Genomic DNA, 114344 nt, shown 5'->3' on the forward strand with positions numbered 1-114344 from the left:
ACCGGCCTCGGGGTCTGTCAGCATGAGCCATGGGGGAAATCGCTCACGTCGACACCGACCGCCTGCACGCGCTGGCGGGACGCTTCGACGGCACGGCGTCCGCGGTCGCCGACATGTCGCGGCCCGTGCTGGAACCGGGCGCGCTGCCCGCCGCGGTGGTGTCGGGGTTGGGGATCGACGCGCTGCTCGCGCCGCAACTGCAGGGCGTCGTCGCCGACCTGGCCGACTGGGCCGCGGCCGCCCGCAGCGCCGCCGCGGCGTTCGCCGACACCGACGCCGTCAACGGCGGGCGGTTCACGCCGCGGTGACCGCCCCGACCGTCTCGACGGCGCAGCGGTGGCGGCCCGAGGCGCTGCTGGGGTTGAGCGCCGGCTGTGACGACGCCGCGCGCACACTCACCGCTTTGGTCGACGATGCCGCGGCTGAAGCCGAACGCAGCCGGGACCACTGGACGGGTGCGGCCGCCGACGCCGCCCGCGAACGCGCACAGCAGATCTCCGCCGTCGCCGCCGAGGTGGCCCGGCGTCTGGTGACGGCGTCGGTGGCCGCGCGGGACGGCGCCGAGCAGATCACCGCGGCCCGCGCCCACCTGCTCGACGAGGTCGAGCGGGCGCGCCGCGACGGCCTCGACGTCGCCGACGACGGTTCGGTCACCGTCGCCTCCGCCCCGTCCTCGCTGCTGGTGCTGCTCGCGGGCGGTCAGGAGGCGGTGGCCGTCGACATGCTCGAAGTCCGGGCCCGGGAGATGAGCGCACGGATCGGTGAGGCGTTGCGCAGGCTGGGTGCGGCCGACGCCGACGCCGCCGACGACATCGCCGCGGCGCTGGCGGTGTTCGCTGCGCCGGTGCTTGAGCGGCCCGCCGCACCGGTGCTTGAGCGGCCCGCCGCACCGGTGCTTGAGCGGCCCGCCGCGACGGTGCCCGCCGGGGCGTGGCCCGTGCGCGCCGCCGATGTCGTCGACGCCTGGCCGAGCATGAGCCAGGACCGGATCGCCGCCCAGGTCGCGGCGATGACCCCGGAGCAGCGCCAGCGGCTGCTGGCCGACTTTCCGGAGCAGGTCGGCAACACCGACGGGATTCCCTGGGACATGCGCGCCGCGGCCAACCGGCTCAACATCGCGGCCGCGATCCTCGCCGAGACCGGTTCGGACGGCCCGTCGCGGGACCGCATCGCGTTCTACCGCGGCCTGCTCGGCGAGATCGACGATCCGGCCGGCCGCGGCCGCATCACCCGCACGATCGTGGCGTTCGACCCCGGCCGGGCGTCGCTGGTCGAGCTCAACGGTGATCTCGCCGCCGCGCGCAGCCTCGCGGTGCTGGTGCCCGGGGTGAACACCACGATCGAGGGTTCGGCGGCCAACACGGCCACCGCGCAGCGTTTCGTCGCGGCGACGGGCGGGGACGTCGCGGTGATCACGTACCTGGGCGGGCCGTTCCCGCAGGTGCACAACCCCGCCGACGTGGTCTTCGACGCCGCCGACCCGCGCTACGCACTCGAGATGGCGCCCCGGCTGGTGGCCTTCAGCGAGGACGTGGACCGGCAGGTGCCCGACGGCGTACTGGTGACCGTGATGGGCCATTCGTACGGCGGGTCGATCGTCGGCACCGCCGAGACACTCGGGCTGACGTCGGACCGCACCCTGTTCCTGGCCGCCGCGGGCGCCGGGGTCGGCGTCGACGACCCCGGCGACTGGCGCAACCGCAATCCCGCCGTCCAGCGCTACTCGATGACCGCGCCCGGCGACTTCATCGAGCTGGTCCAGGGCATCCCCGGTGGCCGCCACGGCGCCGACCCGGATGAGATGAGCGGGGTGATCCGTTTGCGCACAGGCGTTTACGACGACGGGGGTGCGGTGGCGGGCTGGGATGCCCACAGCGGCATGCTGAACCGGCCTTCGGACGCGTGGCGGACGATCCTGGCGGTGATCACCGGGGATCGCCGCACCGTGGACCGCGCCGCGGTGGGCGTCAGTCCCGGGCCGTCCAGCCCAGCCGGCGGCTGATGCGGTCGGCGGCCGCGACGGTCTGCTTGGCGACCTCGTCGAAACGGTCCACCGCGAGACGATACGACGGACCCGAAACACTCAGCGCGGCAACGACTTGCGCGTGGACGTCGAACACGGGTGCGGCGACCGCGTTCAGCCCGACCTCGAGTTCCTCGCAGACACTCGCCCAGCCGCGGTCGCGCACCACCGCCAACTGGTCCTGCAGTTCGACCATCCCGGTCACGGTGGACTCGGTGAACGCATCCAGCGGCGGCCGCACCCGGGCCCGCAGTTCGGCGGGATCGAGACCGGCCAGCAGCACCTTGCCGCTCGATGTCGCGTAGGCCGGGCAGGTCTGCCCCACCCAGGTCCGCAACGTGATCTCGGCGGGGCCGATCGTCTCCACGATGTTGACGATGCGGTCCTGGTCGAGCACCGCGAGATTGGCGGTCTCCCCCACCTCGACGCTGAGCGCGTCGCACGCCTCCTGGCCGAGCTTGACCAGGTCGATCTGGCCGCCGGCGACGTGCGCCAGTCGCGGGATCGCGAAGCCGAGGCGGTACTTGCCGCGTTCGGAGACCTGTTCGACGTAGCCGCGGGCCTCCAGCGCCGCGATCAGCCGCGACGCCGTGGACTTGTGCACGCCCAGCTCTGCGGCGATCTCGGTGACTCCGGCCGCGCCGAGGCCGGCGACGATCTCCAGCACCGTCAGCGCGCGGTCCACCGACTGCACGGCAGCCGGCGTTCGGTCGTCCATGGCCATTGCGCAGTGAGCCTATACGCCGGTGAGCCCGAGATTGCCGACCCGGCGCCGGACCGCGGCGATCTCCCGCAGCCCGTCGCCGAGCAGGCTGCGGTTCAGCGGGGACAGCTCCGACATCGTGATGATGTCCCCCGGCGCGTGGCCGGCGGCGACCTGATCGACCTGATGGGTCATCCGCAGCCGTTGCAGCATCGCGAACACGTCGCACAGGGTCTGCGCGTCCCGCTCGCTGAGCGCCCCCGCCTCGGCGCCGGCCTGCAACCGCGTCGGGGTGCTCGCCGAGGTGACGCCCGCGGTCAGCCCGGCCCACCGGGCCAGGTTCACCACCGGGGTCACCGCATGGTTCTTCAGGTCGAAGGTGCCGCCGCGGCGCGACAACACGTCACGCAGCGACCGGGTGCGCATCTTGCCCGACAGCGCGTCGAGCAGCTGCAGCCGCAACGCGTTCGGGTGCTGTTCGCGGATCCGCTGAAAGGCGGCGGGCACGGTGTGCAGGCTCGGGTCCCCCCACACCACGCGGGCGTCGATCAGCAGCGACGACAGGATCAGCCCGCGATCGCGCAGCGGGTCGCTCAGCCAGCCCTGCGCGGTGTGCAGCCAGTCCGACTGCGACCGCGAGAACGTCCTCTTGGACGCGACTGCACCGTTGCGGTCCGACGGCAGACCCGACGCGTCCAGCACCTCGTGGACCTCAGCGGCGAGCGCCCGCAGCCGCGGCGCCTGCCCGCCCAGTTCGTCGCGCCAGGACAGCGCGCTGTCGACGTCCGAGGACGGCATCGCCTCACGCCGCGCCACGCTGCCCAGGGTCAGCCAGGCGAACCCGTCGAGGTTCCGGTTCTGCGGTTGGGCGACAACGAGTTCCAGGGCGCGTCGGACCAGACTGTCGACGACGACCGACAGGATGGCGCTGGTGGCGGCCGCCTTCGTGCCGCTGCGGAACAGGTCGACGGCGGTGCCGGTGACGCGCCTGCCTGCGACCTGCAGTTCGTCGGCGGTGCCCGCCTGGGCGATGGCCCGGCGCAGCATGAAGCTCTGCCGGGCGGTCGCGGCCAGCAGATCGGCGTCTTCGAGTACGCCGACGACCTCCCCGCGCGGCGTCAGCACCGGCATGTGCCGCAGCCCGCACTCCAGCATCTCCATCAGCACGCTGTCGGCGGTCAGATCGGCGGTGACCGTGCGGGCCGGCGCGCTCATCACCCGTTCGATCGCGACGTCGACCGGGACGCCCGCCGCGACGACGCGGGCGCGCAGGTCGCGATCGGTGAAGATGCCGAGCCTCCCGTCAGGGAGCCGGATCAGCGCGTACGACGCGTGGTGCTCGGTCATCTTCACGACGACGTCGCGCACCGCGTCGCCGGGCTCGACCACCAGCACCTCGCCGCGCACCAGCTCGCCGACCGGCGTGCTGTCCGCGGCGGGCATCAGCATCGACCGTTCGGCGACGTGGTTCCAGCCGGAAGAGGCCAGGAACGCCAGGCCCGAGGGCTTGGCGAACTGCGCGCGCACCAGCGGCTCGGGCAGTCGCACCAGCGTGCTGGGCGCGGTGGTTCTGGCCTCGAAATCCATTCCTGCGCCTGCCAGTAGTGGCATGTAGCCGAATATCCCGCCCGGGGTCACGTTGTCGATGAGCGCGCCGTCACCGCTGGTCCGCAACGCGACGGCGCCGTCGCGCACCATCCACACCTCGTCGGGCACCCCGGTCGCGTAGTCGGCGACCACCACGCCGGCCGGGAACCGCGTCAGCGACGCCCCGCCGGCCAGCGCGTCGAGTTCGTCTTGCGTCGATCCCTGGAACGGGGTGTGCCCGGCCAGGAACGCGGCGAGGCCGGCCTTCTCAGGTGGCTCTGATGAGGTCGGCACACTTCTCAGCCATCGTCATCACGGTGATGTTCGGGTTGACCGACGGCAACTTCGGCATGGCCGAGGCGTCCACCACACGCAGCCCGGTGACCCCTTTGACCCGCAGTTGCGGATCGAGCACCGCCATCGGGTCCGACACCGCACCCATCCGCGCGGTCGCGGCCGGGTGGTAGACGGTGTTGTGACAGCGGTGGATGTAGTCGAGCAGCTCGTCGTCGGTGGTCGCACCGGCGCCGGGGGCCAGTTCCCGGCCCACCCAGGGCGTCAACGGCGCCTGTTCGGCGATGCGGCGGGCCAGCCTGACCCCGGCGAGCATGATGCGTTCGTCGTAGCCGTCGGGGTCGGTGAAGTAGCGCGGGTCCACCCTGGCCCGGTCGCGGAAATCCCGGGAGCGCAACCGCACCGTGCCCCGGGACCGCCCCTGCGTCACGTTGGGGGTCAGGCAGAATCCGTTGTCGGTGGTCGGGTATCCGTGGCGCAGCGTGTTCATGTCGAACGGGACACTGCCGTAGTGCATCATCAGGTCCGGCTGGCGCAGACCCTCGTCGACGGTGGTGAACAGGCCGATCTCCCACCACTGGGTCGACGTGCGCACCATGGGTTGGGCGGCCTCCCAGAACACCAGCCCCTCGACGTGGTCGTCGAGGTTCGCGCCGACCCCCGGTGAGTCCACCCGGACGTCGACGCCGATCTCGCGCAGGTGGGCGGTGGGACCGATTCCGGAGAGCATCAACAACTTCGGGGTGTCGATCGCGCCGGCGGTGGCGATCACCTCGCGCCGCGCGGACACCGTGTCGTAGCCGGTGAGGTCGGGCCGCTGATAGCGCACCCCGGTGGCGCGTGACTGCTCGTCGAACAGGATCTCCGACACCCACGAGTCGGTGCGGACCTCCAGGTTCCTGCGGGTGCCGAGGATCGGGTGCAGGAACGCGTGGCTGGTCGAGAGCCGGGTGCCGTCCTCGGTCGCGTTGATCTGGAACCAGCCCGCGCCGTTGCGCACCGTCTCGCCGCGGTTGAACTTCACCGTCGGTATGCCGATCTGCGTCGCCGCGTCGAGAACCGCTGTGCCGCAGGGATCGTGGGGCGGCACGTCGCGCAGCACCACGGTCTCGGCGAGCCGCCGGACCAGCGGCAGCACGTCCTCGGCGCCCCACCCGGTGGCGCCCATCGTCACCCACTCGTCGAGCGCCTCGGCGGGCGGAAGGAACGCGATGCACGAGTTGTGCGACGAGCAACCGCCGAGCACCTTGGCCCTGGCATGACGCATGAACGAGTTCCCGCGCTCCTGCGGTTCGATCGGGTAGTCCCAGTCGTAGCCGGAGTCCAGCAGGTGCATCCAGTCCGACAGCACCAGGATCGCGTCGTCGCCGACGTCGGACGGGCCCGCCTCGACCAGGCACACCGTCACGTCGGGGTCCTCGGAAAGCCGTGCCGCGAGCACGCATCCGGCGGTGCCGCCGCCGGCGATCACGTAATCGAAGGTCGCGTCCTCAGCCATCGGCACCCGCCAGGGTCTCGGCGGCGTGGGACTTCAGCGTGCCGATGTGTTTGCGGCCCTTGACGAAATACCAGAGCAGGCCGGCGCCGACGATGATGCCGATGTAGACGAACGCGCCCCAGGTGTTGTACCAGGGTTCGCCGTAGACGGCGGCGCGCGGCCAGGCCAGGTTCAGTGCCATGCCGATACCCCACACCACGGCCACGATGTTGACCGGCAGCCCCCAGCGTCCCATGGTGAAGTAACCGCCCTCCTTGAGATCCGCCGGCGGCCACTGACCCTGCAGCCTCTTCTTCAGCAGCGGCCCGGTGACCATCAGGTAGGCCAGGTAGATCATGATGATCGCGATCGAGGTCAGCACCGTGAAGATCTGCGGATTGGCGATGTTGACGACCAGGATGATCACCGCGATGATCCCGATGGTCACCGCGGGGACGATCGGGGTCTGGGTTCTCGGGTTCACCGTGGCCAGCTTCTCGCCGAACGGCAGCGCGTTGTCGCGGGCCATCGCGAACGTCAACCGGATCGCGGCGGTGTGCACCGCCAGGCAGCACACCGTCACCGCGATCACGATGCATGCCAGGAAGATCTTCCCCAGCGGGCCCCACATCACCTGCTCGACGATGTACTGCAAACCGCCGCTGCTCTCGCCGAGCTGCGGGTCCTGCAGGTTCGGCGCGGCCATCACCGCGAACACCAGGATGCCGCCGCCGATCACGAACGAGGCCAGAATGGCCCGCGCGATCGCCTTGGGGGCGGTGCGGCGCGGTTCCACCGTCTCCTCGCCCAGTGAGCTCGCGGTGTCGAATCCGTACATCACATAACCCGACGCCAGCGACGCGATCAGGAACGCACCGAGAAAGCCCATGCTCTCCCCGGCGCCGTAGCCGTTGGTGGAGAAGAAGATCTGCGGGCTGTTCTGCACATTGATCGCCAGCAGGAACACGATGAGCACCGCGGCGATCAACTCGATGAACACGCCGCTGGAGTTGATCCGCGACATCAGCCGCACCCCGAGCGCGTTGACCAGCGTGGTGAACATGATCAGCACCGTGCCGAGCAGCACAGCGTTGGCGGCGTAGTCGTAGGTGCCGGAGCCGTCGCCGATGACTTGGAAGCCGCTCCACAGTCGGGGCAGGTTCAGTTGGTAGGCCAGCGCGACCGCCGAGATCGTCACGATCGAAGCCGTCAACATCAGCCAGCCCGAGGTCCAGCCGACCAGCCGGCTGGCCAGTTTCTTGCTCCAGTTGTAGACCGAGCCGGCCACCGGGTATTTGGCGGCCAGTTCCATGAAGCACAGTGCGACGGCCATCTGGCCGACGAACACCATGGGCCACGACCACAGGTAGGCCGGTCCGGCGGTGCCGTAACCGAAGTAGAAGAGCTGGAACGTGCCGGTCAGAATCGAGATGTAGCTGACGCCCGCGGCGAAGCTGGCGAACTTCCCGATGCTGCGGTCCAGTGACTCCTTGTAGCCGAAATCCTCCATGCCGCTGTCGGTATGGGGCTGTTTGATCACCATTTCAGAGCCTGTCCCTTCCCCGGACGGACTAACCTTTGAACCAGCCCGCAGCAGTGGGAGCGGTGTTGTGCCAGATGTGTTTGAGTTCCTGGTATTCCGCGAGCCCGGTGGGCCCCAACTCGCGGCCGTTGCCGGACCTGCCGAATCCGCCCCATTCCGCCGCGGCGGTGTAGTAGCCGAAGTCGTTGAGCCACACCGTGCCGTGCCGCAGTGCCCGCACCGCACGTTCGCCCCGCGCCGGATCCGAAGTGCGGACACCGGCGGCGAGACCGTATTCCGTGTCGTTGCCGAGAGCGATCGCCTCGTCCTCGGTGGTGAACCGCTCGACCGTCAGTATCGGGCCGAACGTCTCTTCCTGCACGATTCGCATCGACCGGTCACAGCGGTCGAAGATGGTGGGCAGGAAGAAATATCCGTCGGCCAGCGCGGGTTCGTCCGGCCGCCGGCCGCCGCACACCAGCCGGGCGCCTTCGGAGATGCCCAGTTGCACATAGCCTTCCACCTTCGCGCGGTGCTGCTCGGAGACCAGCGGCCCGGTCTCGCTGGCCGGGTCCAGCCCGTCCCCCATCCGGATCTTGCCCGCCCGCGCGGCGAGTGCGGCGACGAAGTCGTCGGCCACGGACTCCTCGACGATCAGCCGGGTGCCGGCCGAGCACACCTGCCCGGAGTGCAGGAAGACCCCGGTCAGGACGTGGTCGACCGCCGCGTCCCAGCCGCCGTCGGCATCCGTGACGTCGGCGAACACGATGTGCGGGTTCTTGCCGCCGAGCTCGAGCGCGACCTTGGTGACGTGCTCGGCCGCGGTCCGCGCGATGGTGCGTCCGGTGGCCAGACCCCCGGTGAACGAGATGAAGTCGACGGCCGGGTTGTCGGTCAGCGCGGCGCCGAGCGTGGCGCCGCTGCCCTGCACCAGATTCACCACCCCGGGCGGCACCCCGGCCTCGACCAGCAACCGGACGAACGCGATCGTGGTCAGCGGCGTGACCTCGCTGGGTTTGGCGACCATCGTGCACCCGGCCGCCAGTGCCGGCGCGACCTTCCACGACATCTGCAGCAGCGGATAGTTCCACGGCGCGATCAGCACGCAGACCCCGATCGGTTCGCGCACCACGCGACTGACCACGGCGGGGTCGCCGACGTCGACGACGCGGTCGGACTCGGCGCCGATCAGCTTGGCGTAGTAGCGGAAAACCGAGGTGACGTCGTCGATGTCGATCCGGCTCTCAGCCAGCGTCTTGCCGGTGTCGACGGTCTCCAGCCCGGCCAGCTCCTCCTTGTCGCGCTGCAGCAGGTCGGCGACCCGGTCGAGCATCGCGGCGCGTTCGGTCACCGGCGTGTTCGGCCACAGACTGTCGTCGAACGCCGCCCTGGCGGCCTCGACCGCGGCGCAGGCGTCCTCGGGGGTGGCTTCGTCGACGACGGCGGCGACCTTGCCGCGGGCCGGGTTGACGATGTCGCGGGTGCCGCCGTCGGACGCGTGCCGCCAGACGCCGCCGATGTACAGGTCGGGTTCGCCGTCCATGGCCTACCGGAGCCCTCTCGTCGTGTCTACAACGCAGCCGCCAGCCGGGACACTACCCACGAATGGAACTCCGCGAGGTGGTGTTCGGCGGGAACGAGTACCCCGCCGTCGCGGTAGGCACGCGAGGACATCGCCGGCTGTGTCCGTTCACACGCCTCGAAGTCCTGCAGGTTGACCCGGTGGAACAGCTCCACGGAGTTCGACACGTCGCGCGCCGAGCCCACCACGTCACCGGTGTAGAGCCAGTCGCACTCGACCACGGTGCGGTCAGGCGCGACCGGATACATGCGGTGGAAGATGACGTGGTCGGGGACCAGATTCAGGAACACCGTGGGCTTGACGGTGATCGCGAAGTAGCGCCGGTCCTGCTCGTCGCTGATGCCCGGCAACCGTTCGAAGCCGGCGCCGCCGCCGACGGTGAACCCGGCCACCCCGGAACCGAACTGCGCGCCGAGGCCGATGTTGGATTGTGCCGCGACACCGCGGGCGAACTCGGGCAGCACCCCGACGAGTTCGGGGTGGATGGTGCTGCAGTGGTAGCACTCCATGAAGTTCTCGACGATCAGCTTCCAGTTGGCGGCGACGTCGTAGACCACGCGGTGCCCGACGTCCAGGCCTCCGATGCCGTACCGGTTCACGGCGTCGGGGTCCCCGAGCGTGCGGGCGGTCTCGGCCATCACGTCCTCGAACGGCGGTGGGGTGTCGGCCAGGCACACCCAGGCGTAGCCGAGCCACTCGGTCAGCGCCACCGGCACCAGACCGTAGCGATACCGGTCGATCGGTGCGCCCTCGCCGTCGGTCAGCGTGCCGATGTTGGGCGCGGCGACGAGTCGGCCGTCCAGCGCGTAGGTCCACGAGTGGTACGGACAGCGCAGGGTGCGTTTCACCTCGCCCTCACCCTCGACGCACAACTGCGCGCCGCGGTGCCGGCACACGTTCAGGAACGCCCGCAGAAGTCCGTCGCGGCCGCGCACCAGAAGCACGCTCTCGCGGCCGACCTGGACTTTCTTGAACCGGCCCGGGTCCGCCAGGTCGGCCGACCGGGCGGCGCAGAACCACATGGCCTCGAAGATGTGCTCCTGCTCGGCGGCGAACACCTCGGCGCTGGTGTAGTAGCGGCCGCCGAGGGTGGCCAGCAGGGCGGGCGCCAGTTTTGCGGTCATGCGGTCACCAATCTGCGGGGGTCGAACAGCGAGATCGGGTGCGCCGTCGCACCGGAGATGGCCAGATCGGCGAGGATCTCCCCCACCACGGGCACGAATTTGAAGCCGTGCCCGGAGAAACCGCACGCCACCGTCACGTTCACGCTGTCGGGGTGGCGTGCGATCACGAAGTGCTGGTCGGGGGTGTTGGAGTACATGCAGGTCGCCGAATGCAGGCAAGGGCCGTCCAACTTGGGGATCAATTCGGCCGCGCGGGTGCGCATCTCGCGGATCTCGCGTTCACCCACGGTGCGGTCGATGGTCTCGGGCGTGCACTCCACACCCTTGCGGAAGAACGCGACCTTCACCCCGCCGCGCGGTCCGTCGATGGCCGGGAAACCGTAGCTCTGCACACCGGAGCTGTCCTCGTCGATGAAGATCGGCTGATCCTCGAACGCGGCGGTGCCGCCGACGGGGTCGAGCCAGTAGAGCACTTGCCGTTCCACGGTGATCGGAATGCCGAACTCGGCGAGCAGTTGCGGGGCCCAGGCACCGGGACAGATCACCAGTTGACCCGCGGTGTACACACCGGCGGCGGTGCGCACCGTCACCCCGTCCGGCGTCGCGGTCCACTCCGTCACCTCCTCGCCGAACCGCAGGGTGGCCCCGGCGTTGCCGGCCAGGTCGAGGTGAGCCTGCACGGTCAGCTCCGGGCGGGCGAAACCGGCCTTGGCCTCGTAGAGCGCGATGTCGCCCGGATCGGGGGTGAAATTCGGGAAGCGCGAGCGGATCTCGTGTTCGTCGAGCAGTTCGTGGGGCAGGTCCCACTGCCGGCTGGCGCGCAGGCTGCCTGCGACGGTCAGGCAGTCCGGCGGCCCGATGAACAGCCCGCCGGTGAGGCGGTACACGTCGCGCCCGCTGTCGCGGGCCAGCTGCTCCCACAGGTCATAGGCGCGCAGCAGCAGCGGAACGTAGGCCGGGTCCTCGAAGTAGGACTGCCGGATGATGCGCGATCCGCCGTGGCTGGATCCCCGGTCGTGGGCGGGACCGAACTTCTCCAGCCCGAGGACGCGTTGCCCGCGCGCGGCCAGATGGTAGGCCGCGGCGCTGCCCATCCCACCCAGACCGATCACGATGACGTCGAAAGTCATTGCGTTACCTTCTGATCCGGGCCATCGTCGGATCCACGACGGGCTCGGCGTGGACGGCGGCGGTGTGCGTGGTGCCGTGGTAGTCGACGGTGACGGCGGCGCCGACGCCGACGTGCGCGGGCAGCCACGCGTAGGCCAGGGTGCGGCCGAGAGTCGCGGAGTAGCCGGCGCTGGTCACGTAGCCCACCGGTGCGCCGTCGACGAACACCGGCTCCTTGCCCAGCACGGCCGCGTCGGGATCGTCGAACACGATGGTGCACAACATGTTCTGCGGTATGGGGGCCTGCTCCAGCGCGGCCTGGCCGACGAAGCCACCGGGCTTGTCCATCCGCACCGCGAAGTCCAGTCCCGCTGTGGCGGGCCGGTGTTCGGCGGTCATGTCGGTGCCCCAGCTGCGGTAACCCTTCTCGATGCGCAGGCTGTTGAACGCGATCCGGCCGGCCGGGATGATGCCGTGCGGCGCGCCGGCCGCGGCGACCAGATCCCACAGCGCGGCACCGTATTCGGCGCTGGTGTAGATCTCCCAGCCGAGTTCGCCGACGTAGGAGACGCGCAGCATGGTGACCGGGATCGCGCCGAGATGGGTGTGCAGGGCGCGGAAGTACTTGAACGCGTCGTGGGACACGTCGTCGGGGCACAGCGGGGCGATGACGTCACGGGCAAAGGGTCCCCAGACGCCGACACAGCAGGTGCCGCCGGTGATGTCGCGCAGCACGACGTCGGACGGTCGGTGGCGTGAGAGCCAGTCGAAGTCCATCGGGGAGTTCGCACCGACCTGGAAGGTGTCTTCGGCCAGTCGGGCGACCGTGAGATCGCTTCGGATGCCGCCGGTGTGGTCGAGCATCAGGGTGTAGGTGACCGACCCGACGCTCTTGTCGACGTTGTTGGTGGTCATCCGCTGCAGGAACGCGGCGGCACCGGGCCCGGAGACCTCGTAGCGGGTCAGCGGGGTCATGTCGTACATCGCGACGTGTTCACGGGTCCAGTGCGCCTCGGCGATCGAGATCGGCGACCAGAACTTCGCGGCCCACTCGTCACGGCGCGGCACCGGCAGGCCGTCGTCGAACAGGCGCTGAGCGAGTGCGGCGTTGGCCTCGAACCAGGCCGGCCGTTCCCAGCCGCCGCCTTCGTAGAAGTACGCGCCGAGCCCGGTGTGCCGGGCGTGGAACGGGCTGGTGCGCAGGCCGCGCAGCGCAGTGCGGTACTGGTGCGGATGGACGACGTCGTAGACCTCGACGAACGCCTGGGAACTGGTCTGCATCACGAACTTCGGACTGCGGGCGGCCTCTTCGAACCGGTACAGGTCGCATTCGTGGGTGTCGGTCGACGGGGCACCGTCGATGATCCATTCGGCCGTGGCCTTGGCCACCCCGGCCGAATGGGTCACCCACACCGCCTCGGCCACCCAGAATCCCGGAAGCTCGCGGTGTTCGCCCATCAGTGAGAAGCCGTCGGGGGTGAACGAGAAGATCCCGTTGAAGGCCTCTTCGACCTTCGAATCGTGCAGCGCCGGAATCAGATCGGCAGCGGCACGCCAGGCGGGCGCGAAGTCCTCCTCGGTGAACGGCATCATCGACGGCATCGGCTCGCCCGCGGTGTCGGCGAGCAGAGTGGACATGTCCACCGGCATCGGCTTGTGGCGGTAGGACCCGATCCCGAGCCGGTCGACGTGTTCGCGGAAGTAGAGGTCCTGATCCTGGTGCCGCAGGATCGGCAGTCCGGCCTCGGTGAGTTCGGTGTTGCGGCCGACGAGTTCGGCGATCTGGCCGGTGCGGGCGTACTGGTGGGCCATCGGCACCAGCGGCAACACCAGGCCCACCTGGCTGGCCAGCTGTGCGCCCCAGAATCCGGCGGCACAGACCACGATGTCGGCGGCGAGGACGCCGTCGGCGGTGCGCACCCCTGTCACGCGGCGTCCGTCGTCGACGATGCCGAGCACCTCGGTGTGCGGGCGCAGGGTGGCGCCGCGGGATTCGGCGCGGCGGGCCTGCGCCTCGGCGGCCCGCAGGGCCTTGGCCAGCCCGTCGGCGGGGGTGTGGAAGCCGCCGAGAATACGGTCGCGGTCGACCAGTGGGTGTAGTCGCACGCACTCGGCCGGGGTCAGCAGGCGACCTTCGATGCCCCACGACCGGGCCCAGCCGGCCTTGCGGTGCAGGTCGGCCCAGCGCTGCGCGGTGGTGGCGACCTCCAGCCCGCCGACCGGGTTGAAGGCCCACCCGTCGGGGTGCTGCAGCGCGCTGAACTTCTCGACGGTGTAGCGCGCGAATTCGGTCATGGTCTTGGACGGGTTGGTCTGGAACACCAGTCCGGGGGCGTGGGAGGTGGAACCACCGGTGGCGAACAGTGGTCCGCGGTCGACGACGGTGACGTCCGTCCATCCCCGTGCGGTCAATTCATCGGCCAGTGACGTCCCGACGATGCCGGCCCCGATCACGACGACTTTCGGCATACGCGGACCGCTTTCGCTCGAACCCCTAGTTGCGTATTACACAACTCGATGCGTTATACGCAACAAATCATCCATCCTGGTCGGACCAGGCGCAAGATGGACACACCTTGGGGGTTCCTGTGAAAACCGTCTGTCGGGGTGGCGGGACATACTCGCGGCGACGAGAGGGACACGCGCACGGCGACGAGGGGGCCCGGATGGCGGACGACGAGCACCGGGGCGCCGACAAACCTGTCGAACTCGAGAGCCTGCCCGACCGGCTACGACGAGGCGGTGCGCGATGCGCGCCGCCTCTACCTGTCGCGGGGGCAGATCGGTGCGATCCTGGGCGTCTCCCGCCAGCAACTGCACCGGCGATACCGCGATGCGCCGGATTAGGCGTCGGCGTCGCCGGCTTCGGCCGCGTCCTCTTCGCCGTCACCCGAATCAGGTTGCGGCAAAAGCGCTTCCAGCGCCGAACCGGTGATGCGGCGGAATGCCCGTCGCGGCCGGTTCACGTCCAGGATCGCCACCTCGAGCGTGGCCAGCCCCAGCGTGCGCGGTTCGGTACCGTTGCCACCCGCACCGAGCGCGCTGACCGCGACCGACACCGCGTCGGCCAGGCTCGCGTTCTCGGTGTAGGACTCGTTCAAAGCCGTCAGGATCGGCTCGGTGGTACCGCCCATCACCACGAAGTGCGGCTCGTCGGCAATCGAACCGTCGTAGGTGATGCGATACAGCTCAGGCGCTTTGGTCTCGCCGTAGTGCGCGACCTCGGCCACGCACAGTTCGACCTCGTAGGGCTTGGCCTGTTCGGTGAAGATCGTGCCGAGGGTCTGGGCGTAGACGTTGGCCAGCTGACGGCCGGTGACGTCGCGCCGCGAGTACGCATAACCCTGGGTGTCGGCGAACCGGATCCCCCCGCTGCGCAGGTTGTTGAACTCGTTGAACCGGCCGACGGCGGCGAAGCCCACCCGGTCGTAGAGCTCACTGACCTTCTGCAGGGACCGCGACGGGTTCTCCGCGACGAACAGCACACCGTCGGCGTAGGCCAGCGCGATCACGCTGCGGCCGCGGGCGATGCCCTTGCGCGCGAGCTCCGACCGCTCACGCATCGCCTGTTCGGGCGAGATGAAATACGGGAAGCTCACAGCTCGTCACCTCTGGTGGGCCGGGCATCAGGCCCGAAAGTGTCTGTTCGCGAACGGTTCTCGATGATCTCACGACAAATCGTGGCGATGCGCTCCTCGGGCACCTCGTGAGCACCGTCGGCCCCGATCACCACGGCGGTCGGATAGATGCCGCGCACCAGATCCGGACCACCGGTCGCGGAGTCGTCGTCGGCGGCGTCGTAGAGCGACTCGACCGCCACCCGCAACGCCGATTCGGCGTCGGTGACCTGTGTGTAGAGCTTCTTCATCGAGGACTTCGCGAAGATGGAGCCCGAGCCGACCGACTGGTAGCCCTCCTCTTCGAAGTTCCATCCGCCCGCGGCGTCGAAGGACACGATGCGGCCCGCGCCTTCGGGATTCGGGTCGTCGAGGTCGTAACCGGCGAGCAACGGCAACGCGACGAAACCCTGCAGGGCGGCGCCGAGGTTTCCGCGCACCATCGTGGCCAACCGGTTCACCTTGCCGGGGAACGTCAGCGCCACGCCTTCGAGCTTCTCGTAATGCTCGAGCTCGACCGCGTAGAGCCGGGCGAACTCGACCGCGATCGCGGCCGTGCCTGCGATCCCCGTGACGGTGTAGTCGTCGGTGATGTAGACCTTCTGCACGTCCCGGCTGGCGATCATGTTGCCCTGGGTGGCGCGCCGGTCACCGGCCATCATCACCCCGCCGGGATACTTCAGCGCCACGATCGTGGTGCCGTGCGGCACCGCGTCCGTCGGCATCACGGCTTGGCCTGACCCGTTGCCGGGCAGCAGGTGCGGTGCCTGGTGGCGCAGGAAGTCCGAGAACGACGAGAGATTCACCCCGCCGTGGGAAAGCCCGTGCGGCAACGCGTCAAACGCTCCGGGTACTGCGGTGGGAAATGCCGACTGGTCGCGGTGGGGCCAGGTCACTGGCCGCCCTTCTGGACGTAGGCGCGCACGAAGTCTTCGGCGTTCTCCTCCAGGACGTCGTCGATCTCGTCCAGCAGGTCGTCGGTCTCGTCGGTCAGCTTCTCCCGGCGCTCCTGCCCGGCGGCCCCGTTGCCGGGGAGGTCGTCGTCCTCGCCGCCTCCGCCGCCACGCTTGGTCTGCTCCTGAGCCATCGCTGCCTCCTGCGTAAGTTGCGGGCACCCGACCCCATGCCCGTCGGTCTCTCCACCCTACCGGTCGGATGTCAGTTTGCCGGGGATAGCCCGATCAGGTGGTGAGCTGCTCGACCAGTTCGGCGGCGCTGTGGACTGAATCGAGCAGTGCCCCGACATGGGACTTGCTGCCCCGCAGCGGTTCCAGGGTGGGAATGCGCACCAGTGAATCGCCCCCGAGATCGAAGATCACCGAATCCCAGCTCGCCGCCGCGATGTCCGCGCCGAAGCGCCGCAGGCACTCGCCGCGGAAGTACGCCCGGGTGTCGGTCGGCGGGTTGTCGACGGCATCGAGCACCTGCTGCTCGGTGACCAACCGCTTCATCGAACCCCGGGCCACCAGGCGGTTGTACAGGCCCTTGTCCAGCCGCACATCCGAGTACTGCAGATCGACCAGGTGCAGCCGCGGCGCGTTCCAGCCCAGATTCTCGCGGTGCCGGAAGCCCTCCAGCAGCCGCAGCTTGGCCGGCCAGTCCAGCAGGTCGGCGCACTCCATCGGATCGCGTTCGAGCAGGTCCAGCACGTGCGCCCACGTCTCCAGCACGTGTGAGGCGCGTGGATCCGGGTCGCGGCTGTCGACCAGCTTGGCGACCCGGTCCAGGTAAATCCGCTGCAGCGCCAGAGCTGTCATATCACGGCCGTCGGCCAGCGCGACGGTGGCGCGCAGCGACGGATCGCGCGACACCACATGCACCGCGTGCACCGGCCGGGCCAGTGTGAGATCGGACAGGTCCAGACCGATTTGCGGGCCGTCCTCGATGAGGTCGAGGACCAGCGAGGTGGTGCCCACCTTCAAATAGGTCGACGTCTCGGCCAGGTTGGCGTCACCGATGATGACGTGCAGCCTGCGGTACTTGTCGGCGTCGGCGTGGGGCTCGTCGCGGGTGTTGATGATGCCGCGCTTGAGCGTGGTCTCCAGGCCGACCTCGACCTCGATGTAGTCGGCGCGCTGGGACAGCTGGAAGCCGGGCTCGTCGCCCGAGGGCCCGATGCCTACCCGCCCGGAACCGGTCACCACCTGACGGGACACCAGGAACGGGGTGAGGCCCGCGATGACCGCCGAGAACGGCGTCTGACGGCTCATCAGATAATTCTCGTGCGACCCGTACGAGGCGCCCTTGCCGTCGACGTTGTTCTTGTACAGCTGCAGCTTGGCCGCTCCGGGCACGCTGGCCACGTGGCGCGCCGCGGCCTCCATCACCCGCTCGCCGGCCTTGTCCCAGATGACCGCGTCCATCGGGTCGGTGCACTCCGGCGCCGAGTACTCGGGGTGGGCGTGGTCGACGTAGAGCCGGGCCCCGTTGGTGAGGATCATGTTGGCCGCGCCGACCTCGTCGGCGTCGACGATCGGCGGGGGTCCCGACGCGCGGCTCAGGTCGAATCCGCGGGCGTCGCGCAGCGGCGATTCCACCTCGTAGTCCCACCGCGTGCGCTTGGCCCGCTGGATGCCTGCGGCCGCCGCGTAGGCCAGCACCGCCTGTGTCGATGTCAGGATCGGATTCGCGGTCGGATCCGACGGCGAGGAGATGCCGTATTCGACCTCAGTACCGATGATCCGTTGCATACGACCAGGGTAGAGGTCGGCGGTGCGGGCCAGCTCACTAGCCTGCGGCGATCGCGGTCCCGCCACAGCGTCGCCGTGGTGGAATCTATCCCCGATGCCTTCCACAACCGAACAACGCCTGGCCGCCGAGCGGTGGTTTCTGCAACGCGGCCTGCCCGCCGTGCTGCGCCCTGGGGTGCTGGTCCAGCGGGTCTGGACCCGCTCGGCGCCGGCGCTGGCCGGCCTCGCCGTGGTGGTGCTGTTCTCGGTTCTCATCGTCGCGGTGACCGGGAAACACAGCATCGACATCGACGGCTCCCCGACCCGCACCGAGTGGTTCGTGATCGGGATCGTCCTGCTGGTGCTGCCCACGGTGGCGGTGGCGGGCCGTCTGGTGTCCCGGACCTCGGACCCGCGCCTGCGCGGCGCCGTGTCGACCGGTTCGCTGGGCATCGCCGCGATCGGCGGGTTCTACGGCGGTCCCAGTTCCCGGGTGCTCATCGACCTGGTCACCGAGGTCGTCCTCGTGGCGCTGATATTCGTCTGCACCGCAACGGGAATCGGGGCGATCCTGGGTTGGGCCGTGCGGATGACGCTGGCGAATCTGGCCTCGGTGGGCAACCTGCTGCTCGGCGCGCTGCCGGTGATGCTGCTGACCGTGCTGGTGTTCTTCAACGGTCCGGTGTGGACGACGGCCGCCACGCTCGGCCGCGGTTGTGGCTCGCGCTGACGTTTCTGATCGTGATCGCCGTCGCGTTCCTGTCGTCGAGCACGTGGAGTCGTGTGCAGCCCATCCTGAGCCCGGAGGCCAAGCAGCCCGAGGACGCCGCGCAATTGACCGGCACGCCGTTCGAGTCGATGGCCGACCGCCCGCGGCGGGTGCCGTTGTCGAAGGCCGAACGGCTCAATGTCGCGTTCGTGCTGACGATGTCGCAGATCGTGCAGCTACTGACCGTGGCGGTCGTGACGGGTCTGCTGTTCCTGGTCTTCGGGCTGATCCTGATCAGCCCGGAACTGCTGGCCGCGCTGGCCCCCGGCAGTTCCACCGACGGCCGGGTACTGGGCATGACGCTGCCGGTGCCGCAGGCCCTGATCCACGTCACGATGTTCCTGACCGCGCTGACGTTCATGTACCTGGCCGCCCGCGCCGTGGCCGACAAGGACTACCGGGCGCAGTTCCTCGACCCGCTACTGGAGGACCTGCGCTTCACGCTGGTCGCCCGGGACCGGTACCGCACGGTGACCGCGCCCGGATAGCCGACGAAACCGGCCCGCCACCGCGAGGTGGACGGGCCGGTTCACGACGGCGACGGCTACAGGTACTGGCCCAGGTTCGACTCGGTGTCGATGGCCCTGCTGGCCGACGAACTCTTGCCGGTGACCAGGGTGCGGATGTAGACGATCCGCTCGCCCTTCTTCCCCGAGATCCGGGCCCAGTCGTCCGGATTCGTGGTGTTGGGCAGGTCCTCGTTCTCGGCGAACTCGTCGACGATGGAGTCGAGCAGGTGCTGGATCCGCAGACCCCGCTGACCCGTCTCCAGCACCGACTTGATCGCGTACTTCTTGGCGCGGTCGACGACGTTCTGGATCATCGCACCGGAGTTGAAGTCCTTGAAGTACATGACCTCTTTGTCACCGTTGGCGTAGGTCACCTCCAGGAACCGGTTGTCGTCGATCTCGGCGTACATCCGCTCGACGACCTTCTGGATCATGCCCCTGATGCACGCGGCGCGGTCGCCACCGAACTCGGCGAGATCGTCGGCGTGGACAGGCAGTTCCGGCGTCAGGTACTTGCTGAAGATGTCCTGCGCCGACTCCGCGTCCGGCCGCTCGATCTTGATCTTCACGTCCAGGCGACCGGGCCGCAGGATCGCCGGGTCGATCATGTCCTCGCGGTTGGACGCGCCGATCACGATGACGTTCTCCAGCCCCTCGACACCGTCGATCTCACTGAGGAGCTGGGGGACGACGGTGGTCTCGACATCGGAGCTCACGCCGGTGCCGCGGGTGCGGAAGATCGAGTCCATCTCGTCGAAGAACACGATCACCGGGGTGCCCTCGGACGCCTTCTCGCGGGCGCGCTGGAAGATCAGCCGGATGTGACGCTCGGTCTCACCGACGAACTTGTTCAGCAGCTCCGGGCCCTTGATGTTGAGGAAGTAGCTCTTCGCCTCGCGGGCGTCGTCGCCGCGCACCTCGGCCATCTTCTTGGCCAGCGAGTTGGCCACCGCCTTGGCGATCAGCGTCTTACCGCAACCAGGAGGCCCGTAGAGCAGCACACCTTTGGGCGGCCGCAGCGAGTACTCCCGGTAGAGCTCCTTGTGCAGGAACGGCAGCTCGACCGCGTCGCGGATCTGCTCGATCTGCCAGGCCCAGGCCACCGATGTCGCTGTAGCTGACGTCGGGCACCTCTTCGAGCACGAGATCCTCGACCTCGGCCTTGGGGATGCGCTCGAACGCGTACCCGGCCTTGGTGTCCACCAGCAGTGAGTCACCCGGACGCAGCTTGCGCGGCCGGTCGTCACCGAGGTCGTCGTCGTACCCGTCGGGCAGGTCGCCTGCGGCCACCAGCGGCTCGGCCAGCCACACGATCCGCTCTTCGTCGGCGTGCCCGACGACGAGGGCGCGATGGCCGTCGGACAGGATCTCGCGCAGCGTGCTGATCTCGCCGACGGCCTCGAAGTGACCGGCCTCGACGACGGTGAGGGCCTCGTTGAGCCGGACCGTCTGACCCTGCTTGAGGTGTTTGGTGTCGATGTTGGGAGAGCACGTGAGCCGCATCTTGCGGCCGGAGGTGAACACGTCGACGGTGTCGTCGTCCTGCACGGCCAGCAGCACGCCGTAACCGCTGGGCGGCTGACCGAGCCGGTCCACCTCTTCGCGCAGCGCCAGCAGCTGCTGGCGCGCCTCCTTGAGTGTGTCCATGAGTTTGGAGTTGCGGGCGGCGAGCGAGTCGATGCGCGCCTCCAGCTGGTGGATGTCGCGCACACTGCGTGCGCTTCCGGACGTGCCCGCTGCGTTCTCGAGCTGTTCACGCAGGACCGCCGCCTCACGGCGCAATTGTTCGAGTTCCGCTGCATCCTCGGGAGACAGACGGCTGCTGGGTGACGTCCCAAAGACTTCAGAGGCTTCAGAACGCTCGGACTCACTCATGTTGCGCTCCTTTCCCACACCGGAAATTGGTGCAGTAACAACTTCAAAGCTACCGGCGATTCAGACATTGTGTGCGGTGTAGGAATTCGACACACCAGTACCACTGTTAACCTCGCAAGATCAGTCGGCCGAACGGAAGGACAGCCGTGACCCTGAAAACCCTCGTCACCAGCATGACCGCTGGGGCAGCAGCAGCCGCAACACTCGGCGCTGCCGCCGTGGGTATGACCTCGATTGCCGTCGGTGCAGGTGTCGCCGGGGCGTCGCCCGCCGTGCTGAACGCTCCGCTGCCTTCCGCCCCTGCCCCCGATCTGCAGGGCCCGCTGGTGTCCACCTTGAGCGCGCTGTCGGGACCTGGTTCCTTCTCCGGCGCCAAGGGCACCTACGTCCAGGGTGGCCTGGGCCGCATCGAGGCCCGCGTGGCCGACAGCGGTTACAGCAACGCCGCGGCCAAGGGCTACTTCCCGTTGAGCTTCACCGTCGCCGACATCGACCAGAACGGTCCGATCGTGACCGCCAACGTCACCGCGGCGGCTCCGACGGGCGCCGTGGCCACCCAGCCGCTGACGTTCATCGCCGGGCCGAGCCCGACCGGATGGCAGCTGTCCAAGCAGTCCGCGCTGGCCCTGATGTCCGCGGTGGGTTGATCTCCCGCACGAATCTGGTCCGCAGCGCCGTCACATTTGTGGCGGCGCTCGGGCTAGGTGGGTGTCTGGGTGCCTGCGGAGAGGCAGAGCACCCGGCGTCCACCGCACCCCAGGCGACCCCGTCCGCGGTCGAAACCACCACCGCACCCGCGGTCCCGATCCCCGATACTGCCGGCGGTCCCCCGCTGCCGCCGCCCGCCGCGCTGACCGACGTGATGGCGCGGCTGTCCGACCCGGCGGTGCCCGGGGATCAGAAGCTCACGCTGATCGAGGACGCCGCCCCCGGGGAGGCCGTCGCGCTCGACCGCTTCACCGCAGCGTTGCGCGACAATGGATCCCTGCCGCTGGACTTCGAGGCCCGCGATCTCGCATGGTCACAGTCCGCCCCGGGCCACGTGGTGGCCACCGTCGTGATCACCCCGGCGAACCCGCCCGGCGCGCAGTTCACCTTCCCGATGGAGTTCGCCCCGGCGGACGGCTCCTGGCAACTCACCCGACACACCGCCGATCTGCTGCTGGCCCTCGACGACGCGCCGCGCTGACCGATGTGGATCGGCTGGCTGGAGTTCGACATCCTGCTCGGTGACGTGCACTCGCTCAAGGAGAAGCGCTCGGTCGTGCGGCCCGTCGTCGCCGAGCTGCGCCGCCGGTTCAGCGTGTCCGCGGCGGAAGTGGGCGACACCGACCTGTACCGCCGCGCCGGCATCGGGATGGCCTGCGTCGCCGGGGACCGTGCCCACGTCGTGGAGGTCCTCGACGGGGCGGAACGACTGGTCGCCGCGCGACCGGAGATCGAACTGTTGTCGGTGCGCCGCGGGCTGTCGCGCAGCGACGACTGAGCCCGTCGTCAGGCCGCCGCGCCTAGGGGGCCGGGGTGACGCGCTTCTTACGCAGCGGAGTCGGCGCCACCGTGCCGGGTGCCAGCTTGCGCGCGCTGATCAGGAACGCGGTGTGCCCGCGCATCGAATGCTCCGGGCGCACCGCCAGGCCCACCACGTGCCAGCCGCGCTGCATGCTCTCCCACGACCTGGGCTCGGTCCAGCACTGCTGTTCGCGCAGCGCCTCGACGGTCTTGGACAGCTGGGTGACCGTCGCGACGTAGATCATCAGCACCCCGCCGGGCACCAGGTGCTGCGAGACGGTGTCGAGCACCTCCCAGGGTGCGAGCATGTCCAGCACGACGCGGTCCACCTCGCCGCCGGAGTAGTCGTTGAGGTCGGCGATGACCAGGTCCCAGTTGGGTGGGCGCTCACCGAAGAACGTCTCGACGTTGCGCAGCGCGTGTTCGGCGTGGTCCTCGCGCAGCTCGTAGGACGTCACCCGACCCTCGGGACCGACCGCCCGCAGCAGCGAGCAGGTCAGCGCGCCGGAGCCCGCGCCGGCCTCCAGCACCCGGGCGCCGGGGAAGATGTCGCCCTCGTGCACGATCTGCGCGGCGTCCTTGGGGTAGACGACCTGGGCGCCGCGCGGCATCGACATCACGTAGTCGACGAGCAGCGGGCGCAACACCAGGAACTGGTCGCCGTTGGTGGACTTGACCACGCTGCCCTCGGGAAGGCCGATCACCTGGTCGAGGGAGATGATGCCGCGATGGGTGTGGAACTCGCCGCCCGGCTTGAGCAGCATCGTGTAGCGCCTGCCTTTGGCGTCGGTGAGTTGGACACGATCACCTACGTCGAACGGGCCGGTTCTGCGCACGGTGGTCCAGCCTGCCAGTAGACGCGCCGTGCCCGACGTCCGGGGTTGTCCCCTTTTTGTCCGACCCCGGTCCTAGTCTCGAAGTCATGACCGAGCCGACGACAGAGGTGCGCCGCCCCGCGCTCTCGCCGTCGCGTGCCAGCGACTTCAAGCAGTGCCCGCTGCTGTACCGTTTCCGCGCCATCGACCGGCTGCCCGAGCCGTCGTCGGTCGCGCAGGTGCGTGGCTCGGTGGTGCACGCGGCGCTGGAGGACCTCTACCAGCTGCCCGCGGCCGACCGCGTGCCGGAGACGGCGGCCGCCCTGGTGGCCCCGGCCTGGGAGCGAGTGCTGGCCGAGCGGCCCTCGCTGGCCGCCGACATCGAGCCCGGTCTGCGCGCCGGACTGCTCGAGCAGGCGCGCGTGTTGTTGTCGGGCTACTACCGGCTCGAAGACCCCACCCGATTCGACCCGCAGAGCTGCGAACAGCGGGTCGAGGTCGAACTGGCCGACGGCACGCTGCTGCGCGGCTTCGTCGACCGCATCGACGTCGCGGCGACCGGCGAGGTGCGGGTCGTCGACTACAAGACCGGCAAAGCCCCATCGGAAGCCTGGGCGCTGGCCGAGTTCAAGGCCATGTTCCAGATGAAGTTCTATGCGGTGGCACTGCTGCGCTCGCGCGGGGTGATGCCCACCCGGCTGCGTCTGCTCTACCTGGCCGACAGCCAGGTTCTGGACTACAGCCCGACCCTCGACGAGCTGGAACGCTTCGAGAAGACGCTGATGGCGATCTGGCGGGCCATCCAGGCCGCCGGTGCGACAGGAGATTTCCGGCCGAATCCGTCGAAGCTGTGCGACTGGTGCGCCCACCGCGCCCACTGCCCGGCCTTCGGCGGCACTCCCCCGCCGTATCCGGGTTGGCCCGAGGTGCTCGAGGACGGCGACCCCGACGCGGTGCTGCGCGCGGAGCCGGCTGCATGATCGACTGTCTGTACCGTCGGCTGCCGGCCGACGGTGACTACGCCGTGTTCGAGTCCACCGAGGGCACGTGCAGCAACTGGGATCCGCGGATCCAACACGGCTCGCCGCCGCTGGCTCTGCTGACCAAGGCCGTCGAGGAGCTCGCCGACGGCACGGGACTGCGGATCGGCCGGCTCACCCTCGACATCCTGGGCGCCATCCCCGTCACGACCGTGCGCGTGCGGGCCTGGGTGGAACGCCCGGGTGCGCGGATCTCGCTGATGGCCGCCGAGATGCTCGTCGACCGCCCCGACGGCACCCGACGGGCCGTCGCCCGCGTCACCGCGTGGCTGCTGGCCACCGGCGACACCGCCGACGCCGCGACCGACCGCTACCCCGCACTCGTCGAGGGTGAGGCCAGCGCCGTCCCGCACGCGTGGCAGGGCGCGCCGGGCTACCTGGAGACCGTGTCCTGGCGCAGGCAGGCCACCCCCGAGGGCGCCGCCGCCGAGGCGTGGTTGTCCCCGCTGGTGCCGCTGGTGGATACGGAGCCCACCACACCGCTGCAGCGCCTCGCGATGGTGGTCGACTCGGCCAACGGCATCGGCGCCGCGCTGGACCCGCAGAAATATCTGTTCATGAACACCGACACCGTCGTCCACCTGCACCGCCTGCCCAGCGGCGACGACTTCGCGCTGCGGGCCCGCGGGTCCATCGGACCGGACGGTGTCGGGGTGACCACCGCCGAGATCTTCGACCGCGGCGGCTTCATCGGAACCTGCGCGCAGACGCTGCTGGTGCAGCGCCGATGATGCTCGACGAGGTGTCCCGCCAGTTCGAGCTCTCGTGGGCGCTGACCGACCTGCACCTGGCCGCACTCGTCGACGACGACTTCCTCTGGGAGCCCGCGCCGTTGTGCTGGACCGTGCGGCGCGACGAGGCCGGCCGGTGGCGGCCGGACTTCGCCGACGTCGAACCCGATCCCGTTCCGGTGCCGACGATCGCGTGGCTGACCTGGCACATCGACTACTGGTGGAGCGCTGCGCTCGCGGCGTTGCGCGGACTGCCGCTGCCCGCGCCGGCCGAGGTGACCTGGCCGGGCGACGGCACGGGTGCGGTGGCGCGCATCCGCGCGCTCGCCGAGCACTGGCGGAACCTGTTGGCGGACTTGACCATCGACCGGATGGCCGCACCTGCGCCGTTTCCGTGGAGTCCCGCCGACGGCCGCACCGTCGCCGACACGGTGCTGTGGGTGACGGTGGAGTTGACCAAGAACGCCGCGGAGGTCGGCCAGTTGCGCCTGCTCAGGGCGGCCGGTCGCTGAACCGGGGTGTCACGCCGACGGGGCCAGCGACTCCCGGTCCTCGGCGGCGAAGGTGTCCTCCAGGTGCAGCGGCGAGTAGTCGACGTCGATCTCGGTGAGCGGACGGCCGCGGGCGCTGTCGATGGTGCCGAACCGGCGCATGCCCTTGTCCGCGGCGTACTGCTGGAACTCGTCCATCCTGAGCCCGAACGGGACCTCGTCGTAGAGCGCGAACCCGTCCTCGGTGTTCTGCAACGCCAGCGGGATCAGCTCGTTCATCCTGGTCTCGAACACCGCCCAGTTGGCGTCGTCGGCGGCGACGTGGCGGCGGCACGTGAAGGTGCCCCAGGCCATGTGTCTGCGCTCGTCGTCGCCGATTCTGCGCACCAGCTCCTGCATACCGGGAAGGATGCCGCGGTCCACGCAGATCCGGTGCCACGCATAGTATCCGGTGAGCGCCATCATGCCTTCGATGACGTGGTTGTAGGTCGCCGAGGCGCGCACCTGGGCGGCCGGTGACGGGTCGGACGACAGCGCGTCCAGGGATGCGGGCAGCTCCTGGTAGAACATCTGCCGGTAGGCGGGCAGCTCCTCGAGGTAGCCCTGCAGATCGCCGGTGACCCCGACCGCGTCGAGCCAGAGCCGGAAGACCTGGGTGTGTTTGGCCTCCTCGAACGCGAACTGGGTCAGATACATCTCGTCGCCGAGGCGGCCCTCGGCGCGCATCGCGGACAGGAACGGCTGGATGTCCTGGGTGACCGCCTCCTCGCCGGCGATGAACTGGGCGCACAACCGGATGGCCCAGTCGCGTTCCAGTTCGGTGAGCGCGTCCCAGTCGGCCCGGTCCCGGGAGAAGTCGATGTCGGCGGGGTCCCAGAACTTCGCGTTGCCACCGGCGAACAGCCGTAGCGGCAGGCTGTCCCAGTTGAGGCCGCCCGCGGCGAGTGAATCCGAGCGTGTCCTGTTCATCCGACTGCCCCTTCGGCATCGACTGTGACCCAGGACACAGCCTACGTCAGCGGCGTGAGGTCCTGAAGCAGGGTCGGGATCAACTCGCTGACCGTCGGGTGGATGTGCATGGTGCGCGAGATCGCGGTGTAGGGCAGCTTGGCGGTCATCACATCGAGGATCAGGTGCACGACCTCGTCGCCGCCGACCCCGAGGATCGACGCGCCGAGGATCTCCTCGGTCTCGGCGTCGACCACCACCTTCATGAAGCCCTGCGTCTCGCCCTTCTCCACGGCCCGGCCCACCCGTGTCATGGGCCGCTTGCCCACCAACGCTTTCCGGCCGGTCCGGCGGACCTCGTCGACGGTCATCCCGGCCCGGCCCAGCGGCGGGTCGATGTAGAGCGCGTAGGTGGGGACGCGGTCGCTGACGCGCCGCGGATCGTCGTCGAGCAGATTGGCCGCGACGATCTCGAAGTCGTTGTAGGAGGTGTGGGTGAACGCGCCGCGGCCGTTGCAGTCGCCCATCGCCCAGATGTTGTCGGCGGTGGTGCGCAACTGGTCGTCCACGACGACGTAACCCCGGCTGTCGGTCTGCACGCCGGCCGCCTCCAGCCCGAGGTCGTCGGTGTTGGGCAGGCGGCCCACCGCGACCAGCAGATGGCTGCCGGCGATGGGGTCCGCTCCCGCGCTCGGCGTCACGGTGAAACCGTCGCGCTGCTTGGCGAAGCTGATCGCGTCGGCGCCCACGACGACGTCGATGCCCTCGGCCTCCAGGATGTCGCAGATCGCCGCCGACACGTCCTCGTCCTCCCGTGCGGTCAGCCGCGGCCCCCGCTCGACGACGGTGACGGCGGCGCCGAAACGCCGGTACATCTGCGCGAATTCGAGCGCGATGTAGCTGCCGCCGATGATCACCAGGTGCTCGGGGACCACGTCGAGGTCGAGGATCCCGACGTTGGTCAGGTAGTCGATGTCGGCCAGGCCCGGCATCTCCGGGACGACCGCGCGGCCGCCGACGTTGAGGAAGATCCGGTCCGCCTCCAGCAGGGCGTCGCCGACGCGCAGGGTGGTCGGGCTTTCGAACCGGGCGTGCCCGCGGATCAGCGTGCAGCCGGGCATGCCGTCGAGCCAGGATTCGACGCCCTCGCGGTCCCCGATGCTGATGCGGTCCTTGCGCGCCTTGACCGCGGCCATGTCGACGGTCACGGGGCCGGCGCCGATCCCGAAGTCGTTGCCGCGGCGGGCCAGGTGCGCCGCGTGCGCACTCGCGACCATCGCCTTGGTCGGGATGCAGCCGTAGTTCACGCAGGTGCCGCCGACCAGCTTGCGCTCGATCACCGCGACGGTCTGTCCGGCCTCGGTCAGCCGCCCGGCCAGCGGGGGTCCGGCCTGTCCTGCGCCGACGATGATCGCGTCGAAGCGCTGCGGCGTCGCGTCGGTCACCGCGGTCCTAGACCAGGCTCACGAGGAACACGACCAGCAGGCCGACGCCGCCGGCGAGGACGTCCTCGGTGAACGCGCCGGGACGGTCGTTGCCGTTCCTGGCGCGGCCAGCCTGCTGCGCAGCATCGCTCCGCCGAGCGTGCCGAGGACCGCGCCGATGATCCCGGCACCCGTGGCGCTGAAGGTGTGGAAGAACGCACTGCCGATGACCGCACCGGAAAAGCCGCCGGTGACGAGCCGGGCGATGAACTGCGGGGGCACTTTTCGGCTGGGGGTCTGCGGCAGCTGATCGGTGACCAGCTCGCCGACGGCGAAGATCGTCAGCACGGTGACGGTGATGGGATGCGCCATCCAGTCCGACCATTTGTCGGTGACGTCGATCCAGCCGAGCATCGCGCCCCAGGCCACCACTGCCGGGGCCGTCAGTGCGCGTGACCCGGCCACGACGCCGATCAACACAGCCAGGCCGAGCACGAGAACCAGCGTCATCGGACCTCCGCATGCAGCGAGTGGACCTTCGGACGCTAACACGGCAGACCGTGCCGTGAGCGGTCGATCAGAAGCGGCAGAAGCGGATGTCCGAGGCCAGAATGGCTTTGGCGCCGATGGCGGCCAACTCGTCCATGATCGCGTTGACGTCGCGTCGCGGCACCAGCGCACGCACCGCCACCCAGTCCGGATCGGCCAGCGGTGCGATCGTCGGCGATTCGAGTCCCGGGGTGACCTCGGTGGCGCGCTCGAGCAGCGATCGGGGGCAGTCGTAATCCAGCATCAGGTACTGCTGGCCGAACACCACACCCTGCACGCGGCCCGCCAATTGGTCGCGCGCCGCCGACTTTTCGGCGTCGGCGTCACCGGCCTCCTCGCGCTCGATCAGGATCGCCTCGGAGTCACACAGCGAATCACCGAATGCCACCAGATTGTGCAGTCCCAGGGTGCGTCCGGATCCGACGATATCGGCGATGACGTCGGCCACCCCGAGTTGGATGGAGATCTCCACCGCACCGTCCAGACGTATGACAGTGGCTTGGATTCCCTTGTCCGCCAAGTTCTTTCGAACCAGGTTCGGGTATGCGGTGGCGATGCGCTTACCGGCCAGGTCGGCCATCGTCCAATCCTGGCCTCTGGGCGCGGCATACCGGAACGTCGACGAGCCGAAGCCCAGCGCCAGCCGTTCGCGTACCGGTGCGTCGGACTCGGCCGCCAGGTCGCGACCGGTGATGCCGAGGTCGAGCTCCCCGGAACCGACGTAGATCGCGATGTCCTTCGGCCGCAGGAAGAAGAACTCGACATTGTTCACCGGGTCGACAACGGTCAGATCCTTGGGATCGGTACGGCGCCGGTAACCTGCCTCGGCCAAGATCTCGGCAGCCGACTCGCTCAGCGCTCCCTTGTTGGGTACCGCTACCCGCAGCGTCGATGAGCCGCTCCCGCGAAGAGCGTCAGACATGTCAGAGCTTCCCGTACACGTCGTCGAGGGTCAGGCCGCGGGACAGCATCAGCACCTGCGTCCAGTAGAGGAGCTGGCTGATCTCCTCGGCGAGCGCGTCATCGCTCTCGTGTTCGGCGGCCAGCCACACCTCGCCGGCCTCTTCCAGGATCTTCTTGCCGATGCCGTGCACACCGCCGTCGAGTGCGGCGACGGTGCCGCTGCCGGCCGGCCGGGTGCGCGCCCGTTCGCTCAGTTCGGCGAACAGCGCATCGAAGGTCTTCACGTTGGACGATTCTGTCACGTGGTGGTGTGAGCCGTCAGCCGGCCGCATCGACTACCCGGCGGCGGTCTTGTCCTCGCGCAGGACCTGACCGTGCATGTCCTCCAGGGACACGCCCTTGGTCTCCATAACCCATCTCCATACGAACAGGCCGGACAGGATCGCACACAGCCCGTAGAAGCCGTAGGCCAGCCCGAGGTGCTCACGCAGGCCCGGGAACGTGATGGTGATCAGCCAGTTGGCCGCCCACTGTCCCGCGGCGGCCAGCCCGAGGGCGGCCGCGCGGATCCGGTTCGGGAACATCTCGCCGAGCAGTACCCAGACCACCGGGCCCCAGGACATCCCGAATGCGACGACGAACAGGTTGGCCGCGATCAGTGCGATCACGCCGGAGGCGCCCGGAAGGCTCGGGTTGCCGTCGGCGTCGAGCGTCGCGTTGGCGAAGATGAACGCCATCGTGATCAGAGTCACGGCCATGCCGGACGAACCGATCAGCAGCAGCGGCTTGCGCCCGATCTTGTCGATCAGCGCGATCGCGATCAGCGTGGTGAGCACGTTGATCACCGAGGTGATCACGGTGTAGACCGCCGACTGGTCGGCGCTGAAACCGACCGCCTGCCACAGCACGTTGGAGTAGTAGAAGATCACGTTGATGCCGACGAACTGCTGGAAGATCGACAGCCCGAGACCGACCCAGACGATGCCGTAGAGCCCGCCCGTCGGCTTGCGCATGTCGCGCCACGACGGCTTGTCCTCGCGTTCCAGCGTCTGCCGGATCCGCGTGATGGTGATCTCCAGGTTCTTCTGTCCGAGCAGCATGCTCAGCACCCGGCGCGCCTCGGGGATCTTGTGGGTGGCAACGAGATAGCGCGGCGACTCGGGGATCGTGAACGTGAGGGCGCCGTACAGCAACGCGGGCAGTGCCATGGCCAGGAACATCCACCGCCACGCGTCGATGCCGAACCACAGGGGCTCGTTCGGCCCGCCCGCCGCCCACTGCAGCAACCAGTTGACGACGAACGACAGGAAGATGCCGGACACGATGGCCAGCTGTTGGAGCGACCCGAGTCGGCCGCGAATGCCCGGCGGGGAGGTCTCGGCGATGTAGGCCGGCGCTATCACCGACGCGACGCCCACGCCGAAGCCGCCGACGATCCGGAACAACACGACGGTCCACACTTCGTGGGCGAAACCGGTGCCGAACGCGCTGATCAGGAACAGCACCGCGGCGATCTTCATCACCGAGATACGGCCGATCTTGTCTGCGATGCGCCCGGCGGTCATGGCTCCGGCCGCGGCACCGAGCAGCGCCGACGCGACGGCGAAACCGAGCGAGGCGTTGCCGATGTCGAAGTCCTCCTGGATGGAGTCCACCGCACCGTTGATCACCGCGCTGTCGTAGCCGAACAGCAGACCGCCCAGCGCTGCGACCGAGGCGATCCGGATCGCGGTCTTGCCGGACGAGAAGTCCTCGCCCTTGTCGTAGATCTCCGGGCTCTCCCCCGCTGGACCACCATGACCGGCCATACGACGACCTTTCCCGCACACGACTGCGTGATGAGAATCACATTCAATCACTCGAGTCTTCCGGCGGTGGGGGTTCCCGGAAGTGGACGCGACTACGCCTCGGTGGGCGGGAAAGCAGAGCTGGTCAGGCGCTACGGTGTCGTACTTCGTCGTCGATCTCGTGGTAGATCCGGCGCAGCCCGTCGACGTCGAGATCGGCCAGCGATCCGATGTGGCGGCGCCGCAGCCCGCCCGGAACCGGGACCTCGTTGGGCACGATCAGCACCGCGCACCCGGCGCGTTCGGCGGCGGCTGCGCCGGTCACCGAGTCCTCGACGGCCAGGCACTCCGCCGGGGCGACCTCGAGCAGCTCGGCGGCCCGCAGGTACGGGTCGGGCGCGGGCTTACCGCTGGGCACCTCGTCGCCGCACACCGTGACCGCGAAGTGGTGCCGGCCGATGGTGTCGAGCGCGCGCTCGGCGAGGTGACGGTCGGTGTTGGTGACCAGGGCCATCGGGGTGCCGTCGGCCTTGACCGCTTCCAGCATCTCGTGGGCACCGGCGCACCAGGGCAGCCCGTCGGCGAACAGGCCCGCCGTGTGCTCGTGCAGCCAGCGGATCGACTCCTTCATGGCGTCCGGGTCGAGCTCCAGGCCCAGTTCCGTGTAGACGGCCACCATCGTGTCCTCGGCCGACGCGCCCACCAGAGCTGTCCGGGTCTCGCGGCTCATCTCGCGGCCGAAGCTCTCATACAGCGCCGAAAGTGACACGTCCCACAGCTTTTCGGAGTCGACGAGCGTTCCGTCCATGTCCCACAACACCGCTCGCACCCAGCCATTGTGGCACGCGCGAGCGGGTTGACCCCAATTCCGGGAACCTCAGCGACGACTCCGAATGTGCCCCAGCGGCGTTCAGTCCTCCGGGTTGTAGCCGAGGTTGGGGCCGAGCCAGCGCTCGGCTTCTGCCAGGGTCCAGCCCTTGCGCTTCGCGTAATCCGCGACCTGGTCCTGGGCCAGCCGGCCGACCACGAAGTACTGCGACTGCGGGTGCGAGAAGTACAGGCCGCTGACGGCGGCCCCGGGCCACATCGCCATCGACTCGGTCAGCTCGATCCCGGTTCGCTCCTTGACGTCCATCAGCTCCCACAGCGTCACCTTCTCGGTGTGCTCCGGGCAGGCCGGGTAACCGGGGGCGGGCCGGATTCCGACGTACTTCTCGCTGATGAGCGCCTCGTTGTCCAGCTGCTCGTCGGGCTGGTAACCCCAGAACTCCTTGCGGACCCGTTCGTGCAGCCGCTCGGCGAACGCCTCTGCCAGCCGGTCGGCGAGGGACTCCAGCAGGATCGCGTTGTAGTCGTCGTTGGCGGCCTTGAACTCCGTGATCTTGTCGGTGCTGCCGAGACCCGCCGTGACGGCGAAGGTGCCGATGTAGTCCGCCAGACCCGTTTCCTTGGGGGCGACGAAGTCGCCGAGGCTGCGGTTCGGGATGCCGTCGCGGTGCTCGCCCTGCTGGCGCAGGTTGTGCAACGTGGTCAACACCTCGGTGCGGGCCTCGTCGGTGTAGACCTCGATGTCGTCACCGACCGCGTTCGCCGGGAAGAACCCGATCACCCCGTTGGCGGTCAGCCACTTCTCCTTGATCAGGGTGTCGAGCATCTCCTGGGCGTCGTCGTACAGCTTGCGAGCGGTCTCCCCCGAGACCGGATTGTTGAGGATGTCGGGGAAGCGGCCCTTCATCTCCCACGCGTTGAAGAACGGCTGCCAGTCGATGTACTCGCGCAGCTCCGCGAGGTCGTAGTCGTTGAATTCACGCACCCCGACGCCCTGGGCAGGCACCGGCGGCGTGTAACCGTCCCACTCGATCGGCGTCCGGTTCGCCCGGGCCTTCTGCAGTGTCAGCATCGGCCGCTCGTTCTTCTGGGCGTGCCGTTCCCGCAGCGAGGCGTAGTCCTTCTCGGTGGCCTCCAGCAGCGCGGGACGCTGCTTGTCGTCGAGCAGCGCTGCCGCGACGGGCACCGAGCGGGACGCGTCCTTGACCCAGACGACCGGACCGCTGCGCCGCGGCGCCACCTTCACGGCGGTGTGGGCGCGCGACGTGGTCGCACCGCCGATCAGCAGCGGGATCTCCAGCCCTTCGCGTTCCATCTCGACGGCGAAGTTGACCATCTCGTCCAGCGAGGGGGTGATCAGACCGGACAGCCCGATGATGTCGGCGTTGTGCTCCTTCGCCGCATTCAGGATCTTCTGGGCGGGCACCATCACGCCGAGGTCGATCACCTCGTAGTTGTTGCACTGCAACACAACCCCGACGATGTTCTTGCCGATGTCGTGGACGTCGCCCTTCACGGTCGCCATGATGATCGTGCCGTTGGTGTCCTTGGTCCCGCTGGTACCCGCTTCTTCCTTCTCCGCCTCGATGAACGGCAGCAGGTACGCCACGGCCTTCTTCATCACGCGGGCCGATTTCACGACCTGGGGCAGGAACATCTTGCCCGCGCCGAACAGGTCGCCGACGACGTTCATACCGTCCATCAGCGGGCCCTCGATCACCTCGATCGGGCGACCCCCTGCCGCGGCGATCTCGGCCCGCAGCTCCTCGGTGTCGTCGTCGACGTGCGCGTCGATCCCCTTGACCAGGGCGTGGGTGATCCGCTCGCGGACCGGCAGGCTGCGCCATTCGGCCGCGGCCGGATCGTCGGCCTTCTCGGTCTTGTTGAACCGTTCGGCGATCTCCAGCAGCCTCTCCGCGGCGTCCTCGCGACGGTTCAGCACGACGTCCTCGATGCGGTCCCGCAGCTCGGGGTCGATCGAGTCATACGGCACCAGCGCGCCCGCGTTGACGATGCCCATGTCCAGGCCCGCCTTGATGGCGTGGAACAGGAACACCGCGTGGATGGCCTCGCGGACCGGGTTGTTGCCGCGGAACGAGAACGACACGTTCGAGATGCCGCCGGAGATGTGCACCCCGGGCAGGTTCTCCTTGATCCAGGCGCAGGCCTCGATGAAGTCGATCCCGTAGGTGGCGTGCTCCTCGATACCGGTGGCCAGCGCGAAGCAGTTCGGGTCGAAGATGATGTCCTCGGCCGGGAAGCCGACCTCTTCGGTCAGGATCCGGTAGGCGCGCCCGCAGATCTCCTTGCGGCGCTCCAGGTTGTCGGCCTGGCCCTGCTCGTCGAAGGCCATCACGACGACGGCGGCGCCGTACTTGCGGCACAGCCGCGCCTCGCGGATGAACTTCTCCTCGCCCTCCTTCATGGAGATCGAGTTGACGATCGGCTTGCCCTGCACGTTCTTCAGGCCCGCCTCGATGACCTCCCACTTGGAGGAGTCGATCATCACCGGTACGCGGCTGATGTCCGGCTCGGCCGCGATCAGCTTGGTGAACCGGTCCATCGCGGCAACGCCGTCGATCATGCCCTCGTCCATGTTGATGTCGATGACCTGCGCACCGACCTCGACCTGCTGCAGGGCCACCGACAGCGCGGTGTCGTAGTCCTCGGCCTTGATCAGGTTCCGGAACCGGGCCGAGCCGGTGATGTTGGTGCGCTCACCGATGTTCACGAACAGCGAGTCGTCGGTGATGTTGAGGGGCTCCAGGCCGGACAGCCGGGTGGCCACCGGGATCTCCGGCAGGTCACGCGGTGCTTTGCCGGCGACGACCTTGGCAATCTCGGCGATGTGCGGCGGCGCCGTTCCGCAGCACCCGCCGACCAGGTTGACCAGGCCGGCCTCGGCGAAGTCGGCGATGTAGCCGGCCTGGGCCTCCGGGGACTCGTCGTACTCGCCGAACGCGTTGGGCAGGCCGGCGTTCGGGTAGCAGGAGACGAACGTGTCCGCGATCCGCGCCACCTCGGCGATGTAGGGCCGCATCTCCGGCGCGCCCAGCGCGCAGTTCAGACCGACCGCGAGCGGCTTCGCGTGCCTGATCGCGTTCCAGAACGCCTCGGTGACCTGACCGGACAACGTGCGCCCGGACGCGTCGGTGATGGTGCCCGAGATGATCAACGGCCAGCGGCGGCCGCGCTGCTCGAACAGCGTCTCGAGGGCGAACACCGCCGCCTTGGCGTTGAGCGAGTCGAAGATCGTCTCGATGATCAGCAGGTCCGAACCGCCGTCGACCAGGCCGTTGGCGGCTTCGAGGTAGGCCGCGACCAGCTGGTCGTAGGACACGTTGCGGGCGCCGGGATCATTGACGTCCGGCGAGATCGACGCGGTCCGCGTCGTCGGCCCGATCGCGCCCGCGACGTAACGGGGCTTGTCGGGGGTGCTGAACTCGTCGGCGGCCTTACGGGCCAGCGCGGCGCCGGTGTAGTTCAGCTCGTAGCTGAAGTCGGCCATGTCGTAGTCCGACAGCGAGATCGCGTTCGCGTTGAACGTGTTGGTCTCCAGGATGTCGGCGCCCGCCTCGAGGTACTCGCGGTGGATTCCCTCGATGATCTGCGGCTGCGTCAGGTTCAGCAGATCGTTGTTGCCCTGAAGAGCCGTCGGCCACTCGGTGAACCTGTCGCCGCGGTATCCGGCCTCGTCGGGCCGGTCCCGCTGGATCGCCGTACCCATCGCACCGTCGATCACCATGATCCGCCGGCGCAGAGCCGCCGTCAGCTCGTCGGTGCAGTCGGGTCGGACGTTCGGCACGAAGGCGGTGGGGTCAGGGGCGTTCACGTACGTTCCTTCCTTGACGGAAGGCGTCCTTGACTCTGCCGAGCGTGGCGGATACCGGGGGAACCGGCAACCGTTGCAACGCCTCTCGACCAGGAAAGTCTACGTTGATACCTGGTCGATGTCTGGACGCCCATTTCGTCGCGGCGATCGCGCGACAATTCGCGGATCTTGTCGACAATGTCGTAGTCAGCAAGGTTGAAGTCAGCAAGGTGGGACAGAGTGCAGCCGGTCGGCCGCGTGGAGCTGGATCCCGGTGGCCCCGTCGCCGACCCGGACCCGTGTCGGCATCACGTCCGGCAGGTGGGTGCCGTACTTGCGGTCGCGTGCGCCAGTCACACGGCCAGGGTAGTCGGGCACACAAACCCGAGCGCGAGTTGATGCCCGTCATCTCGCGCACGCAAGGCTTAGGCTGACGTGGTGACTCCCTCGGATTTCGGCGGTCCGATGCGATCCGACCTGCCCGATCTTCGCGACACCATCGTCGTCGCGGCGTTCGAAGGCTGGAATGACGCCGGCGACGCGGCCAGCGATGCGCTGGAACACCTGGACGAGATCTGGGAAGCCGAGACCATCGTCGAGATCGACGACGAGTCGTACTACGACTACCAGGTCAACCGGCCGGTGATCCGGCAGATCGACGGTGTCACCCGCGAGCTGGTGTGGCCGTCGATGCGGATCTCGCACTGTCGCCCGCCCGGCAGCGACCGTGACATCGTGCTGATGCACGGCGTGGAGCCGAACATGCGCTGGCGCACCTTCTGCGCGGAGCTGCTGACCATCGCCGAGAAGCTCAACGTGCACACCGTGGTGATCCTGGGCGCGTTGTTGGCCGACACGCCGCACACCCGGCCGGTGCCGGTCTCGGGCGCGGCGTACTCCGCTGATTCGGCCAAGACGTTCGGCCTGGAGGAGACCCGCTACGAGGGGCCGACCGGTATCGCCGGGGTGTTCCAGGACGCGTGCGTGCAGGCCGGCATCCCGGCGGTGACGTTCTGGGCCGCCGTCCCGCACTACGTGTCGCAGCCGCCCAGCCCGAAGGCCACGGTGGCGTTGTTGCGCCGGGTCGAGGATGTCCTCGACATCGAGGTCCCGCTGGCCGACCTGCCCGCCCAGGCCGAGGAGTGGGAGCAGGCCGTCACCGAGATGACCTCGGAGGACGACGAGATCGCCGAGTACGTGCAGTCGCTGGAGGAGCGCGGCGACGCCGAGGTCGACATGAACGAGGCCTTGGGCAAGATCGACGGTGACGCGCTGGCCGCCGAGTTCGAGCGCTACCTGCGCCGCCGCGGCCCCGGCTTCCGCGGCTGACTGGGCTTTTCCGCGCCCCTTCTGTGCCCCTTCTCGGCGAGCGTGCGTGTCTGCGGCGGACACGCCGTCGGATTCGCGAAGTTCGCGCACGCTCGCAGACCCCGGCGCGAGACCGCCCCAGCCGCCGGCGCGACGAGCGTGCGCGAAATCCGTCATCTGCCCGGCGTGTCGGCCGCACACACGCACGCTCGCGCAGGGTGTGCGCGCAGGGTGGCGAGGGGCTCGCTTAGGTCTTCTCGGGCTGCGGCGGCTTCCATGTGCCGTTGAGGGCGTCCGGCTTGGGCCAGTACAGCCGCAGCACCAGCGAGAAGGGCCCCTTCGGCGCGGGCAGCCAGTTCGACTCCCGCTCGATGCCCGGCGAGGCGTTCTGGATGTAGAAGGTGTAGCCGCCGTCGGGGTCGGGCACCAGGCTGGGCAGCATCTCGGAGTTGATCAGGTAGCGGTTCATCGGGTTCTCGACCAGTCGGCTGGCGGGCAGCTCGTAGACGGTCAGCGACCAGAACGCATTGACCGGCGGCAGCCCGCCCGACGGGAACCGGTACACGTAGTTGTTCGCCCCGGACAGCGGCTGGCCCGCGGAATCGGTGGAGAAGTTCGGATAGATGGCCTCGGCGGCGGTGTTGCCGTACAGGCCGAACGCCGCGCCTGCCATCCGGTACAGGTAGTTGTCCTTGAGCTCCTGCCGGCTGCCGAACATCTGGGCGGAGGTGACCTTGCCGGTGTCGATCTCGTTCTTCTTGAACGCATCCAGCTCGGCGTTGCCGTCGGCCATCCCGCCCTCGATCGCGGCGCGCATCTGCGGGCTCAGCGTGTCGGCGTCGAAATCTCCGTCCGGGCCGATGCCGATCCGGGCGAACCGGTCCCGCAGCACCTGTTCCTCCGGCAGCGCCGGGGCGTAACGCATCACGAAGTTCAGGATCTCGAAGAACTGCGGTGACGTGCGCTGCTGCTCGGGCGGCAGCGGCGGGACGAAGTCGATCGCCGGCGGGGGCTCGGGCGACGGCTGGTTGAGGTACACCGACAGCGGCGCGACCTGATAGCCCGCCTGGATCTTGCGGACCTCCTCGATGTCGGACGGGCCGAACAGCTGGGTGCGGTAGAGCACGAGGGCCAGCTCGGTGTCCGATCGGATGACCTCGTCGACGCCTTCGGGTTTCTCGCCCTGCCAGCCCGGCCCGGCGAGCAGATACCTGCCGCCGCCGTTACCGGTGGTGCGGCTGCCGACGTAGGCGAAGTTGTAGGTGTAGCCGTCGACGAACTGCAGCGAGTAGTAGCGGTCCTGTTGGATGGGCGGCACGGTCAGCACCAGCGGTTCGGCGCGCAGGTCCGCGCCGAGCATCGAGTACGGGGTGTCCGCGTTGGGCGTCTGGATCGCGGTGTCGGCGGGCGTGTACAGGCGCGCGGTGCTGTGCACCTCGTTCCAGCCGCCCTTGTACTCCGGATCGTCCCTGTCGACGAAGTAGCTGTACTGCACGCGGTAGTTGTCGACCAGCGGGAAGCCGTAGACGTAGGCCTCCTTGGCGATCGCGCGGGCCTCGGCGGGGGTGACGGCCGCCGCGGTGTCCGGCGCAGGCGGGGTCGACGTGTCCTCGGGCGCGGAGGTGTCGGTGCTGCAGCCGGCCAGCAGCAGCAGCGCCGCGGCGGCGGCGGCGGTCAGGCGGCGCAGCGCCGGCATCAGCTGTCCTCCAACTGCTGGGTGCGCGCCCCCAGGGAACGGCCGAGCGCAGCCACCTCGGCGTCCATCCTGGGCAGCAGGTCGGGCACGAACTTGCGCACCTGGCCCTCCCCGACGGCCGTGGAGAGCACCGGTTTGAGCCAGCGCAGCGCCCCGACCCAGCCTGGACAGTTGATCTGGCGTTTGCGCTTCTCGATGCCGGCGACGAAGGCCGCCCCGCACGCGTCCACGGAGGTGGTCCGGTTCAGCGGGAACGGCAGCCGGCTCAGCATCTCGGTGAACGTCGGCAGGTCGGCCTTGGTGTCGCGGACCATCGGGGTGTCGATCCAGGACATGTGCGCCGACCCGACCGCCACCCCGCGGAAGCCGACCTCCAGGCGCAGCGCGTTGGCGAGGTGCTCGACGGCGGCTTTGGCGCTGTTGTACGGCGCCAATCCAGGGGCGGCCGCGTAGGCGGCCAGTGAGGACACGATCAGCACGTACCCGCGGCGCTCGAGCACCGAGGGCAGGGTGGCGCGCACGGTGTTGAAGACGCCGATGACGTTGACGTCCATCAGCCGGCGGAATGCCTCCGGGTCGACCTGCAGCACCGAACCGTAGGTCGCGATCCCCGCGTTGGCCATCACCACGTCGATGCCGCCGAACCGGTCCACCGCGCTCGCGGCCGCGTCCTGCATGGCCGTCAGCTCACGCACGTCGGCGACCACGGTGTGCACGCGCTCGGCCCCCAGCCGGTCCCGCAGTTCGGTCAGCGCCGCCTCGTCCAGGTCGGTGAGCACCAGCCTGGCACCCTTGGCGTGCAGCCGCCGGGCGACTTCGGCGCCCACCCCGCGTGCCCCGCCAGTGATGAATACCGTCTTGCCCGACACCGAACTCATGGCCGAAACCTACTCGATGGCGGGGGTTTTACAGCTGAACGCCGAGCAGCGCGTCGACCGCGGTGGCCACCGTCGCACCCGCCGTTTCGTCGTGGCCACCGTAGGAGAGCGCATCGGTGGCCCAACCATCCAGCGCGGCAAGCGCTTTGGGTGTGTCGAGATCGTCGGCCAGGTAGCGCCGCACCCGCGCCACCACGTCGGTGGCGTCCGGGGCGCCCGCCAGCGCGGTCGCGCTTCGCCAGCGGTGCAGGCGGGCCTGCGCCTCGTCGAGGACCTCGGGGCTCCAGAAGCGGTCCTGGCGGTAGTGGCCGGCGAACAGCCCGAGCCGGATCGCGGCCGGGTCGACCCCGTCGCGGCGCAACTGGGACACCAGTACCAGGTTGCCGCGGCTCTTCGACATCTTGTGCCCGTCCCAGCCGATCATGCCGGAGTGCACGTAGTGGCGGGCGAAACGTCGCTCACCGGAGACGCATTCGGCGTGTGCGGCGGAGAACTCGTGGTGCGGGAAAATCAGGTCGCTGCCGCCGCCCTGGATGTCCAGCCCGGTGCCGATGCGGCTGAGCGCGATCGCGGCGCACTCGACGTGCCAGCCCGGCCGACCGGGTCCGAACGGCGACGGCCAGCTCGGCTCCCCGGGACGGGCGGCCAGCCACAGCAGCGCATCCAGCGGATCGCTCTTGCCGGGCCGGTCCGGGTCGCCGCCGCGTTCGCCGAACAGCGCCATCATCGTGTCGCGGTCGTAGCCCGACTCGTAGCCGAACTGCACGGTCGCGTCGGCGCGGAAGTACACGTCCGGGTACTGCGCGTCCTCGACGACATACGCGGCACCGGAGGCCAGCATCTTCTCCACCAGTTCGATCACCTCGGCGATCGCCTCGGTGGCGGCCACGTAGTCGCGCGGCGGCAGCACCCGCAGCGCCGCCATGTCCTCGCGGAACAGGTCGGTCTCGCGGTCGCCGAGTTCGCGCCAGCCGATGCCGTCGCGGTGCGCGCGTTCGAACAGCGGGTCGTCGACGTCGGTGATGTTCTGCACGTAGTGCACGTCGTGGCCGCCGTCCAGCCACAGCCGGTGCACCAGGTCGAACGTCAGGTAGGTCGCCGCGTGCCCGAGATGGGTCGCGTCATAGGGGGTGATCCCGCACACGTACATCGTTGCGGTGTCGCCGGCCGCGACGGGTCGCACCGTGCGATCCGCACTGTCGTAGAGCCGCAACTGCGGACCACGTCCCGGCAGCGCCGGCACGTCCGGCGCGGACCACGATTGCATGACACCGACTCTAGACATTGCCGACTGAGACAATTCCGACGGCCGTTTCATTCCCGGCGTGCCGCCCAGATCCCCTCCAGCAGAACCCCGGCCAGCTCGGGCCTGCACATCAGCAGATCCGGCAGGTAGGGGTCGCGGCGGTTGTAGATCAGCGGCGAGCCGTCGATGCGCGACGCGTGCATTCCGGCCGCCCACAGCACCCCGGCCGGTGCGGCCGAGTCCCACTCCCACTGGCCGCCGGCATGCAGGTAGGCGTCGACGTCGCCGCGCACCACCGCCATCGCCTTGGCGCCCGCCGAGCCGATCCGGACGAGCTGGATGTCCATGTGTTCGCGCAGCTGCCACAGCACCGCGGGCGGGCGGTTGGAGCTGGCGGTGATCCGGATCGGGCCGTCCTCGCGCGGCGGCGGCGGGCTGACGGTGTCGGTGCGATACACCTCCCCGCGGGCGGGCAGCGCGACGGCGGCGTCGGTGATGGTGGGCTCACCACCGGGCGTGTGGCGCTGCCACAGCGCGATGTGCACCGCCCAGTCGGGGCGCCCCGGCATCGAGTACTCGTAGGTGCCGTCGACCGGGTCGACGATCCACACCCGGTCGGCGTCGACGCGGGACACGTCGTCCACGGCCTCCTCGGACAGCACCGCATCGTGCGGGCGAGCCTTGTGCAAACGGTCCAGGATCAGCGTGTTGGCGCGCATGTCGCCGGCGTCGCCCAAGTCGTAGGGGTCGTAGAAGCCCAGCTGCTCTCGCATCGCCAGCAGCAGCTCACCGGCCTCCTCGGCCACCGCGGCGGCCAGATCTGCATCGGTGAGGGTCACCCGGCAAGTAGATCACGTCAGAATGCCGGCCACGGGATCGGCCGCCGCCGGTCCGGTGTCGGCATCACCGGATTGCGCAGCAGGCCAACGACTCTGGCTCGCAGCGCGGCGACCTCGCGGGGAGTGATCAGCTCGCACAGCTCGGCCCCCAGGTCGGCCCTCAGCTTCTCCCCCAGCGCCGCGACGTCGGTGAGCGTGTCGTCGTCGACCGGTTTGCCGGACCAGCCCCACAGCACGGTGCGCAGCTTGTCCTCGACGTGCAGCGTGACGCCGTGGTCGACCCCGTACACCTGGCCGTCCACCCCCTGCAGCACATGGCCACCCTTGCGGTCGGCGTTGTTGATCAGCACGTCGAACACCGCGATGCGGCGCAGCCGGTCGTCGTCGGCGTGCACCAGCACGACCTCGTCGCCGGCGTAGTCGTAGGCCTGCAGCACCGGCAGGAACCCGGGCGGGATCTCGCCTGCGGGCAGCAGGTCGATCAGATCGGGGCCGCTTTCGGGCGTGGCGTCGGGATCCTCGTCGCCCGGCTGGTCGACCCAGCGCTGCAGCATGCCGGGTCCGGCCGGTCCGTCCCGAATGATGGTGTAAGGCACCACGTTCCACCCCAGCGCGGCCGACACCAGGTACGAAGCCACCTCCCGCCCGGCCAGCGTGCCGTCGGGGAAGTCCCACAGCGGGGCCTCGCCGCGCACCGGTTTGTACACGCAGTGCAGGGTGGTCTCGCCCAGGGTGGCCTCGCACAGGAACGTCGCGTTGCTCGCCGAGCGGATCCGTCCGAGCACGGTCAGCTCGCCGTCGAGCAGGACCTCCGAGAACTCAGAGCTCGTCATCGTCGGACCCGGAGAGCGCTCCGCGCCGGTAACCGTTGGTTCGGACGCAGATGTGCCCTTCGGGGTCCAGCGGCTCCTCGCACAGCGGGCAGGGCGGCCGCCCCGCCGAGATCACCCGGTTGGAGCGGGCGGCGAACTGACGGGCCGACTCGGGGGTCAGGAACACCCGCACCGCGTCGGGCCCTTCCTCGGCGTCGTCGAGCACGACCGACGCGTCGAATTCGGTCTCGGAGACGGCCAGCAGTTCGACCACCACTGTCTCGGCCTCGGAATCCCAGCCCAGCCCCATGGTGCCGACCCGGAACTCGGCGTCCACCGGGGTGATCAGCGGGCTGAGGTCCTCGACGTCACCGGTCTCGGGCGGGATCGGGGTGCCGAACCGGCGGTTGATCTCCAGCAGCAGCGCGGCGATCCGCTCGGCGAGCACGGCGACCTGCTGCTTTTCCAGCACCACGGAGACGACCCGCTTGTCGTGGACGGCCTGCAGGTAGAACGTCCGGTTTCCGGGTTGGCCGACGGTCCCGGCCACGAAGCGGTCGGGTGTGCGGAAGACGTGGATTTCGCGGGCCATGGCAGTTTCCAAAATACCGTCAGCCGGCGGAACCGCCGACCACGGCGTCTCCGCCGGGCACCTCGCCGGTGTCCGACGGCGCCTTGGCCGGTGGGCTCGTCAGCGCGGAGTTCAGGGTCGCGCCGGTGTGGTTGACGTGGATCACGAAGGGCCGCACCGGGGTATAGCGGATCACGCTCACCGACGCCGGGTCGGCGTTGATGCGCTGGAAGCTGTCCAAATGGGTGCCCAGCGCGTCGGCCAGCACCGATTTGATCACATCCCCGTGGGTGCAGGCGATCCACAGCACGTCACCGCCGTGTTCGTCGGTGAGCCTGCGGTCGTGTTCGCGCACCGCGGCGACCGCCCGGGCCTGCACGGCGGCCAGGCCCTCACCGTCGGGGAAGACCGCGGCGCTGGGTTGCTGCTGCACCACCGCCCACAACGGCTCCTTGACCAGCTCGCCGATCTTGCGCCCGGTCCACGCGCCGTAGTCCACCTCGGTGATGCGCTCCTCGACCACCGGCTGCATGCCCAGCACGGCGGCCAGCGGCTCGACGGTGCGCTCGCAGCGCAGCAGCGGAGACCGCACGATCGCACGGATGGGCAACTCCCCCAGCCGGTCGACCAGCGCCTTCGCCTGTTCGCGTCCGCGGTCGTCGAGGTCGACACCCTCCGAGCGGCCCGCCAGCGTGTGCGCGGTGTTCGACGTCGAGCGCCCGTGGCGCAGCAGCAGAACGGTCATGTCGTCTCCTCGCGCAAGCGCTCGTCGGTCATGTCGCCGACACCACCCCGGCCGAGAGCAGGATCAGCACCACGGCGCCCAGCACGATGCGGTAGCCGACGAACCAGTACATGCTGTGCCGCACGAGGAAGCGCAGGAACCACGCCACCGCGGCGTAGCCGACCACGAACGCGATCAGCGTGGAGACGAACAACTGGGCGCCGCTGGCGCTCATGCCCTCCCCGACCGGGTTGAACGCGTCCGGCAGCGAGAACAGGCCCGAGGCGAACACCGCGGGGATGGCCAGCAGGAAGCCGAACCGGGCAGCCAGCTCGCGTTCCATGCCGAGGAACAACCCGGCGCTGATCGTCGCGCCCGACCGCGACACCCCCGGCACCAGCGCCAGGCACTGCGCGAAACCGACGATGACGCTGTCCTTCCAGGTGAGTTGCTCGACGCGGCGGGTCTGCCTGCCGGCGTACTCGGCGGCCGCGATCACGAACGAGAACACGATCAGCGCCGTGGCGACCAGCCACAGGTTGCGCGCACCGGTGCGGATCTCGTCCTTGAACAGCAGCCCGATCACGCTGATCGGGATGGTGCCGATGATCACCCACCAGCCCAGCCAGTAGTCGGCGTCACGCGCGCCACCCCGGAACAGTCCACCGAACCAGGCCTTGACGATCCGCACGATGTCGCGGGCGAAGTAGACCAGCACCGCAGCTTCGGTGCCGAGCTGGCTCACCGCGGTGAAGGACGCCCCGGCATCACCGTCGAAGAACACCTTCGACGCGATAGCCAGGTGCCCCGACGAGGAGACCGGCAGAAACTCCGTCAACCCCTGCAGCACCGAGAGAACGACGACCTGCAGCCACGACATCTCCGCCCCCGTCACGACGACGACCGTACCGTGGCTCGGGCTGTGCGGCGCTCAGCGCCCGTTGCGGGCGACCGGTTGCGCCGCGGCGACCGCGTCGCGGACCGCGGCGATCAGGCTCCGCTCGTCGGTCATGTCGATGTCGGTGAGTTTGCGGGTTGCGGTGGCGACGACGTCCTCGGCCTGCGGGACCGGATTACGCAGCCGGGGCCGGTAGACCTCGACCACGAGGGCCTGGCGCTCCACCCGAAAGGAGAAGCTGCGGCCGTCGCCAAGCTCGCCGAAACCGCTGGCATGCACCCCTGTGGTGATGACTTCCACGGTGAAGCCCCGGTCAGCGACGTCGCTGTCAGCTGTGAGGGTCATGGTATGTACCATACCGCCGGCGGCAGGTCCTGGCAGGCGCGGACGCACCGGCCCCCCGTTTCGACGTTGCATAGACTGGCTCCGATCGACTCCCCCGCCCTAGAACCGAGAGCTACCCCTTGTCGCGCCACATAAACTCACCACGTCGACTGGCCCGTCTGGGGGTCGCCGCGCTCGCGTTGACGCTGGTGACCGGATGTTCGTCGAGTCCGGTCGACACCCCTCCACCGACCATCGAACCCGCGCGCGCCGCGGACTCCCCGCCGGTCACCGGGACACCCGACGGGCAGGTGTGGCCACTGCCCGGCGACGCGCAGGCCGCGGCATTCGACGCCGGGTCGGGATCGCTGGTGGTGCTGTCCCCCGGCCCCGCCGGCGCGGTGCTGACCGTGGTCGGGCCGTCCGGGGCGCAGACGCCGCACGCCCTGCCCGAACCCGTGACCGCGCTGGCGGTCGACGACGGCCGGGCGTTCCTGTCGGCCCGCGGCGGCTACCTCCGGTTCGACGTCGCGGCCGGCGATGTGACCAAGGTGGCGGTCGAGGGCCAGGACGGGGTGGATTTCACCGCCATCGCCCGCCGCGGCGACGGCCGGCTGGTGCTCGGCAGTGCCGACGGGACGGTGTACACGCTGGCCTCCGAGACCGCGGTCGGCGCGCAGCTGAAGATCTTCGCCCGGGTGGACGCCATCGTGACCCAGGGCGACACCGCCGTGGTGCTGGATCGCGGACAGACCTCGGTGACCAGCCTGAACGCCGAGGGCACCAAGTCCGAACACGCGCTGCGCGCCGGCGAGGGGGCCACCACGATGGCCGCCGACGGCGCCGGACGCGTGCTGGTCACCGACACCCGCGGTCAGGAGCTGCTGGTGTACGGCCTGAACCCGCTGATCCTGCGCCAGCGCTACCCGGTGCCCGACGCGCCGTACGGTGTGGCCGGCTCGCCGGGACAGAACGGTCTGGTGTGGGTGGCGCAGACGGCGACGAACACCGTCGTTGGATACGATCTGGCCACCGGCATCCCCGTCGAGAAGGTGCGTTATCGAACCGTGCGGCAACCGAACTCCCTGGCCTTCGACGACGCGTCGAACACCCTGTACGTGGTGTCCGGCGCGGGCGCCGGGGTGCAGGCGATCCCGGAGGCAGCCCGATGAGCCGGGCCGCGCGGGGCCGGATGCCGGCGGCGTGGGACAAGGTGGTGTCCGACGATCCCGGTGAGTACGAGTGGATCCCGCTGCGCCTGCCGCCGGAGCTCACGCGGGTCAATGCGTCCACCCGGCTGTCGATCGAGGCGGAGTACCGCGGCTGGGAACTGACCCGGGTGCGGCTGTACACCGACGGGTCGCGGCGGGTGTTGTTGCGCCGCAAGAAGCGTGCCGATACCGTGCCCGGACCCGATCAGCCGGGGCCGTAGATGTACACGACCCTGCGCAAGGCGCTGTTCCTGGTGCCCCCCGAGCGCATCCACACCGTGGTGTTCGCCGGGCTGCGGGCCGCGACCGGGCCCCGACCGCTGCGCGAACGGCTGGAGCGCCGACTGGCGCCGCACGATCCGATTCTGGCCAGCACGGTGTTCGGGGTGCAATTCCCCGGCCCGCTGGGCTTGGCGGCGGGATTCGACAAGGACGGCACCGGCCTGAACACCTGGGGCGCATTGGGTTTCGGCTACGCCGAGGTCGGCACCGTGACCGCGCAGGCGCAGCCGGGCAATCCGCGGCCGCGGATGTTCCGGCTGCCCGCCGACCGGGCGCTGCTCAACCGGATGGGCTTCAACAACCACGGGGCCCGGGCCCTGGCGCGTCGGCTGGCGGGACAGACGTCGTCGGTGCCGATCGGGGTCAACATCGGCAAGTCGAAGGTGACCCCGCCCGAGCGGGCCGCCCGGGATTACGCCGAGAGCGCACGACTGCTCGGCCCGCTGGCGTCGTATCTGGTGGTCAACGTCAGCTCACCGAACACCCCGGGGCTGCGCGACCTGCAGTCCGTCGAGTCGCTGCGGCCCATCCTGTCCGCGGCGCTCGCAGAGACCTCGACGCCGGTGCTGGTCAAGATCGCACCCGACCTGGCCGACCAGGACATCGACGAGATCGCCGATCTGGCAGTCGATCTGGGCCTCGCCGGGATCGTCGCGACGAACACCACGATCTCGCGGGACGGGCTGGTGACGCCCGGCGTGGACGCGCTGGGTCCGGGTGGGATCTCCGGCCCTCCGGTGGCCCGCCGGTCACTGGAGGTGCTGCGCCGCCTCTACGACCGGGTCGGCGACCGGCTGGTGCTGATCAGCGCAGGCGGTATCGAGACCGCCGACGACGCATGGGAGCGCATCACCTCGGGTGCCTCGCTGCTGCAGGGCTACACCGGTTTCGTGTACGGCGGCGGGATGTGGGCCAAGACCGTCCACGACGGCCTCGCCGCCCGCCTCCGCGAGAGCGGGTTCTCTTCACTGACGGAGGCGGTCGGCTCGGCAGCCCGTTAGGTCCCACCGGCCCCGCCTATCCACACAATGCAGGTGCTCTCTCGCACTTCCCCTGCACAAGGTGAATAGGTGGGACTCCTGTGGTCAGTACAGCTAGCGGCCTACTTCTGTTCGTAGGTGCCGGTGATCAGTGCGCGCGCGATCGCATGCCCGAACAGGTTGAATCCCAGGTAGGCCGGAGTGCCGTCGGCGGGCACGTCGAGCTTCTCGACGTCCACGGCGTGCACGGCCACGATGTAGCGGTGCGGGCCGTGCCCGGCAGGCGGCGCGGCGCCGATGAAGCGCTTCAGCCCGGCGTCGTTGGCCAGGGTGACCGCGTCGCCGGGGAATCCGCTGGCGCTGCCGTCACCGACACCGGCGGGCAGATCGGTGACCGTCGCAGGCAGGTTGAACACCGCCCAGTGCCAGAACCCCGACGCCGTGGGCGCGTCCGGGTCGTAGACGGTGACCGCGAAGCTGCGGGTCTCCTCGGGGAAGCCCGACCAGCTCAGCTGCGGCGAGATATCGGAACCGCCGGCGCCCATGATGCCGCTGACCTGGTCGTTGCCCCAAGGCTGACCGTCCTCGAACGACTGCGACGTCACGGTGAAGGTGGGCAGCTCGGGAAGGAACGAGTACGGGTCGTAGTCGAAGGCCATCGGGGCGGTTCCTTTCGGTTGGATTACTCAGGAGTGCAGCAGGAAGTGCTCGAGCACCTGCGCGCCGAACGTCAGCGCATCCACAGGTACCCGTTCGTCCACGCCGTGGAACAGGGCGGCGAAGTCCAGTTCGGCCGGCAGCCGCAGCGGCGCGAAGCCGAAGCAGCGAATCCCCAAGCGGGCGAAGTGTTTTGCGTCCGTACCCCCGGACAGCATGTAGGGCACGGTGCGGGCCTCGGGGTCGGCGGCCAGGATCGCACCGTTCATCGCCTCAAGCAGCTCGCCGTCGAACGGGGTCTCGTACGACGGCAGGTCGGTCAGCCATTCGCGTTCGACGTCCGGGCCGATCAGCTCGTCGACCTCGCGCTCGAACTCGGCCAGCCGCCCGGGCAGCACCCGGCAGTCGATGACGGCCTCGGCCGACCCGGGGATCACATTGGCCTTGTAGCCGGCCTTGAGCATGGTCGGGTTGGCGGTGTCGCGCAGCGTGGCGTTGACGATGCGGGCGATCCCGCCGAGTTTGGCGACGGTGCCCTCGATGTCGGGGGACGCCGGGTCGAACGCGTACCCGGTCTCCTCGGCCACGGCGGTGAGGAACTGTTCCACCGACTCGGTGAGCACGATCGGGAAGCGGTGCCTGCCCAGCTTGGCGACCGCCTCGGCGACCGCGGTGACGGCGTTGTCGTCGTGCACCATGGAGCCGTGCCCGGCGCGTCCCCGCGCGGTCAGCCGCATCCACAGCATCGCCTTCTCAGCGGTCTCGACCAGGTAGAGCCGGCGTTCGCCTCCGTCGTGGCGCGGCACGGTCAGCGAGAAGCCGCCGACCTCGCCGACGGCCTCGGTGACGTTGTCGAACAGGTCCGGGCGGTTGTCGACCAGCCACTTGCAGCCGTAGTTGCCGCCGGCCTCCTCGTCGGAGACGAACGCGAACACCAGGTCGCGCGGCGGCACGATGCCCGCCCGCTTGAAGTGCCGGGCGACCGCGATGATCATCCCGACCATGTCCTTCATGTCCACGGCGCCGCGGCCCCAGACGTAGCCGTCCTTCACGGCGCCGGAGAACGGATGCACGCTCCAGTCCGCGGCTTCGGCGGGCACCACGTCGAGATGGCCGTGCAGCATCAGCGCGCCGCGCGAGCGGTCGGCGCCTTCGAGCCGGGCGAACACGTTGGCCCGCCCCGGCGCCCCGGCCTCGATGTACTCGGTGACATACCCCACCTCGGCGAGCTGATCGGCCACCCAGCGGGCGCATTCGGCCTCGCCCTTGGTGGTCGCCGGTTCACCGGTGTTGGAGGTGTCGAACCGGATCAAGGTGCTGACGAGGTCCACGACCTCGTCGGCCGGCGTGACGCCACCATGGGAAAGACCGCTCACATGTCCCTTTGTAACACTGCCCTGCTCGGCTGGTTTGGGCCCGGGGCGGCTCATCCGTTAGCCTTAGGCGCCGCACAGCAGGTCCGAGTGGCGGAATGGCAGACGCGCTAGCTTGAGGTGCTAGTGCCCTATTAACGGGCGTGGGGGTTCAAGTCCCCCCTCGGACACTCTTCACCGGCTCCCGCATTCGCGGGGGCCGGACGGCCACAATGGCTCGGATGGACACCACTCGAGCCCAGGCGCCGGCGCGCGAGCTCGCGCTCGACCTCTACCGATCCGCAGCGGTGATGATCGTGGTCATCGGCCACTGGCTGCTGTCGGTGATGACCTACCGCGACGGCGAGTTCGGCCGGGACAACCCGCTGGTCCTGATGCCGTGGACGCAGTGGCTCACCTGGGGGTTCCAGGTGGTGCCGGTGTTCTTCGCGGTGGCCGGCTACGCCAGCGCGGTGTCCTGGGCGCGGCGGGACCCCGACACCACCTCACGTCAACAGTGGGTGCGCCGCCGGGTCGCCCGGGTGCTGGGCCCGACCGCGGTCTATGTGGGCTTCGTGCTCGCGGTGATCGCGGTGCTGCTGCTCGCAGGCATCGACGGGTCCGTGCTGGACCTCGGCGGCTGGGCGGTGGCCATGCACCTGTGGTTCCTGGCCGTGTACCTGATGGTGGTCGCGCTGACGCCGGTCGCGGTCGCCGCGCATCGGCGCTTCGGGCTCGTGACGCCCGCCGTGCTGGCCGCAGGCGTGGTGGTCGTGGACGTCGTCGGGATCAGCACCGAGCACCCGGAGATCCGGACGCTGAACTACTTCTTCTGCTGGGCGGCGGTCTATCAGCTCGGAATCGCCTGGCACGGCGCCCTTCTGCGGCGCAGGCTGCTGGTGGCGCTGGCGGTGGTGGCCGCTGCCGCATTGCCGCTGCTGGTGACCTGGGGCCCGTATCCGGTCGCGATGATCGGGGTGCCCGGGGTGCGGGTCGAGAACTCCGCGCCGCCGTCGGTCGCGCTGCTGGCCCTGGCCACCGTGCAGATCTGCGTGCTGCTGGCGTTGGTGCCGGTGCTGAACCGGACGTTGACGCGTGGTGTCTGGCCGCGGGTGATCGGCGTGGCCAACGACAACGTGATGGCGCTGTACCTGTGGCACATGCTGCCGGTGATCGTGGTGACGCTGGTCGGCTATCCGACGGGCCTGCTGCCGCAGCCCGAGCTGGGTTCGGGCGCATGGTGGCTGGCCCGGCTGCAGTGGGAGCTGGTGCTGGCGGTGGTCACCGCCGCGCTGCTGTGTCTGCTGTTCTGGCAGCGCCGGTTCTTCGCGGCGCCGATCCCGACGTTCGCGGTGCCGCTGCCGCCGCGGGTCGGCGAGGCATTCCTGTACGCCGGCACCGGGGCGTGCGCGCTGGCCCTGTCGCTGCTGTCATCCGGTGGTTTCGCTCCCGGCGGGCGGCTCCCGCTGGCCGCGGCGGGATTGTTCGCCGCCGGTGCGCTGCTGGTCGCGGCGCGTCCCCGCCGGTCCTAGTACACGTCACGCACGTAGCGCTTCCGAGCGACCATCTCACGCTTGTAGTCGCGCGCCGCGTCGGACTTCATCGCGCCGTGGACGCGGAGGATCTCGGTCAGCGCGTCATCGACGTCACGGGCCATCCTGGTGGCGTCACCGCAGACATAGAAATGCGCGCCGTCGGCCAGCCAGCGCCACACCTCGGCACCGCGGTCGAGGAGCTTGTGCTGCACGTAGACGCGCTTGTCCTGGTCCCGGGAGAACGCCAGATCCAGCAGGAGGAACCCGTCGTCGACCATGTCCTGCAGGTCGTCGCGGTAGTAGAAGTTCTGGGCGCGGTGCTGGTCGCCGAAGAACAGCCAGTTCGGTCCCCGGTGGCCCAGTGCCCGCCGTTCCTGCAGGAATCCGCGGAACGGCGCGATGCCGGTGCCGGGGCCGACCATGATCATCGGCGTGTGCGTGTCCGGCGGTGGCCGGAAGTGCGGGGACCGTTGCAGGAACACCGGCACCGGGGTGCCGGCAGGCAGGTCGGCCAGATGGGTGGACGCGACGCCGCCGCGCGCGCTGCCGTCGGGGCCGCGGTAGCGCACCACCGACACGGTCAGCTGCACCTCGCGGGGGCTGACCAGCGGGCTGGAGGAGATCGAGTACTGCCGCGGGGTCAGCCGCACCAGCACCTCCTGCCAACGCTGCGGGTCGGCGCGGACACCGAACTCGCGGACCAGATCGAGGCCGTTGCGGTTGACCAGCCATCTGTCCAGTTCGCCGCGGTCGTTGCGCAACCGCTTGGCGACGCCCGGTTGCGGGCAGTGCTCGGCGACGAACCGGACCAGGTTCGACGTCACCTTGCACACGTCGTAGTGCGACGTCAGCGCCTCGCGCAGCGCGATCTGGGCGCCATCCACGACCACGGCTTCGTCGCCGTAGAACCCTGTTGCGGCGAGCCAGCATTCGACGACCGCGGCGGAGTTGACCACGCGCACACCGAGTGAGTCGCCGACCGAGTAGGTGACGTCGTGCTCGCTGACGTCGAACCCGAACTGGCGCACCTCCTTCGCGGCGCCGGGCGGGGTGAGCAGGGTGTTGCGGCACAGAGGCGCCGCGATCGGCTCGGCCCGTGTGAAAAGCGTTGTTCTGGTGGACGTTCCGGATTCCGGTCCGGCGGACCCGACGAGCTCGGTGACCGAGTCCGCCCACCGGGCCAGCGGTTGGTCGTCGTACACCTCGCAGTCGGCCCGCTCCAGCATCCGGGTGGCGCCCAGATCGGCCAGCCGCGAGTCGAGGGATTTCGCGTGGCCGCAGAAGTTGTCGTAGGACCGGTCGCCGAGGCCGAGCACCGCGTACCGCACGCCGCCGAGCGAGGGGGCCTGCACCGAGTCCAGCCGCTCCCAGAACGCCGAGCCGTTGTCGGGCGGCCCGCCGTCGCCGAACGTGCTGGTGACGATCACCACCTCGCCGGCGCCGGACAGGTCGGCCGGTTCCACGTCGTCCATCGCGCACAGCTGCGCGCCGCTCAGCCGCTCCCCCAGCGTGCCCGCGAACTCCTCGGCGTTGCCGGTCTGGGACGCCCACAGCACCAGCGGCCCGTCGGTGACGCGAACCTTGTCGCGCCCGGCCGGCGCCGGGTTGGGCGCGGCCACCGCGGCCGGGACCAGCCGCACCGCGCACACCTTGAACTCCGGTTGCAGCGAATCGGGGTCGACGACGTCGTTGGTGAGCGCGTTGACCGTGAGATGTTCCCCGTGCTCGTCGTTCCAGTGGAACGGCACCCAGGTGCTGCCCGGGCGCACCCGGTCGGTGATCTTCGCGGGCAGCACCGCGCGCCCGCGTCTGGTCACCAGCTCGACCGACTGCCCTTCGCAGACCCCCAGTGCGGCGGCGTCGTCGGGGTGGACCTCGACGAACGGGCCGGGGTTGAGTTTGTTGAGCTTGGCGACCTTGCCGGTCTTGGTCATGGTGTGCCACTGATGTGGCAACCGGCCGGTGTTGAGGATGAACGGATAGTCGTCGTCGGGCAGTTCGGCGGCGTCCATGTGCGGCCGGGGATAGAACACCGCGCGCCGGGACGGGGTGGCGAACGCCAGCCTCGGGCGGTCACCGCCGGCGCCGACGAAGAGCTGTTGGGACACACCGTCATTGAGGTAGCGGATCGGGTTGCGCTCGGCGGCGTCGCTCGACGCGCACGGCCACTGCACCGGGGTGTCTCGCAGCCGGTCGTGGGTGATGCCGCGCAGGTCGTATCCGGTGCGCGGATTGTGGAACCGCCGGATCTCGTCGAAGACCTCTTCGCTGGACTTGTAGTCGAACGCGTCCCCGAACCCGAGATGGCGGGCCACCCCGCAGATCAGCTCCCAGTCCGGCCGCGCGTCCCCGGCCGGCGGGACGGACTGCTGCAGCAGGGTCAGGGTGCGGTCGGAGTTGACCATCACCGCGTCGGTCTCGGCCCACAGCGTGGCGGGCAGCATGATGTCGGCGTAGCGGTTGGTGGCGGTGTCGGCGTAGGCGTCCTGGGTGATCACCAGTTCGGCCGTCCTCAGCGCGGCGGTCACGGTGTCCCGGTTCGCCATGCTGGCAACGGGATTGGTGCAGATGATCCACACCGCCCGGATGTCGCCGCGGCCGACGCGGCGGAACAGCTCCACCGTCCCCGGACCGAAGTCGGTCCGGATGGTGCCGGGGTCCAGCTCCCACTGCTGTTCGACGAACGCCCGGTCCTCGGCCGACAGCACGGCGCGCTGCCCGGGCAGACCCGGGCCCATGTAGCCCATCTCGCGGCCGCCCATCGCGTTGGGCTGTCCGGTCAGCGACATCGGGCCGCTGCCGGGCCGGCAGAGGGCGCCGGTGGCCAGGTGCAGGTTGCAGATCGCGTTGGTGCTCCAGGTGCCGTGGGTGCTCTGGTTGAGACCCATCGTCCAGCACGACACCCAGTCGCGGGCATCGGCGATCATGGCCGCCGCGGTGCGGATGTCGGCCTCGGCCAGCCCGGTGATCGCGGCCACCCGTTCCGGCGGGTAGTCGGCAAGGAACGCGGGCATCACCTCCCAGCCCTGCGTGTGCTCGGCGATGAATTCCTCGTCGACGGCGTGGTTTTCGACCAGCAGGTGCAGGATGCCGTTGAGCAGGGCCAGATCGGTGCCGGGCCGGATCTGCAGGTACAGGTCCGCGTCGGCGGCGGTCGCGGTGCGGCGCGGGTCCACCACGATCAGCTTCGCGCCCGCCTTGCGGCGGTCGGCCATCCGCAGGTACAGGATCGGATGGCAGTCGGCCATGTTGGAGCCGATGACGAAGAACAGGTCCGTGCAGTCGAAATCGGTGTAGGAGCCGGGCGGCCCGTCGGAGCCGAGCGATTGCTTGAAACCGGTGCCCGCGCTGGCCATGCACAGCCGGGAGTTCGACTCCAGGTGCATGGTGCGCAGATAGCCCTTGGCCAGCTTGGTCGCCAGATACTGTGCCTCCAGCGACATCTGGCCCGACACGTACAGGGCCACCGCGTCGGGGCCGTGCTCCTCGACGATGGCCCGCAGCCGCGCCGCCGCCTCGGCCAGTGCGGCGTCGACGTCCACGGCCACCGGGGTGGCCTCGCGCGACGGGCGCATCAGCGCGGTCCGCAACCGCCCATCGGTGGCGGCCATCAGCTCCGCGTGCGTGGCTCCCTTCGTGCACAACCGCCCGAAGTTGGCCGGGTGCAACCGGTCTCCGGACACCCGTGCGATGACGGGAGCGCCCGAGGCGGGGTCGGTGCGGGTCTCGACCGAGATGCCGCACCCGACCCCGCAGTAGGAACACGCGGTTCGGATCATCGCTATCCGACGGACACCGGCGCCGGGACGCGGCCGATGTGCTCGCCGGTGTGCGTCCGGTGTTCCTGCAGCCGCAGGAACACGAACCAGGTGACGAACGCGCACACCACGTAGAAGCCCAGGAACACCCAGAACGCGTTGGTGGCCGACTTCGCGTCGCCGACGTAGGACGCACGCAGCACCACGTTGATGAACACCCCGCCCAGCGCGCCGACCGCGCCGGCGAACCCGATCAGCGCGCCCGACATCGCGCGCGACCACGCGGCCTTCTCGTCGCGGCTCAGATCCTCGCGGCCCTGCGCCTTGGCCTCGAAGATCGACGGGATCATCTTGTAGGTCGACCCGTTGCCCAGGCCGGACAGCACGAACAGCAGGATGAACCCGGCGACGTAGCCGACCATCTGCCCGCCGGTCGGGGCCCCGGCCTGAGCGTCGTCCAGCACCCCGGACGCCACCAGGATGCCGGCGGAGAACATCATCGCGACGAACACGTACAGGGTGACCTTCCCGCCGCCGATCCGGTCGGCCAGCCTGCCGCCGAAGGGCCGGGAGATCGAGCCGAGCAGCGGGCCGAGGAACGCGATCTGTGCGGCGTGCAGCGACGCCTGCGCGGCGGTCTCGCCCCCGGCCAGGAAGTTGATCTGCAGCACCTGGCCGAACGCGAACGAGAAGCCGATGAACGACCCGAACGTGCCGATGTAGAGGAAGCTCATCACCCAGGAGTGCCGGAACCGCATCGCCTCGACGAGCGCACCGAAGTTGGATTTCTGGTTGCGCAGGTTGTCCATGTTCACCGCGGCGCCCACCGCGGCCACGCTGATCGCGACAAGGTAGACGGCGCAGACGATTTCGGGGCTGGTGTTGCCGACGGTGGCGATCACGAGCAGACCGAGCAACTGGATCACCGGCACGCCGATGTTGCCGCCGCCGGCGTTGAGGCCCAGCGCCCAGCCCTTGAGCCGCTGCGGATAGAACGCGTTGATGTTGGTCATCGACGACGCGAAGTTGCCGCCGCCGAGGCCGGCGAACGCGGCGATCACCATGTAGGTGGTGTAGGACGCCGGGTTCTTCATGTAGTACAGCGTCAGCACGGTGGGGATGAGCAGCAGCAGCGCACTGACCACCGTCCAGTTGCGGCCGCCGAACCTGGCCGGGGCGATGGTGTACGGGATGCGCATGAACGCCCCGACCAGCGTCGGCACCGCCACCAGGTAGAACTTGCCCGCGGCGTCGATCCCGTACACGTCCTGCGGCATGAACAGCACCATCACCGACCAGATCGACCACACCGAGAAACCGACGTGCTCGGCGACGATGGACCAGATCAGGTTGCGTTTCGCGACGTCTTTACCGCCCGACTCCCAGGCCTCGACATCCTCGGGATCCCAGGTGTCGATATCGCGCGTTCGTTTCGCCATGACACCAGTGAAAGGCCAGGTCATTCCCTGTCCATTGCACGTCGATGACCGGGGTGAAAACTCGCCCTCACACCACCGCCGGGCTCACCGTGAGGGGTTCTCGCTGTGATCGCAGGGATCCACAGGCGTGTTGCGGGGGAAACGCCTCCGAAACACCCCGCTCCTAGCTTCGAGCCATGACCGACGGAAGCACACCGCAGTTCCTGCAGGGGGCGTTCACCTTCGAAGGCGGCGGCTACGACAAACCGGTGCCGATCGACGCGCCACGCTACGTGGTGCCTGCCGGAGCCGTCACCCAACCGGTGTACTTCCGGGGCGGCAACTCCACCGAGGAGATGATCACCGTGGTGCTGTTCCGCGACGGGGTGCCGATGCGCTACTTCCCGATCGCGGCCAAGGGCGCCACCCACGTCGCACTGCGGGTGGTCGAGGACCTGCTCGGCGACACCGTGCTGGAGCTCTACGTCGCCGCACCGGACGGGGTGAAGGGCACGGTGATGCTGGATCTGGGCCTGGTGGAGATCTGATGGCCCAGCGGCTGGTGGTGGCCGGCAACGGGATGGCCGGCGTCCGCGCGCTGGAGGAGGTGCTGGCGCGGGGCGGGGCGGATCATTTTCAGATCACGGTGTTCGGCGACGAGCCGTACGGGAACTACAACCGGATTCTGCTGTCGAATGTGCTTGCCGGGGTCGATGATCCGGCCGAGATCTACCTCAACGCGCTGGACTGGTACACCGACAACGGCATCGACCTGCGCGCCGGGGTGCGGGTGGTGCGGCTCGACACCTTCGCCCACCTGGTGCACGCCGACGACGGCACCACGCTGCACTACGACAAGCTGATCCTGGCCACCGGAAGCCGCTCGTTCTTTCCTCCGATGGCGGGTCTGTGGGCCGACGACAAGACGCTGGCCGACGGCGTGTTCGGCTTCCGCACGCTCGACGACACGGCCTCGATGATCGCCGAGGCGGCCAATCGCACCAAGGCGGTGGTGATCGGCGGCGGGCTGCTGGGCCTGGAAGCCGCGCGCGGACTGCAGAGTCGCGGCATGACCGTCGACGTCGTGCACGCCGGACCGACGCTGATGAACGCCCAACTCGACGACCCGGCCGGCGCGATCCTGCGCAAGTCCGTGGAGAACCTCGGCATCACGGTGCACACGGAGAAGCGCACCACCGAGGTCGTCCTCGCCGACGACGGCAGGCTCGCCGGCGTCGTGTTCTCCGATGGGACGCGCCTGGACTGCGACATGCTGGTGATCGCGGCGGGCATCCGGCCGAATGTCGGCCTGGCGCAACGGGCCGGGCTGACCGTCGAGCGCGCGATCGTCACCGACGACCACATGCGCTCGGTCGACGACGACGACGTCTACGTCGTCGGCGAGTGCGCCCAGCACCGCGGCCAGGTCTACGGCCTGGTGGCACCGCTGTGGGAGCAGGCGAGGGTGCTGGCCGACCACCTCACCGGCGCGGACTCCGCGGCGGCCTACCACGGCTCCCGGGTGGCCACGAAACTCAAGGTCGCCGGCGTCGACGTCGCCGCCATGGGTGTCAAGGGACCCGAACATCCCGACGACGAGTTCGCGCAGTACAGCGAACCCAGGCACGGCGTCTACAAGACGGTGGTGATCCGCGACGGGAAGCTGGTGGGCGCCACGCTCGTCGGTGACGTCTCCAAGGTGGCGTTCCTGACCCAGGCCTTCGACAGCGGCCTGCCGCTGCCCGACGAACGGGTGTCGCTGCTGTTCGACATCGGCACCCCGGACGTCGGAGTGGGAGTGGCCGAGCTCGCCGACGACGCCCAGGTGTGCAACTGCAACGGTGTGTCCAAGGGCGCGCTGGTCTCGTGCGTGCGGGCCGGCGAGACGTCGGTGTCCGGGGTGATGGCCAAGACCAAGGCCGGCAAGGGGTGCGGGTCCTGCAAGGAGCTGGTCGGCCAGGTGGTCGAGTGGGCGGCCGGCGGCGCGGTGGCCGAGGATCCGTCGGCGACCTGGTACGTCCCGGGCATTCCGTACGACAAAGCTACCTTGATGCACCACATCCGTGACCTCGAACTGCATTCGGTGTCCTCGGTTTTCGCCGCGCTGGCACCCGACGGCAAGGAGGATGCCGGGTCGAAGATGGCGTTGGCCTCGCTGCTGGACATGATGTGGGCCGACGAGTTCGTCGACGAGCGCGACGCCCGGTTCATCAACGACCGGGTGCACGCCAACATCCAGCGCGACGGCACGTTCTCGGTGGTGCCGCAGATGAAGGGCGGGGTCACCGATGCCGCGCAGCTGCGCAGGATCGCCGACGTCGCCGAGAAGTACGCGATCCCGATGATCAAGCTCACCGGGGGTCAGCGCATCGACCTGCTCGGCGTGCGCAAGGAGGACCTGCCCGCAGTGTGGGCGGATCTGGACATGCCGTCCGGGTACGCCTACGGCAAGAGCTTCCGGACGGTGAAAACCTGTGTGGGCAGCGACTTCTGCCGATTCGGTGTCGGCGACTCGACGGCGCTGGGGATCGCGATCGAGGAGCGCTTCAAGGGCCTGGCCAGCCCGGCGAAGATGAAGCTCGCGGTCACGGGCTGTCCGCGCAACTGCGCGGAGGCGCTGTGCAAGGACCTCGGCGTGGTCGCCGTCGACGGCGGGCGGTGGGAGATCTACGTCGGCGGCGCGGCGGGCGCACACATCCGCAAGGGCGATCTGCTCGCGACCGTCGACGACCCGCAGACCGTGATCACCCTGACGGGCCGGTTCCTGCAGTACTACCGCGAAAGTGCCGATTGGCTTGAGCGCACGTACAAGTGGGTGCCCAGGGTCGGCATCGAGCACATCCGGGAGGTGGTCGTGGAGGATCGCGACGGTCTCGCCGCCGGCCTCGACGAACGGATGCAGAAATCCGTGGACGCCTACCGCGACCCGTGGGAGGACGGCCGCGAACCGGCCTCGGTGGGGCAGTTCCGCCCGTCGCTGCCGCTGTTGCCGCTCCCCCAGGTGCCGGTGCGGTGAGCGTCAGGGTGACCATCGACATCGGCCCGGTCGACGAGATCCCGGTCGGCGAGGGCCGCACGTTCGCGGTCGACGGGGCGCAGATCGCGGTGTTCCGGCTGCGGGACGGATCGCTGCGCGCGGTCGACGCGGTATGCCCGCACCGGGGCGGGCCGCTGGCCGACGGTCTGACCGACGACTGCGTGGTGGTCTGCCCGCTGCACGGGCACACCTTCGACATGAGCACGGGCACTGAGGTGTCCGGCGCCGCGATGTCGGTGCGCTGCTATCCGGTCGAGGCCGCGGACGGGACGATCCGGCTGACGCTTCCCTGACGAGTTACGGGACGTGGTGGCGGTTTCGCAGCCTTTCTCCGCCATGTCGTTACGTAAGTTCGTCACCGGGTGGCTGCTGCGACAGGATCGCGCTGCCCAGCCAGCGTTTGAGGAAGCGCCGCAACTCCTCGGGCGGCCGGGCCGGGTCGTTGGGCGCGACGAAGAACGACAGCATGGTGCGCAGGGTGAACTCGACCATCTCGCCCAACGCCGCGTCGTCGTAACCGTAGGCCTGCCAGTCGACGTCGAAGCGGGTGATCATGCGCATGCCGAAGTCGCGTGCCAGTGCCGAGGCGACCTCGCTGGGCCTGGCGGCCGAACTCGGCGCCGACAGCAGGATCGCCAGGTGCGGGATCGCGACGACGGCGTCGAGGGTGAACATGACGCCCTCGGTCATCGCGTCGGCGGGATCGTGGATTCCGCGGACGTGCGCGGCCAGCGAATCGAGGAACCCGTCGACCGATGCGATCGCGGCAGCGCGCATGAGTTCGTCGGCGGTCGGAAAGTACCGGTACACGGTCTGCCGGATCACGCCGAGGGACTCGGCGACGTCGGCGATGGTGATCGCGGCGCCGGTCTCGGTGATCAGGTCGACGGCGGCGGCGACGATGCGTTGCGCGGCCTCGGTGTCGGTGGCCGGCGGATCACCGCCCCAACCTCGACGTTTGCGTGCCATCGTGGCTCCGACGCTAGCACAGGCGTTGACGTCGGACCTCTGATGCAGTAATCATACATTCACAGCCATCTCTGTATGATTACCGACGATTGCCGAGGACCGGTATGACCGACCTGATAGTGCGCAAACTGCGATTCGCGTTCGCCGAGCACGACGTCCCGTTCCTGTGGAACGAGGCCAACCCCGCCTTCTCGGCGATGGCCAACGCGGTGTCGTTCCTGGCCGTCGGCTTCGAGAAGATGATCGGCGGCATGATCCCGGAGGCGATGCCCCACATCAGCGATCCGGCGATCGCCGAGGAGGCCGACGCGTTCGTCCGCCAGGAGGGCCAGCACTCGATGGCCCACCGGCAGCACGTGAAGGGGTTGATCAGGTCCTACCCCGGCCTCAAGGACACGCTCGACAAGGTCATCGCCGCCTACGACGACATGACGGCCAACACCCCGCTGAAGTACCGGCTGGCCTACACCGCCGACCTGGAGGCGACCTTCACCCCGGTGTTCAAGCTGATGCTCGACCACGACGACACGCTGTTCGCCCCCGGCGACGACCGGGTCGCGTCACTGTTCCTGTGGCACTTCGTCGAAGAGGTCGAACACCGAAGCTCCGCGCTGATCATCTACGACGCGGTCGTCGACGACCCGTGGTACCGGATGCGGGTGGCGCCGAAGATCTTCAACCACGTCATGGACATCATCCGGCTGGTCTCCGAGGACTTCAACACGCACGTCCCGCTGTCCGAGCGCAAGGTCGACGCGATGTCGACGTTCCGCATCCACCGGCGCAAGAAGGCACTGCTGCAACGCCTTCCGTTCATCGACGCGCCCTATGACGGCCCGTTCGCCAACGCGTTCAGCGAATTGCCGCTGCGTGAGCAGCTCGTCGCGCTCAACGGCGTGGTGCGCAGCCAGATCCCCGGCCACGACCCGACCCACGAGAAGCTGCCCGCGCTGGCCGACCGGTGGTTCGAGCGCTACGCCGCCGGCTACGACGTGACCAAGTGGTACACCGCCAAGGAGTCCGCCGATGTCTGATCTGTGCAGCCCCACGTTCGCCGATCTGGCGGCGCGGCTGGGGTTCTCGTGTGAGACCGCGGGTGGGCTCGTCGAGCTGCGCAACCCGTTCGCGCTGGAGAACTGGACGCTGCCGGTGCTGGAGCTGACCGTCGTGGTCGGCGCGGTGCTGGCCCTGGTCTACGCGATTCGCCGGCTGCGCAGGCACAACGATCCGACCAACATCGTGCTGTGGTTCGGCGCCATCGCCTACCTGCTCATCATCGAGCCGCCGCTGTACTTCCCCGCCGCGTTCGGCATCGCCGAGCACGTCGACACGATGTTCGCGCACAACGTGTTCACGGTGGAGTTCCTGTGGGGCAGGCTGCCGCTCTACATCGTCGCGATCTACCCGATGATGGCCACCGTGGCGTTCGAGATCGTGCGCCGCCTCGGCGTCTTCCGCCGGTACGGCACCGTCGTCGGCGCAGTCTGCGTCGGGTTCGTCCACCACGCGTTCTACGAGATCTTCGACCACCTCGGCCCGCAGCTGCGGTGGTGGGAGTGGACGCTGGATCATCCGATGGCCCAGCCGTTCTTCGACTCGGTGCCGTTGCCCAGTGTGGTGGTGTTCGCGACGCTGTGGCCGATGTCGCTGGCGCTGTGCGTGCAGTTCTTCATCGGGCGCCACGTCGAGGCGGGCCGGCAGTTCACCGGCGGACAGGTGGTGCTGCGCACCGTGGTGATCGGTCTGCTGGCCTCGATCGGCACGGCGATCCTGCCGCTGCCCGCCACCGTCGCGGGGGCCGTCTCGGGCAGCACCACGGTGGGCGGCATCGTGTACGCCGCGGAGCTGGTCGCCATCAGCCTGGTCGCGATCCCGGTGCTGTACCTGCAGTGGCGTCGGCGCACCGAGATCGCCGCGACACCAGGCGATTCCAGCCTGCTGATCTTCGGCTACGCGGTCGCGTATCTGGTGGTGCTGGTCGCGCTGTGGGTCGCGGCGCTGCCGGCGTACCTGGGCGCGGTCGACGGCCTCACCGAAGCCGGTGACCCGATCGGCAGCCTGTGGTACACCGTCGTGTGCTTCGTGATCGCGGGGTTGAGCCTGGCCGCGGCGTGGAGCGCCGAACGCGTTCAGGACCGCACGGCGGTGAACCAGTCGGTCAGCGTGCCGGCGAACAGCGCAGGGTCCTGAGCGTGCATCGAGTGGCCCATCATCGGGAATGACCGGTAGGTGACGGGCGCACCGCTCTTCTCGACGAGTTCGACGACGCGGGCTGCCTGACCGTCGGTGGCGGCGCCGATGAGCGAGCCGGATTCGTCGTCGAGCATCCGGAAGTGGTGGGTGAACAGCACCGGCACCTTGACCTGGCTCAGCATCTCCTGGTGGGGGCAACCAGTGGTGAAGGTGCCGCTGACGAACGCCCGTCCCCACTCGGGGTCGTACTCCTTGAGGTGCTGCGGCGGTTCCGCCGTTCCGCCGGCCAGCGCGACGTGGGCCTGCCAGCCGGCGAGCTCCGTCGGCGCCCCGGCCACGAAGCCGTCCCAGTCGCCGATGCTCCACTGGTCGCCCAGATACTTCACGTACAGCGCGAACAGCGGGCCGACGGTGGACATCAGCCCCGGGCCGATCGCCGGGTCGAGCTCGGAGCTGAAGAACGGCGGATCCTCATAGCATGCGGCCAGCACCTGGCCCGGTCCGGCGAACGCCGAGAGCCACGCGCTGAGCAGCCCGCCCGACGACAGTCCGCTCACGAACGCGGGCCGGCCGATCACCCCGTCGAGGAACCGGACCAGATCGTTGCCGATGTTGTCCAGGGTGTACCGGTGCGGGGTGCGCGTCGATCGGCCCTGCCCGCGCAGGTCCACGGCGTGCACGTGGAAGTGCTCGGCCAGCAGGCCCATCGCGGGCTCGTAACCCCACCATGATTCGGTCTGCCCGGGGATCAGCAGCAGCGGCGGCGCGGACGCGTCCCCGGCGACGGCGTAGTTCAGCCGGACTTCGCCGGTGTCGAAGAGCTGCTCGGGATAACCGTGCCCGACGTAGGTGGAGTCCGGTGCGTGCGGACCGAAAGCGCCTGCGTACCTTCCCATGAAATCAGAGTGTCACACGGCTATCACGACTCTGGAGGCTTGACCGCGAGCACCGGCTTCGGGCACTCCAGGATCACCTTCTGCGCGACGCTGCCGAGCAGCAGCTTGCCCACCGGGTTGCGGTGCCGGATACCGACGACGAGCAGCTCGGCGTCGGTGCGGCGCACCACGTCCAGCAGTTCCTCGGCCGGGTCGACACCGACCGGTTGGAGCAGTTCGTAGACCACGCCGCACTCGTCGAGGCGCATCTGCACGTCCTGTGCCTCGGCGTCACCGGCGAACCGCGCGTCGACGTAGGACTCCCCGGAGGTCGCATTGACGACCACCAGACCGGTGTCGCGCAGCTTGGCCTCGGCGATGCCGTGCTCGAGCGCGGCGTGCCCGAACGGGTCCGCGGTGTATCCGACGATGATCGTCATGAGTGCGATGCCTTCTCTCTCTGGTCCTTGTCGTCCTCGACGATCAGCAGCGTCTCCTCGCTGCGGTGCATGAGGCGCAGCACCAGCGGGGCCAGCAGCAGCAGAGCCATCAGCACGTAGGTGACGATCGCGACGGGTTCGGTGAACAGGCTGCTCCACTCGCCGCCGCCGAGCTGCAGGCTCTGCCGCAGCTGGCGCTCGATGCGCGGCCCCAGGATGACGCCGATGATCAACGGCAGCACCGGAAGTCCGAAGCGGCGCATCATCAGGCCCATCAAGCCGAAGATCAGCAGCAGTACCAGGTCCAGGGGCTGCAGGTTGACCGCGAACGCACCGAGGGTGGCGAAGAACAGGATCCCCGCGTAGAGGTACGGCCGCGGAGTGCGCAGCAGTTTGGCCCACAGTGGCGCCAACGGCAGATTCAGTGCGAGCAGCAGGAAGTTGCCGATGAACAAGCTGGCGATCAGCGTCCAGATCAGCAGCGGTTCCTTGTCGAACAGCGTGGGGCCGGGCTGGATCCCGTAGGACACGAACGCCGTCAGCATCACCGCGGCGGTGGCGTTGGTCGGCAGACCCAGGGAAAGCATGGGCACCAATGTGCCTGCGGCCGAGGCGTTGTTCGCGGCCTCGGGGCCTGCGACGCCTTCGATGGCGCCCTTGCCGAAGTCCTCGGGATGCTTGCTCAGCCTCTTCTCGGTGATGTAGCTCAGGAACGTCGGCAGCTCCGCGCCGCCGGCGGGCAGCGCACCGAACGGAAACCCGTACGCGGTTCCGCGCAGCCACGGCTTCCAGGAACGCTTCCAGTCGTCCTTGCCCATCCACGGCCGACCGACCGGGATGACCTGGACCGGCCGCCGCCGCAGATGCGCGGCGACCCACAGCGCCTCACCGAGGGCGAACACCGCCACCGCGATGACGACGATGTCGATGCCGTCCGACAGCAGCGGCAGACCGAAGGTGGCGCGCGGCTGGCCGGTCAGTGAGTCGATGCCGACGACACCGATCGCCAGGCCGAGAAGGAGCGAGATCACGCCGCGCATCTTCGACGAACCCAGCACCGCGGTCACCGCGACGAGGGCGAACAACATGATCGCCAGGTAGGACGGCGCACCGAGGGTGACCGCGAACCGGGAGATCGCGGGCGCGAACGCGGCCAGCAGCGTGGTACCGATGGCACCGGCGACGAACGACCCGATGGCAGCCGTGGCCAGCGCCTGCGCGGCTCGGCCGGCTTTGGCCATCTTGTTGCCCTCCAGCGCGGTGATCACCGACGAGGACTCCCCCGGGGTGTTCAGCAGAATCGACGTCGTCGAACCGCCGTACATGCCGCCGTAGAAGATGCCGGCGAACATGATGAACGCCGCGCTCGGACTGACGTTGTAGGTGATCGGCAGCAGCAACGCGACCGTCATCGCCGGGCCGATGCCCGGCAGCACGCCGACCGCCGTGCCGAGCAGGACGCCGATCACGGCGTACATCAGATTCGTCGGCGTCGCCGCCTCGGCGAACCCCTGAAGGAGCCAGTTGAAATTCTCCATCTACAGAATCCCATCCAAGATGCCTGCGGGCAGCGGAATTCCGAGCCCGGAGTAGAACGCGTAGAAGCTGGCGATTCCCAGTACGGCGCCGATGGCGAAGTTGCGCACGTAGTGCCTGCTGCCCAGAACGGTTGCGCACCCGCCGAAGAACAACGCGCTCGCGATGGTCCAGCCGAGCGGCTCGACGAGCACGATCAGCAGGATGAACAGTCCGACGAGGAGACCGACGGTGCGCCAGTCGCTGGGCATGTCGGGGTCGATGTCCTCCCCCGCGTCGGCCTCACCCCTCAGCCCGCGCGGGATGGCCACCGCCAGGACCACGGCCATCACCAGCAGGCCGGCCCCGATGACGATCGGAAAGAACCGTGGCCCGACGGGATCGACCTCGGCGTATCCGCCGGGCATGGACAGCGCGTCGTAGACGAGGAACGCGCCGACCGCGACCATGACGGCGCAGACGATGTACTGCGCGTAATCGGGCGTGGCCTTCTCGTCGGTGTCAACCTCGGTGCTCATACCAGCCCCAGATCTGTCAGCGTCGACTCGACGCGCTGGTCTTGTTCTTGGAGGAAGCTCTCGAATTCCGGGCCGGTCATGAAGGCATCCGTCCAACCGTTCTTCACCAGCGCCTCCTTCCACGCGTCGGTGGCATGCAGTTCTTCCAGGATCTTGACCATCGCGGCTCGGTCGTCATCTGAAATGCCCGGTGGTGCAAGCACTCCGCGCCAGTTGGTGAAGGTCAGATCGATCCCCGACTCCTTCAGCGTCGGTGCGTCGACACCTTCGACGCGCTCGTCACCGGACACCGCGAGCACGCGTACCTGGCCGGCCTCTATCTGGTCGACGTACTCGCCGAGGCCGGACGTGCCCGCAGCGATCTTGTTGCCCAGCAAGGCCGTGAGCAGGTCGCCACCGCCGTCGTAGGAGATGAAGTTGACCTTCGTCGGGTCGATGCCTGCGGCTTTGGCCGTCTCCATCGGGAACAGGTGGTCGGGGCCGCCGGGATTGGAGCCACCGCCGACGGTGACTTTCGCGGGATCGGCTTTCCACGCGGCGACGAAGTCCTGCACCGTTTGGAACGGCGAGTCGGCCGGAACCAGGATGCCCTCCTGCTCCTCGACCATCTTGGCCAGCGCGGTGGCGTCGGACGCGCGGGCGGTGGAGCCGTTGGTGAAGACCGCGCCGACGACGCCGAGCCCCATCATCATCATCAGGTCGCCGTTGCCGCGTTCGTTCATCAGACGCGCCATCGCGACGGTGCCGCCGGCGCCGATGACGTTGAACACCTCGACGCGCCCGGTGATCTCTTCGTCCTCCATGATCTTGACAGCGGTGCGCGCGGTGAGGTCGTATCCACCGCCGGGGCTGTTGGGCACCATCATGCGAAGGCGGTGCAGGCCGGTCTCCTCGCCGCGGGTGACCCCGCAGGCCGAGAGCAAGAGCGTGGCGATCATGGCGATGACCACGCCCACGATCGTCCGGCGCCGTGCGAACATGTCGTCCCCAATCACTTGGTGGTGATGCTCAGCAATACTGGACCCCGACAGTGACCTACGTCACCTATGTGAACGCAAAGGAAGTATTGGTCATTAAGAACACGAGGTCAGCGGTCACGGGCCTGATGCGGGGACGCAGCCTCGCCGGGCAGTTCCTGGCGTTCCAGCTGGTGGTCGTCGCGGTGGTGCTCGTCGCCGTCGCCGGGGTGTCGGTGGCCCAGTCCGAGGGCGAGTTCCGTGAGGTGCGGGGCCAGCGGATGATCGCCGTCGCCGAGAACATGGCCTCGACGCCGATCGTGCGCGAGCGCACCGAACAGCATCCGGCCGACCCGTTCGTCGCCCGCACGCTGGCACCGGAGGTGGACCGCGCCGTCGCATTGTCCGGCGCCACCCTGGCCGAGATCCTGGGCCCCGACGGCACCGTGCGGGTGTCCTCGGATCCGTCGCGCGGCGGCGCCCGGGTCGACCTCGGGCCCAGCCGCGCCGACGAGGGCCGCGCCTGGTTCGGCGATGCCGACATCGACGCCACGCACAGCCTGGTCGGCCAGGTGCCGATCCTGTCCACTGACGGGCAGGTGCTGGCGGTCGCGTCGGTGAGCGAGGCGTACCCGTCGATCTGGGCCCTGCTCAGCGGCGCAGGCGAAGGCCTGCTGCTCTATCTCGGGCTGGGCGCGGTGCTGGGCCTGGTCGCGTCATGGCTGCTGTCCCGCCGGATCAAGCGGCACACGCGGGGCCTGGAGGTGGCCGAGATCGCCAGCCTGGCCGACCACCGCGAGGCTCTGCTGCACAGCATCCGGGAAGGGGTGATCGCGGTGAACAACGACGGCGAGATCACCCTGCTCAACGACGGGGCGCGGGTCCTGCTCGGGGTACCCGAGGGCGTGGTCGGGCGGCGGGTGGACACCGTCGGGATCGACCCGGCGGTGGTGTCGTTCCTCGCGGACGGCGAGGACGGCGAGGATCCCGGTGCGGCCGGGGACACGGTGATCGCGACCAGGACGCGGGTGCTGACGTTGAGCAGGCGGCCCGCGACCAGTCAGGGCCGGCGGATCGGCACGGTGATCACGATGCGCGACAGCACCGAACTCGCTGCGCTGCAAGGCCAGTTGTCGTCCCACAAGAGCGTCACCGACACGCTGCGGGCACAGACCCACGAGTTCGCCAACCAGCTGCACACGATCTCCGGTCTCGTGCAGCTGGGCGAGTACGATGCCGTGCGTGATCTGGTGGGCACGTTGACCCGGCGGCGCGCCGAGATCAGCGACGCGGTGACGCAACGCATCTCCGATCCCGCGGTCGCGGCGCTGCTGATCGCCAAGACGTCGCTGGCCGCCGAGAGCGGTGTCTCCCTGTCCCTGGACCCGCAGTCGCACCTGGCGGTTCTCGACCCCGCGCTGGCGACCGACGTGATCACGTTGCTGGGCAACCTGATCGACAACGCCGTGGACGTGTCGGTGGGCGCGCCGAACGCGCAGGTGACGGTGTGCATCGACGACCGCGACGGGCTGGCGATCTCGGTGCTCGACTCCGGACCCGGTGTGCCCGAACATCTTCGGGAGGCCATCTTCGCCCGCGGTGTCACCTCCAAGCCCGAGGTCCCCGGGGGCCGTGGCATCGGCCTGGCGCTGGTGCGCCTGGTGACCGCACAGCACGGCGGCACGATCGAGGTGGACGATGGGCCCGGCGGCGGGGCCCGGTTCCTGGTGCGGCTGCAGGCGGTGTCGCACCATGCGTGACGTCCTGGTCGTCGACGACGACTTCATGGTCGCCGAGATACACCGCCGGTTCGTGGACCGGGTGCACGGGTTCCGCGCCGTCGGCGTCGCCCGCAACGGCGCCGAGGCGCTGGCCGCGACCAGGGAGCTACGGCCCCAGCTGATCCTGCTCGACGTGTACCTGCCCGACATGACCGGCCTGGAGGTGTTGCAGCGCTTGCGTTCTGAACGTGACCGGGTGGACGTCATCATGATCACCGCGGCGCGTGAGCTCGACACCGTCCGCGGCGCGCTCGACGGCGGCGCCGCGGACTACCTGATCAAGCCGTTCGAGTTTCCCCAGCTGGAGGCCAAACTGCAGGCCTACGCCACGCGGGCGGACGCGCTGCTGTCGGCGAGCGGGGCCGACCAGTCGTTGATCGACTCGCTGTTCGGCGCACCGCAACCCGCACCGGCCAAGGTGCTGCCCAAGGGCCTCGGCGCCGAGACCGGTGAACTGGTTTTGGCCGCCGTGCGCGACGCAGGCGAGGTGTCGGCCGCCGAATGCGCTGACCTGGTGGGGATCTCACGGGTCAGTGCGCGGCGTTATCTGGAGCACTACCTGAGCGTCGGCGCGCTGGAGCTCCGGCTGCAGTACGGGGTGGGCCGGCCGGAACGCCGCTACCGGATCACCGGCTAGCGCATCGGGTGGCGTCTGGCGAAATGCCACGCGAGCTCGCTGGCGGCAGGGCCGGACCGATCGGTGAACAGTCCCTCCCCCGCCGGGCCCGGATAGGCGTGCCCCATACCCTCGACGAGATACGACTCGACCACCGTTTCACCCTGCGGGGTCGACAGCGCACTGCGGGTGTAGGCGTGTCGGCCCGAATCCGCGGGCACGGTCTCGTGCTCTTCGGCCAGTGCCAGGCTGTTGTTCAGCAACCCGTCGTCCACCAGGTCGTGCACCGCGCTCCAGTGCGCGACGAGCCTGGTGGCCACCGTCGGTGGAACCACATCGTCGGTCGTCCCCTGGACGACGAGCAGCGGCACCCGGCGGGCCCGTTCACCCATTTGGGCCCATGCCTGGCGCGCGGTGTACTCCGGCGGGGTGGTGCCGGGATCGTCGGGATCGACCTGGTTCAAGCCGTACTCGCCGCCGGCGACCGACGTGACGGTCGCGAACACGTCGGGAAAGGTCGCCCCGAGGATCACCGCGGTGCCCGCACCGGACGAGGCGCCGACGACGTGCACCTGATCCGGATCCGCGTGGTAGTCCGCGACGACCTGCCGGGCCACGCCGGCGAGCAGAGCAAGTTCTCCCCCGTGCCGGTGCTGCTGTCGGGGGTCGGCCGAGTTCCAGCAGTTGAGGGTGTTCTGAAACATCCGCTGGGTCGGGTACACGACGATGAACGCCTCACGGTCGGCGAGGCTGTTGAACTGCGTCGTGGCCTTCATCGAGTTCCACCCGAATCCGGTCATCGCACAACCGTGGATCGCCATCACCACCGGGAGCCTGGCGGTGCCGTCGTACTGGGGCGGCAGGTGGACCTGGTATCGCTGGCGGTCGCCGTCGAGGCTGTACACGTGGTTGCGGTCGCCGTGCTGCATCCACCACGGCAGGCCGAACTGGACGACGGCGGTGCCGGTTACCGCTGCGGCGACGACGATCGCGAGAACCCGGGACACGATCCGGAGCCGGCGGGTCACCGTCGCGGTTCCCACCGGAACAGCGTCGCGGCCAGCACGGTCGCCGCCGCCACCCAGGCCAGCGTCGGCACCAGCAGCAACGCGGATTCCGTCACGGGCACGCCTCCGTTCCACGCGTCGAGGATCATCTCGGTCGCGGCGCCCCCGGGCAGCAGCCGCTTGAGCACCGCCATGTCCTCGGTTCCGGTGATGCCAACCCAGCTCGCCACCGCGATGATTCCCAGACTCAACGGCAAGGTGGTGACCTGCGCGTGTTCGGGTGACCGGGTGACCCCTGCAGTGGCCACGCCCAGGGCGAGCATCATCGCCGACGTCGAAATCACGGCCGCCGCCAGCAGCGGTACGTCCGAAGGCGCACCGCTGATCGCGGCGAACACCGCCAGGATGACGGTCACCTGCAGCAGCGAGATCACGGCGACGGGCAGCATCAGCCCGCCGAGGATCGCCGGGTCCCCGGCCGCGGTCGAACGCAGCCGCTTCAGGAACAGACTCTGCCGTCGGGCGGCCAGGGTGGTCACCGTCGCGGCGTAGAGGGTGAACGCACCGATGGTGAAGACGATGACCGCACCGATGTAGCCGAGGCTGCCGATCGACGCGAACAGGTCGCGGTAGTGGATGAAGAACGCGCTGACCGCCACCGGCATCAGGACGCTGGTGACCAGCACGGCGCGGTTGCGGAGAAGTTGTCGCAGCTCACTTCCGGCGATGGTGAGCATCCGAACCCCTTCTGTGGTGGTCACCGGGCGGTCGCGCCGATGGCGCGGAAGACGTCGTCGAGTCGGGTCGGCGCGGCGGAGAGCCCGACGAGTTCGGTCCGGTGGGCGTCCGCCCAGTCGAGAAGGTCCTTCAGATCGGCCTGCAGGGTGAACGTCTCGATCACGAACGTGCCGTCCTGACTGTCGGTGGCTGTGCGCGGCGGTGCGGGAGCGTCGTGGGCGAGTGAGAACCGGATGACCGCCGGCAGGGCGCGGGTGAGCTCGGCGACCGTCCCCTCGCGGTGCAGCACTCCGCGGTGCATCAGCCCGATCCGGTCGGCCCGCTGCTGGGCCTCTTCCAGGTAATGCGTCGTGAGCACGATGGTGGCGCCGTCGGAACGGAGTTGATGCACCGCGTCCCACAGCGCGTCCCGCGAGTGGATGTCGAGGCCCGTGGTGGGTTCGTCGAGGAAGATCAACTCCGGCCTGCCGTACACCGCGGTGGCGAAGTCGAGGCGCCGTTTCTCACCGCCGGACAGTTGGGACACCCGGACCTCGGCCTTTCCGGTGAGGTCGACGACCTCCAGCACACGCTCGACGGAGTCTGAGCGGCCGGTGAGCCGCCCGATCAGCCGAACCGTTTCTGCGGCGGTCAGATCCGGGGAGAAGCCGCTCTCCTGGAGCATGATCCCCACCCGGGGACGCACCGCTCGCCGGTTCGCGGGGTTCTCCCCGAAGACGCGGACGGTGCCCGAGGACGGACCGCGGTGGCCTTCGACGATCTCCAGGGTCGACGTCTTGCCTGCCCCGTTGGTGCCCAGCAGCGCATAGAGCTCGCCCGACCGGACGTGGAACGAAACATCTTTCACCGCATGGAAATCGCCGTACACCAGGTTCAACGCATCGACATCGATGACGGGACTCGAAGGCATGTGCCCATTTCAGCGCGCCGGCCTGCCGCGCCAGGCTGGTAGCGTCATCTCATCGGGGTGACATCCGCGCGCGTTGCTCGTGACGCTGCGTCACTACCGGCTCGGGCGCCGGGAGCCGATGATGAGGAGTGGCATCTTTCGTCGGACAGGTGAAACCGAGCGTGACAACGCACCCACGCCGCAGGTTCCGCACTCTCAACCTGATGTTCTTCCTGCCCGGTTTCGCCGCGGTCGGGGCATTCCTGATCGCCAGGCAGGCTCAGACCTGGCAGCAGGCGGTGGTGCTGGGGCTGGGGGTGGCTGCGGCGCTGCTGGCGTTCGAGCGGTGGACCGCCGACGCGCTGGCCCCTGTCGCGCTGCCCTGTCTTGCGGTGGCGGCGGCGGTGTGGCCGTTCGGCGCTCTGATGATCGACAGCGTGGAGCAGGGGGCGTTCTTCGCCATCACCGTGGTGGGAAGCCTGATCGTGCCGACGCTTCCGCGTCACCGCGCACTCGCGGCGTTCGGCCTGGTCGGCTATGTGGCGGCGGTGGGCGTGCTGGCGGTGGCGACCACACCGCAGGCCGGCACCGGTGAGCTGATCGCCGACGTCATCGTCCCGACCGGAGTCACCGCCACGGTGACCGGTCTGATGTTCCCCAACAAGCGTTTCTACGACGTCGTGGCCGAACTCGAGGAAACCCGCGAACGGGACGCGGAGCTGGCGGTGGCCCGGGAACGGGTGCGCTTCGCCGGTGACCTGCACGATATCCAGGGACACACGCTGCACGTGGCCAAGCTCAAGATCGCCTTGGCGCAGAAGCTGATCCACCGGGACGCCCGCCGCGCCGAGCAGGAGCTGCGCGAGATCCACGATCTGATCGGCGACACCATCGCCCGGACCAGGGAACTGGCGTACGGGCAGCGGCGGCTGAACCTGTCCGTGGAGCTGGAGAACGCGCGGAACCTACTGGAAGCGGCGGGTATCGCCGTGCAGGTAGACCGGTGCGCCGAGGTCACCTCCCCCGCCATCGACCTGCTGGCGCAGGTGTTACGAGAGACCACCACCAACATCCTGCGGCACTCCCGGGCCACCCGGGCGCAGATCGTGCTGACGGCCCACAGTCTCACCGTCGTCAACGACGGCGTCGACGAAACGGTGCTGCCGCAGTTGCACGGGCTGGGCGCGCTGGCCCAACGGGTGGCCGATCGCGGTGGCGAACTGACCGCGGCATCGGCCAACGGACAATTCCGCACGGCGGCAACATTTCCGGAGCAGGCGTCGTGACCACCGTGGTGCTGGCCGATGACGAGGTCCTGCTGCGCAAGGCGCTCGCATCGCTGCTGCCGCTGGAAGGCGACATCACGGTCCTCGCGGAGGCCGTCGACGGGGCCGATGCGGTCCGAGCCACGCTGTCCCACCAACCGGACGTGCTGGTGATCGACCTGGAGATGCCCGGGGTCGACGGTCTGGCGGCGGTCGCCGAGATCCGCCGGGTGTTGCCCGATCAGCGGATCCTGATGCTCACCCGGCACGCCCGCCCGGGGGTGCTGCGCAGCGCCTTGAAACTCGGGATCCAGGGTTTCGCCAGCAAATCCGCCGAACCGGCGCATCTTGCGGAGATCATCGCCGCGCTGCACGAGGGCCGGCGATGGATCGATCAGGACGTCTCGGCCGCCGCGATCGTCGACGACTGCCCGCTGACCGACCGTGAGGTCGACGTGCTGCGCGTGACCGGCCAGGGTTACTCGGTGGCCGAGATCGCCGCACAGCTGCACCTGGCGCAGGGCACGGTGCGCAACTATCTGTCCAGCGCCATGCAGAAGACCCAGACCCGCACCCGCCACGAAGCGGCCCGGTACGCACGCGAACACGACTGGCTCTGAACACATGACGTGACGTCACTGGTGGCGGGGCCGCCCGACTCCCATCCTGGAGAGCGTGAACACCATTCTGCGCCTGCTGGTGCCGATGCTCGCGGTCACGCTGACAGCGTGCGGCGCAAGCACTCCCACGACGTCGACGTCGACGTCGACGTCCTCCGGTCTCGAACGGTTCCACAGTCAGCAGATCGCGTGGGAACCGTGCGGCGACTACGCCACCACCTCGATCGAGACGGCGGTCTTCGACCGTGCGTCGACGGCGCAGTGCGGCCACCTCGAGGTTCCGCTCGACTACCAACAGCCGCAGGGCGACACCGTGCGTCTCGCGGTGATGCGGGTGCCCGCCCGCGGTGAGGCCCTCGGTTCGCTGGTGCTCAATCCGGGTGGGCCCGGCGGGTCCGGGTTGTTCGCCGCCGCCGCGACGGCGCTGTCGTTACCGGAAAGCCGGCTCACCGACCGGTTCGATCTCGTCGGTTTCGACACCCGCGGTGTCGGCGCCTCGGAACCGGCAGTCGACTGCTTCACCGACGCCGAGGCCGACCGGGGTGACAGCGTGCTGACGACCCAGGGCACGACCGTGCAGTGGACAGAGGACGACACCCGGCACGTCTTCGAACGATGCGCGCGAGGTTCGGGCGGCGCCGACGTCCTGACCGGCATGGGCACCCGCAACAGCGCACGCGACATGGACGTGCTGCGGGCCGTGCTCGGTGACGAGCGGTTGACCTTCCTGGGCCAGAGTTACGGGACGCGACTGGGCGCGGTCTACGCGGAGCAGTTCCCCGGGAACGTCCGCGCGATGGTGCTCGACGGGGCCATCGACCCCAGCCAGCGGACCTTCGAGCGCCGCGTGGGCGCCTTCGCCGGGTTCCAGCGTTCCTTCGAGCAGATGGCCGCCTTCTGCGCCACCCTGCCCGACTGCCCGCTGGGCACCGACCCGGCCGGGGCCACCGACAGGTTCCACGAGATCGTGCGTCCGCTCTACGGCACGCCGATACCGGCGCTGGACTCGACCTCGACTTCGACGAGGCCGTCGGCGGGGTGATCTCCGGGCTGTACACCGAAGCGGCCTGGCCCCGCGTCATCGCCGGGATCGCGCAGGTGCAGCAGCAGGGACGCGGTGACGAACTGCTGCAACTCGGTTACGACTTCGCGCTGCGCGACGCCGAGGGCAACTGGACCAATTTCGTCGAGGCGCTCTACGCCACCAACTGCATGGACGAGGAGCGGCTCAGCGAGCGCGACGGGAACACGTTGCGCGCCCGCATCTTCGAAGCGGCGCCGTTCATGGATCCAGGGGTCGTGCTGACCGGCGCCCGCGACGGGTGCGAGCACTGGCCGGCCGAACCGACGCTCGGCTTCCCCTATGCCACCGATGTCGAGGGGCTTCCCGCGACGCTCGTGGTGTCGATCACGGGCGATCCGACCACCCCGCATGCGGGCGGCATCCGGCTGGCGCAGACCCTGGGCAGTGCGCTGCTCACGGTGGAGGGTGAGGGACACACCATCGTGACGGCCGGAACCAACCAGTGCGTCAACGACATCGCCGCCGACTACCTGGTCGATCTCGTGCTGCCGGAGGAGGGCGCGACCTGCCCGCTGTGAGCGGTGAGCGCGACGAATCGCTGCGCGATGAGTCGATGGGTGGCGGCATCCGGGTGCAGGTTGTCGGGCAGCGGATGGCTCGCTTCGTCATCCGGGCCGTACAGGTCGAGACCGTCGATGTAGGACAGGTGCGGATCGTCGGCCTGTCGCTTTCCCACGATGCCGGCGAGCTGCTCACGTATGCCGCGCAGGGTGAGACGGCGCAGCCCCGCGTTCGGCACGACGGCGTCGCCGGGATCACCCGTTGCCACGAAGCGCACCGCGCCCGCCGCGAGCGCTTCGACATCGAAACTCCCCGGTCCCGGGGTTGACTCGTGGATCGGGCAGTGCAGCGGCCCGATGACGATCAAGGGCGTCCTCGGATGCCTGTCGCGGATGGTGTCGAGGAACCCGTGCACAGCGGGGCCGAACGCACGCCGGCGCATCAGATCCGAGTTCACCAGGTTGATGCCGATCTTCACGCTGATCAGATCGGCGGGACGATCGCGAATCGTCCTGGCCACGAACGGATCCAGCATGGCGCTGCCCGAAAAGCCGAGGTTCACCAGATCGAGGTTCCCCGCCGCGGCCGCCAACGCGGGCCACGTGGTGCTGGGGGTGTCCGCATTGGAGCCCTGACTGATGGAGCTGCCATGGTGGACCCAGGTGGGGCCTGGCCGGCACGGGCTCGATCGGTGCGTCGGTGCGCAAGCCGACCAATTCTGTTCGCTCGTAATGCGGCAACCACAGCTCGAGCGTCTTGTCGTGCGACGCCAGCCCGTCGAAGCGCAACGTCGCCGCCCCGCCCGACTCTGTCTCGCTCGCGCCTGTGGACGGATCGATACGCACCAGGTCACCGCCGGACACCGCCGCGTGCCGAACCCGCCGATTGTCGATCAGCAGATCCACGACACCGTCGGCACGTGGCGGCACACCTGTCAGCACCACCCGCGTGCGCAGGAGATCGAGTTCGATCACGGTCGCGGCCGTGCGCACTGTCAGCCGCACGCCCGAGGGCTGCGCTTGCGCACTCAACAGCTGTGGATCGTCACATTGCGCACGCGCGGCGCGCGGCAGACGGTGCGGAAGCCAGCCGCGGCCGGTGTCCTCGAGTTCCGCGAGTCCGTGGAACAACTCGACGCTGAGGGGATGGGATCTCAGCTCGAGGTTCCGCGAGGTCATCCCGACACGCTACGTGTCCCGCGATGGCCGCCACGATGGTCACACCGCCCGAAGCTAATATCGATATTCGCCGCAAATATCGCATCTAGGTGTTAGGTTGATGAGCAATGAGTTCGGCCCCAGGCGCGTTTCCGTTGACCGGCACGTTCCAGCACAGTGACACAACACCAGGGAGACGAGTAGATGGCACGGACAGTTCAGTTCTCCGAATACGGCGGCACCGACGTGCTCCGGGTGATTGACGCCCCGGTGCCGAGCGCCGGGCCCGCACAGGTGCGCATCGCGGTCCGGGCAGCGGGCGTCAACCCCATCGACGCGAAGATCATGCAGGGCTTCATGCGGGAGATGGTGCCCCTGGACCTCCAGGCCGGACTCGGGTCCGATGTGGCCGGGGTCGTCGACCAGGTCGGTGCCGGCGTCACCGCGTTCCAGGTGGGCGACGAAGTGATGGGCAGCTCGCTGACCCCCGCGATATCCGAGTATGCCCTGGCAGATCCGGCCAATCTGATCATCAAACCCACCGAGGTCGGCTGGGACGTCGCGGGCAGCGTGGCCGGCGCGGGCGGCACCGCGTGGGCCGTCCTGGACCGTCTCCAGGTCCGTGCGGGCGAGACCCTGCTCGTCCACGCCGCGGCCGGCGGCGTGGGCACATTCGCGGTTCAGCTCGCGACGGCGCGGGGCGCACAGGTGATCGGCACGGCGAGCGAACGCAACTTCGATTACCTGAAATCCATTGGCGCCGAGCCGGTCCGCTACGGTGACGGACTGGCCGACCGCGTCCGCGCCCTCGCCCCCGCCGGGGTGGACGCCGTCCTGGACGCGTCCGGCCGCGGCGAGATCCCGCTCTCGATCGAACTTGCCGGCGGCCCGGAGCGGGTGCTGACCCTGGTCGCATTCGATGCCGCCGACACCGGGATCCAGATCTTCGCCGGCGGCACCGGCGATGACCGGGGGCCTGCCTTGCAGGAGATCGTCGCGCTCATCAGTCAGGAACAGCTCACCGTCCCCATCTGGCGCGCCTTCCCGCTGGACGAGACCGCTGCCGCGCTGGAGGCCAGCAGTGCCGGGCACCTCCGCGGCAAGATCGTCGTGCTGCCGTAACCGCCGGCAGCGGTGCGGAACGGGCATCGACACAGGCCGTCAATAGCGTTAGTCCTGCGCAATCTCGATACACTGCCCACATCGACCATCATTCGAGGGCAGGAGCAGTCGCCCGATGACACGGACCACCGAGGTGTACGACGTACTCCTCGCCGAATTGTTCAACGGGCAGCTCGCCCCGGGCCAGAAGCTCCTGCTGGTCGCGATCGGTGAACGTCTCGGCGTGAGTCAGTCCGTGGTTCGCGAGGCACTCACCCGGCTCGCCGCCCAGGGCTTCGTCGTCGCGACGCCGCAACGCGGGTTCCGGGTGCGCGAACTGTCGGTCGACGACGTCGTCTGCCTGACCGAGACCCGGGTCCAGGTGGAGACCGCGGCACTGCGGCTGGCGATCAAGCGCGGGGACGTGCACTGGGAGGCGGGCATCCTCACCTCGCATCACCTGCTGGATCAGACTCCGTTCTTCGCTGAGGACCGGACTGTCAACGAGGAATGGACCATCCGGCACCGCGAGTTCCACCGCGCCCTACTGGCCGGGTGCAAGAACCCGTGGATGGACAGGATCACGCAGGCCATGCGTGACAACGCCGAGCTCTACAAGCGGTGGTACCTGGTGTTGGCCCACGGCCACCCGCACGACTTCGCGATCGAACACGACCAACTCAAGGACCTGGCACTGGCCCGGGACACCGACGCCGCGGTCGCGCTGCTGACCGAACACATCGAGCGGGCACCCCGCGAGCTGATCGCGTACGCGACCGAACACGGACTCGAGGGCTTCCGGGATTGACGGGTCGGCGACCTCAAACGCTGCGGCGGCCGGGGTCGGTCTCCAACGCCGCACGGTCCCAGTCCGCCAGGTCCGCGGCCGCGCCGTAGCTGAACTCGAGGAAGTCCAGCACACACTGATCCGGATCCTCAGCGGCCCGGGCGGTTTCGTACGGAAGAAGGAACTGGCGCAGTTCGGGATGGTAGAAGACTCCCTCGGGGCGGCCGGCGAAGTCGGCGAAGCCGTCCGGTTCGGGGTACGCGTAGGAGTAGAACGCCCCTTCTTCCCCACCGCCGGGCCAGAACCCGCAACTACTCAGCTCGTGCGAATAGGCCTCGACCATCACCCAGTCGGCGCAGTTCGGCGCGCCCCCGGGATGGGGCGGTGCGGGACGGCCGGAGAATCGGCTACAGGCCAGATCGAATGAGCCCCAGAAGAAGTGCACCGGACTGACCTTGCCGGTGAACCGGGAACGGAACTGCCCGACCACCCGGTCGGCCTGCACCAGCTGTTGCCAGAAGGCGTTGGCCGCGGCGGGATCGTAGCCGGTGTGCTGGTCCTCGGCGAACGGGACGGCGGGATCGACCTCGTTGGGCCGCTTGGTGATTCGCGTGGGAACGTCCAGGCGGTCGAGCAATGCCATCGTCTCGTCGTGGAACTTCGCGACGGAACTGTCGCGTAGGTCCACATGGCCGGAGCCACCGTCGCTCACCCGCACGGCCAGTGTGTGGTCGAGGAAGTCGAACTCCATGTCGAGAAGCCGCGCGTCCACCGGGATGGGCGACGTCGTCAATCCGCGTGGTGAGACGTAAAGCGGTGCCTGCCACCAGTGATTGAGCGGCGGCGCATGAGCCAACCGCACCTTGCCCACGATCTGGGTCCACATGTGCAGCGATCTGCGCGTCGGCTCCCAGTCGTCAACACGCAAGGACGGCCATCCGCCGCCAGCCGAGGAGAGGGTCATGTCAGCCTTTCAGTTGCTGGGCCGCTCCAGCGTAAGGGAAATCGAGGTCATCGGAACGGACATTGTGCGGCGCCACCACGACCTACCTGGCGCCGTCGCGGAACTGGGCGGCGTCGTGGCCGGAGATGCCACGGAACTGGACATGCAGGACCCGCGGCTGCGCCCACTCCCCGTTGACGCCGAACCTGACATCGCCCATCACGGTCGGAAAGGTCGCGCCGCGGGCGTACTCGCAGAGGCCGGCGTCGTCGATGCCTCCGGTCGCTTCGACAGCTCGGGCGACGAACTGCATCTGCGCGTAGGCCGGCGGCGCCATGTAGTGCCCCAGGACGTCCACGCCGGCACCGTCGGCACGTCAAAGACTTTCGCCCCCTTCGCCAGTCCCACCACGTTGTTCACGATCGCCGCCGGGTCATGGCTGTTCAGGTTGGCGAACTGGAAGGGCTGATGGTCGATCAACACCACGATGCTGTCCTGCGGGCGCAGAAGTGCGTCGAGACCCGGTTTTGGGCATGCGAGTTCTCCTTCGGTGGATCGCGCGAGCAGTGCGGTTGTCGCCCAATCCCATTCGGTGGACGGACCGGCGTGGTTCGGTCCTCCGCAGGCGGCGTCGATATAGGCCAGCAAAACAGCGTTCCATCGATTTGTCAACAAATTATCGTTATTTATTGTTTTGTCGCGAATTGTTCCGTAAGGTCAGCGGGTAGCGACTCAGGGGAGAACCACCACATGACCGACGCCGCATGGGCATTGGCGCAGTACCGCACCTCACGCGGTGTCGCGGCCCTGCGCACAATCGATCTGGGCGCTCTGGCCCCCGTCGAAGGTGAGTTGGTACCGCCGCTGACCTATCCCGGTAAAGTGATCTGCGCAGGCGCGAACTACTACGATCACGCCGACGAGATGGGGTCGATCGACCGGATGCATCGGCCGACCCGTTCTTCTTCCTCAAGGCGCCGACGACCACGATCATCGGCCCCGACATCGCCACGATCAACATGTGGGGGCCGGTCAACGAAGAGGAGTTGCAGCGATGACAAGAGAATTCACCGACAGCACCGGTGCGCAGGTGACGGTGACTCTCGACGAATCACCACCGATCAGCGCCTACGTCGTACGCCTGGCCGACGGAACACGGGTCGGCCGTGCCGATTTCGTCGACCCACCCGATGAGGCAGGCGAGCGCATCTTCTTCCACACCGAGGTCGACGAGGAGTTCAGCGGGCGGGGTCTGGCGGGCCTGCTGCTGCGCGAGGCACTCGCCGACAGCATCGGCAAGAACCTCACCGTCGTCCCGGTGTGCCCGCTGTTCGCCCGCCACCTGAAGAGGCACGGCGACGAATTCGTCGCCGACGGCGGCCGTTTCCGCAGGCCGACGAAAGCCGACATCACCCTGGTCACCCACACCATGCGTCAGGACGGGCATGCGGTCACCGATTCCTGACTATCTGACCGAAACACTCGGCGACATCGCGTCGGACACCTCGGGCGCGCCGGCGGACTACATTCCCGAACTGGCGACGGCGGACCCCGAGCGCCTCGGCGCCGCCTTCGCGATGGTCGACGGCGCCATCTACGGCGCCGGCGACGTCGATGTCGAGTTCACGATCCAGTCGATCTCCAAGCCGTTCGCCTACGCGCTGGCGCTGGCCGATCGGGGCTTCGACGCGGTGCTGGCCAAGGTCGGCGTCGAACCGTCCGGCGAGGCCTTCAACGAGCTCTCCCTCGAAGGCGGCTCCGGGCGTCCGCTCAACCCGATGATCAACGCAGGCGCCATCACCACGCACTCACTCGCCGGGCCCGTAGGGCTGGACGCGGCGGAACGGTTGCAGCGTGTGGTGGACGGCCTTTCGGCGTTCGCCGGTCGCCGCCTGACGGTCGATGAATCGGTGTGCGCGTCGGAGATGGAGCACGCGCACCGCAACCTGGCCATCGCCCACATGCTTCGCAGCTACGGCGTCCTCACCGAGGACCCGGCCACCGTGGTCGAGGGCTACACCCGCCAGTGTTCCCTGCTCGTCACGACGCTCGACCTGGCCGTGATGGCCGCGACGCTGGCCAACCACGGAGTCAATCCGCTCACCGGTGAACGCGTGGTGCCCGAGCGCGTGGTGCGCCAGGTGCTCAGCGTGATGTCCACCTGCGGAATGTATGACGCCGCAGGCGACTGGGCGACCCAGGTCGGCATCCCGGCCAAGAGCGGTGTGGCCGGCGGCCTGATCGGTGCGCTTCCCGGACAGCTCGGGATCGCCACGTTCTCCCCGCGTTTGGACGTCCACGGGAACAGCGTCCGCGGAGTGGGCCTGTTCGGCCGGTTCTCGTCCGACATGGGTCTGCACGTGATGGAGGTTCCGGCCGCAGGCCGTGCGGTCGTGCGGTCCAATCACGTCACCGGCGCGGGACCCGACGCGGTCCGGGTGATCGAACTGCAGGGCGGCATCCGCTTCGCCGGCGCCGAGCGGGTGGTTCGCGAGATCACCGACACCGCGCCGACGGAAAGCCGAGTGGCACTGGATCTCACGATGGTGTATTCGATCGACGACGTCGCCCGACGGATGCTGCTGGAGATCGTCCGCCGGCTCACCCTCGACGGTCACCAGGTCTCCCTGATCGACCCCGAGGGCATCCTGCCCGTCCCCGAGGTCAGCCCCGAATCTCGTTGAGGTAGTTGTAGATCGTGTACCGGGTGACGTCGAGACGGCCGGCGACATGGTCGACCGAATCCCGGATCAGGAAGAACCCCGCCTCGTCGAGTTCACGGACCACGGCGGCCTTCTGCTGCTTCTTCATCTCCGACGGCTGCACACCGACCTTCGCGATCGCCCGGTCCACCAGGAACCGCTGCAGGCTGTCGACATCCGGCGGGAAGCTCTCGTCCCGGGGCCCGACCTCCTCTGAAATCGCCTCGGGCAGATCGCTGTTCACGCACAGACAGCCGATGGCTACCCCGTCGGCGTCGCGCAGGAACAGGGTCGACGACCGGATGGGACGCCCGTCGGGGTTGTTCGTGCGGTAGTTGATGAGGTCCTGGGTGGTCCCCCGCCGGATCAGGCCGAGCAGGAGGTCGGTCATCGGCCCGCCGACGGTGCGGTGGGTCAGATCGCCGGCGATCGCGGCGATCGAGTCGGGCAACCGGGAGAAGTCGTGCAGCAGCACCTCGTTGCCCGGACCCAGCATCGCGGCCAATCCGTGCACGGCCGGAATCAACGACGCCAGCAGGTCATGGGTCGCGTCCCCCGCCGCGGCCGGGACCGGCGCCTGCTCCACCCGCGGGGCGGCCAGTGACCTCAGCGCCGCCCGGAGCCGTTCGGCGACGTCCGCGGACGTCGAGGCGTGCGGGGAGAGCCGGATGTGGTCGGGCCGCACGGTCGCCGCGATGCCTGCGGCGCTCAGCGCGGCGCCGGTCTGCTCGGCCGGACAGTCCGGCAGCACGAACGCGAGAATCCCTGCCCGGCGGTGGCGTTCGGAGACGATCCGGGCCCCGCACGAGAGCAGAACCTCCTCCAGCGCGTCGACGCGCTCGGCGATGGTGGCGGCGATCGCACCGACGCCGGTGTCCTCCACCAACTCCAGCGCCGCGGCGAACGCCCCGGACGTCACCGGGCTCAGATTCGAGATCGACCAGGCCGCCGCGGTCCGGTCCGGCGGATGGATCGTGTTGTCGAACAAGCCGGGATCCCGGGCGCCGGTCCAGCCCGAGAGCACCGGATCCATCCGCTCCAGCGCCCGGTCCGACAGCATCGCGAACCCGGTGCCCCAGCCCGCCCGCAGCCACTTCTGCCCGCCCACGACCAGGATGTCGGCGACCTCCCACGGCTCCTCGATCACGCCGAAACCCTGGATGCCGTCGACGACCAGCAGGCGGTCCCCGATCACGTCGCGCAGCGCGGCCAGATCGGCCCGGTAACCGGTGCGGAAGTCGACCGCGCTGACCGACACCATCGTCACGTCGTCGCTCAACGCGGCCGCCACCCGCTCCGCGGTGACATGCCCTTCCGGCAGCGCCCGCACGGTCAGCCGGCCCGCCTGTTCGGCGCGGGCCCACGGGTAGGTGTTGGCGGGGAACTCCGCGGCCGAGACCAGCGCGGTGCCGCCCGGGGCGTTGAACGCCGCCTGCATCAGACCGAGACTGGTGTGCGGCTGCAACACGATGTGGTCGATGTCGCTGCGGCACAACCGGGCTGCGACCGCCTTCGCGCGGGTCTCTTCGCGCATGAGTTCGTCCACGGTGGCGGGACCGGCCCGGGTGGCCTTCTCCAGCAGCCGGGCGGTGGTGTCGAGTACGGCATGCGACGGCGGCCCGAAGCGGGCGAAGTCCAGATAGCCCTCCGGCTCGGAGAACTGCAGCCGGTAGCGCGGGGAGATGGGCTTCACGCAAGCACCCGGGCCAGGAACTGGCGCGTGCGCTCGTGTTCGGGATCCTTCAGAACGCGCTCCGGGGGCCCGGTTTCGACCACGGAACCGTCGGCCATGAAGACGATCTCGTCGGCGGCTTCGGCCGCGAACCCGATCTCGTGGGTCACCACCACCATCGTCATTCCCTCGTCCACCAACGTGTTCATCACCGCGAGCACCTCGCCGACCAGTTCCGGGTCCAACGCCGAGGTGGGCTCGTCGAACAGCATCAGTTTGGGCTTCATGGCCAGCGAGCGCGCGATCGCGACGCGTTGTTGCTGACCACCGGACAGCTGCGCCGGATAGGCGTCGGCGCGTGGGGCCAGGCCGACCCGGTCGAGGAGCTCGAGACCGTCCTTGCGCGCGATGTCAGGTGGGACGCCGAGAACCCGGATGGGCCCCTCGATGACGTTCTCCAGTGCGGTGCGGTGGCCGAAGAGGTTGAACCGCTGGAACACCATGCCGATGTCGCGGCGTTGCCTGGCGACGTCGCGTTCCCGAAGTTCGTAGAGCTTGCCGTTGCGCAGCTCGAAGCCGATCGGCTTGCCGTCGACCCAGACCTGACCGGCGTCGATGGTCTCCAGGTGGTTGAGGCAACGCAGGAACGTGCTCTTTCCCGCGCCCGACGGACCGAGCAGACACACCACCTGGCCGCGGTGCACCTGCAGATCGATCCCCTTCAGTACCTCGGTGTGCCCGTAGCTCTTCCGGACGCCGACGGCCTGCAGCAGCGGTTCAGACACGGGTGCTCCTCATCAGCGGGATCGCGCGCAGCGCCCGGCCGGCCTGGGCGGCGGCGCTGCGTTCACTGCCCCCGAACGTGCGCTCCAGATAGTGCTGGCCGACACTGGCGATCGTCACCACCACCATGTACCAGACCGCGGCGGCGAAGAGCGTCTCCATCACCAGCAGGTTGTGCGAAGAGATGTTGTTCGCCGCGTGCAGCAGTTCGGTCACGCCGATCACCGACGCGATCGAGGTGCCCTTGAGCATGTCGACGAAGTCGTTGCCGGTCGGCGGGATGATCACTCGCATCGCCTGCGGCAGCACCACTCTGCGCAGGGTCATCGCCGGGCCCATACCGATGGATTTCGCCGCCTCGACCTGCCCGGGATCCACACTGTTCAACCCCGCCCGGACGATCTCGGCCATGTAGGCGCTCTCGTTGAGCGCCAGCCCGAGCAGCGCCGCGGTGAACGCGCTCACCAGCACATTGGTGGGTTCGTCGACGAGATATCCGCCGAACGGCAGCGGAATCGAGATCTGCGGGATCACCAGGGCCAGGTTGTACCAGATCAGGATCTGCAGCAGCACCGGCAGACCGCGGAACAACCAGATGTAGCCGCCGGCGAACCATCGGGAGACCGGGTTCGCACTGCGACGCATCAGCGCGATCACGATGCCCAGGACGATGGCCACCGCCTGCGCGACCACCGCGAGCAGCACCGTGTTCACCAGACCGACGAGCATCACCCGGTACACGACGAAGTCGGGCACGGCCTGGCCAGTCGATCTGCGCTTTCGCCAACGTGGCGACGACCAGTACGAGCAGGCCGGCGATGATGCCGGCGCTGACCCACCGTCCCCAGTGCCGCAGGCGGACGATGGGCAGCGGCTCAGCCGCCATTGATGGCGGTCTGCGTCAGCGCGCCCTGCTCGACACCCCAGCTCTGCAGGATCTTCGGATAGGTGCCGTCCTCGATCAGCGAACTCAGTGCCTGGTTGACCGAATCCCGCAGCGCAGTATTGGTTTTCGCGAAACCGATGCCGTACGGTCCGCCCTCGATCGGGGGGCCGGGAACCACTTCGAACGCGTTGCCGTCGTTGGCGGTCCGGGAGATGTAGACCGCGCTGGGCAGATCGTTGAGGATCGCAGCAACCCGGCCGGTGCGGAGCTGATTCTGGTTCTGGGTATCGCTGTCGGTCGCCGTGACGTTGATCGCGGGCTCGCCGGCCTGCACGCATTTCTCGCTCTGGGCGGTCGCGAACTTCTGGTGGCTGGTGCCCTGCACGACCGCGATGTTCTTGCCGCACAGCGTGTCCGGACCGGTGATGCCCTCGGGGTTGCCCTTCTGCACCATGATCGTGATGCCCGAGGAGAAGTAGTCGACGAAGTCGATCTGCTGCTGGCGCTCCTTGGTGTCGTTCATCGCGGCCATCGTCATGTCGATGCGGCCGGACTGCAGACTGGTGATCAGCGAGCCGAACGCCATGTCCTGGTAGGCCATCTCCACCCCGAGCTTGGCGCCGATGGCCTTGGCGAGGTCCACCTCGTAGCCGATCGGGGTGGTGCCATCACCGGCGTAGAAGTTGTTGGGCGCCGACTGGATGTTCGAGCCGAGGTTCACCGTCTTGGACTCCGCGATCGCCGGCGGGAGCGCTGTCGACAGTTCGGGGTCGGGCTGGATCTCGGCGATCAGCGCGGCGTTGTCCGGGATCGCGGACTGCCCTTCGGCAGCCTCGGGCTGCCCGGCGCCGGATTCGGATCCCCCGCCTGCGCACGCGGTGAGTCCGGCGGCGAGGACTCCCGAGAGCAGCACGGTGAGCCGAAGACGACGTGTTGACGGTGATCGCATGTGGCCTCCAAGTGTGGTGCTCGCCAAACTACAACAAAATGTTGAAGTCGTCTCTACAAACCGTTGAATATCCCGCCGAATCGCCTTCCACGGCGACCCGGCGGCAGGACACGAACGCAGCCGCAGGTGCGTAGTCAACACGCGCCCACGCGCCGGAAACAGGTAGTCGATCACCCACGACACCCGCGCCCGCCCGCCCTAGCGTCGGGCTGTATCGGCACGACCGGACCGAGAGGGTTTCCGATGAGCATCGATGGCGCCACCGCCGTAAGCATCTTCGACGCGGATCTACCCACCGTCGACTACGAGCACGCCGCAAGCCCGGCCGAAGCCCACCGGCTCATCGCGGCGGCCCGCGCCCGCGGGCCCATCGCGATGGGACCGCACGGCCCCGAGGCACTCACCTACGAGGCCGTGCGCACCGTGCTGCGCGACAGCCGCTTCCAGATTCCGAAGGGCTTCGCGCTCGCCGCACAGGGCGTCACCTCCGGGGAGCTGTGGGACATCGTCGTCCGCGGGCTGCTCAGCCTCGAAGGCGAGGAGCACCATCGCCAACGACGGCTCGTGGCAAAGGCATTCACTCCCCGTGCCGCCGGCCGGCTCCGCAGCACCTGCGCGGACGTCATCGCCGGACTGCTGGACCGGGTCGCCGGCGACGGGCGCTGCGACGTGGTCGCCGACATCGCCAGGAACTACCCGATCCCGATCATCTGCGAGTTGCTCGGGACCCGCCGCGAGGACTGGGATCTGTTGTCCGGCTGGGCCGATGACATCTTCAAGGTGTTCGACTGGAACGTGGTCGAAGACGGTCCGGCGATCGTGCGGGCGTGGCACGCACTCGAGGACTACCTCGACGAGATGGTTGTCGGGCGACGCGACTCGCTCAGCGACGACCTGTTGTCGGACATGATGCGCGCCGAGATCGACGGCGACCGGCTGACGCATGCCGAGCTGCTCACCCTCGCCGCGACCCTACTGATGGCCGGCACCGACACCACCCGCAACCAGCTCGCCGCAGCGCTCGAGGCGTTCTGCGATCATCCGGACCAATGGCGGCTGCTCGCAACCGATCCGGACCTGGCGACGGCTGCGGTGGAGGAATCGATGCGCTACTCCCCCATCATCTTCGCGACGTTGCGGGTGGCGGTCGAGGATGTCGAGCTCGCCGGGTACACGGTTCCCGCGGGCAGCCCGATCCTGGCCAACATCGCCTCGGCCAACCGGGACGACACGGTGTACTCGGAGCCGGATCGGTTCGACATCACCCGCCGGGACGCTCCGGCGATCCTGACCTTCGGCGGGGGCATGCACTACTGCCTCGGCGCGCATCTGGCTCGCCTCGAACTCACCGAGGCGCTGACCCAGATGACCCGGCGGATGCCGCAGATCCGGCGCGACGGACCCTCGTCGTGGCGGCCGCTGACCGGGGTCACCGGACCGGCGACGCTGCCGATCGCGTTCGGCGACAGCTTCGGTCACAACTCCGCGAACGGCTCCGACTGATCGGCCAACTGTGACAGCGTCTGCCAATTGCGTTCCGTCGCCGCGGCGGCGGCGTCCGCGTCACCTTTGCGGCACAGCGTGATGATCTGCTTGTGCTGGGCGATGGAGTCGCGCCCGGACAACGACGAGAACCGTAGGTACTCCACGCGCCGCAGCACCGGGGTGACCTGTTCGAGAACGTGGGCGATCACATCATTGTCACTCGCCTCGACGGCCACCTGGTGGAACGCGTCGTCGCTGCGTAGCGCGGCCGCGGCGTCCCCGGCCGAGACCGCGTCGGCGAACGCCTTGTTCGCCCGGCTCATCGCGTCGTACTGGGCTCTGCCCATCAGTGGGACGGCGGTGCGCACCGCGAGCGCATGCATGGCTGCGGCCACATCCTGCGCGTTGAGCACGGCGTGGCGTTCGATCGAGGCGACCACGGTGGACCGGCCCGGAATGGTGTGCACCAGACCTGATGCCTCCAGCCGCGCCAGCGCCTCCCGTATCGGCGTCCTGCTGATCCCCAACCACTCTTCGAGTTCCGCGTCGCGCAGCTTCTCGCCAGGAGCCAACGTGCCGTTGATGATCGCGTCGCGGATTGATACGTAGGCCTGGTCACGCAACAACGACCGGCGGTGTTTTCCCCGCTCGATCGGCACCGGCACGCAAAGTATCGTATATCACCCCCTGATCAGGTCGGCCCCCTTCTCACCGATCATGATCGTTGCGGCGTTGGTATTGACCGACACGACCCTGGGCATCACCGATGCGTCCACCACCCGCAGGCCGTCGAGACCGTGCACCCGCAGCCGGGGATCCACCACCGACCCCGAACCCACCCCCATCATGCAGGTGCCCACCGGGTGGAAGTAGCTGCACGTCGCGGTAGCCAGGAAGGAACGCAACGCCTTCGGATCGGCGACGTCGGCTCCCGGTAGTGCCTCGCGACCACGCCACGGCGCGAGCGGCTCGGTGGCCGCGATCTCGCGCGCCACCCCGATGCCGTCGACCATCCGCCGCACGTCGGACTCCGCCCCGAGGTAGTTGGGGTCGATGAGCGGCGGGGTCTGCGGGTGCGGCCCGGCGAGACGGACCGACCCGCGCGCCTCCGGCGCCATCACCGCGACCGCGAACGTGAAACTGTTCGCGGGTGCGGACATGTGCGCCGGGATGAACGGAAGGTGGATGAACATCAGCTGCATGTCCGGTCCGTCGAGCGAGGGATCGCTGCGCCACGCCAACGACGTCTCGGCGTGGTTGTTCTGCCCGACGGGCAACGGCTGCGCGGCTTCGTACACCACCCCACATACCGGGTGGTCGTGCAGATTGCGGCCGACCCCGGGCAGATCGTGGACCACCTCGACGCCGACGGCTTCGATCTCGGCGGCCGGACCCACTCCGGACAACAGCAGCAGTCTCGGCGAGTCCACCGCACCCGCGCTGACGATCACCTCGGCCTCGGCGTAGGCCGACGAAAGCCGCCCAGATCGGGCGAATTCAACTCCTGTGCAACGGTTTGTGTCGAAGATCAGCCTGTGCGCCCGAGCACCGGTCAGCACTGTCAGATTCGGCCGCCGGCCGCGCACCGGGTGCAGGTATGCCCTTGCGGCGCTCTGCCGCGTGCCGCCACTGATCGACAGATCGTGCCAACCGGCACCCTCGGCGCACGCGCCGTTGAGATCGTCGGTGACCGGGAAACCGGCCGCGAGGGCACCCCGGAGGAAGACCTCGGACAGCGGGTTGGCCGCGGCCGGATCTGCCGGCGCAGGCCGCATCGGGCCGTCGGTGCCGCGATAGCGCCGATCGCCACGCTCGACCGTCTCCATGCGCTTGAAATACGGCAGCACCGACTCGTAGTCCCAGCCGGGACAGTTCCAGCTGTCGAAGTCGTTGGGATGCCCACGCAGGTACACCATCGCGTTGATGCTGCTGCTGCCACCGAGAGTGTGGCCCCGCGGCCAGTCGTGCCGCAGGCCGGCGGTGCCCGCCTGCGGAACCGTGTCGTAGGCGTAGTCGACCTCGGTGCCCCACAGTGCCGGCCACGCCAGCGGCGAGGCGATCTCCGGCCGGGTGTCCTCCGGACCGGATTCCAACAACAGCACCCTGGTGTCCGGGTCCTCCGACAACCGGGCTGCGACGACGCAACCCGCGGATCCGGCGCCGACCACGATGTAGTCGTAGTGAGTCGTCTCCGAAGGATCAGACTCAGAGTTCATGTCAGTCACGAAATTCCCTTACTCACAGAAGTGTTCGATATGGTCCATAGGGAGAAACGCCGGAAGGAACGGATCGCATGCGTCCAGGACTGAGCATCGGCGAATTCGCCACCTTGACGCATCTGAGCGTGCGGACGCTGCGCCGCTATCACCAGGCGGGACTCTTGGAGCCGGCGTGGGTGGACGACTTCACCGGCTACCGCTACTACACGGCCGAACAGATCCCCACCGCGCAGGTGATCCATCGGCTGCGCCAACTCGATGTGCCGCTGGCCGAGGTCGAATCCATCCTGTCGACCGACGACCCTCGGCAGCGCACCGAGGTGATCTCGGCCCACCTCCGCCGCCTGGAGGCCGAACTCGACCGGACCCGAGCCGCAGTCGTGTCGCTGCAGAGGCTGCTCAATCCGGAACCCGCGGAGATCGACGTCGAGCTCCGTTCCGTGCCCGCCCGCACGGTCGCCGCCATCAGCGGCATTGTCACCCAGGAGGATTCGCTGACCTGGTACGACTCGGCGATGGCCGAGCTGGACGCCGCCTTCGGCCCGGACGAACGCACCGGGCCCCCGGGAGGCCACTACGACAACGAGCTCTTCACCCACGGCTCCGGCATGTTCACCGTGTTCCACCAGGTCCGCCGTCCGCGCGCATCCGGCCGCATCGAAGTGGTCGACCTGCCGCCGACCGACCTCGCGGTCACGGTGCACGCCGGCGCCCACGACGACATCGACGTCACCTACGGCAGACTGGGCACCTGGGTGGTCACCCACGCGCTGGCCGTCGACGGCCCGATCCACGAGATCTACCCGGTGGGCCCCCGAGACACCGTCGAGTCCGGCCACTGGCGCACCGAGATCGGTTGGCCCGTCTTCCGTCTCGCAGACCGGCTGACGATCAGCTCGTGACGGCACCGGCGGCCGTGCCGATCAGCTCGGCCACAGCTGCGGGCTGCGACACGGTCACCGCGTGGGAGGCGTCGACCTCCACTGTCTGTGCGTTCGCCCGCTGACCCATGAACCGCCCGGCCTCGGCCGGGACGGCCAGATCCTCGGTGGCGACCAGGTTCCAGGACGGGATGCTCTTCCATGCCGCCTTGGTCGCGGGGTCCTCCAGCGCGGTCGCCGCGATGGGCCGCTGCGTCGCGGCCATCAGGGTGGTGAGGTTCTCGGCGACGTCGGCGGCGAACACCTTCCGGAACTGGTCCTGCCGGATGTAGAGATCGTTTCCGGTGCCGCCGCCGGGAAGCGGGAACGGCACGGTGTCCAGCGCCGGGCCCAGCTCGGCGCCGGGGAACTGGGCGGCCAGCTGCGAGGTGCTCTCCCCCGGCTCCAGAATGAAGCTGGCGACGTACACCAGTGCCTTCACGTTCGGCGCACCGTCGGCCGCCTCGCTCATCACCGACCCGCCGTACGAATGGCCGGCCAGCACCACAGGGCCGCTGACGTGGTCGACCACACTGCGCACGTAATCGGCGTCGGGACGCAGCCCGCGCAGCGGGTTGGCCACGGCCACAACGGGATACCCCTCGGTGCGGAGAATCTCCACCACCCCGTTCCAGCTGGAGGAATCGGCGAACGCGCCGTGCACGAGCACCACGGTGGGCTTGGCCGCCGGCGGCTCGGGCTCGGCGGCTGCCCCTCCGCACGCGGTGAGCGCGGTGACTGCCACGCCGGCGGTCACCGCTGCGAGCACCTGTCTGATCTTCATCGTCGCCCTCCATCGAAGTCGTCGGCCCCAGCGGGCCACCTGCAATATATTGCATACTGCACGTCGCGTAAAGCGTCTTTGCACCGGCGGCTATTCCCCGGCAGGGAAATCTGCGCCCCGGGAGAGTTTTTCGTTACGTCCCAACTCCACCAGCGCGCTGGTCAGCGTGTCGGCCACCGCATCGAACCCACCGTTGCCGAGGACCAGGCGCTGCGGCGGCGGGTCCTGCGCCATCGCGGTGAGCACGGCGCGGGCACCCCGGCGAGGATCACCGGGCTGCTTGCCGTCGGCCGCGACCATCGCCTCACGGACCTCACGCAGCATCGACCGGTACTCGGGGATCGACTCGCGTTCGGGCTCGTCGGCGAACCCGGAGTAGGCCCGGGTGCGGAACGCCCCGGGCTCTACGGCCAGCACCCGGATACCGGTCGGCGCCAGCTCGTCGCGTAGCACCTCGGTGAGCCCCTCGAGTGCGAATTTGGTTGCGCTGTAATAACCGAAGCCGCTGGTGCCGCGCAGTCCCGCCACCGACGACATGTTCACGACCCACCCGTCGCCCCTGGCCCGCATCCCGGGCAGTACGGCCCGCAGAACCGTCAGCACGCTGAAGAAGTTCAGCTCGAACATCGCCCGCACCTGGGCCTCGCCCATCCCCTCGACGGAGCCGAACCAGCCGCGGCCGGCGTTGTTGACCAGCACGTCGATGCCGCCGAAGTGGTCCTCGGCGGCGCGCACGGCGGCGCGCACCCGGTCGCCGTCGGTGACGTCGGCGGTGGCCACCAGCACGCGGTCGCCGTGCTCGCGCGCCCAGCCGGCCAGTTCGGCCGGCCGGCGTACCGTCACCGCCACCCGGTCCCCGATCTCCAAGGCGGCCTCGGCGATCGCCATGCCGAATCCGCCCGGCGTGCCGCCGGTGATGAACCACGTCTTCACGGCTCGATCACCAGCCGGCGAACCCGCTCACCCGCCATGGTGAAGCGGTAGTGCAAATCTGCCACGCCACCGGGGAAGTCACCTTCCAGGTGCTGGAGCACGTCGTACTCCGCGGCGCCGGTCTTCTCGGCCCGGCGGAACTCGGTGGTGTAGGTGTAGTCGCCGCCCGCGTTGGCCAGCCAGTCGGCGACGGCGGCGCGGCCGGTGTGGGTGTGGCCCTCGTCGGTGACGGAGGCGTCGTCGGCGAACGCGGCCAGCGCCGCGGCCACCTCGCCGTCGCGGTGTGCCGTGAGATAGGTGGTGACCGCCGCGGGCAGGTCTGCCCACGCGATCGCCGATTGTGAGTGTGTGTCCGTTGCCATGGCCCCACGGTGAGGTCTCCCCTCGGGGGAGAGTCAATAATGGCCGCGTGGCATCCAAGGTTCTGTTTCTGATCAACGAGCACATGGCGACCGAGGCGTTGCTGGGCGACGCGTTCGCCGCGGAGGGATTCGACGTCGACACGTTCGAGGTGGTGCCGGCCGAACGCGCCGACGACCCCGCGGGCGACGTGACCTTCCCCGACCCGGCCGGTTACGACGTGATCGTCCCGCTCGGCGCGAGCTGGCCGGTGTACGACGAGGCGCTGCGCCGCACCTGGGTGGGCACCGAGATGCAGTTGCTCCGGGACGCGGCCGACGCCGGAATCGCCTTGCTGGGAGTGTGTTTCGGTGGACAACTACTGGCGCAGACGTTCGGCGGGTCGGTGGCGCGCTCCCCGCGGCCGGAGATCGGCTGGTACGACGTGCTCAGCGACCGGCCCGAGATCGTCCCCGGCGGGCCGTGGTTCCAGTGGCACTTCGACCGCTGGACGCTGCCGCCCGGCGCGACCGAGATCGCGCGCACGCCGAACGCGTCACAGGGGTTCGTGCTGGGCCGCGCGCTCGCACTGCAGTTCCATCCCGAGGTCGACGCCGACCTGGTCAAGACCTGGCTGGCTGCCGACCGCGACGGCGACGTCATTGCCGCCGGTCTGGATCACGACCAGTTACTCACCCGCACAACAGATCTGGCTGAGGAAACCAGGCCAAGGATCCAGGCGCTGGTGCGCGGCTTCCTGACCCACGTGGCCGGTCACTCGCGTCCGAGTTGATGGGCCAGCGCGTCGCCGACATCGAGGTGACGGAACGGGTGCCCGGCGGCCAGTAGCTTTGACGGCACCACCCGCTGGCTCGCGTGGGCCAGCTCGCGGGCCCCCTCGGCGCCCAGGAGGAGCCGCGGGCCCAGCGCCGGAACCGGCACCATTGCGGGCCGATGCAGTACCCGGGCCAGCTCCCGGGTGTACTCGGCGTTGCGGACCGGCTCCGGCCCGACCGCGTTCACCGGCCCGCTGAAGCTCTCGTCGTAGAGCACGCGGTGATACGCCTCCACCAGATCGTCCAGACCGATCCAGGACAACCACTGCCTGCCGCTGCCCAGCCGCCCACCCAGGCCGGCCGTGAACAACGGGCGTAACAGTGCCAGCGTGCCTCCCGCGGCGGCCTGCACGATGCCGGTGCGGACCTTGACCACCCGCAGCCCTGCCTCGGCGGCGGGGTCGGTGGCCGCCTCCCAGTCGGCGACCACGTCGGCCAGGAAGCCGTCACCACGCCCGCTGTCCTCGGTGAGCTGGGTGTCCCCGCGGTCCGCGCCGTAGAAGCCGATCGCCGAGGCGCTGACGAACGTCCGGGGCCCGTCCGGCGCCGACACCGCGGCCCGCGCCAACAACCGGGTCGGTTCGATGCGGCTGTTCCGGATCGCCGCGCGGTGCGCCTCGGTGAAGCGTCCCGCGATCGAGGCTCCGGCCAGGTGCACGACGGCGTCGACGCCGGTGAGCAGCCCGGGTGCCGGATCGAGCGGATCCCAGCGGCGTTCGTCCTCACCCGTCGCGTGGCCGCGGACCAGCCGGATCACCCGGTGACCGCCGGTGCTCAGGAACGCCGACAGCGCCGAGCCGACCAGGCCCGAGGCCCCGGTGATCGCCACCGTCAGCGGCGCGGCGCCGGCCACCTCGGCCCTGCGGTGGGCGGCGAGATCGTCGGTGAGCTGGCGCTGCCGGTAGACGAACGTGGCCCGCAAGGCCGCGGCGGGCACCCGGGCATCGACGCGGTCGTGCACCCGAGTGCCGCTGCCTACATCAGTGAACGAATGGGTGTGCCGCCAGCGACCGATCACCCGAGGCGGCCACGAAGCGGGCCCCTGCGACGCGAGCTCGTCGGCGAATCGGGTCCCCTCCACGTACGCCGACGGGTCATGGCGGGCCACCCAGCGCAATCCGCCCGGCAGGCCGAGCACCGCCACCCCGTCGGCCAGGGACGACGCCTCGGACACCACCGACATCGGCTGCCAGGGCGGGACCAGCCTGCGCATCGCGCCGGGACGGGCGTGCCACCGCCAGACCTCGTCGCGGGGGTGGCCGACCACGCAGTCGTACTCGATGCCCATAGTGCTCCCGGGTGCCGGTGAGGGATGTCGGTAACCATTCGGCGCCGCCGCGGCCGCGGATTGCCGCCGACGGCACGAGGGTATTCCGCCACGGGACGAAAAGATGGCCGACAGGAACCGCACCTTCCGGGACCGCCGCGACGCGGGACAGGTCCTGGCGCGCGACCTCGCCCGGCATCGCGGCGAACCGGACCTGCTGGTGCTCGGCCTGGCCCGCGGCGGGGTGCCGGTGGCCTGGGAGGTCGCCCGCGAGCTGCACGCACCGCTGGACGTGTGCCTGGTGCGCAAGCTCGGGGTACCGCAGTGGCCCGAACTCGCGATGGGCGCGCTGACCAGTGGCGGGATGGTGCTCAACGACGACCTGGTGCGCGACCTCGGCATCGCCGACAGCGCGGTGCGCGAGGCGGTGGACCGCGAGACCACCGAACTGCACCGCCGCGAACAGGCCTACCGCGGCGATCGTGATCCGCTGATGCTGCAGGCCCGTACGGTGATCCTGGTCGACGACGGCCTCGCCACCGGGGCCAGCATGACCGCGGCCGTCCGCGCCGCGCGGCGGTCGGGGGCGCGGCGGGTGATCGTCGGGGTACCGGTCGGGCCGGCATCGGTCTGCCGGCGGCTGCGCACCGAGGCCGACGAGGTGGTGTGTTCGACGATGCCGCCCGATTTCCGCGCGGTCGGCCAGGTGTTCGCCGACTTCCACCAGGTCAGTGACGACGAGGTGCGCGACCTGCTCGCCACCCCGGCCGACGGGCAGGAGTCGGCCCACCGCTGAGCGCGGTCAGTTCTTCGGCGTCTCGCCGTCGCTGCGGGTCTCGGGTTCGACGTCCACCGCGGCGGGGTCCTCGGCGGCCGACCCGGCAGGCGGCTCGTCGAGAGTCCCGTCGTAGTCCTCGGCGATCGGCGCCTCGTCCGGATAGTGCTCGTATTCGGACCCGGCCGATTCGGGATCATCGGAATCAGTTGCCGCCGAGTCGGATTCGTCGTCCGAATTCCGGTTCGACCGCTCCCGCAGCGCGTCGACGATCAACAGGATCACGCCGATGGCGCTGGCCGCGATGCAGACCCACGCGATGAGTTCGTTGCTGGTGACCACCGCCATCACCAACGCCGCCAGGCCGATGACGGCCAGGACGAGCGCGGCGATCAGCATCGGTCGGACCCGGTTCGCAGCCGCACGTGACTAGTTGTTGCCCCGGTTGAACTGGTTCAGGCCACCGTCGTTGCCGGCACCGGTGTCCACGGGGGCCGCCGAGCCACGCGAGCCGAGCTCTTCGAGCTGAGACTCCAGGTAGGTCTTGAGGCGGGTGCGGTACTCGCGCTCGAAGGTGCGCAGCTGTTCGAGCCGCGCTTCGAGCACCGTGCGCTGCTGGTTGATGGTGCCCATGATCTCGGAATGCTTGCGCTCGGCGTCGGCCTGCAGGGCGTCGGCCTTCTCCTGGGCCTGGCGCAGCTGGGTCTCCGACCGGCTCTGCGCATCGGCGAGCATCGCGTCGGCGCGCTGACGCGCCTCCGTCACCGTGGTCTCGGCGGTCTGGCGGGCCTCGGTGACCATCGCGTCGGCCTGGGCGCGGGCGTCGGCGAGCATCTTCTCCGACTCGGCCTTGGCGCTGTTGGTCAGGCGGTCCGCGGTGTCCTGGGCCAGGCTGAGCACCTTGGCCGCCCGCAGATGCTGGTCCTCGGGAACCGGCGCCGCGGCCTGCGCGGGCGGGGCCTCGTAGGCCGGCTCGGGCGTCGGAGCCGGTGCGGGTTCGGGCTCCGGCTCGTAGACTGGCAGCGTCTGGGTCGGCTGGGAAGCGCCTTCGCCGGCACGGGCCTGACCCAGTTCCTGGTCCAGCTCGGCTACCCGCTGACGCAGGTCACTGTTCTCCTCGATGAGGCGGGACAGCTCGTTCTCGACGAGGTCGAGGAACGCGTCGACCTCGTCCTCGTTGTAGCCGCGCTTACCAATGGGTGGCTTGCTGAATGCCACGTTGTGCACGTCGGCAGGAGTGAGCGGCATTGTCTGCCCCCTTGAAGTCTGGACCGTCAACTGAATTCGAAGTGTAAAGCCTTGCTTGCAACGTAACTGGCGTCCATCCTGTCACACCAGACCCGGCGGTTGCAGGCGAGGTCGATAATTAATATCCAAACCCGACATTCCGCTGGTTGCGCCCAGCGCCCGGTGCCGAGGTTTCACCCCGCCGCCGGCATGCGGTCAGACCGCCGCCCCGAACGCGAGCTGCATGCCGATGAACGCGAGCAGGAGCAGCACCATGATCGACAGGTCGAAGCGCACCGCACCGATCGTGAGCTGCGGAATCAGCCGTCGCAGCAGCTTCACCGGCGGGTCGGTCAGCGACATGATGATCTCCAGGATCACCACCGTGGCCCCGCGCGGATGCCAGTCCCGGCTGAACGAGCGGATGAACTCGACCACGACCCGGGCGATCAGCAGGAGCCAGAAAACGAACAGCGCGAAACCCAGGATCTCGAAGAAGAGCGCCAACTAAGCCGACCTCACTCAGGCAGATGTGTGACTTTGACTACAGGCTGCGGACGCAGCCCGAGTCGCTTCGGGCGACAACGCCCGCGCGACGCCGCCAGCCTACCCGGGGTGACCGGGAGGGTTACTGGTAGGCGTAGAAGCCCGCCTCGGCGATGCGCCTGCGCTGCTCGGCGGTCACGTCGACGTCGGCCGGGGAGAGCAGGAAGACCTTGGTGGCCACCTTGTCGAACGAGCCGCGCAGCGCGAATGCCAATCCGGCCGCGAAGTCGACCAGGCGCTTGGCGTCGGCGTTGTCCATCGAGACCAGGTCCATGATCACCGGGGTGCCGTCGCGGAAGCGCTCGCCGATGGTGCGGGCCTCGCTGTAGTCCTTGGGGCGCAGCGTGGTGATCTTCGCCATCGGGCTGCCCGCCTCGAACAGCTCGGCCATCCCCCGCGGGTCCATTGCCAGTGCGCCGCGCGTCGAACCCCGCATCGCACCGAGACGCGGTGGGGTGCGGTCGAATTCGCGCGGGCCGCGCAACCGCGGCTCGAAGCGGGCGTCGTCGAAGCCGCCCCGGTAGGGAGCCGGCTCGTCGTACTCACGACGCCGCTCGTCGGCCGGTCCGTCATAGCCACGCACGTAGCTCTCGTCCTCGAAGCGGTCCTCGCGGGGACGCCGGTAGCCGCGTCCGGCGGCGCGGTCGTCGTCCTCGTAGTAGTCGTCCTCGTAGTCGTCCAGCGGCGCCATACCGAAGTAGGCCTTGACTTTGTGCAGTGTGCTCATTGTGAGGACCCTTCGTGCGGAGAAGACTCAGGAAAGTTCGGCAAGTTTGGTGTCTGTGATGACGATGTGACTGGTGTGACTACTTCCGGTGACGTTAGCGGTCGCGATCCCAGGAGCGCGGTACCGACACGCACACAAGTAGATCCGTGTCGGATCGCCGTTTCGAGATCGCCGGACATGCCGGCGGACAGCCCGAGACGTTGCTGATAACCGCGTTGCACCCGGTCAATCTCCTGCTCCAGCCGGGCGAACGCTTCGCTGGCATCGGAGTTCAGCGGCGGGATCGCCATCAGTCCGACGAACTCCAGACCGGGTGCGGCATCGATCGCGCCGCACAGGTCGTCGACCCGGCCCGACGCGGCGACGTCGACCCCACCCCTGGTCTCGTCTCCGTCCAGACTCACCTGCAGGTACACCCGCAGCGGCGCGGGCCGCCGGTCCTCGTCCAGCGCCTCGGCGGCGGCCCGGTCCAGCGCCGCGATCACCTTGGGGCTGTCCACCGAGTGCGCCGCGTACGCCCACTGGGCCACCGACCGCGCCTTGTTGCGCTGGATCCGCCCCACCATGTGCCAACGCAGCGGCGCTCCCCCGACGAGTTCGCCGACCTCCTCGATCTTGGCGGTCGCCTCCTGGTCGCGGGACTCCCCGAACGCCGAGCACCCCAGCCGGTGCAGCGCGACCACGTCGGTGGCCGGGAAGAACTTGGTCACCGGCAGCAGTTCGATCTCGTCGCTGTCGCGGCCCGCGGCCTCGGCGGCCCGCGCGACCCGGTCCTGCAGCGCCCGCAGCGCGCGGCCGAGGTCGTCCTCGCGCGTCACGGCGCAGGCTCCAGCCAGATCACCGAGGCCATCCGCCCGGTCGGCGCGTCGCGACGGTGACTGAACAGCTTGGTGTCCTCGACCGTGCACCGGGGGTCCACGTCGATCGACCGTACGCCGAGCGCGCGCAGCTGCGCCACGATGCCGGCCCGCAGATCCAGCCCCGCCGTGCCGCGCTGCGTCGTGGTGCGGCTACCCGGCAGCGCACGCTCCACCTCGGCGGCCATCTGCTCGGGCACCTCGTAGTTGCGGCCGCTGACGGCGGGACCGAGCAGCACCGACACGTCGCCGACGGTGGCTCCGAGGTCCGTCATGGTCCGCAGCGCCCGCGCGACGATGCCCGCGGCGGCGCCCACCCGGCCTGCGTGCACCGCGGCCACGACCCCGGCGCGGGCGTCTGCCATCAGCACCGGCACGCAGTCCGCGGTCACCACCGCCAGACCCAATCCCGGGGTGGTGGTCACCAGGCCGTCGGTGGCGTCGACCGTCTCACCGCCGCGGTCGACCACGGCGACGTCGGCGCTGTGCACCTGGTTCATCCACACGATGCCGTCGCCGAGACCGAGCGTCGTGGCGAGCCGGCGCCGGTTGGCCGCCACCGCCGCCGGGGCGTCACCGACGTGGTCGCCGAGGTTGAAGGTCGCGAACGGCGGCTTGGAGACACCACCCGCGCGGGTGGTGGTCACGCGTCTGACCCGGAATGTCACGGGCGGAAACCTCCGGCCGCTCAGTGGCGCATGAACGGCGGCACGTCGACGTCGTCGTCGGAGATGCCACCGTCGTCACCGCCGCCGATCCGCACCGTCGCGCCGTTGGTGTGCCCGGCAGGCACACTCGCCGGATCGGCCGGGTCGAAGATCGACGAGTTCACCCGGCCGGCCTTGCCCGGCGCGATCGGCTGGTTCGCCGCCGCCGCGGCGGCGGCCGTCTCACCGGTGACCGGCTTGCGTCCGGGTCCCGCGGCGTCGAAGCCCGCGGCGATGACCGTGACGCGCACCTCGTCGCCGAGCGAGTCGTCGATGACGGTGCCGAAGATGATGTTGGCCTCGGGGTGGGCCGCTTCCTGCACCAGCGACGCGGCCTCGTTGATCTCGAACAGGCCCAGGTCGCTGCCGCCGGCCACCGACAGCAGCACGCCCAGGGCGCCCTCCATCGACGCCTCCAGCAGCGGGGAGTTGATCGCGATCTCGGCGGCCTTGAGCGCCCGGCCGTCGCCGCGCGCCGAGCCGATGCCCATCAGCGCGGTGCCCGCGGAGCTCATGACGCCCTTGACGTCGGCGAAGTCCACGTTGATCAGGCCCGGCGTGGTGATCAGGTCCGTGATGCCCTGCACGCCGTTGAGCAGCACCTCGTCGGCGCTGCGGAACGCGTCCATCAGCGACACCGCGGCGTCACCCATCTGCAGCAGCCGGTCGTTGGGGATGACGATCAGCGTGTCGCAGCTCTCGCGCAGCGACGCGATGCCGTCGGCGGCCTGGTTGCTGCGCCGCTTGCCCTCGAACGAGAACGGACGCGTCACCACACCGACGGTCAGCGCGCCCAGCTTGCGGGCGATCGACGCGACCACCGGCGCGCCGCCGGTGCCGGTGCCGCCACCCTCACCGGCGGTCACGAACACCATGTCGGCGCCGCGCAGCAGCTCCTCGATGTCGTCCTTGGCGTCCTCGGCGGCCTTGCGGCCCACTTCCGGGTCCGCACCCGCGCCGAGACCGCGGGTGGAATCGCGGCCGACGTCGAGCTTGACGTCGGCATCACTCATCAACAGCGCTTGCGCGTCGGTGTTGATCGCAATGAACTCGACGCCCTTGAGACCCTGTTCGATCATCCGGTTGACGGCGTTGACGCCGCCGCCACCGATGCCGACCACCTTGATCACAGCGAGGTAATTATGCGGGGGGGTCATCGAACGCCCTTCCTGCCTGGTTTGTAGGTCCTGTAGCGGATAACCGCTGGAGCAAACCCTCAACCTCAACCAGAGGCTTAGAGTTATGTCAAGTTGTTCCGCGCAACCAGAACGTTAGGGGTGGTCACCACGCACGCCGGGCAGGCGCGCCGAAACGACACGACAAAATTCCGCGATTCCGGCCGCGTCACTACTTGACCGTCGGCAGATCCGGGCTGGAGACGTCGTAGACCTGCCCGGGCTGGGTCAGCAGCGCAGCCAGCTTGAGCGCCTTCTCCTCGGTGCGGTCGGTGGTCCCCCACACCACGGTGCGGCCGTCGACCAGCGTCAGCGTGATCGCCGCCACCGACGGCGCCGACACCCGCCCGACCTGGGCGGCCACGTCGGGCCGCAGCGAGGTCATCACCTGCAGCGCGGCCATCGTCGCCGGATCGTTGGGCCCGGGGTTCTCGGCGTCCAGGTACGGGATGCCCGGCGGCGGCGGCGCGACGGCGAAATCGACCCCGTCCCGGTCGAACAGGTGCACGCCGTCGGGATAGTCCCTGAGCACCACCGGGACCCGTTCGACGATGGTGATCCGCAGCGTCGACGGGTACTGCCGCTGCACGCGGGCCGACGCGATCCGGCGGATACCGGCGACCCGTTCGGCGACGGTGTCGGTGTCGACCTGAAGCAGCGGGGTGCCCGACGTGACGCCGGCCGCGGCCACCACCTCGTCCTGGGTCACCGCCCCCACTCCGACGACCACGACGTTGCGCACCGACATGATCGGCGTGAAGTACAGCAGCAGACCCAGCCCGACCACCAGGACCGCGGCCAGCACGGTCCACATCAGCACCTTGAGCCCGCGGACCGTGCCCCGCCCGAGTGTCCGGGTCTCCGGCGCCGGGGTGCCCATCGCCCGTCGCTTGGCCTCCCTGCGGGCCTGCTCGATCGCGGTCGCCCTGGCCTGCGCGGCGCGGCGCTCCTCGCGCTCGCGCCGGGCCTGGCGCCGTGGGCCCTCGAAATCCTCTGCGGCGTCCTCGGTCTCGGCCGCAGCGTCGGTCGGTGGAGTCGCGGGGCCGTCCTCGGTCGGCTCGGTCATGCCCTGGCGTCCACCTCGGCCAGGATCTCCCGCCCCAACAGGGTCACGTCACCGGCGCCCATCGTGACCACCACGTCGCCGGGCCGGACGATCTCGGCCACCCTTGCGGCCACCGCGGAGAAGTCCGGGATGTAGGTGACCGGGGCCGACACCGCGTCCGCGACGGTGGCCCCGCTGATCCCGGCCAGCGGCTGTTCCCTGGCCGCGTACACGTCGAGCACCACGACCGCGTCGGCGGTGCTCAGCGCCGCGCCGAACTCCGACGCGAAAGCCTCGGTGCGCGAATACAGATGGGGCTGGAACACCACGATGGCGCGCCCCGCGCCCGCCTGTTCGGCGACGGTGCGCAACGCGGTCAGCGTGGCCCGGACCTCGGTCGGGTGGTGGGCGTAGTCATCGAAGACCCGCACCCCGCTGGCGGTGCCCACCAGCTCGAAACGCCTTCGCACACCTTCGAATCCGGCCAGCCCGTCGAGCACGGTGTCCAGGTCCGCGCCCGCCTCCCTGGCTGCCAGCAGCGCACCGAGCGCGTTGAGCGCCATGTGCCGACCCGGGACCGACAGCCGCATCGTGTGCACCCGGCCCTCGTCGGCCAACCGGATCTCGGCGACCGCGCCGGTCCCCTGCTGGGTCCACTCCACCAGCGTCGCGTCGAGGTCCCCTGCGCTGCCGTAACGCAGTACCCGCACCCCGGTGGCCGACACCCGGTCGGCCAGCGCGCGGGCGCCCGGATCGTCGGCGCAGACCACCAGCGCCCCACCGGGTTTGATGCGGGCCGCGAAGTCGTCGAACACCTGGGTGTAGGCCTGCACACTGCCGAAGAAGTCGAGATGGTCGGCCTCGATGTTGGTCACGACCACGATGTCCGGCCGGTATTCGAGCAGCGACCCGTCACTCTCGTCGGCCTCGGCCACGAAACAGGAGCCGCTGCCGTGGTGGGCGTTGGTGCCGGCCTCGCCGAGATCACCGCCGACCGCGAACGACGGGTCGAACCCGCAGTGCTGCAGCGCGACGATCAGCATCGAGGTGGTGGTGGTCTTGCCGTGCGTGCCGGTGACCATCAGCGTGGTGTGCCCGGCCATCAGCTTGGCCAGCACCTCGGGCCGCAGGATCACCGGGATGCCGCGCCGGTGCGCCTCCACCAGCTCGGGGTTGGTCTTCGGGATCGCCGCGTGGGTGGTGACCACCACGGTCGGCCCGCCGGGCAGCATGTCCAGCGCCGACGGATCGTGCCCGATGCGGATCTGCGCGCCCCTGGCCCGCAGCGCGATCACCCCGCGCGAGTCCTTGGCGTCCGATCCCGACACCAGCCCGCCGCGGTCGAGCAGGATGCGGGCGATGCCCGACATCCCTGCGCCGCCGATGCCGACCATGTGCACCCGCTGCAGCTCCGGAGGCAGCTCACCCGGGTGCCGGTGCGTGGTCATCGCCGCACCCGCCGGTCGCCGGTGTGGCGGGCGACCTCCAGGGCCACCTCGGCCACCCGTCGCGCCGCGTCGCGGTGTCCGGCCAGCGCGGCGGCCGCGGTCATCGCGTTGAGCGTGTCCGCGTCGTTGAGCAGCCCGGGCACCGTGCCGGCCACCAATTCCGGTGTCAGCGAACGGTCGTCGACGACGATGCCGCCACCGGCCTCGACCACCGGCAGCGCGTTGAGCCGTTGCTCGCCGTTGCCGATGGGAAGCGGGACATAGATCGCGGGCAGCCCGACGGCGGTGACCTCGGCGACGGTCATCGCCCCGGACCGGCAGACCGCGAGATCGGCTGCCGCATAGGCCAGGTCCATCCGGTCCAGGTACGGCACCGCGACGTACGGCGGATCTCCGGGCTCCGGCGTGCGCAGCTCCAGGGTGTTCTTCGGCCCGTGCGCGTGCAGTACCGAGACACCTTGCCGGGCAAGCTCTTCCGCGGCGCCCGAGACCGCCCGGTTGAGCGACTGCGCGCCCTGGGACCCGCCGAAGACCAGCAGCACCCTGGCGTCGGGCGCGAATCCGAAGTGGGCCCTGGCCTCGGCGCGTAGCGCCATCCGGTCCAGCACGGTGATGGCCTCCCGCACCGGCACCCCCACCACCTCGACGTGCGGCAGGCCCGGATCGGGGACGGCAGCGAGCACGCGCTGTGCCGAACGGGCGCCGACCTTGTTGGCCCAGCCGGCGCTGGCGTTGGCCTCGTGCACCACCACCGGGATCCGCCGGCCGGGACGGGTGCTGCGCGCCGCCAGATACGCGGGCAGCGCGACGTACCCGCCGAAGCCGATCACCACATCGGCGTCGACGCCGTCGAGCACCGCACGTGTCTCGCGCACCGCGCGCCGCACCCGCAGCGGCAACCGGAACAGGTCAGCCGACGGCTTGCGGGGCAGCGGCACCGGGGTGATCAGCTCGAGGTGGTATCCGCGTTGCGGCACCAGCCGGGTCTCCAGACCGCGCGCGGTGCCCAGCGCGGTGATCCGCACGCCGGGATGCAGCGCGGTCAGCGCGTCGGCGACCGCCATCGCGGGTTCGACGTGGCCCGCCGTGCCACCACCGGCAAGAACCACAGAGATTCCCCGGTCGCTCCGCTCCGGCCCCGCCGGGACCGAGATCCCTGTCACCCGTAACGCTGACCTTCCAATGCATGGGCCCGACGGCCCTGATTTCGCCGGGTATCACCGTAGCCGCCGGAGGACCTGCCCGACCGCACCGGGTGCCCGCCGGCCGCCCGCGCGGACCGGCGCTCGGCCCGCTCCGCGGCCTTGCCCGATTTGGCGGCCCTGCCGGCCTTGGCGGTCCTGCCGGATCGGGCCGGCTTGGCAGGTCTCGCGGGGGCCTCGGTCTTGGGCCGTCTGCGCAGCCGGTCACGCAGCGCCTCGGTACGGGTCGGCACGTACGGCGCGGGCAGCGGCAGCCGCAGCAGCCGGTTGACCCGGTCGTCGCGGCCGGCGCGCAGCGCCGCGACCGCCTCCGGTTCGTGCCGGGCGGCGTTGGCCATGATCCCGATCATCAACAGGGTGGTGGCCGTCGACGTGCCGCCCGCCGAGATCAGCGGCAGCTGCAGACCCGTCACCGGGAGCAGACCGACCACGTAGCCGACGTTGATGAACACCTGCGACAGGATCCACAGCGTGGCGGTGGCGGTGAGCAGCTTGAGGAACGGGTCGGCCGAGCGGCGCGCGATACGCATGCCGGTGTAGGCGAACAGGCCGAACAGCAACAGCAGGCCCACCGCGCCGACGAACCCGAGTTCCTCGCCGATGATGGCGAAGATGAAGTCGTTGTGGGCGTTGGGCAGGTAGTTCCACTTCGCAGCGCCCTGGCCCAGGCCGTCACCGAACACCCCGCCGTTGGCCAGCGCGAACCGCGCCTGCCGGGCCTGATATCCCGCGCCCTGGGCGTCGGCGCCGGGGTTCAGCCAGGACTGCACACGAGCCGAGCGGTAGCCCTCGGCGAGCGCGAGTACCAGGCCGGAGACCATCACCGCGCCCAGCGAGGTCAGGAACACCCGCAGTGGCAGGCCCGCATACCAGAGCAGACCCAGCAGGATCACACCCATCGACAGCGTCTGCCCGAGGTCGGGCTGCGCGACGATCAACGCCAGCGCGACCACCGCGGCCGGCACCAGCGGCACCAGCATCTCGCGCAGGCTCGCGTGTTCCATCCGGCGCGCGGCCAGCAGGTGCGCACCCCAGATCGCCAGCGCGATCTTGGCCAGCTCCGAGGGCTGCATCGAGAGCCCGGCCACCACGAACCAGCCACGAGAACCGTTGGCCACCTGGCCGATCCCGGGGATCAGCACCAGGACCAGCAGCACGACGGTGAACGCGAAACCGGCGAAGGCGAAGCGTCGCATCACCGCGATGGGCGTGCGCAGCGCCACGTAGAACGCGAACAGACCGACGACCGTCCAGAGGACCTGCTTGGCGAACACCGCCCACGGCGAGCCGTCCTGGTCGTAGGAATACACCCCCGACGCCGACAGCACCATGGTCAGGCCCATGGTGATCAGCAGTGCGGTGACCGCGACGATCAGGTGGAACGACGTCATCGGCCGGCCCAGCCAGGCGCCGACCCGGGTGCGCGGGAGGTGCAGCGCGGGGGTGGAGTTCCCGCCGGTCACCGCGTCGGCGTCGACGGCCGGGTTCGCGCGACGGTTGCGAAGCCGGTGCAGAATACTGCTCACGTGCGGTCCGCCCGCTACCTGAGCGCGGCGCGGACCGCGGCGGCGAATGCGTCGCCGCGGTGGCCGTAGCCGGTGAACTGGTCGAACGACGCCCCCGCCGGTGCGAGCAGCACCGTGTCCCCGGGCCGGGCCAGGTCGCGTGCCGCGGCGACCACGGCACCCATCAGCGCATCGGCCGGCGCCTGCCCGCCCACCGGTTTCACTCGAGTCACACGAGTAACACCTGACTCATCTTTCTCAAGCATCACAGAATCCTCCCCTGTCACAACCTCCACGACGGGGACATCCGGCGCGTGTCGCGATAACGCCTCACCGACCACCGCGCGGTCCCGGCCCATCAGCACGACGCCGGCCAGCCGATCGGCGGTCGCCACGACGAGCTCGTCGACCGACGCGCCCTTGAGCATGCCGCCGGCCACCCACACCACCCGGGGGAACGCGGTGATCGACGCCTGCGCGGCGTGCGGATTGGTGGCCTTGGAGTCGTCGACATAGGTGATGCCCTCGGCGACCGCGACGACCTCCGCGCGGTGCCTGCCCACCTGAAAGGCCGCCAGGGCGCCGGCGATCGCGGCCGCCGGCACGTCGACCGCCCGGGCCAGCGCCGCGGCGGCGAGCGCGTCGAGCACCCCGACCGGGCCGGCCACCGCGATCGTGTCGGCGGCGGCCAGCACCACGCCGTCGCCGAACGCGTTGTCGACCAGCAGGCCGTCGCGGACCCCGATCTCGCCCGGGCCCGGCTCCCCCAGCCGGAACGCCACCTTCACCGCGGCCGGGGCCGCCGCCAGCAGTTCGGCGGCGATCGCGTCGTCGACCCCGCCCACGGCCACCCGGCCGGTCAGCGCACGGGCCTTGTCCCCGGCGTAGGCCGCCATCGAACCGTGCCAGTCCAGGTGGTCCTCGGCGACGTTGAGCACCGCGCCGGCCTCCGGGTGCAGCGACGGCGCCCAGTGCAGCTGGAAGCTGGACAGCTCGACTGCGAACACCTCGGCCGGCTCGTCCAGTTGCGACAGCACCGGGTCACCGATGTTGCCGCACAGCACCGCGCGCCTGCCCGCCGCGACCAGCATCGCGTGGAGCATCGACGTGGTCGTGGTCTTGCCGTTGGTGCCCGTCACCACCAGCCACTGCCGGGGCGGGCCGAACCGGCCGGAGCGGTCCAGCCGCCAGGCCAGCTCCACGTCCCCCCACACCGGGACGCCTGCGGCGGCCGCGGCGACAGGGATCGGCGCGGTGGGCGGGATACCGGGGCTGACGACCACGAGGTCGAAGTCGGCGATCCGGCCGGCCGCGTTCGCCGGGTCGACGACCTCGGCGCCCCGCTGCGCGGACGCGGTCAGCGCGTTCGGGCTGTCGTCGGTGAGTGTCGCGCGGACTCCGAGAGGGGCCAGCGCGGCCAGCACCGCACGTCCGGTGATGCCGGCACCGACGACGAGCACGGCCGCTCCAGGCGAGATCGGCTGCATGTCAGGCACCGACGGTGGTCAGCCACTCGCTGTAGAACAGGGCCACACCCAGACCGCAGGCGATGGCGGTGAGCAACCAGAACCGGATGATCACGGTGGTCTCGGCCCAGCCCACCAGCTCGAAGTGGTGATGGAACGGCGCCATCCGGAACACCCGGCGGCCGGTGGTGCGGAACGCCAGGATCTGCACCACCACCGAGGTGACCTCGGCGACGAACAGCGCGCCCAGCACAACGGCCAGCATCTCGGTGCGGCTGGTGACCGACAGGCCCGCGATGATGCCGCCCAGGGCCAGCGACCCCGTGTCACCCATGAAGATCTTGGCCGGCGCCGCATTCCACCACAGGAAGCCGATACACGCACCGGCGGTGGCCGCGGCGATGATCGCCAGGTCCAGCGGGTCGCGCACGTTGTAGCACCCGACCCCCGGACTGGTGGCGCACGCGTTGCGGAACTGCCAGAACGTGATCAGCACGTAGGCCGCGCAGACCATCGCCATCGCACCGGCGGCCAACCCGTCGAGGCCGTCGGTGAAGTTCACCGCGTTCGACCAGGCGCTGACCACCACGACGCAGAACAGCACGAACACCGCGGGCGCGAGCGTCACGGTGGCGATCTCGCGGACGTAGGACAGCTCGGCGCTGCCCGGGGTCAGGCCGTCGGCGTTGCGGAACTGCAGGGCCAGCACGCCGAACAGCACCGCGGCGATCAGAATGCCGACGGTCTTGGCGGTCTTGTTCAGCCCGAGGTTGCGGGCGCGGCGGATCTTGATCAGGTCGTCGAGGAAGCCGACCGCGCCGAGCGCGGTGGCCAGCCCGAGCACCAGCAGGCCCGACGCCGACGGGCCCTTGCCGTCGATGAGCACGCCGACCAGGTGCGTGCCGAAGTAGCTGGCCCAGATGCCTGCGACGATCGCGACCCCGCCCATCGACGGGGTGCCGCGCTTCTTGTGGTGGCTGGGCGGCCCGTCCTCGCGGATCTCGTGGCCGAACCCCTGCCGGGTGAACAGCCTGATCAGCACCGGCGTCAGCAGGATCGACACCGTGAGCGCGATCGCGACCGCGATCAGGATCTGCCTCATCGGTCACCGTCGCCGGCGGTGTCGTCCGCTCCCGCCTCGGCCAGCGCATCGGCCAGCGCGCCGAGGCCCGTCGAGTTGGACGCCTTCACCAGCACCACGTCCCCGGGCCGCAGCTCGGCACGCAGGATCTCGAGTGCGGCGTCGGCGTCGGCGACCGGGGTCGCCTCGGAGCCCCACGACCCCTCCATGACCGCGCCGTGCAGCATGGCGCTCATAGGCCTCCCAGATCCGACGACGATGAGTCGAGAGACATCTAATCGCACCGCCAGCCGGCCGATGTGGTCGTGTTCGGTAATCGCGTCGTCGCCGAGCTCGGCCATCTCCCCCAGCACCGCCCAGCTGCGCGCCCGCTCGCCCTGCCGACTCATCCACGCCAGCGCCTTCAGCCCGGCGCGCATCGAGTCCGGGTTGGCGTTGTAGGCGTCGTTGATGATCGTCACCCCGTCGGCGCGCGTGCTGACCTGCATGCGGTGCCGCGACGCCGGACCGGCCCCGGCCAGCGCGGCGGCCACCTGTTCCAGCGTCGCGCCGCACTCCAGCGCGACCGCGGCCGCACACAGCGCGTTGGACACCTGGTGGTCACCGTGCACCGCGAGCGTCACCGGGACCTCGCCGGAGCCGGCGTGCAACGTGAACGACGGCCGGGCCAGCGCGTCGAGCGTCACGCCGTCGGCGCGCACGTCGAGTGCCTCGGCGCCGCGGCCCACCCGGACCACCCGCGCCGAGGTCTTGTCGGCCATCGCGGCCACGGCGGGGTCGTCGGCGTTGAGGATCACCACGCCGGATTCCGGGACCGCCTGCGGGAGTTCGGATTTGGTCGCAGCGATGGCTTCGCGGGAGCCGAACTCACCGAGGTGGGCGGTGCCGACGTTGAGCACCACCGCGATCGACGGTGGGGCGATGCGGGCCAGCGCGGCGATGTTGCCGGGGTGGCGCGCCGACATCTCCAGCACCAGGAAGTCGGTCGAACGTCCGGCCCGCAGCACGGTCCACGGGTGGCCGAGCTCGTTGTTGAAGCTGCCGGGCGGGGCGACGACCTCGCCCAGCGGCGCCAGCAGCGCGGCGATCAGGTCCTTGGTCGAGGTCTTGCCCGACGAACCGGTGATGCCGACGATCGTCAGCCCGTCCGCGACGAGCTCGGCGGCGACCGCGGCGGCCAACCGGGCCAGTGCGGCCAGCACCGCGGCACCCGAGCCGTCGCTGTCGTGTTCGAGAACGCTGGAGGTGCCGACCGCCGCCGGATCCGGGCCCACCGGGTCGACGACGATGGCGGGCACTCCGACCGGGCGCGCCGACAGCACCGCCACCGCACCGGCAGCGACCGCGGTGGCCGCGAAGTCGTGGCCGTCCGCGCGTGCGCCGGGCAGCGCCAGGAAGAGGCCGCCGGGGGTCACCGCGCGCGAGTCGAACTCGACGGAGCCGGTGACCATGGTCGTGGCCGCGTCCTCGGCGGACACGTCAGCCAGCCGGCCGCCGACGATCTCGGCGATCCGTGCCAGCGAGAGCTCGATCACCGTTGCACCTCCAGCGCTGCGGCCAGTTCGTCACGGTCGTCGAACGGCCGGGTCTGCCCGTGGCTGGTCTGTCCGGCCTCGTGACCCTTGCCCGCGATCAGCACCACGTCGCCGGCCCGGGCCCACGCCACCGCGTGCTCGATCGCCGCGCGGCGGTCACCGATCTCGACCACCTCGGCGCGCGCACCGGTCGCGCCGGCCAGGATCGCCGCCCGGATCAGGGCCGGATCTTCGTCGCGGGGGTTGTCGTCGGTCACCACCACCAGGTCGGCCAGCTCGGCGGCCACCCGGCCCATGGGTTCCCGCTTGCCCTGGTCACGGTTGCCGCCCGCACCGAACACCACCGCCACACGGCCGGCGCTCTGCTCGCGCAGCGTCTTCAGCACCGCCTGCAGCGCGCCCGGCTTGTGGGCGTAGTCGACCAGCGCCAGGAACGGCTGGCCCCGGTTCACCGCCTCCAGCCGGCCGGGCACCGTCGCGTCCCGCAAGCCCGGCGCCGCTTGGTCGGGCGAGACGCCGACCGCGTCCAGCAGCGCGACCGCGAGCAGGCAGTTGGCCACGTTGTAACTGCCGGGCAGGCCGATCTCGAGGCCGTGGTGCACACCGGCGGGATCGACCGCGAGGAAGTCCTGCGCGCCGTTGCCGGCGTTGCGGACCTGCTCGACGCTCCAGTCGGCGGGGCCGGTCGCGCTGACGGTGACGGGGTGGTCGGCGCGGGCCGCCATGGCCCGGCCCCACTCGTCGTCGACGCAGATCACCGACTGCGCGGCGTGGACCGGGGACGCCGGGTCGAACAGCCGGGCCTTGGCCTCGAAGTAGTCCTCCATCGTCGGGTGGAAGTCCAGGTGGTCGCGGGACAGATTGGTGAACCCGCCGACGGCGAACGACACCCCGTCCACCCGCCCGAGCGCCAGCGCGTGGCTGGACACCTCCATCACGACGGTGTCCACGCCGCGCTCCAGCATGGTCGCGAGCAGCGCCTGCAGATCGGGGGCCTCCGGGGTGGTCAGCCCGCCGGGCTGCTGGTGGCCGTCGATGCGCACCCCGACGGTGCCGATCAGCCCGGCGACGCGGTCGGCCGAGCGCAGCCCGGCCTCGACCAGATAGGTGGTGGTGGTCTTGCCCGACGTCCCGGTGACGCCGATGACGCGCAGTTTCTCCGACGGCCGGCCGTAGACGGCCGACGCGAGCTCCCCCAGCACCGCCCTGGGCTGCGGATGCACCATGATCGGCACACCCGACAGGCCGGCGGCGGCGATCTCGTCGACCCCCGCGGCGTCGGTGAGCACCGCGACCGCTCCCCGGTCCACCGCGTCGGCGGCGTACCGGCCGCCGTGCGCCCGGGCACCCGGCAGCGCGGCGAACAGGTCACCGGGGCGCGCGTCCTGACCGCGCAGCGTGACGCCGGTGATCAGGATGTCGGGGGTCGGGCCCCCGCCTGCGGGTACGGCCGCGACCAGATCGGCCAGTACGCCGAGGGCGAGACCGGCGGGACGGCTGGGACGCAGATTCATGGCCATGACACAGTACCGATCTCGCCGGGCTGCTTACGCATTCGCGCCGGAGGGTGCCGGACGTCAGTCCGCTTGCAGCGTCAGCGGGGCACCCGGATCCGCCGACAGCGGCACGTTCTCCCGCTGCAGCAGCCAGGAGGCGATGTCGTGGAACAGCGGTGCGGCCGAGGAACCGGGCGTGCCGTCGGCGGCGCGATGCGGGGCGTCGAGCATCACGCCGATCACATAGCGCGGATCGTCGGACGGGGCCATGCCCGCGAAGGTGATCCAGTAGACGTCGTCGTAGTAGCACCCGCAGGCCGGGTTGATCTGCTGGGCCGTGCCGGTCTTGCCTGCGATCTGGTAGCCCTCGACGGCGGCCTGCGGGCCGGTGCCCTGCTGGATGCCGCGCGGATCACGCTGCACCACCGACCGGAACATGTCGCGCACCGTGCGCGCCGTCTCGGCCGACACCACGCGCACACCCTCCGGTCGCGGCTCTTCGGAGCGGGCGCCGTCGGGGGCGACGATGTCCTTGATGATGCGGGGCGGAATCCGCACCCCGTCGTTGGCGATGGCCTGGTAGATGCCCGTCATCTGCAGCAGCGTCATCGAAAGGCCTTGGCCGATGGGCAGGTTGGAGAACGTGCTGCCCGACCACTGGTCGATCGGCGGCACCAGGCCCGCACTCTCGCCGGGCAGCCCGACGCCGGTGCGCTGCCCGAGCCCGAACATCTTGAGCATCTCGGCGAAGCGCTCCGGGCCCAGGCGCTGGGCCAGCATCAGCGTGCCGACGTTGGAGGACTTCCCGAACACGCCGGTCGTGGTGTACGGCATCACGCCGTGGTCCCATGCGTCGCCGACCGTGACTCCGCCCATGTTGATCGAGCCCGGCACCTGAAGCACCTCGTCGGGCGTGGTCAGCCCGTTCTCGATCACCGCGGCGGCGGTGATCATCTTGTTCACCGAGCCCGGCTCGAACGGGGAGGACACCGCCAGGTTGCCCAGTTGCCTGCCCTTCTGCCGGCTCAGGTCCTGGGCCGGGTTGAAGGTGTTGTCGTTCGCCATCGCCAGCACTTCGCCGGTTTTGGCGTCGAGCACCACCGCCGAGGCGTTCTTGGCCCCGGAGGCGTCCTTGGCCATCTGCACCTGCTGCTGCACGTGGAACTGGATGTCGTCGTCGATGGTGAGCGTGACCGTGGACCCGTTGACCGCGTCGTGGCGGTTGCGGTAACTGCCCGGGATGACCACGCCGTCGGACCCGCGGTCGTAGGTCACGGAGCCGTCGGTGCCCGCGAGCACCGAGTCCAGCGAGTCCTCCAGACCGAGCAGACCGTGCCCGTCCCAGTCGATACCGCCGATGATGTTGGCGGCCAGCACCCCGCCGGGGTACTGGCGCAGATCCTGGCGTTCGGCGCCGACCTCGGGGAACTTGGTGGTGATCGCGTCGGCGATCGCCGGATCGACCGCGCGGGCCAGGTAGACGAACGTCTCGTTGCTGCGCAGCTTCTTCAGCACGGTCGCGGTGTCCGGCGTGCCCGCCAGCCGCGAGGACACCTCGGCGGCGATCTCGCGCAGTCGGGCGTCGGGGTCGGGTGCGTCATCGGTGTTGAGCTCGGCGCTCTTGGCGAACGCCTCCTCCAACTGCTTGCGCACCCGGACCGGCTGGAAGGTCAGCGCCCTGGCCTCGGTCGTGAAGGCCAGCTTGTCGCCGTTGCGGTCGACGATCGAGCCGCGCAGCGCCGGGTCGATGTCGGTGACCTTGAGCTGACCGGCCGCCTCGGCGCGCAGGCCCTCGGCGCGCGGCACCTGCAGCGTGAACAACTGGGCTGCCGCGACCACCAGCAACAGGAAGATCACCGCGTTGCCGGTGCGGTGCCGGAAGACGAAAGACGCACTGCGCAAACCGGTTTGCGTGGCGACCTGCCGAGTGCGCCGGGACCTGGCCGACCGCTCCTGGTTGGGCTCCTTGGCGCGGCTCACGCGGGCGCCTCGGGGACGATCACCGGGGGTGCGGCCTGCTCGGGTCCCGGGAGTGTCAGCGGGGCGGCCGGGTCGATCAGCGGGCCGATCTCCAGCGGCTGCACGGGTCCGGGCACCGGCAGCTCACCCGAGACGGCGTGCGGTACTTCGCCGTTCGGGTCAACCGGAGGAAGCGGAAGAGGCAGCGGCTGCCCCAGCGGGGGCATCGCGCCGGGAACCGCGGGCGGTGTCACCGCCATCGGCAGCCGGACCGGCACCTCGCGCGGTTCGACGACGCGCGGCGCGGGCGGTGCCGGTGGGGCCGGTTCCGGCAGCGGCGCGTTCAGCGGCGGCGGCGGAACGCCTTCGGCCGGCTTGGGCGTGCCGACGACGATCCAGTTCCCGGCCGGATCCTGCACCAGGTGTGCGGTGTTGCGCGACGGAATCATCCCCAGGTTGCGGGCCGCCTCGGCCAGCGCCGGCGGGGCCTGGGCCTGCAACACGTCGCGCTCGAGAGCTTCCTTCTGTTGCATCAGCGCCTGATTCACCTGGCGGGCGGCGCCCAGCTGGTAGGAGCGTTCGGCGGCGTCGGTGGACAGCCACAGAGTCACTCCCAGCC

The 114344-nt window shown here is 69.5% G+C and carries 104 protein-coding genes, 1 tRNA gene and 4 pseudogenes (1 of these 109 only partly in view); 34 read left to right on the forward strand and 75 right to left on the reverse strand.

What is annotated here, in order from left to right; genetic code table 11:
- Positions 1 to 29: 29 nt before the first annotated feature.
- Positions 30 to 308 carry a hypothetical protein gene (locus tag C6A87_RS16345; RefSeq protein ID WP_311113247.1) on the forward strand — a complete coding sequence of 93 codons (279 nt, stop codon included), beginning with the start codon at positions 30 to 32 and terminating at the stop codon, positions 306 to 308.
- Positions 305 to 2002, forward strand: a complete 1698-nt coding sequence (locus C6A87_RS16350; RefSeq protein ID WP_311113248.1) for an alpha/beta hydrolase — start codon at positions 305 to 307, stop codon at positions 2000 to 2002. Before C6A87_RS16345 ends, C6A87_RS16350 begins: the two co-directional genes overlap by 4 nt.
- Here C6A87_RS16350 and C6A87_RS16355 read toward each other — a convergent pair.
- The 12 genes from C6A87_RS16355 to dop all read right to left on the reverse strand — a co-directional run bounded on the left by C6A87_RS16355 (position 1968) and on the right by dop (position 17729).
- Positions 1968 to 2747: an IclR family transcriptional regulator gene (locus tag C6A87_RS16355; protein WP_311113249.1), complete on the reverse strand. Its 780-nt coding sequence runs from the start codon at positions 2745 to 2747 to the stop codon at positions 1968 to 1970. The two genes, C6A87_RS16350 and C6A87_RS16355, sit on opposite strands and share 35 nt — an antisense overlap.
- A gap of 12 nt (positions 2748 to 2759) precedes the next feature.
- Positions 2760 to 4607 (reverse strand): putative nucleotidyltransferase substrate binding domain-containing protein, encoded by a 1848-nt coding sequence (locus tag C6A87_RS16360; RefSeq protein ID WP_311113250.1) that lies wholly within the window; start codon positions 4605 to 4607, stop codon positions 2760 to 2762.
- A complete protein-coding gene (locus tag C6A87_RS16365; RefSeq protein WP_311113251.1) occupies positions 4582 to 6105 on the reverse strand; it encodes a GMC family oxidoreductase N-terminal domain-containing protein in 1524 nt (507 codons plus the stop codon). Before C6A87_RS16365 ends, C6A87_RS16360 begins: the two co-directional genes overlap by 26 nt.
- The gene (locus C6A87_RS16370) at positions 6098 to 7627 is read right to left on the reverse strand and encodes an amino acid permease (RefSeq protein ID WP_311113252.1); all 1530 of its coding nucleotides are present in this window, start codon (positions 7625 to 7627) and stop codon (positions 6098 to 6100) included. Before C6A87_RS16370 ends, C6A87_RS16365 begins: the two co-directional genes overlap by 8 nt.
- A 28-nt stretch (positions 7628 to 7655) precedes the next feature.
- A complete protein-coding gene (locus C6A87_RS16375; RefSeq protein WP_311113253.1) occupies positions 7656 to 9149 on the reverse strand; it encodes an aldehyde dehydrogenase family protein in 1494 nt (497 codons plus the stop codon).
- Positions 9150 to 9175: 26 nt separating this feature from the next.
- Positions 9176 to 10312 (reverse strand): aromatic ring-hydroxylating dioxygenase subunit alpha, encoded by a 1137-nt coding sequence (locus C6A87_RS16380; RefSeq protein ID WP_311113254.1) that lies wholly within the window; start codon positions 10310 to 10312, stop codon positions 9176 to 9178.
- On the reverse strand, positions 10309 to 11442 hold the full coding sequence (gene solA / locus C6A87_RS16385; RefSeq protein WP_311113255.1) for an N-methyl-L-tryptophan oxidase: 1134 nt from the start codon (positions 11440 to 11442) through the stop codon (positions 10309 to 10311). The genes C6A87_RS16380 and solA overlap by 4 nt, the downstream gene beginning before the upstream one ends.
- A 4-nt stretch (positions 11443 to 11446) precedes the next feature.
- Positions 11447 to 13891: an FAD-dependent oxidoreductase gene (locus C6A87_RS16390; RefSeq protein WP_311113256.1), complete on the reverse strand. Its 2445-nt coding sequence runs from the start codon at positions 13889 to 13891 to the stop codon at positions 11447 to 11449.
- Between the two features lie 374 nt (positions 13892 to 14265).
- Entirely contained in the window at positions 14266 to 15021 is a 756-nt protein-coding gene (gene prcA, locus C6A87_RS16395; RefSeq protein ID WP_311113257.1) for a proteasome subunit alpha, read from the reverse strand.
- The gene (gene prcB / locus C6A87_RS16400) at positions 15018 to 15935 is read right to left on the reverse strand and encodes a proteasome subunit beta (protein ID WP_396836880.1); all 918 of its coding nucleotides are present in this window, start codon (positions 15933 to 15935) and stop codon (positions 15018 to 15020) included. Before prcB ends, prcA begins: the two co-directional genes overlap by 4 nt.
- Positions 15932 to 16126, reverse strand: a complete 195-nt coding sequence (locus tag C6A87_RS16405; protein ID WP_311113258.1) for a ubiquitin-like protein Pup — start codon at positions 16124 to 16126, stop codon at positions 15932 to 15934. The genes prcB and C6A87_RS16405 overlap by 4 nt, the downstream gene beginning before the upstream one ends.
- Positions 16127 to 16220: 94 nt before the next feature.
- Positions 16221 to 17729: a depupylase/deamidase Dop gene (dop, locus tag C6A87_RS16410; protein WP_311113259.1), complete on the reverse strand. Its 1509-nt coding sequence runs from the start codon at positions 17727 to 17729 to the stop codon at positions 16221 to 16223.
- Positions 17730 to 17823: 94 nt separating this feature from the next.
- Between dop and C6A87_RS16415 the strand changes: the two are divergent.
- A pseudogene (locus C6A87_RS16415) lies at positions 17824 to 18965 on the forward strand (hypothetical protein).
- 56 nt (positions 18966 to 19021) lie between these two features.
- Here C6A87_RS16415 and arc read toward each other — a convergent pair.
- A pseudogene (arc, locus tag C6A87_RS16420) lies at positions 19022 to 20861 on the reverse strand (proteasome ATPase).
- A gap of 146 nt (positions 20862 to 21007) precedes the next feature.
- Here arc and C6A87_RS16425 point away from each other — a divergent pair.
- The 3 genes from C6A87_RS16425 to C6A87_RS16435 are packed head-to-tail and all read left to right on the forward strand — an operon-like array spanning position 21008 to position 22347.
- A complete protein-coding gene (locus tag C6A87_RS16425; RefSeq protein WP_311113260.1) occupies positions 21008 to 21508 on the forward strand; it encodes a hypothetical protein in 501 nt (166 codons plus the stop codon).
- A 38-nt stretch (positions 21509 to 21546) separates the two neighbouring features.
- On the forward strand, positions 21547 to 22050 hold the full coding sequence (locus tag C6A87_RS16430) for a hypothetical protein (RefSeq protein WP_311113261.1): 504 nt from the start codon (positions 21547 to 21549) through the stop codon (positions 22048 to 22050).
- A 3-nt stretch (positions 22051 to 22053) separates the two neighbouring features.
- Positions 22054 to 22347, forward strand: a complete 294-nt coding sequence (locus C6A87_RS16435) for a DUF503 domain-containing protein (RefSeq protein ID WP_311113262.1) — start codon at positions 22054 to 22056, stop codon at positions 22345 to 22347.
- A 22-nt stretch (positions 22348 to 22369) separates the two neighbouring features.
- Here the strand turns inward: C6A87_RS16435 and C6A87_RS16440 are convergent, their stop codons facing one another.
- Positions 22370 to 23206: a tRNA (adenine-N1)-methyltransferase gene (locus C6A87_RS16440; RefSeq protein ID WP_311113263.1), complete on the reverse strand. Its 837-nt coding sequence runs from the start codon at positions 23204 to 23206 to the stop codon at positions 22370 to 22372.
- Positions 23207 to 23292: 86 nt separating this feature from the next.
- Here C6A87_RS16440 and C6A87_RS16445 point away from each other — a divergent pair, with 86 nt between their 5' ends.
- From C6A87_RS16445 to C6A87_RS16455, 3 genes are read left to right on the forward strand one after another with little or no spacing between them, the layout of a single operon-like run.
- Complete coding sequence (locus C6A87_RS16445) at positions 23293 to 24165, forward strand: RecB family exonuclease (RefSeq protein ID WP_311113264.1); 873 nt, start codon at positions 23293 to 23295, stop codon at positions 24163 to 24165.
- Complete coding sequence (locus tag C6A87_RS16450; protein WP_311113265.1) at positions 24162 to 24956, forward strand: thioesterase family protein; 795 nt, start codon at positions 24162 to 24164, stop codon at positions 24954 to 24956. The genes C6A87_RS16445 and C6A87_RS16450 overlap by 4 nt, the downstream gene beginning before the upstream one ends.
- A complete protein-coding gene (locus C6A87_RS16455; protein ID WP_311117962.1) occupies positions 24956 to 25468 on the forward strand; it encodes a DinB family protein in 513 nt (170 codons plus the stop codon). The genes C6A87_RS16450 and C6A87_RS16455 overlap by 1 nt, the downstream gene beginning before the upstream one ends.
- 9 nt (positions 25469 to 25477) lie before the next feature.
- On the opposite strand, the gene C6A87_RS16460 is transcribed toward C6A87_RS16455, so the two are convergent.
- From C6A87_RS16460 to C6A87_RS16500, 9 genes and pseudogenes are all read right to left on the reverse strand, one after another.
- Complete coding sequence (locus C6A87_RS16460; protein WP_311113266.1) at positions 25478 to 26416, reverse strand: R2-like ligand-binding oxidase; 939 nt, start codon at positions 26414 to 26416, stop codon at positions 25478 to 25480.
- A gap of 41 nt (positions 26417 to 26457) precedes the next feature.
- Complete coding sequence (locus C6A87_RS16465; protein WP_311113267.1) at positions 26458 to 27840, reverse strand: FAD-containing oxidoreductase; 1383 nt, start codon at positions 27838 to 27840, stop codon at positions 26458 to 26460.
- 7 nt (positions 27841 to 27847) lie between these two features.
- A pseudogene (locus C6A87_RS16470) lies at positions 27848 to 28329 on the reverse strand (DUF4126 domain-containing protein).
- A 67-nt stretch (positions 28330 to 28396) separates the two neighbouring features.
- The gene (gene hisG, locus C6A87_RS16475; protein ID WP_311113268.1) at positions 28397 to 29290 is read right to left on the reverse strand and encodes an ATP phosphoribosyltransferase; all 894 of its coding nucleotides are present in this window, start codon (positions 29288 to 29290) and stop codon (positions 28397 to 28399) included.
- Position 29291: 1 nt separating this feature from the next.
- A complete protein-coding gene (locus C6A87_RS16480) occupies positions 29292 to 29603 on the reverse strand; it encodes a phosphoribosyl-ATP diphosphatase (protein WP_396836882.1) in 312 nt (103 codons plus the stop codon).
- Positions 29604 to 29606: 3 nt separating this feature from the next.
- Positions 29607 to 31079, reverse strand: a complete 1473-nt coding sequence (locus C6A87_RS16485) for a sugar porter family MFS transporter (protein ID WP_311113270.1) — start codon at positions 31077 to 31079, stop codon at positions 29607 to 29609.
- 124 nt (positions 31080 to 31203) lie between these two features.
- Entirely contained in the window at positions 31204 to 31887 is a 684-nt protein-coding gene (locus C6A87_RS16490; RefSeq protein ID WP_311113271.1) for an HAD family phosphatase, read from the reverse strand.
- A gap of 81 nt (positions 31888 to 31968) precedes the next feature.
- Complete coding sequence (metH, locus tag C6A87_RS16495) at positions 31969 to 35631, reverse strand: methionine synthase (protein WP_311117963.1); 3663 nt, start codon at positions 35629 to 35631, stop codon at positions 31969 to 31971.
- A 288-nt stretch (positions 35632 to 35919) separates the two neighbouring features.
- Positions 35920 to 36054, reverse strand: coding sequence for a hypothetical protein (locus C6A87_RS16500; protein ID WP_311113272.1), 135 nt, complete (start codon positions 36052 to 36054; stop codon positions 35920 to 35922).
- 108 nt (positions 36055 to 36162) lie between these two features.
- On the opposite strand from C6A87_RS16500, the gene C6A87_RS16505 reads away from it, so the two are divergent.
- A complete protein-coding gene (locus tag C6A87_RS16505; RefSeq protein WP_311117964.1) occupies positions 36163 to 37026 on the forward strand; it encodes a PAC2 family protein in 864 nt (287 codons plus the stop codon).
- Between the two features lie 226 nt (positions 37027 to 37252).
- Here the strand turns inward: C6A87_RS16505 and C6A87_RS16510 are convergent, their stop codons facing one another.
- From C6A87_RS16510 to C6A87_RS16550, 9 genes are read right to left on the reverse strand one after another with little or no spacing between them, the layout of a single operon-like run.
- Positions 37253 to 38701: a DUF1254 domain-containing protein gene (locus tag C6A87_RS16510; protein WP_311113273.1), complete on the reverse strand. Its 1449-nt coding sequence runs from the start codon at positions 38699 to 38701 to the stop codon at positions 37253 to 37255.
- Complete coding sequence (locus C6A87_RS16515; protein WP_311113274.1) at positions 38701 to 39579, reverse strand: SDR family oxidoreductase; 879 nt, start codon at positions 39577 to 39579, stop codon at positions 38701 to 38703. Before C6A87_RS16515 ends, C6A87_RS16510 begins: the two co-directional genes overlap by 1 nt.
- Positions 39580 to 39607: 28 nt before the next feature.
- Entirely contained in the window at positions 39608 to 40846 is a 1239-nt protein-coding gene (gene mshC, locus C6A87_RS16520) for a cysteine--1-D-myo-inosityl 2-amino-2-deoxy-alpha-D-glucopyranoside ligase (protein WP_311113275.1), read from the reverse strand.
- A 47-nt stretch (positions 40847 to 40893) separates the two neighbouring features.
- Complete coding sequence (locus C6A87_RS16525; RefSeq protein ID WP_311113276.1) at positions 40894 to 41664, reverse strand: inositol monophosphatase family protein; 771 nt, start codon at positions 41662 to 41664, stop codon at positions 40894 to 40896.
- Positions 41665 to 41681: 17 nt separating this feature from the next.
- Positions 41682 to 42497: an SCO1664 family protein gene (locus tag C6A87_RS16530; RefSeq protein WP_311113277.1), complete on the reverse strand. Its 816-nt coding sequence runs from the start codon at positions 42495 to 42497 to the stop codon at positions 41682 to 41684.
- On the reverse strand, positions 42484 to 43068 hold the full coding sequence (locus C6A87_RS16535; protein WP_311113278.1) for a DUF3090 domain-containing protein: 585 nt from the start codon (positions 43066 to 43068) through the stop codon (positions 42484 to 42486). The genes C6A87_RS16530 and C6A87_RS16535 overlap by 14 nt, the downstream gene beginning before the upstream one ends.
- A gap of 19 nt (positions 43069 to 43087) precedes the next feature.
- Entirely contained in the window at positions 43088 to 43792 is a 705-nt protein-coding gene (locus tag C6A87_RS16540) for a histidine phosphatase family protein (protein ID WP_311113279.1), read from the reverse strand.
- Positions 43793 to 43820: 28 nt separating this feature from the next.
- Positions 43821 to 44651, reverse strand: a complete 831-nt coding sequence (locus C6A87_RS16545) for an undecaprenyl-diphosphate phosphatase (RefSeq protein ID WP_311117965.1) — start codon at positions 44649 to 44651, stop codon at positions 43821 to 43823.
- Positions 44652 to 44702: 51 nt separating this feature from the next.
- Positions 44703 to 45014 carry a hypothetical protein gene (locus C6A87_RS16550; RefSeq protein ID WP_311113280.1) on the reverse strand — a complete coding sequence of 104 codons (312 nt, stop codon included), beginning with the start codon at positions 45012 to 45014 and terminating at the stop codon, positions 44703 to 44705.
- A 119-nt stretch (positions 45015 to 45133) separates the two neighbouring features.
- On the opposite strand from C6A87_RS16550, the gene C6A87_RS16555 reads away from it, so the two are divergent.
- The 3 genes from C6A87_RS16555 to C6A87_RS16565 are packed head-to-tail and all read left to right on the forward strand — an operon-like array spanning position 45134 to position 47487.
- Positions 45134 to 46165 (forward strand): hypothetical protein, encoded by a 1032-nt coding sequence (locus C6A87_RS16555; RefSeq protein WP_311113281.1) that lies wholly within the window; start codon positions 45134 to 45136, stop codon positions 46163 to 46165.
- Positions 46162 to 46425 carry a DUF5703 family protein gene (locus C6A87_RS16560; RefSeq protein WP_311113282.1) on the forward strand — a complete coding sequence of 88 codons (264 nt, stop codon included), beginning with the start codon at positions 46162 to 46164 and terminating at the stop codon, positions 46423 to 46425. Before C6A87_RS16555 ends, C6A87_RS16560 begins: the two co-directional genes overlap by 4 nt.
- Positions 46426 to 47487 (forward strand): quinone-dependent dihydroorotate dehydrogenase, encoded by a 1062-nt coding sequence (locus C6A87_RS16565; protein WP_311113283.1) that lies wholly within the window; start codon positions 46426 to 46428, stop codon positions 47485 to 47487.
- A 101-nt stretch (positions 47488 to 47588) separates the two neighbouring features.
- Here the strand turns inward: C6A87_RS16565 and C6A87_RS16570 are convergent, their stop codons facing one another.
- Positions 47589 to 48125 carry a YbhB/YbcL family Raf kinase inhibitor-like protein gene (locus tag C6A87_RS16570; protein ID WP_311113284.1) on the reverse strand — a complete coding sequence of 179 codons (537 nt, stop codon included), beginning with the start codon at positions 48123 to 48125 and terminating at the stop codon, positions 47589 to 47591.
- 27 nt (positions 48126 to 48152) lie between these two features.
- Positions 48153 to 49499, reverse strand: a complete 1347-nt coding sequence (locus C6A87_RS16575) for a M20/M25/M40 family metallo-hydrolase (protein WP_311113285.1) — start codon at positions 49497 to 49499, stop codon at positions 48153 to 48155.
- An 81-nt stretch (positions 49500 to 49580) separates the two neighbouring features.
- Between C6A87_RS16575 and C6A87_RS16580 the strand changes: the two genes are divergently transcribed.
- Positions 49581 to 49666: transfer RNA gene (locus tag C6A87_RS16580), tRNA-Leu, on the forward strand.
- Between the two features lie 42 nt (positions 49667 to 49708).
- On the forward strand, positions 49709 to 51007 hold the full coding sequence (locus C6A87_RS16585; RefSeq protein WP_311113286.1) for an acyltransferase: 1299 nt from the start codon (positions 49709 to 49711) through the stop codon (positions 51005 to 51007).
- Here the strand turns inward: C6A87_RS16585 and C6A87_RS16590 are convergent.
- Together C6A87_RS16590 and C6A87_RS16595 are read right to left on the reverse strand one after the other, a co-directional pair.
- A complete protein-coding gene (locus C6A87_RS16590) occupies positions 51004 to 54789 on the reverse strand; it encodes a bifunctional nitrate reductase/sulfite reductase flavoprotein subunit alpha (protein WP_311113287.1) in 3786 nt (1261 codons plus the stop codon). The two genes, C6A87_RS16585 and C6A87_RS16590, sit on opposite strands and share 4 nt — an antisense overlap.
- Positions 54790 to 54791: 2 nt before the next feature.
- The gene (locus C6A87_RS16595; RefSeq protein ID WP_311113288.1) at positions 54792 to 56231 is read right to left on the reverse strand and encodes a nitrate/nitrite transporter; all 1440 of its coding nucleotides are present in this window, start codon (positions 56229 to 56231) and stop codon (positions 54792 to 54794) included.
- Positions 56232 to 56383: 152 nt separating this feature from the next.
- Here C6A87_RS16595 and C6A87_RS16600 point away from each other — a divergent pair, with 152 nt between their 5' ends.
- Genes C6A87_RS16600 through C6A87_RS16610 form a run of 3 tightly spaced genes read left to right on the forward strand, consistent with a single transcriptional unit; the run spans position 56384 to position 59516 of the window.
- The gene (locus tag C6A87_RS16600; protein ID WP_311113289.1) at positions 56384 to 56734 is read left to right on the forward strand and encodes a molybdopterin oxidoreductase; all 351 of its coding nucleotides are present in this window, start codon (positions 56384 to 56386) and stop codon (positions 56732 to 56734) included.
- Positions 56734 to 59202 carry a nitrite reductase large subunit NirB gene (gene nirB, locus C6A87_RS16605; protein WP_311113290.1) on the forward strand — a complete coding sequence of 823 codons (2469 nt, stop codon included), beginning with the start codon at positions 56734 to 56736 and terminating at the stop codon, positions 59200 to 59202. The genes C6A87_RS16600 and nirB overlap by 1 nt, the downstream gene beginning before the upstream one ends.
- Positions 59199 to 59516 (forward strand): Rieske (2Fe-2S) protein, encoded by a 318-nt coding sequence (locus C6A87_RS16610; RefSeq protein ID WP_396836884.1) that lies wholly within the window; start codon positions 59199 to 59201, stop codon positions 59514 to 59516. Before nirB ends, C6A87_RS16610 begins: the two co-directional genes overlap by 4 nt.
- A gap of 49 nt (positions 59517 to 59565) precedes the next feature.
- Here the strand turns inward: C6A87_RS16610 and C6A87_RS16615 are convergent, their stop codons facing one another.
- On the reverse strand, positions 59566 to 60192 hold the full coding sequence (locus tag C6A87_RS16615) for a TetR/AcrR family transcriptional regulator (RefSeq protein WP_311113291.1): 627 nt from the start codon (positions 60190 to 60192) through the stop codon (positions 59566 to 59568).
- Between the two features lie 104 nt (positions 60193 to 60296).
- On the opposite strand from C6A87_RS16615, the gene C6A87_RS16620 reads away from it, so the two are divergent.
- Both C6A87_RS16620 and C6A87_RS16625 read left to right on the forward strand, forming a co-directional pair.
- On the forward strand, positions 60297 to 61226 hold the full coding sequence (locus tag C6A87_RS16620; RefSeq protein ID WP_311113292.1) for a metal-dependent hydrolase: 930 nt from the start codon (positions 60297 to 60299) through the stop codon (positions 61224 to 61226).
- Positions 61219 to 62382 (forward strand): hypothetical protein, encoded by a 1164-nt coding sequence (locus tag C6A87_RS16625; RefSeq protein ID WP_311113293.1) that lies wholly within the window; start codon positions 61219 to 61221, stop codon positions 62380 to 62382. Before C6A87_RS16620 ends, C6A87_RS16625 begins: the two co-directional genes overlap by 8 nt.
- Here the strand turns inward: C6A87_RS16625 and C6A87_RS16630 are convergent.
- From C6A87_RS16630 to C6A87_RS16650, 5 genes are read right to left on the reverse strand one after another with little or no spacing between them, the layout of a single operon-like run.
- Complete coding sequence (locus tag C6A87_RS16630; RefSeq protein ID WP_311113294.1) at positions 62322 to 63281, reverse strand: alpha/beta hydrolase; 960 nt, start codon at positions 63279 to 63281, stop codon at positions 62322 to 62324. The two genes, C6A87_RS16625 and C6A87_RS16630, sit on opposite strands and share 61 nt — an antisense overlap.
- A 23-nt stretch (positions 63282 to 63304) precedes the next feature.
- Positions 63305 to 63700 (reverse strand): universal stress protein, encoded by a 396-nt coding sequence (locus C6A87_RS16635; RefSeq protein ID WP_311113295.1) that lies wholly within the window; start codon positions 63698 to 63700, stop codon positions 63305 to 63307.
- On the reverse strand, positions 63697 to 65238 hold the full coding sequence (locus C6A87_RS16640; protein ID WP_311113296.1) for a tripartite tricarboxylate transporter permease: 1542 nt from the start codon (positions 65236 to 65238) through the stop codon (positions 63697 to 63699). Before C6A87_RS16640 ends, C6A87_RS16635 begins: the two co-directional genes overlap by 4 nt.
- Positions 65239 to 65754 (reverse strand): tripartite tricarboxylate transporter TctB family protein, encoded by a 516-nt coding sequence (locus tag C6A87_RS16645; protein WP_311113297.1) that lies wholly within the window; start codon positions 65752 to 65754, stop codon positions 65239 to 65241.
- Positions 65751 to 66734, reverse strand: coding sequence for a tripartite tricarboxylate transporter substrate-binding protein (locus C6A87_RS16650; protein WP_311113298.1), 984 nt, complete (start codon positions 66732 to 66734; stop codon positions 65751 to 65753). Before C6A87_RS16650 ends, C6A87_RS16645 begins: the two co-directional genes overlap by 4 nt.
- Before the next feature lie 125 nt (positions 66735 to 66859).
- Here C6A87_RS16650 and C6A87_RS16655 point away from each other — a divergent pair, with 125 nt between their 5' ends.
- Both C6A87_RS16655 and C6A87_RS16660 read left to right on the forward strand, forming a co-directional pair.
- Complete coding sequence (locus C6A87_RS16655) at positions 66860 to 68470, forward strand: ATP-binding protein (RefSeq protein WP_311113299.1); 1611 nt, start codon at positions 66860 to 66862, stop codon at positions 68468 to 68470.
- A complete protein-coding gene (locus C6A87_RS16660; protein ID WP_311113300.1) occupies positions 68463 to 69128 on the forward strand; it encodes a response regulator in 666 nt (221 codons plus the stop codon). Before C6A87_RS16655 ends, C6A87_RS16660 begins: the two co-directional genes overlap by 8 nt.
- Here C6A87_RS16660 and C6A87_RS16665 read toward each other — a convergent pair.
- Genes C6A87_RS16665 through C6A87_RS16675 form a run of 3 tightly spaced genes read right to left on the reverse strand, consistent with a single transcriptional unit; the run spans position 69125 to position 71762 of the window.
- A complete protein-coding gene (locus tag C6A87_RS16665) occupies positions 69125 to 70150 on the reverse strand; it encodes a PHB depolymerase family esterase (RefSeq protein WP_311113301.1) in 1026 nt (341 codons plus the stop codon). The two genes, C6A87_RS16660 and C6A87_RS16665, sit on opposite strands and share 4 nt — an antisense overlap.
- On the reverse strand, positions 70132 to 70851 hold the full coding sequence (locus C6A87_RS16670; RefSeq protein ID WP_311113302.1) for an ABC transporter permease: 720 nt from the start codon (positions 70849 to 70851) through the stop codon (positions 70132 to 70134). The genes C6A87_RS16665 and C6A87_RS16670 overlap by 19 nt, the downstream gene beginning before the upstream one ends.
- Positions 70852 to 70871: 20 nt before the next feature.
- A complete protein-coding gene (locus tag C6A87_RS16675) occupies positions 70872 to 71762 on the reverse strand; it encodes an ABC transporter ATP-binding protein (RefSeq protein ID WP_311113303.1) in 891 nt (296 codons plus the stop codon).
- Between the two features lie 161 nt (positions 71763 to 71923).
- Between C6A87_RS16675 and C6A87_RS16680 the strand changes: the two genes are divergently transcribed.
- From C6A87_RS16680 to C6A87_RS16695, 4 genes are read left to right on the forward strand one after another with little or no spacing between them, the layout of a single operon-like run.
- Positions 71924 to 73027, forward strand: coding sequence for a histidine kinase (locus tag C6A87_RS16680; RefSeq protein ID WP_311113304.1), 1104 nt, complete (start codon positions 71924 to 71926; stop codon positions 73025 to 73027).
- Positions 73024 to 73626, forward strand: a complete 603-nt coding sequence (locus C6A87_RS16685; protein WP_311113305.1) for a response regulator transcription factor — start codon at positions 73024 to 73026, stop codon at positions 73624 to 73626. Before C6A87_RS16680 ends, C6A87_RS16685 begins: the two co-directional genes overlap by 4 nt.
- 55 nt (positions 73627 to 73681) lie before the next feature.
- Positions 73682 to 74668 carry an alpha/beta hydrolase gene (locus C6A87_RS16690; protein WP_311113306.1) on the forward strand — a complete coding sequence of 329 codons (987 nt, stop codon included), beginning with the start codon at positions 73682 to 73684 and terminating at the stop codon, positions 74666 to 74668.
- Positions 74665 to 75228 carry an alpha/beta hydrolase gene (locus C6A87_RS16695; protein ID WP_311113307.1) on the forward strand — a complete coding sequence of 188 codons (564 nt, stop codon included), beginning with the start codon at positions 74665 to 74667 and terminating at the stop codon, positions 75226 to 75228. Before C6A87_RS16690 ends, C6A87_RS16695 begins: the two co-directional genes overlap by 4 nt.
- On the opposite strand, the pseudogene C6A87_RS16700 reads toward C6A87_RS16695, so the two are convergent.
- Positions 75177 to 76389, reverse strand: a pseudogene (locus C6A87_RS16700) (GDSL-type esterase/lipase family protein). The gene C6A87_RS16695 and the pseudogene C6A87_RS16700 overlap by 52 nt on opposite strands.
- 183 nt (positions 76390 to 76572) lie before the next feature.
- Between C6A87_RS16700 and C6A87_RS16705 the strand changes: the two are divergent.
- Positions 76573 to 77490 carry an NADP-dependent oxidoreductase gene (locus C6A87_RS16705; protein WP_311113308.1) on the forward strand — a complete coding sequence of 306 codons (918 nt, stop codon included), beginning with the start codon at positions 76573 to 76575 and terminating at the stop codon, positions 77488 to 77490.
- A gap of 115 nt (positions 77491 to 77605) precedes the next feature.
- A complete protein-coding gene (locus tag C6A87_RS16710) occupies positions 77606 to 78277 on the forward strand; it encodes a GntR family transcriptional regulator (RefSeq protein ID WP_311113309.1) in 672 nt (223 codons plus the stop codon).
- A 13-nt stretch (positions 78278 to 78290) separates the two neighbouring features.
- Here C6A87_RS16710 and C6A87_RS16715 read toward each other — a convergent pair whose 3' ends face one another.
- Both C6A87_RS16715 and C6A87_RS16720 read right to left on the reverse strand, forming a co-directional pair.
- Positions 78291 to 79220 carry a DUF5996 family protein gene (locus C6A87_RS16715; RefSeq protein ID WP_311113310.1) on the reverse strand — a complete coding sequence of 310 codons (930 nt, stop codon included), beginning with the start codon at positions 79218 to 79220 and terminating at the stop codon, positions 78291 to 78293.
- A gap of 82 nt (positions 79221 to 79302) precedes the next feature.
- Positions 79303 to 79557 carry a hypothetical protein gene (locus tag C6A87_RS16720; protein ID WP_311113311.1) on the reverse strand — a complete coding sequence of 85 codons (255 nt, stop codon included), beginning with the start codon at positions 79555 to 79557 and terminating at the stop codon, positions 79303 to 79305.
- 696 nt (positions 79558 to 80253) lie between these two features.
- Between C6A87_RS16720 and C6A87_RS16725 the strand changes: the two genes are divergently transcribed.
- A complete protein-coding gene (locus tag C6A87_RS16725; RefSeq protein WP_311113312.1) occupies positions 80254 to 80664 on the forward strand; it encodes a GNAT family N-acetyltransferase in 411 nt (136 codons plus the stop codon).
- On the forward strand, positions 80645 to 81883 hold the full coding sequence (locus tag C6A87_RS16730; RefSeq protein ID WP_311113313.1) for a glutaminase: 1239 nt from the start codon (positions 80645 to 80647) through the stop codon (positions 81881 to 81883). The genes C6A87_RS16725 and C6A87_RS16730 overlap by 20 nt, the downstream gene beginning before the upstream one ends.
- On the opposite strand, the gene C6A87_RS16735 is transcribed toward C6A87_RS16730, so the two are convergent.
- From C6A87_RS16735 to C6A87_RS16750, 4 genes are all read right to left on the reverse strand, one after another.
- Positions 81864 to 83594, reverse strand: a complete 1731-nt coding sequence (locus C6A87_RS16735; RefSeq protein WP_311113314.1) for an aminotransferase class V-fold PLP-dependent enzyme — start codon at positions 83592 to 83594, stop codon at positions 81864 to 81866. The two genes, C6A87_RS16730 and C6A87_RS16735, sit on opposite strands and share 20 nt — an antisense overlap.
- Positions 83591 to 84358 (reverse strand): amino acid ABC transporter ATP-binding protein, encoded by a 768-nt coding sequence (locus C6A87_RS16740; protein WP_311113315.1) that lies wholly within the window; start codon positions 84356 to 84358, stop codon positions 83591 to 83593. Before C6A87_RS16740 ends, C6A87_RS16735 begins: the two co-directional genes overlap by 4 nt.
- A complete protein-coding gene (locus C6A87_RS16745) occupies positions 84351 to 85112 on the reverse strand; it encodes an amino acid ABC transporter permease (RefSeq protein ID WP_311113316.1) in 762 nt (253 codons plus the stop codon). Before C6A87_RS16745 ends, C6A87_RS16740 begins: the two co-directional genes overlap by 8 nt.
- Positions 85113 to 85231: 119 nt before the next feature.
- Positions 85232 to 86191, reverse strand: a complete 960-nt coding sequence (locus C6A87_RS16750) for an ABC transporter substrate-binding protein (RefSeq protein WP_311113317.1) — start codon at positions 86189 to 86191, stop codon at positions 85232 to 85234.
- Between the two features lie 243 nt (positions 86192 to 86434).
- Here C6A87_RS16750 and C6A87_RS16755 point away from each other — a divergent pair, with 243 nt between their 5' ends.
- On the forward strand, positions 86435 to 87694 hold the full coding sequence (locus tag C6A87_RS16755; RefSeq protein WP_311113318.1) for a cytochrome P450: 1260 nt from the start codon (positions 86435 to 86437) through the stop codon (positions 87692 to 87694).
- On the opposite strand, the gene C6A87_RS16760 is transcribed toward C6A87_RS16755, so the two are convergent.
- Together C6A87_RS16760 and C6A87_RS16765 are read right to left on the reverse strand one after the other, a co-directional pair.
- Complete coding sequence (locus C6A87_RS16760) at positions 87667 to 88341, reverse strand: GntR family transcriptional regulator (RefSeq protein ID WP_311113319.1); 675 nt, start codon at positions 88339 to 88341, stop codon at positions 87667 to 87669. The two genes, C6A87_RS16755 and C6A87_RS16760, sit on opposite strands and share 28 nt — an antisense overlap.
- 15 nt (positions 88342 to 88356) lie before the next feature.
- On the reverse strand, positions 88357 to 89892 hold the full coding sequence (locus C6A87_RS16765) for a GMC family oxidoreductase N-terminal domain-containing protein (protein ID WP_311113320.1): 1536 nt from the start codon (positions 89890 to 89892) through the stop codon (positions 88357 to 88359).
- A 77-nt stretch (positions 89893 to 89969) separates the two neighbouring features.
- On the opposite strand from C6A87_RS16765, the gene C6A87_RS16770 reads away from it, so the two are divergent.
- Entirely contained in the window at positions 89970 to 90797 is an 828-nt protein-coding gene (locus tag C6A87_RS16770) for a MerR family transcriptional regulator (RefSeq protein ID WP_311113321.1), read from the forward strand.
- Here the strand turns inward: C6A87_RS16770 and C6A87_RS16775 are convergent.
- The 3 genes from C6A87_RS16775 to C6A87_RS16785 form a co-directional block, all read right to left on the reverse strand.
- A complete protein-coding gene (locus C6A87_RS16775; RefSeq protein WP_311113322.1) occupies positions 90787 to 91599 on the reverse strand; it encodes an alpha/beta fold hydrolase in 813 nt (270 codons plus the stop codon). The two genes, C6A87_RS16770 and C6A87_RS16775, sit on opposite strands and share 11 nt — an antisense overlap.
- Positions 91600 to 91689: 90 nt before the next feature.
- Positions 91690 to 92532, reverse strand: a complete 843-nt coding sequence (locus C6A87_RS16780; protein ID WP_311113323.1) for an SDR family NAD(P)-dependent oxidoreductase — start codon at positions 92530 to 92532, stop codon at positions 91690 to 91692.
- Entirely contained in the window at positions 92529 to 92894 is a 366-nt protein-coding gene (locus C6A87_RS16785) for a nuclear transport factor 2 family protein (protein ID WP_311113324.1), read from the reverse strand. The genes C6A87_RS16780 and C6A87_RS16785 overlap by 4 nt, the downstream gene beginning before the upstream one ends.
- A 47-nt stretch (positions 92895 to 92941) precedes the next feature.
- Between C6A87_RS16785 and C6A87_RS16790 the strand changes: the two genes are divergently transcribed.
- Positions 92942 to 93664 carry a glutamine amidotransferase-related protein gene (locus C6A87_RS16790; RefSeq protein WP_311113325.1) on the forward strand — a complete coding sequence of 241 codons (723 nt, stop codon included), beginning with the start codon at positions 92942 to 92944 and terminating at the stop codon, positions 93662 to 93664.
- Here C6A87_RS16790 and C6A87_RS16795 read toward each other — a convergent pair.
- The gene (locus tag C6A87_RS16795) at positions 93646 to 94995 is read right to left on the reverse strand and encodes a TIGR01777 family oxidoreductase (RefSeq protein ID WP_311113326.1); all 1350 of its coding nucleotides are present in this window, start codon (positions 94993 to 94995) and stop codon (positions 93646 to 93648) included. The two genes, C6A87_RS16790 and C6A87_RS16795, sit on opposite strands and share 19 nt — an antisense overlap.
- A 103-nt stretch (positions 94996 to 95098) precedes the next feature.
- On the opposite strand from C6A87_RS16795, the gene C6A87_RS16800 reads away from it, so the two are divergent.
- On the forward strand, positions 95099 to 95770 hold the full coding sequence (locus C6A87_RS16800) for a phosphoribosyltransferase (RefSeq protein WP_311113327.1): 672 nt from the start codon (positions 95099 to 95101) through the stop codon (positions 95768 to 95770).
- Positions 95771 to 95776: 6 nt separating this feature from the next.
- Here the strand turns inward: C6A87_RS16800 and C6A87_RS16805 are convergent, their stop codons facing one another.
- The 17 genes from C6A87_RS16805 to C6A87_RS16885 form a co-directional block, all read right to left on the reverse strand.
- A complete protein-coding gene (locus tag C6A87_RS16805; protein ID WP_311113328.1) occupies positions 95777 to 96148 on the reverse strand; it encodes a hypothetical protein in 372 nt (123 codons plus the stop codon).
- A 30-nt stretch (positions 96149 to 96178) separates the two neighbouring features.
- On the reverse strand, positions 96179 to 96997 hold the full coding sequence (locus C6A87_RS16810) for a DivIVA domain-containing protein (RefSeq protein WP_311113329.1): 819 nt from the start codon (positions 96995 to 96997) through the stop codon (positions 96179 to 96181).
- Positions 96998 to 97192: 195 nt separating this feature from the next.
- Positions 97193 to 97483: a YggT family protein gene (locus tag C6A87_RS16815; RefSeq protein WP_003933035.1), complete on the reverse strand. Its 291-nt coding sequence runs from the start codon at positions 97481 to 97483 to the stop codon at positions 97193 to 97195.
- Between the two features lie 121 nt (positions 97484 to 97604).
- Positions 97605 to 98249, reverse strand: coding sequence for a cell division protein SepF (locus C6A87_RS16820; RefSeq protein ID WP_311113330.1), 645 nt, complete (start codon positions 98247 to 98249; stop codon positions 97605 to 97607).
- Positions 98246 to 99067 carry a YggS family pyridoxal phosphate-dependent enzyme gene (locus tag C6A87_RS16825; protein ID WP_311113331.1) on the reverse strand — a complete coding sequence of 274 codons (822 nt, stop codon included), beginning with the start codon at positions 99065 to 99067 and terminating at the stop codon, positions 98246 to 98248. Before C6A87_RS16825 ends, C6A87_RS16820 begins: the two co-directional genes overlap by 4 nt.
- The gene (pgeF, locus tag C6A87_RS16830) at positions 99064 to 99774 is read right to left on the reverse strand and encodes a peptidoglycan editing factor PgeF (protein WP_311113332.1); all 711 of its coding nucleotides are present in this window, start codon (positions 99772 to 99774) and stop codon (positions 99064 to 99066) included. Before pgeF ends, C6A87_RS16825 begins: the two co-directional genes overlap by 4 nt.
- A gap of 20 nt (positions 99775 to 99794) precedes the next feature.
- Positions 99795 to 100970, reverse strand: a complete 1176-nt coding sequence (gene ftsZ, locus C6A87_RS16835; RefSeq protein ID WP_311113333.1) for a cell division protein FtsZ — start codon at positions 100968 to 100970, stop codon at positions 99795 to 99797.
- A gap of 190 nt (positions 100971 to 101160) precedes the next feature.
- Complete coding sequence (locus C6A87_RS16840) at positions 101161 to 102054, reverse strand: FtsQ-type POTRA domain-containing protein (RefSeq protein WP_311113334.1); 894 nt, start codon at positions 102052 to 102054, stop codon at positions 101161 to 101163.
- Positions 102051 to 103481, reverse strand: a complete 1431-nt coding sequence (gene murC / locus C6A87_RS16845; RefSeq protein WP_311113335.1) for a UDP-N-acetylmuramate--L-alanine ligase — start codon at positions 103479 to 103481, stop codon at positions 102051 to 102053. Before murC ends, C6A87_RS16840 begins: the two co-directional genes overlap by 4 nt.
- Positions 103478 to 104644 (reverse strand): undecaprenyldiphospho-muramoylpentapeptide beta-N-acetylglucosaminyltransferase, encoded by a 1167-nt coding sequence (gene murG / locus C6A87_RS16850; protein WP_311113336.1) that lies wholly within the window; start codon positions 104642 to 104644, stop codon positions 103478 to 103480. The genes murC and murG overlap by 4 nt, the downstream gene beginning before the upstream one ends.
- Positions 104641 to 106146, reverse strand: coding sequence for a putative lipid II flippase FtsW (ftsW, locus tag C6A87_RS16855; RefSeq protein ID WP_396837104.1), 1506 nt, complete (start codon positions 106144 to 106146; stop codon positions 104641 to 104643). Before ftsW ends, murG begins: the two co-directional genes overlap by 4 nt.
- Positions 106147 to 106223: 77 nt before the next feature.
- Positions 106224 to 107675 (reverse strand): UDP-N-acetylmuramoyl-L-alanine--D-glutamate ligase, encoded by a 1452-nt coding sequence (gene murD / locus C6A87_RS16860; protein WP_311113338.1) that lies wholly within the window; start codon positions 107673 to 107675, stop codon positions 106224 to 106226.
- 1 nt (position 107676) lies between these two features.
- Positions 107677 to 108756: a phospho-N-acetylmuramoyl-pentapeptide-transferase gene (mraY, locus tag C6A87_RS16865; protein ID WP_311113339.1), complete on the reverse strand. Its 1080-nt coding sequence runs from the start codon at positions 108754 to 108756 to the stop codon at positions 107677 to 107679.
- Positions 108753 to 110270, reverse strand: coding sequence for a UDP-N-acetylmuramoyl-tripeptide--D-alanyl-D-alanine ligase (murF, locus tag C6A87_RS16870; RefSeq protein ID WP_311113340.1), 1518 nt, complete (start codon positions 110268 to 110270; stop codon positions 108753 to 108755). Before murF ends, mraY begins: the two co-directional genes overlap by 4 nt.
- Positions 110267 to 111784 carry a UDP-N-acetylmuramoyl-L-alanyl-D-glutamate--2,6-diaminopimelate ligase gene (locus C6A87_RS16875; protein WP_311113341.1) on the reverse strand — a complete coding sequence of 506 codons (1518 nt, stop codon included), beginning with the start codon at positions 111782 to 111784 and terminating at the stop codon, positions 110267 to 110269. The genes murF and C6A87_RS16875 overlap by 4 nt, the downstream gene beginning before the upstream one ends.
- A gap of 63 nt (positions 111785 to 111847) precedes the next feature.
- On the reverse strand, positions 111848 to 113746 hold the full coding sequence (locus C6A87_RS16880; protein ID WP_311113342.1) for a penicillin-binding protein 2: 1899 nt from the start codon (positions 113744 to 113746) through the stop codon (positions 111848 to 111850).
- On the reverse strand, positions 113743 to 114344 hold the 3' portion of the coding sequence (locus C6A87_RS16885; protein ID WP_311113343.1) for a hypothetical protein. The gene runs 439 nt beyond the window's last position; only the last 602 of its 1041 coding nucleotides appear in the window; its start codon lies off the right edge, out of view; the stop codon is at positions 113743 to 113745. The genes C6A87_RS16880 and C6A87_RS16885 overlap by 4 nt, the downstream gene beginning before the upstream one ends.

The sequence above is a fragment of the Mycobacterium sp. ITM-2016-00317 genome (genome assembly GCF_002968295.1).
Classification (GTDB): domain Bacteria; phylum Actinomycetota; class Actinomycetes; order Mycobacteriales; family Mycobacteriaceae; genus Mycobacterium.

Excerpts from the sequence above, each read along its gene's own strand:
- C6A87_RS16345 (WP_311113247.1), top strand. The coding sequence starts at position 30 with ATGGGGGAAATCGCTCACGTCGACACCGACCGCCTGCACGCGCTGGCG.
- C6A87_RS16355 (WP_311113249.1), bottom strand. The coding sequence starts at position 2,747 with ATGGCCATGGACGACCGAACGCCGGCTGCCGTGCAGTCGGTGGACCGC.
- C6A87_RS16365 (WP_311113251.1), bottom strand. The coding sequence starts at position 6,105 with ATGGCTGAGGACGCGACCTTCGATTACGTGATCGCCGGCGGCGGCACC.
- C6A87_RS16370 (WP_311113252.1), bottom strand. The coding sequence starts at position 7,627 with ATGGTGATCAAACAGCCCCATACCGACAGCGGCATGGAGGATTTCGGC.
- C6A87_RS16375 (WP_311113253.1), bottom strand. The coding sequence starts at position 9,149 with ATGGACGGCGAACCCGACCTGTACATCGGCGGCGTCTGGCGGCACGCG.
- C6A87_RS16380 (WP_311113254.1), bottom strand. The coding sequence starts at position 10,312 with ATGACCGCAAAACTGGCGCCCGCCCTGCTGGCCACCCTCGGCGGCCGC.
- solA (WP_311113255.1), bottom strand. The coding sequence starts at position 11,442 with ATGACTTTCGACGTCATCGTGATCGGTCTGGGTGGGATGGGCAGCGCC.
- C6A87_RS16390 (WP_311113256.1), bottom strand. The coding sequence starts at position 13,891 with ATGCCGAAAGTCGTCGTGATCGGGGCCGGCATCGTCGGGACGTCACTG.
- C6A87_RS16405 (WP_311113258.1), bottom strand. The coding sequence starts at position 16,126 with ATGGCTCAGGAGCAGACCAAGCGTGGCGGCGGAGGCGGCGAGGACGAC.
- dop (WP_311113259.1), bottom strand. The coding sequence starts at position 17,729 with ATGCAACGGATCATCGGTACTGAGGTCGAATACGGCATCTCCTCGCCG.
- C6A87_RS16435 (WP_311113262.1), top strand. The coding sequence starts at position 22,054 with ATGTGGATCGGCTGGCTGGAGTTCGACATCCTGCTCGGTGACGTGCAC.
- C6A87_RS16445 (WP_311113264.1), top strand. The coding sequence starts at position 23,293 with ATGACCGAGCCGACGACAGAGGTGCGCCGCCCCGCGCTCTCGCCGTCG.
- C6A87_RS16450 (WP_311113265.1), top strand. The coding sequence starts at position 24,162 with ATGATCGACTGTCTGTACCGTCGGCTGCCGGCCGACGGTGACTACGCC.
- C6A87_RS16455 (WP_311117962.1), top strand. The coding sequence starts at position 24,956 with ATGCTCGACGAGGTGTCCCGCCAGTTCGAGCTCTCGTGGGCGCTGACC.
- C6A87_RS16460 (WP_311113266.1), bottom strand. The coding sequence starts at position 26,416 with ATGAACAGGACACGCTCGGATTCACTCGCCGCGGGCGGCCTCAACTGG.
- hisG (WP_311113268.1), bottom strand. The coding sequence starts at position 29,290 with ATGTCTGACGCTCTTCGCGGGAGCGGCTCATCGACGCTGCGGGTAGCG.
- C6A87_RS16480 (WP_396836882.1), bottom strand. The coding sequence starts at position 29,603 with ATGCGGCCGGCTGACGGCTCACACCACCACGTGACAGAATCGTCCAAC.
- C6A87_RS16485 (WP_311113270.1), bottom strand. The coding sequence starts at position 31,079 with ATGGCCGGTCATGGTGGTCCAGCGGGGGAGAGCCCGGAGATCTACGAC.
- metH (WP_311117963.1), bottom strand. The coding sequence starts at position 35,631 with ATGGTGATCGACGGTGCGATGGGTACGGCGATCCAGCGGGACCGGCCC.
- C6A87_RS16505 (WP_311117964.1), top strand. The coding sequence starts at position 36,163 with ATGCGATCCGACCTGCCCGATCTTCGCGACACCATCGTCGTCGCGGCG.
- C6A87_RS16510 (WP_311113273.1), bottom strand. The coding sequence starts at position 38,701 with ATGCCGGCGCTGCGCCGCCTGACCGCCGCCGCCGCCGCGGCGCTGCTG.
- C6A87_RS16515 (WP_311113274.1), bottom strand. The coding sequence starts at position 39,579 with ATGAGTTCGGTGTCGGGCAAGACGGTATTCATCACTGGCGGGGCACGC.
- mshC (WP_311113275.1), bottom strand. The coding sequence starts at position 40,846 with ATGCAATCGTGGTCCGCGCCGGACGTGCCGGCGCTGCCGGGACGTGGT.
- C6A87_RS16530 (WP_311113277.1), bottom strand. The coding sequence starts at position 42,497 with ATGACGAGCTCTGAGTTCTCGGAGGTCCTGCTCGACGGCGAGCTGACC.
- C6A87_RS16535 (WP_311113278.1), bottom strand. The coding sequence starts at position 43,068 with ATGGCCCGCGAAATCCACGTCTTCCGCACACCCGACCGCTTCGTGGCC.
- C6A87_RS16540 (WP_311113279.1), bottom strand. The coding sequence starts at position 43,792 with ATGACCGTTCTGCTGCTGCGCCACGGGCGCTCGACGTCGAACACCGCG.
- C6A87_RS16545 (WP_311117965.1), bottom strand. The coding sequence starts at position 44,651 with ATGTCGTGGCTGCAGGTCGTCGTTCTCTCGGTGCTGCAGGGGTTGACG.
- C6A87_RS16550 (WP_311113280.1), bottom strand. The coding sequence starts at position 45,014 with ATGACCCTCACAGCTGACAGCGACGTCGCTGACCGGGGCTTCACCGTG.
- C6A87_RS16560 (WP_311113282.1), top strand. The coding sequence starts at position 46,162 with ATGAGCCGGGCCGCGCGGGGCCGGATGCCGGCGGCGTGGGACAAGGTG.
- C6A87_RS16565 (WP_311113283.1), top strand. The coding sequence starts at position 46,426 with ATGTACACGACCCTGCGCAAGGCGCTGTTCCTGGTGCCCCCCGAGCGC.
- C6A87_RS16570 (WP_311113284.1), bottom strand. The coding sequence starts at position 48,125 with ATGGCCTTCGACTACGACCCGTACTCGTTCCTTCCCGAGCTGCCCACC.
- C6A87_RS16585 (WP_311113286.1), top strand. The coding sequence starts at position 49,709 with ATGGCTCGGATGGACACCACTCGAGCCCAGGCGCCGGCGCGCGAGCTC.
- C6A87_RS16590 (WP_311113287.1), bottom strand. The coding sequence starts at position 54,789 with ATGATCCGAACCGCGTGTTCCTACTGCGGGGTCGGGTGCGGCATCTCG.
- C6A87_RS16595 (WP_311113288.1), bottom strand. The coding sequence starts at position 56,231 with ATGACCTGGCCTTTCACTGGTGTCATGGCGAAACGAACGCGCGATATC.
- C6A87_RS16600 (WP_311113289.1), top strand. The coding sequence starts at position 56,384 with ATGACCGACGGAAGCACACCGCAGTTCCTGCAGGGGGCGTTCACCTTC.
- nirB (WP_311113290.1), top strand. The coding sequence starts at position 56,734 with ATGGCCCAGCGGCTGGTGGTGGCCGGCAACGGGATGGCCGGCGTCCGC.
- C6A87_RS16615 (WP_311113291.1), bottom strand. The coding sequence starts at position 60,192 with ATGGCACGCAAACGTCGAGGTTGGGGCGGTGATCCGCCGGCCACCGAC.
- C6A87_RS16620 (WP_311113292.1), top strand. The coding sequence starts at position 60,297 with ATGACCGACCTGATAGTGCGCAAACTGCGATTCGCGTTCGCCGAGCAC.
- C6A87_RS16625 (WP_311113293.1), top strand. The coding sequence starts at position 61,219 with ATGTCTGATCTGTGCAGCCCCACGTTCGCCGATCTGGCGGCGCGGCTG.
- C6A87_RS16630 (WP_311113294.1), bottom strand. The coding sequence starts at position 63,281 with ATGGGAAGGTACGCAGGCGCTTTCGGTCCGCACGCACCGGACTCCACC.
- C6A87_RS16635 (WP_311113295.1), bottom strand. The coding sequence starts at position 63,700 with ATGACGATCATCGTCGGATACACCGCGGACCCGTTCGGGCACGCCGCG.
- C6A87_RS16640 (WP_311113296.1), bottom strand. The coding sequence starts at position 65,238 with ATGGAGAATTTCAACTGGCTCCTTCAGGGGTTCGCCGAGGCGGCGACG.
- C6A87_RS16645 (WP_311113297.1), bottom strand. The coding sequence starts at position 65,754 with ATGAGCACCGAGGTTGACACCGACGAGAAGGCCACGCCCGATTACGCG.
- C6A87_RS16650 (WP_311113298.1), bottom strand. The coding sequence starts at position 66,734 with ATGTTCGCACGGCGCCGGACGATCGTGGGCGTGGTCATCGCCATGATC.
- C6A87_RS16655 (WP_311113299.1), top strand. The coding sequence starts at position 66,860 with ATGCGGGGACGCAGCCTCGCCGGGCAGTTCCTGGCGTTCCAGCTGGTG.
- C6A87_RS16660 (WP_311113300.1), top strand. The coding sequence starts at position 68,463 with ATGCGTGACGTCCTGGTCGTCGACGACGACTTCATGGTCGCCGAGATA.
- C6A87_RS16670 (WP_311113302.1), bottom strand. The coding sequence starts at position 70,851 with ATGCTCACCATCGCCGGAAGTGAGCTGCGACAACTTCTCCGCAACCGC.
- C6A87_RS16675 (WP_311113303.1), bottom strand. The coding sequence starts at position 71,762 with ATGCCTTCGAGTCCCGTCATCGATGTCGATGCGTTGAACCTGGTGTAC.
- C6A87_RS16705 (WP_311113308.1), top strand. The coding sequence starts at position 76,573 with ATGGCACGGACAGTTCAGTTCTCCGAATACGGCGGCACCGACGTGCTC.
- C6A87_RS16710 (WP_311113309.1), top strand. The coding sequence starts at position 77,606 with ATGACACGGACCACCGAGGTGTACGACGTACTCCTCGCCGAATTGTTC.
- C6A87_RS16715 (WP_311113310.1), bottom strand. The coding sequence starts at position 79,220 with ATGACCCTCTCCTCGGCTGGCGGCGGATGGCCGTCCTTGCGTGTTGAC.
- C6A87_RS16725 (WP_311113312.1), top strand. The coding sequence starts at position 80,254 with ATGACAAGAGAATTCACCGACAGCACCGGTGCGCAGGTGACGGTGACT.
- C6A87_RS16730 (WP_311113313.1), top strand. The coding sequence starts at position 80,645 with ATGCGGTCACCGATTCCTGACTATCTGACCGAAACACTCGGCGACATC.
- C6A87_RS16750 (WP_311113317.1), bottom strand. The coding sequence starts at position 86,191 with ATGCGATCACCGTCAACACGTCGTCTTCGGCTCACCGTGCTGCTCTCG.
- C6A87_RS16755 (WP_311113318.1), top strand. The coding sequence starts at position 86,435 with ATGAGCATCGATGGCGCCACCGCCGTAAGCATCTTCGACGCGGATCTA.
- C6A87_RS16765 (WP_311113320.1), bottom strand. The coding sequence starts at position 89,892 with ATGAACTCTGAGTCTGATCCTTCGGAGACGACTCACTACGACTACATC.
- C6A87_RS16770 (WP_311113321.1), top strand. The coding sequence starts at position 89,970 with ATGCGTCCAGGACTGAGCATCGGCGAATTCGCCACCTTGACGCATCTG.
- C6A87_RS16775 (WP_311113322.1), bottom strand. The coding sequence starts at position 91,599 with ATGAAGATCAGACAGGTGCTCGCAGCGGTGACCGCCGGCGTGGCAGTC.
- C6A87_RS16785 (WP_311113324.1), bottom strand. The coding sequence starts at position 92,894 with ATGGCAACGGACACACACTCACAATCGGCGATCGCGTGGGCAGACCTG.
- C6A87_RS16795 (WP_311113326.1), bottom strand. The coding sequence starts at position 94,995 with ATGGGCATCGAGTACGACTGCGTGGTCGGCCACCCCCGCGACGAGGTC.
- C6A87_RS16800 (WP_311113327.1), top strand. The coding sequence starts at position 95,099 with ATGGCCGACAGGAACCGCACCTTCCGGGACCGCCGCGACGCGGGACAG.
- C6A87_RS16805 (WP_311113328.1), bottom strand. The coding sequence starts at position 96,148 with ATGCTGATCGCCGCGCTCGTCCTGGCCGTCATCGGCCTGGCGGCGTTG.
- C6A87_RS16810 (WP_311113329.1), bottom strand. The coding sequence starts at position 96,997 with ATGCCGCTCACTCCTGCCGACGTGCACAACGTGGCATTCAGCAAGCCA.
- C6A87_RS16820 (WP_311113330.1), bottom strand. The coding sequence starts at position 98,249 with ATGAGCACACTGCACAAAGTCAAGGCCTACTTCGGTATGGCGCCGCTG.
- ftsZ (WP_311113333.1), bottom strand. The coding sequence starts at position 100,970 with ATGACCCCCCCGCATAATTACCTCGCTGTGATCAAGGTGGTCGGCATC.
- C6A87_RS16840 (WP_311113334.1), bottom strand. The coding sequence starts at position 102,054 with ATGACCGAGCCGACCGAGGACGGCCCCGCGACTCCACCGACCGACGCT.
- murC (WP_311113335.1), bottom strand. The coding sequence starts at position 103,481 with ATGACCACGCACCGGCACCCGGGTGAGCTGCCTCCGGAGCTGCAGCGG.
- murD (WP_311113338.1), bottom strand. The coding sequence starts at position 107,675 with ATGCAGCCGATCTCGCCTGGAGCGGCCGTGCTCGTCGTCGGTGCCGGC.
- mraY (WP_311113339.1), bottom strand. The coding sequence starts at position 108,756 with ATGAGGCAGATCCTGATCGCGGTCGCGATCGCGCTCACGGTGTCGATC.
- C6A87_RS16875 (WP_311113341.1), bottom strand. The coding sequence starts at position 111,784 with ATGAATCTGCGTCCCAGCCGTCCCGCCGGTCTCGCCCTCGGCGTACTG.